The organism is Bacillus nitroreducens (genome assembly GCF_964021195.1).
The window spans coordinates 3,364,778-3,480,120 of sequence record NZ_CAXHYI020000003.1 but is presented as its reverse complement, the minus strand read 5'-3'; the positions used below and the strand labels follow the sequence as shown (position 1 = coordinate 3,480,120).

Annotated in this window: 106 protein-coding genes, 1 tRNA gene, 2 pseudogenes and 1 riboswitch (2 of these 110 running past the window's edge); of the genes and pseudogenes, 41 read left to right on the top strand and 68 right to left on the bottom strand. The window is 36.6% G+C overall.

Features of this window, described 5'->3' with window-relative positions:
• The 3 genes in view from ACWPVE_RS20885 to ACWPVE_RS20875 are tightly spaced (at most 43 nt apart) and all read left to right on the top strand, a layout consistent with a single transcriptional unit that may run on beyond the window.
• Positions 1-146 carry the 3' portion of a cytochrome c biogenesis CcdA family protein gene (locus ACWPVE_RS20885; protein WP_453996752.1) on the top strand. Its footprint begins 562 nt before the window's first position, so the window shows 146 of its 708 coding nt (coding positions 563-708); its start codon lies off the left edge, out of view; the stop codon is at positions 144-146.
• A gap of 43 nt (positions 147-189) precedes the next feature.
• Positions 190-549, top strand: coding sequence for a response regulator (locus tag ACWPVE_RS20880; protein WP_453996750.1), 360 nt, complete (start codon positions 190-192; stop codon positions 547-549).
• A gap of 29 nt (positions 550-578) precedes the next feature.
• The gene (locus ACWPVE_RS20875; protein ID WP_453996748.1) at positions 579-1,082 is read left to right on the top strand and encodes a CcdC family protein; all 504 of its coding nucleotides are present in this window, start codon (positions 579-581) and stop codon (positions 1,080-1,082) included.
• A 36-nt stretch (positions 1,083-1,118) separates the two neighbouring features.
• On the opposite strand, the gene ACWPVE_RS20870 is transcribed toward ACWPVE_RS20875, so the two are convergent.
• Entirely contained in the window at positions 1,119-1,544 is a 426-nt protein-coding gene (locus ACWPVE_RS20870) for a DUF2621 domain-containing protein (protein ID WP_453996746.1), read from the bottom strand.
• Between the two features lie 131 nt (positions 1,545-1,675).
• On the opposite strand from ACWPVE_RS20870, the gene ACWPVE_RS20865 reads away from it, so the two are divergent.
• On the top strand, positions 1,676-2,941 hold the full coding sequence (locus ACWPVE_RS20865) for a SpoIID/LytB domain-containing protein (RefSeq protein ID WP_453996744.1): 1,266 nt from the start codon (positions 1,676-1,678) through the stop codon (positions 2,939-2,941).
• 16 nt (positions 2,942-2,957) lie between these two features.
• Here ACWPVE_RS20865 and ACWPVE_RS20860 read toward each other — a convergent pair whose 3' ends face one another.
• Positions 2,958-3,353, bottom strand: coding sequence for an Hsp20/alpha crystallin family protein (locus ACWPVE_RS20860; protein ID WP_453996742.1), 396 nt, complete (start codon positions 3,351-3,353; stop codon positions 2,958-2,960).
• A 152-nt stretch (positions 3,354-3,505) separates the two neighbouring features.
• Between ACWPVE_RS20860 and selA the strand changes: the two genes are divergently transcribed.
• Complete coding sequence (gene selA / locus ACWPVE_RS20855) at positions 3,506-4,906, top strand: L-seryl-tRNA(Sec) selenium transferase (protein WP_453996740.1); 1,401 nt, start codon at positions 3,506-3,508, stop codon at positions 4,904-4,906.
• Positions 4,907-4,936: 30 nt separating this feature from the next.
• Here selA and ACWPVE_RS20850 read toward each other — a convergent pair whose 3' ends face one another.
• Positions 4,937-5,080, bottom strand: coding sequence for a small acid-soluble spore protein P (locus tag ACWPVE_RS20850; protein ID WP_453996738.1), 144 nt, complete (start codon positions 5,078-5,080; stop codon positions 4,937-4,939).
• Between the two features lie 127 nt (positions 5,081-5,207).
• On the opposite strand from ACWPVE_RS20850, the gene ACWPVE_RS20845 reads away from it, so the two are divergent.
• Positions 5,208-5,462 (top strand): hypothetical protein, encoded by a 255-nt coding sequence (locus tag ACWPVE_RS20845; protein ID WP_453996736.1) that lies wholly within the window; start codon positions 5,208-5,210, stop codon positions 5,460-5,462.
• A 125-nt stretch (positions 5,463-5,587) separates the two neighbouring features.
• Here ACWPVE_RS20845 and sspO read toward each other — a convergent pair whose 3' ends face one another.
• Complete coding sequence (sspO, locus tag ACWPVE_RS20840; RefSeq protein WP_057999856.1) at positions 5,588-5,737, bottom strand: small acid-soluble spore protein O; 150 nt, start codon at positions 5,735-5,737, stop codon at positions 5,588-5,590.
• A 205-nt stretch (positions 5,738-5,942) separates the two neighbouring features.
• Here sspO and acnA point away from each other — a divergent pair, with 205 nt between their 5' ends.
• The 6 genes from acnA to ACWPVE_RS20810 all read left to right on the top strand — a co-directional run bounded on the left by acnA (position 5,943) and on the right by ACWPVE_RS20810 (position 10,808).
• Positions 5,943-8,651: an aconitate hydratase AcnA gene (acnA, locus tag ACWPVE_RS20835; protein ID WP_453996733.1), complete on the top strand. Its 2,709-nt coding sequence runs from the start codon at positions 5,943-5,945 to the stop codon at positions 8,649-8,651.
• A gap of 174 nt (positions 8,652-8,825) precedes the next feature.
• Complete coding sequence (locus ACWPVE_RS20830; protein ID WP_453996731.1) at positions 8,826-9,350, top strand: redoxin domain-containing protein; 525 nt, start codon at positions 8,826-8,828, stop codon at positions 9,348-9,350.
• Positions 9,351-9,505: 155 nt separating this feature from the next.
• The gene (locus ACWPVE_RS20825) at positions 9,506-9,637 is read left to right on the top strand and encodes an FbpB family small basic protein (protein WP_453996729.1); all 132 of its coding nucleotides are present in this window, start codon (positions 9,506-9,508) and stop codon (positions 9,635-9,637) included.
• A gap of 101 nt (positions 9,638-9,738) precedes the next feature.
• Positions 9,739-9,876, top strand: a complete 138-nt coding sequence (locus tag ACWPVE_RS20820; RefSeq protein WP_453996727.1) for an acid-soluble spore protein N — start codon at positions 9,739-9,741, stop codon at positions 9,874-9,876.
• Positions 9,877-10,029: 153 nt separating this feature from the next.
• A complete protein-coding gene (gene tlp, locus ACWPVE_RS20815; protein WP_453996725.1) occupies positions 10,030-10,263 on the top strand; it encodes a small acid-soluble spore protein Tlp in 234 nt (77 codons plus the stop codon).
• Positions 10,264-10,382: 119 nt separating this feature from the next.
• Positions 10,383-10,808, top strand: a complete 426-nt coding sequence (locus ACWPVE_RS20810; protein ID WP_453996723.1) for an acyl-CoA thioesterase — start codon at positions 10,383-10,385, stop codon at positions 10,806-10,808.
• Between the two features lie 24 nt (positions 10,809-10,832).
• On the opposite strand, the gene ACWPVE_RS20805 is transcribed toward ACWPVE_RS20810, so the two are convergent.
• Complete coding sequence (locus ACWPVE_RS20805; protein WP_453996721.1) at positions 10,833-12,020, bottom strand: CapA family protein; 1,188 nt, start codon at positions 12,018-12,020, stop codon at positions 10,833-10,835.
• 248 nt (positions 12,021-12,268) lie between these two features.
• Positions 12,269-12,877: a glycerol-3-phosphate 1-O-acyltransferase PlsY gene (plsY, locus tag ACWPVE_RS20800; RefSeq protein ID WP_453996719.1), complete on the bottom strand. Its 609-nt coding sequence runs from the start codon at positions 12,875-12,877 to the stop codon at positions 12,269-12,271.
• A gap of 257 nt (positions 12,878-13,134) precedes the next feature.
• Here plsY and ACWPVE_RS20795 point away from each other — a divergent pair, with 257 nt between their 5' ends.
• From ACWPVE_RS20795 to ytvI, 4 genes are all read left to right on the top strand, one after another.
• Complete coding sequence (locus tag ACWPVE_RS20795) at positions 13,135-13,548, top strand: CoA-binding protein (RefSeq protein ID WP_453996717.1); 414 nt, start codon at positions 13,135-13,137, stop codon at positions 13,546-13,548.
• 201 nt (positions 13,549-13,749) lie between these two features.
• Positions 13,750-15,732, top strand: coding sequence for a DNA topoisomerase IV subunit B (parE, locus tag ACWPVE_RS20790; RefSeq protein ID WP_453996715.1), 1,983 nt, complete (start codon positions 13,750-13,752; stop codon positions 15,730-15,732).
• A 6-nt stretch (positions 15,733-15,738) separates the two neighbouring features.
• A complete protein-coding gene (gene parC, locus ACWPVE_RS20785) occupies positions 15,739-18,186 on the top strand; it encodes a DNA topoisomerase IV subunit A (RefSeq protein ID WP_453996713.1) in 2,448 nt (815 codons plus the stop codon).
• Between the two features lie 167 nt (positions 18,187-18,353).
• Complete coding sequence (gene ytvI, locus ACWPVE_RS20780; protein ID WP_453996711.1) at positions 18,354-19,409, top strand: sporulation integral membrane protein YtvI; 1,056 nt, start codon at positions 18,354-18,356, stop codon at positions 19,407-19,409.
• 32 nt (positions 19,410-19,441) lie between these two features.
• Here ytvI and ACWPVE_RS20775 read toward each other — a convergent pair whose 3' ends face one another.
• Complete coding sequence (locus tag ACWPVE_RS20775) at positions 19,442-20,623, bottom strand: alanyl-tRNA editing protein (RefSeq protein WP_453996709.1); 1,182 nt, start codon at positions 20,621-20,623, stop codon at positions 19,442-19,444.
• A gap of 135 nt (positions 20,624-20,758) precedes the next feature.
• Between ACWPVE_RS20775 and ACWPVE_RS20770 the strand changes: the two genes are divergently transcribed.
• Complete coding sequence (locus ACWPVE_RS20770) at positions 20,759-21,016, top strand: hypothetical protein (protein ID WP_453996707.1); 258 nt, start codon at positions 20,759-20,761, stop codon at positions 21,014-21,016.
• Between the two features lie 84 nt (positions 21,017-21,100).
• On the opposite strand, the gene ACWPVE_RS20765 is transcribed toward ACWPVE_RS20770, so the two are convergent.
• From ACWPVE_RS20765 to ACWPVE_RS20735, 7 genes are all read right to left on the bottom strand, one after another.
• A complete protein-coding gene (locus ACWPVE_RS20765) occupies positions 21,101-21,445 on the bottom strand; it encodes a hypothetical protein (protein WP_453996705.1) in 345 nt (114 codons plus the stop codon).
• 1,195 nt (positions 21,446-22,640) lie between these two features.
• The gene (locus tag ACWPVE_RS20760; protein WP_453996703.1) at positions 22,641-23,450 is read right to left on the bottom strand and encodes a creatininase family protein; all 810 of its coding nucleotides are present in this window, start codon (positions 23,448-23,450) and stop codon (positions 22,641-22,643) included.
• A 14-nt stretch (positions 23,451-23,464) separates the two neighbouring features.
• A complete protein-coding gene (locus tag ACWPVE_RS20755) occupies positions 23,465-24,868 on the bottom strand; it encodes an APC family permease (protein ID WP_453996701.1) in 1,404 nt (467 codons plus the stop codon).
• 178 nt (positions 24,869-25,046) lie between these two features.
• On the bottom strand, positions 25,047-25,811 hold the full coding sequence (locus ACWPVE_RS20750; RefSeq protein ID WP_453996699.1) for an IclR family transcriptional regulator: 765 nt from the start codon (positions 25,809-25,811) through the stop codon (positions 25,047-25,049).
• Positions 25,812-26,213: 402 nt separating this feature from the next.
• Positions 26,214-26,402 (bottom strand): hypothetical protein, encoded by a 189-nt coding sequence (locus ACWPVE_RS20745; protein WP_453996697.1) that lies wholly within the window; start codon positions 26,400-26,402, stop codon positions 26,214-26,216.
• A gap of 432 nt (positions 26,403-26,834) precedes the next feature.
• Entirely contained in the window at positions 26,835-27,146 is a 312-nt protein-coding gene (locus ACWPVE_RS20740; protein WP_453996695.1) for a hypothetical protein, read from the bottom strand.
• 913 nt (positions 27,147-28,059) lie between these two features.
• Positions 28,060-28,959 (bottom strand): LysR family transcriptional regulator, encoded by a 900-nt coding sequence (locus ACWPVE_RS20735; protein ID WP_453996693.1) that lies wholly within the window; start codon positions 28,957-28,959, stop codon positions 28,060-28,062.
• Positions 28,960-29,202: 243 nt separating this feature from the next.
• Between ACWPVE_RS20735 and ACWPVE_RS20730 the strand changes: the two genes are divergently transcribed.
• Positions 29,203-30,093, top strand: coding sequence for a DMT family transporter (locus ACWPVE_RS20730; RefSeq protein ID WP_453996691.1), 891 nt, complete (start codon positions 29,203-29,205; stop codon positions 30,091-30,093).
• 161 nt (positions 30,094-30,254) lie between these two features.
• Here ACWPVE_RS20730 and ACWPVE_RS20725 read toward each other — a convergent pair whose 3' ends face one another.
• The 6 genes from ACWPVE_RS20725 to ACWPVE_RS20700 form a co-directional block, all read right to left on the bottom strand.
• Positions 30,255-31,382: a glycerate kinase family protein gene (locus ACWPVE_RS20725; protein WP_453996689.1), complete on the bottom strand. Its 1,128-nt coding sequence runs from the start codon at positions 31,380-31,382 to the stop codon at positions 30,255-30,257.
• Between the two features lie 183 nt (positions 31,383-31,565).
• Positions 31,566-32,084 carry a gamma carbonic anhydrase family protein gene (locus ACWPVE_RS20720; RefSeq protein ID WP_453996687.1) on the bottom strand — a complete coding sequence of 173 codons (519 nt, stop codon included), beginning with the start codon at positions 32,082-32,084 and terminating at the stop codon, positions 31,566-31,568.
• 31 nt (positions 32,085-32,115) lie between these two features.
• Positions 32,116-32,922 carry an enoyl-CoA hydratase gene (locus ACWPVE_RS20715; protein ID WP_453996685.1) on the bottom strand — a complete coding sequence of 269 codons (807 nt, stop codon included), beginning with the start codon at positions 32,920-32,922 and terminating at the stop codon, positions 32,116-32,118.
• A 50-nt stretch (positions 32,923-32,972) separates the two neighbouring features.
• Positions 32,973-34,187: a CaiB/BaiF CoA transferase family protein gene (locus tag ACWPVE_RS20710; RefSeq protein ID WP_453996683.1), complete on the bottom strand. Its 1,215-nt coding sequence runs from the start codon at positions 34,185-34,187 to the stop codon at positions 32,973-32,975.
• A gap of 215 nt (positions 34,188-34,402) precedes the next feature.
• Entirely contained in the window at positions 34,403-35,680 is a 1,278-nt protein-coding gene (locus ACWPVE_RS20705) for an SLC13 family permease (protein ID WP_453996681.1), read from the bottom strand.
• A gap of 564 nt (positions 35,681-36,244) precedes the next feature.
• Positions 36,245-36,889: a GntR family transcriptional regulator gene (locus tag ACWPVE_RS20700; protein WP_453996679.1), complete on the bottom strand. Its 645-nt coding sequence runs from the start codon at positions 36,887-36,889 to the stop codon at positions 36,245-36,247.
• Positions 36,890-37,578: 689 nt separating this feature from the next.
• Here ACWPVE_RS20700 and ACWPVE_RS20695 point away from each other — a divergent pair.
• Together ACWPVE_RS20695 and ACWPVE_RS20690 are read left to right on the top strand one after the other, a co-directional pair.
• Positions 37,579-38,778: an iron-containing alcohol dehydrogenase gene (locus ACWPVE_RS20695; RefSeq protein ID WP_453996677.1), complete on the top strand. Its 1,200-nt coding sequence runs from the start codon at positions 37,579-37,581 to the stop codon at positions 38,776-38,778.
• Between the two features lie 20 nt (positions 38,779-38,798).
• On the top strand, positions 38,799-40,169 hold the full coding sequence (locus ACWPVE_RS20690; RefSeq protein WP_453996675.1) for an aldehyde dehydrogenase: 1,371 nt from the start codon (positions 38,799-38,801) through the stop codon (positions 40,167-40,169).
• 64 nt (positions 40,170-40,233) lie between these two features.
• On the opposite strand, the gene ACWPVE_RS20685 is transcribed toward ACWPVE_RS20690, so the two are convergent.
• The 7 genes from ACWPVE_RS20685 to ACWPVE_RS20655 form a co-directional block, all read right to left on the bottom strand.
• The gene (locus tag ACWPVE_RS20685; protein WP_453996673.1) at positions 40,234-41,055 is read right to left on the bottom strand and encodes a TPM domain-containing protein; all 822 of its coding nucleotides are present in this window, start codon (positions 41,053-41,055) and stop codon (positions 40,234-40,236) included.
• Positions 41,049-42,128, bottom strand: coding sequence for a hypothetical protein (locus ACWPVE_RS20680; protein WP_453996671.1), 1,080 nt, complete (start codon positions 42,126-42,128; stop codon positions 41,049-41,051). The genes ACWPVE_RS20685 and ACWPVE_RS20680 overlap by 7 nt, the downstream gene beginning before the upstream one ends.
• A gap of 35 nt (positions 42,129-42,163) precedes the next feature.
• Positions 42,164-43,447 (bottom strand): SPFH domain-containing protein, encoded by a 1,284-nt coding sequence (locus ACWPVE_RS20675; RefSeq protein WP_453996669.1) that lies wholly within the window; start codon positions 43,445-43,447, stop codon positions 42,164-42,166.
• Positions 43,448-43,654: 207 nt separating this feature from the next.
• A complete protein-coding gene (locus ACWPVE_RS20670) occupies positions 43,655-44,470 on the bottom strand; it encodes an alpha/beta hydrolase (protein ID WP_453996668.1) in 816 nt (271 codons plus the stop codon).
• A gap of 280 nt (positions 44,471-44,750) precedes the next feature.
• Positions 44,751-45,962 carry an ABC transporter permease gene (locus tag ACWPVE_RS20665; RefSeq protein ID WP_453996666.1) on the bottom strand — a complete coding sequence of 404 codons (1,212 nt, stop codon included), beginning with the start codon at positions 45,960-45,962 and terminating at the stop codon, positions 44,751-44,753.
• Positions 45,959-46,639 (bottom strand): ABC transporter ATP-binding protein, encoded by a 681-nt coding sequence (locus tag ACWPVE_RS20660; RefSeq protein ID WP_453996665.1) that lies wholly within the window; start codon positions 46,637-46,639, stop codon positions 45,959-45,961. Before ACWPVE_RS20660 ends, ACWPVE_RS20665 begins: the two co-directional genes overlap by 4 nt.
• A complete protein-coding gene (locus ACWPVE_RS20655) occupies positions 46,623-47,906 on the bottom strand; it encodes an efflux RND transporter periplasmic adaptor subunit (protein ID WP_453996664.1) in 1,284 nt (427 codons plus the stop codon). The genes ACWPVE_RS20660 and ACWPVE_RS20655 overlap by 17 nt, the downstream gene beginning before the upstream one ends.
• Before the next feature lie 503 nt (positions 47,907-48,409).
• On the opposite strand from ACWPVE_RS20655, the gene ACWPVE_RS20650 reads away from it, so the two are divergent.
• Positions 48,410-49,042 carry a LysE family transporter gene (locus ACWPVE_RS20650; RefSeq protein WP_453996662.1) on the top strand — a complete coding sequence of 211 codons (633 nt, stop codon included), beginning with the start codon at positions 48,410-48,412 and terminating at the stop codon, positions 49,040-49,042.
• Between the two features lie 9 nt (positions 49,043-49,051).
• Here ACWPVE_RS20650 and ACWPVE_RS20645 read toward each other — a convergent pair whose 3' ends face one another.
• A complete protein-coding gene (locus ACWPVE_RS20645; protein ID WP_453996660.1) occupies positions 49,052-51,541 on the bottom strand; it encodes a DEAD/DEAH box helicase in 2,490 nt (829 codons plus the stop codon).
• Positions 51,542-51,688: 147 nt separating this feature from the next.
• Between ACWPVE_RS20645 and ACWPVE_RS20640 the strand changes: the two genes are divergently transcribed.
• The 3 genes from ACWPVE_RS20640 (at position 51,689) to ACWPVE_RS20630 (ending at position 53,226) form a co-directional block, all read left to right on the top strand.
• Complete coding sequence (locus tag ACWPVE_RS20640) at positions 51,689-52,837, top strand: glycosyl hydrolase family 18 protein (RefSeq protein ID WP_453996658.1); 1,149 nt, start codon at positions 51,689-51,691, stop codon at positions 52,835-52,837.
• A gap of 53 nt (positions 52,838-52,890) precedes the next feature.
• Positions 52,891-53,025 (top strand): hypothetical protein, encoded by a 135-nt coding sequence (locus ACWPVE_RS20635; protein WP_453996656.1) that lies wholly within the window; start codon positions 52,891-52,893, stop codon positions 53,023-53,025.
• A gap of 63 nt (positions 53,026-53,088) precedes the next feature.
• Positions 53,089-53,226 carry a hypothetical protein gene (locus tag ACWPVE_RS20630; RefSeq protein WP_453996655.1) on the top strand — a complete coding sequence of 46 codons (138 nt, stop codon included), beginning with the start codon at positions 53,089-53,091 and terminating at the stop codon, positions 53,224-53,226.
• Between the two features lie 30 nt (positions 53,227-53,256).
• Here ACWPVE_RS20630 and glgA read toward each other — a convergent pair whose 3' ends face one another.
• The 4 genes from glgA to glgB are packed head-to-tail and all read right to left on the bottom strand — an operon-like array spanning position 53,257 to position 58,938.
• Positions 53,257-54,693 (bottom strand): glycogen synthase GlgA, encoded by a 1,437-nt coding sequence (gene glgA / locus ACWPVE_RS20625; protein ID WP_453996654.1) that lies wholly within the window; start codon positions 54,691-54,693, stop codon positions 53,257-53,259.
• Between the two features lie 18 nt (positions 54,694-54,711).
• Positions 54,712-55,818 carry a glucose-1-phosphate adenylyltransferase subunit GlgD gene (gene glgD, locus ACWPVE_RS20620; protein WP_453996653.1) on the bottom strand — a complete coding sequence of 369 codons (1,107 nt, stop codon included), beginning with the start codon at positions 55,816-55,818 and terminating at the stop codon, positions 54,712-54,714.
• 25 nt (positions 55,819-55,843) lie between these two features.
• Positions 55,844-56,998, bottom strand: a complete 1,155-nt coding sequence (locus ACWPVE_RS20615; protein ID WP_453996652.1) for a glucose-1-phosphate adenylyltransferase — start codon at positions 56,996-56,998, stop codon at positions 55,844-55,846.
• Positions 56,995-58,938 carry a 1,4-alpha-glucan branching protein GlgB gene (gene glgB / locus ACWPVE_RS20610; RefSeq protein WP_453997670.1) on the bottom strand — a complete coding sequence of 648 codons (1,944 nt, stop codon included), beginning with the start codon at positions 58,936-58,938 and terminating at the stop codon, positions 56,995-56,997. Before glgB ends, ACWPVE_RS20615 begins: the two co-directional genes overlap by 4 nt.
• A gap of 523 nt (positions 58,939-59,461) precedes the next feature.
• Here glgB and ACWPVE_RS20605 point away from each other — a divergent pair.
• Positions 59,462-60,814, top strand: coding sequence for an IS1182 family transposase (locus ACWPVE_RS20605; RefSeq protein ID WP_453990053.1), 1,353 nt, complete (start codon positions 59,462-59,464; stop codon positions 60,812-60,814).
• Positions 60,815-60,948: 134 nt separating this feature from the next.
• Here the strand turns inward: ACWPVE_RS20605 and ACWPVE_RS20600 are convergent, their stop codons facing one another.
• The 11 genes from ACWPVE_RS20600 to gndA all read right to left on the bottom strand — a co-directional run bounded on the left by ACWPVE_RS20600 (position 60,949) and on the right by gndA (position 73,128).
• Entirely contained in the window at positions 60,949-61,962 is a 1,014-nt protein-coding gene (locus tag ACWPVE_RS20600) for a glycoside hydrolase family 15 protein (RefSeq protein ID WP_453996651.1), read from the bottom strand.
• A 311-nt stretch (positions 61,963-62,273) separates the two neighbouring features.
• Complete coding sequence (locus tag ACWPVE_RS20595) at positions 62,274-62,786, bottom strand: hypothetical protein (RefSeq protein ID WP_453996650.1); 513 nt, start codon at positions 62,784-62,786, stop codon at positions 62,274-62,276.
• The gene (locus ACWPVE_RS20590) at positions 62,783-63,160 is read right to left on the bottom strand and encodes a hypothetical protein (RefSeq protein ID WP_453996649.1); all 378 of its coding nucleotides are present in this window, start codon (positions 63,158-63,160) and stop codon (positions 62,783-62,785) included. Before ACWPVE_RS20590 ends, ACWPVE_RS20595 begins: the two co-directional genes overlap by 4 nt.
• Before the next feature lie 261 nt (positions 63,161-63,421).
• Positions 63,422-64,399, bottom strand: coding sequence for a ring-cleaving dioxygenase (locus tag ACWPVE_RS20585; RefSeq protein ID WP_453996648.1), 978 nt, complete (start codon positions 64,397-64,399; stop codon positions 63,422-63,424).
• Between the two features lie 191 nt (positions 64,400-64,590).
• Entirely contained in the window at positions 64,591-65,472 is an 882-nt protein-coding gene (locus ACWPVE_RS20580) for a LarC family nickel insertion protein (RefSeq protein ID WP_453996646.1), read from the bottom strand.
• Between the two features lie 2 nt (positions 65,473-65,474).
• The gene (gene larB, locus ACWPVE_RS20575) at positions 65,475-66,230 is read right to left on the bottom strand and encodes a nickel pincer cofactor biosynthesis protein LarB (protein ID WP_453996644.1); all 756 of its coding nucleotides are present in this window, start codon (positions 66,228-66,230) and stop codon (positions 65,475-65,477) included.
• A 71-nt stretch (positions 66,231-66,301) separates the two neighbouring features.
• Entirely contained in the window at positions 66,302-67,774 is a 1,473-nt protein-coding gene (locus ACWPVE_RS20570; RefSeq protein ID WP_453997668.1) for a gluconokinase, read from the bottom strand.
• A 446-nt stretch (positions 67,775-68,220) separates the two neighbouring features.
• A complete protein-coding gene (larE, locus tag ACWPVE_RS20565; protein ID WP_453996643.1) occupies positions 68,221-69,021 on the bottom strand; it encodes an ATP-dependent sacrificial sulfur transferase LarE in 801 nt (266 codons plus the stop codon).
• A gap of 218 nt (positions 69,022-69,239) precedes the next feature.
• Positions 69,240-70,010, bottom strand: coding sequence for an SDR family oxidoreductase (locus ACWPVE_RS20560; RefSeq protein WP_453996642.1), 771 nt, complete (start codon positions 70,008-70,010; stop codon positions 69,240-69,242).
• Positions 70,011-70,080: 70 nt separating this feature from the next.
• Complete coding sequence (locus ACWPVE_RS20555) at positions 70,081-71,349, bottom strand: lactate racemase domain-containing protein (RefSeq protein ID WP_453996641.1); 1,269 nt, start codon at positions 71,347-71,349, stop codon at positions 70,081-70,083.
• 366 nt (positions 71,350-71,715) lie between these two features.
• Complete coding sequence (gndA, locus tag ACWPVE_RS20550; protein WP_453996639.1) at positions 71,716-73,128, bottom strand: NADP-dependent phosphogluconate dehydrogenase; 1,413 nt, start codon at positions 73,126-73,128, stop codon at positions 71,716-71,718.
• 382 nt (positions 73,129-73,510) lie between these two features.
• Here gndA and ilvD point away from each other — a divergent pair, with 382 nt between their 5' ends.
• Together ilvD and ACWPVE_RS20540 are read left to right on the top strand one after the other, a co-directional pair.
• On the top strand, positions 73,511-75,190 hold the full coding sequence (ilvD, locus tag ACWPVE_RS20545) for a dihydroxy-acid dehydratase (RefSeq protein WP_453996637.1): 1,680 nt from the start codon (positions 73,511-73,513) through the stop codon (positions 75,188-75,190).
• 168 nt (positions 75,191-75,358) lie between these two features.
• Positions 75,359-75,898 (top strand): 3H domain-containing protein, encoded by a 540-nt coding sequence (locus ACWPVE_RS20540; RefSeq protein WP_453996636.1) that lies wholly within the window; start codon positions 75,359-75,361, stop codon positions 75,896-75,898.
• A gap of 56 nt (positions 75,899-75,954) precedes the next feature.
• Here ACWPVE_RS20540 and htpG read toward each other — a convergent pair whose 3' ends face one another.
• The 4 genes from htpG to selB form a co-directional block, all read right to left on the bottom strand.
• Entirely contained in the window at positions 75,955-77,835 is a 1,881-nt protein-coding gene (gene htpG / locus ACWPVE_RS20535) for a molecular chaperone HtpG (RefSeq protein ID WP_453996634.1), read from the bottom strand.
• Between the two features lie 122 nt (positions 77,836-77,957).
• A complete protein-coding gene (locus ACWPVE_RS20530) occupies positions 77,958-78,872 on the bottom strand; it encodes a CBASS cGAMP-activated phospholipase (RefSeq protein ID WP_453996632.1) in 915 nt (304 codons plus the stop codon).
• Positions 78,873-78,963: 91 nt separating this feature from the next.
• A complete protein-coding gene (locus ACWPVE_RS20525; protein WP_453996630.1) occupies positions 78,964-79,197 on the bottom strand; it encodes a SelT/SelW/SelH family (seleno)protein in 234 nt (77 codons plus the stop codon).
• 13 nt (positions 79,198-79,210) lie between these two features.
• Positions 79,211-81,091 carry a selenocysteine-specific translation elongation factor gene (selB, locus tag ACWPVE_RS20520; protein ID WP_453996628.1) on the bottom strand — a complete coding sequence of 627 codons (1,881 nt, stop codon included), beginning with the start codon at positions 81,089-81,091 and terminating at the stop codon, positions 79,211-79,213.
• Between the two features lie 130 nt (positions 81,092-81,221).
• Between selB and ACWPVE_RS20515 the strand changes: the two genes are divergently transcribed.
• From ACWPVE_RS20515 to phnC, 5 genes are all read left to right on the top strand, one after another.
• A tRNA-Sec gene (locus tag ACWPVE_RS20515) sits at positions 81,222-81,318 on the top strand.
• A gap of 53 nt (positions 81,319-81,371) precedes the next feature.
• Positions 81,372-82,424 carry a selenide, water dikinase SelD gene (gene selD, locus ACWPVE_RS20510; protein ID WP_453996626.1) on the top strand — a complete coding sequence of 351 codons (1,053 nt, stop codon included), beginning with the start codon at positions 81,372-81,374 and terminating at the stop codon, positions 82,422-82,424.
• An 86-nt stretch (positions 82,425-82,510) separates the two neighbouring features.
• On the top strand, positions 82,511-83,386 hold the full coding sequence (phnD, locus tag ACWPVE_RS20505) for a phosphate/phosphite/phosphonate ABC transporter substrate-binding protein (RefSeq protein ID WP_453997666.1): 876 nt from the start codon (positions 82,511-82,513) through the stop codon (positions 83,384-83,386).
• A gap of 11 nt (positions 83,387-83,397) precedes the next feature.
• Complete coding sequence (gene phnE, locus ACWPVE_RS20500) at positions 83,398-84,153, top strand: phosphonate ABC transporter, permease protein PhnE (protein ID WP_453996624.1); 756 nt, start codon at positions 83,398-83,400, stop codon at positions 84,151-84,153.
• Between the two features lie 50 nt (positions 84,154-84,203).
• Complete coding sequence (gene phnC, locus ACWPVE_RS20495) at positions 84,204-84,941, top strand: phosphonate ABC transporter ATP-binding protein (protein WP_453996622.1); 738 nt, start codon at positions 84,204-84,206, stop codon at positions 84,939-84,941.
• A gap of 143 nt (positions 84,942-85,084) precedes the next feature.
• On the opposite strand, the pseudogene ACWPVE_RS20490 reads toward phnC, so the two are convergent.
• The 3 genes and pseudogenes from ACWPVE_RS20490 to ltrA all read right to left on the bottom strand — a co-directional run bounded on the left by ACWPVE_RS20490 (position 85,085) and on the right by ltrA (position 87,850).
• A pseudogene (locus ACWPVE_RS20490) lies at positions 85,085-86,411 on the bottom strand (IS1182 family transposase).
• 155 nt (positions 86,412-86,566) lie between these two features.
• Positions 86,567-86,845 carry a group II intron maturase-specific domain-containing protein gene (locus ACWPVE_RS20485; protein ID WP_453997664.1) on the bottom strand — a complete coding sequence of 93 codons (279 nt, stop codon included), beginning with the start codon at positions 86,843-86,845 and terminating at the stop codon, positions 86,567-86,569.
• A 6-nt stretch (positions 86,846-86,851) separates the two neighbouring features.
• The gene (gene ltrA / locus ACWPVE_RS20480) at positions 86,852-87,850 is read right to left on the bottom strand and encodes a group II intron reverse transcriptase/maturase (protein WP_453996620.1); all 999 of its coding nucleotides are present in this window, start codon (positions 87,848-87,850) and stop codon (positions 86,852-86,854) included.
• Between the two features lie 609 nt (positions 87,851-88,459).
• Between ltrA and ACWPVE_RS20475 the strand changes: the two genes are divergently transcribed.
• Complete coding sequence (locus ACWPVE_RS20475) at positions 88,460-89,560, top strand: AI-2E family transporter (RefSeq protein ID WP_453996618.1); 1,101 nt, start codon at positions 88,460-88,462, stop codon at positions 89,558-89,560.
• A gap of 32 nt (positions 89,561-89,592) precedes the next feature.
• On the opposite strand, the gene ACWPVE_RS20470 is transcribed toward ACWPVE_RS20475, so the two are convergent.
• Together ACWPVE_RS20470 and ACWPVE_RS20465 are read right to left on the bottom strand one after the other, a co-directional pair.
• Positions 89,593-90,606 (bottom strand): LLM class flavin-dependent oxidoreductase, encoded by a 1,014-nt coding sequence (locus tag ACWPVE_RS20470; protein ID WP_453997662.1) that lies wholly within the window; start codon positions 90,604-90,606, stop codon positions 89,593-89,595.
• 11 nt (positions 90,607-90,617) lie between these two features.
• Entirely contained in the window at positions 90,618-90,902 is a 285-nt protein-coding gene (locus tag ACWPVE_RS20465; protein WP_453996616.1) for a DUF3219 family protein, read from the bottom strand.
• A 174-nt stretch (positions 90,903-91,076) separates the two neighbouring features.
• Here ACWPVE_RS20465 and ACWPVE_RS20460 point away from each other — a divergent pair, with 174 nt between their 5' ends.
• Entirely contained in the window at positions 91,077-91,397 is a 321-nt protein-coding gene (locus ACWPVE_RS20460) for a LapA family protein (RefSeq protein ID WP_453996614.1), read from the top strand.
• A gap of 30 nt (positions 91,398-91,427) precedes the next feature.
• On the opposite strand, the gene ACWPVE_RS20455 is transcribed toward ACWPVE_RS20460, so the two are convergent.
• A complete protein-coding gene (locus tag ACWPVE_RS20455) occupies positions 91,428-93,629 on the bottom strand; it encodes an ATP-dependent helicase (protein ID WP_453996612.1) in 2,202 nt (733 codons plus the stop codon).
• Positions 93,630-93,774: 145 nt separating this feature from the next.
• Between ACWPVE_RS20455 and fumC the strand changes: the two genes are divergently transcribed.
• The gene (gene fumC / locus ACWPVE_RS20450) at positions 93,775-95,163 is read left to right on the top strand and encodes a class II fumarate hydratase (RefSeq protein WP_453996610.1); all 1,389 of its coding nucleotides are present in this window, start codon (positions 93,775-93,777) and stop codon (positions 95,161-95,163) included.
• Between the two features lie 32 nt (positions 95,164-95,195).
• Here the strand turns inward: fumC and pepF are convergent, their stop codons facing one another.
• Entirely contained in the window at positions 95,196-96,986 is a 1,791-nt protein-coding gene (gene pepF / locus ACWPVE_RS20445; protein ID WP_453996608.1) for an oligoendopeptidase F, read from the bottom strand.
• A gap of 132 nt (positions 96,987-97,118) precedes the next feature.
• On the opposite strand from pepF, the gene ACWPVE_RS20440 reads away from it, so the two are divergent.
• Positions 97,119-97,904, top strand: coding sequence for a hypothetical protein (locus ACWPVE_RS20440; RefSeq protein ID WP_453996606.1), 786 nt, complete (start codon positions 97,119-97,121; stop codon positions 97,902-97,904).
• Positions 97,905-98,038: 134 nt separating this feature from the next.
• Here the strand turns inward: ACWPVE_RS20440 and ACWPVE_RS20435 are convergent, their stop codons facing one another.
• Positions 98,039-99,274, bottom strand: coding sequence for an IS110 family transposase (locus ACWPVE_RS20435; protein WP_453996076.1), 1,236 nt, complete (start codon positions 99,272-99,274; stop codon positions 98,039-98,041).
• A gap of 396 nt (positions 99,275-99,670) precedes the next feature.
• Positions 99,671-101,557 (bottom strand): squalene--hopene cyclase, encoded by a 1,887-nt coding sequence (gene shc, locus ACWPVE_RS20430; protein WP_453996604.1) that lies wholly within the window; start codon positions 101,555-101,557, stop codon positions 99,671-99,673.
• Between the two features lie 76 nt (positions 101,558-101,633).
• On the opposite strand from shc, the gene ACWPVE_RS20425 reads away from it, so the two are divergent.
• The 3 genes and pseudogenes from ACWPVE_RS20425 to ACWPVE_RS20415 form a co-directional block, all read left to right on the top strand.
• On the top strand, positions 101,634-102,776 hold the full coding sequence (locus ACWPVE_RS20425) for a DUF2515 domain-containing protein (protein WP_453996602.1): 1,143 nt from the start codon (positions 101,634-101,636) through the stop codon (positions 102,774-102,776).
• The gene (locus ACWPVE_RS20420; protein ID WP_453996600.1) at positions 102,703-103,158 is read left to right on the top strand and encodes a CBO0543 family protein; all 456 of its coding nucleotides are present in this window, start codon (positions 102,703-102,705) and stop codon (positions 103,156-103,158) included. Before ACWPVE_RS20425 ends, ACWPVE_RS20420 begins: the two co-directional genes overlap by 74 nt.
• Before the next feature lie 240 nt (positions 103,159-103,398).
• Positions 103,399-103,644 (top strand): annotated as a pseudogene (locus tag ACWPVE_RS20415) (transposase); the annotation flags it as partial.
• Positions 103,645-103,732: 88 nt separating this feature from the next.
• Here the strand turns inward: ACWPVE_RS20415 and ACWPVE_RS20410 are convergent.
• The 10 genes from ACWPVE_RS20410 to ACWPVE_RS20365 all read right to left on the bottom strand — a co-directional run bounded on the left by ACWPVE_RS20410 (position 103,733) and on the right by ACWPVE_RS20365 (position 111,860).
• Positions 103,733-104,886 (bottom strand): IS3 family transposase gene (locus tag ACWPVE_RS20410; protein WP_453996598.1). Its coding sequence is split into 2 segments (ribosomal slippage): positions 103,733-104,631 and positions 104,631-104,886, totalling 1,155 coding nucleotides; the frame shifts between segments, so codons are not numbered across the junction.
• Positions 104,887-105,203: 317 nt separating this feature from the next.
• Positions 105,204-105,359: a hypothetical protein gene (locus ACWPVE_RS20405; protein WP_453996596.1), complete on the bottom strand. Its 156-nt coding sequence runs from the start codon at positions 105,357-105,359 to the stop codon at positions 105,204-105,206.
• Positions 105,360-105,374: 15 nt separating this feature from the next.
• The gene (locus ACWPVE_RS20400) at positions 105,375-105,821 is read right to left on the bottom strand and encodes a DUF5392 family protein (protein ID WP_453996594.1); all 447 of its coding nucleotides are present in this window, start codon (positions 105,819-105,821) and stop codon (positions 105,375-105,377) included.
• 967 nt (positions 105,822-106,788) lie between these two features.
• Positions 106,789-107,265, bottom strand: coding sequence for a Cys-tRNA(Pro) deacylase (gene ybaK, locus ACWPVE_RS20395; RefSeq protein WP_453996592.1), 477 nt, complete (start codon positions 107,263-107,265; stop codon positions 106,789-106,791).
• Positions 107,266-107,330: 65 nt separating this feature from the next.
• Positions 107,331-107,849 (bottom strand): YfiT family bacillithiol transferase, encoded by a 519-nt coding sequence (locus ACWPVE_RS20390; protein ID WP_453996590.1) that lies wholly within the window; start codon positions 107,847-107,849, stop codon positions 107,331-107,333.
• Between the two features lie 224 nt (positions 107,850-108,073).
• A complete protein-coding gene (locus ACWPVE_RS20385; protein WP_453996588.1) occupies positions 108,074-108,469 on the bottom strand; it encodes a secondary thiamine-phosphate synthase enzyme YjbQ in 396 nt (131 codons plus the stop codon).
• Between the two features lie 23 nt (positions 108,470-108,492).
• Positions 108,493-108,696, bottom strand: a complete 204-nt coding sequence (locus tag ACWPVE_RS20380) for a zinc ribbon domain-containing protein (RefSeq protein ID WP_453996586.1) — start codon at positions 108,694-108,696, stop codon at positions 108,493-108,495.
• 56 nt (positions 108,697-108,752) lie between these two features.
• Positions 108,753-109,649, bottom strand: coding sequence for a TIGR01777 family oxidoreductase (locus ACWPVE_RS20375; RefSeq protein ID WP_453996584.1), 897 nt, complete (start codon positions 109,647-109,649; stop codon positions 108,753-108,755).
• Positions 109,650-109,865: 216 nt separating this feature from the next.
• The gene (locus ACWPVE_RS20370) at positions 109,866-110,444 is read right to left on the bottom strand and encodes an ECF transporter S component (RefSeq protein ID WP_453996583.1); all 579 of its coding nucleotides are present in this window, start codon (positions 110,442-110,444) and stop codon (positions 109,866-109,868) included.
• A gap of 162 nt (positions 110,445-110,606) precedes the next feature.
• A riboswitch (FMN riboswitch) is annotated at positions 110,607-110,738 on the bottom strand.
• Positions 110,739-110,858: 120 nt separating this feature from the next.
• Positions 110,859-111,860, bottom strand: a complete 1,002-nt coding sequence (locus ACWPVE_RS20365) for an LLM class flavin-dependent oxidoreductase (protein WP_453996582.1) — start codon at positions 111,858-111,860, stop codon at positions 110,859-110,861.
• Positions 111,861-112,050: 190 nt separating this feature from the next.
• On the opposite strand from ACWPVE_RS20365, the gene ACWPVE_RS20360 reads away from it, so the two are divergent.
• A complete protein-coding gene (locus ACWPVE_RS20360) occupies positions 112,051-112,758 on the top strand; it encodes a DUF421 domain-containing protein (RefSeq protein ID WP_453996581.1) in 708 nt (235 codons plus the stop codon).
• 78 nt (positions 112,759-112,836) lie between these two features.
• Positions 112,837-114,252 (top strand): Na+/H+ antiporter NhaC family protein, encoded by a 1,416-nt coding sequence (locus tag ACWPVE_RS20355; RefSeq protein ID WP_453996580.1) that lies wholly within the window; start codon positions 112,837-112,839, stop codon positions 114,250-114,252.
• Positions 114,253-114,422: 170 nt separating this feature from the next.
• Here ACWPVE_RS20355 and thiW read toward each other — a convergent pair whose 3' ends face one another.
• Positions 114,423-114,929: an energy coupling factor transporter S component ThiW gene (gene thiW / locus ACWPVE_RS20350; protein ID WP_453996579.1), complete on the bottom strand. Its 507-nt coding sequence runs from the start codon at positions 114,927-114,929 to the stop codon at positions 114,423-114,425.
• Positions 114,930-114,951: 22 nt separating this feature from the next.
• Positions 114,952-115,343 carry the 3' portion of a 3-oxoacyl-ACP reductase gene (locus ACWPVE_RS20345; protein WP_453996577.1) on the bottom strand. Its footprint extends 370 nt past the window's final position, so the window shows 392 of its 762 coding nt (coding positions 371-762); its start codon lies beyond the right edge, outside the window — the gene reads right to left on this strand; its stop codon occupies positions 114,952-114,954.

Here is a 115,343-nt window from a genome sequence, read left to right as displayed (position 1 = left end):
TACAATGGATCCGAAAGAACAGTATTAAGATTGTAAAAATTGGTGGTTATGCCATGATTATCATGGGGGTTGTCTTGTATTTTGACTGGATGACCAAAATTATCGCATATGCTACTGCTATTTTTGGTGGATTTACTGGTTTTTAATCGAAACAACCTGAGAATGATATTCAAAGGGGGAAATTTGATAGTGGCTAGAATTTTAGTTGTTGATGATGCGAAATTTATGAGACTTACTCTTACAGATATATTAGTTAAAGCTGATCATGAGGTCGTTTCAGAAGCTGAAAACGGACTTGAAGCTATTAGAAAGTACAAAGAAACAAAACCAGATCTCGTTACAATGGATATTACGATGCCAGAGATGAATGGCATCGATGCTGTTAAAATGATAAAAGAATGGGATCCAAAGGCACGTATTATCATGTGTTCTGCTCTGGGACAACAAAAAATGGTTGTTGATGCCATCTCAGCAGGTGCGAAGGATTATATTGTAAAGCCTTTCGAAGATAGCAGAGTTGTTGAAACGATAAATAGAGTGTTAAATTAATTAAAAACCCATTTAAGAATCAGACTTAAATGGGTTCGTTTAAATTTAGTGATAATTTGTTTAAAGGAATGGTTGACTTGGTCATTGCATCTTCAATTGTCGCAATCATGATGGCGATTTTCGCAACTTTTTTAAGAGCAAAATCATCTCAAAAACCTGCAACAATTAAAAAGATTATTTTACCACCTGTCTTTATGAGTACTGGTGCATTAATGTTTGTTCATCCTATGTTTAGGGTAACACCTATCGAAATTCTAGAGGCTACAGTAGTAGGATTGCTATTTTCGATTCTATTAATAAAAACCTCATCATTCGAAATTAGAGATAATGATATCTATCTTAAGCGTTCAAAAGCGTTTATGTTCATCTTAATTGGCTTATTGACATTCCGGATTGTCTTAAAGTCAGTATTAAGCACAACAATTGATTTCGGATCTTTAAGTGGAATGTTTTGGATTCTTGCTTTTGCTATGATTGTGCCATGGCGAATTGCCATGTATGTGAAATATAAGAAGCTTGCTTCAACTCAATAAAACAAAACTCGGCATTTTTGCCGAGTTTTGTTTGGTTTAGAACAGCTCCTTATACGGAGTCACATCTATTTGTTTTTCTTTTAATGTTTTTAATAAGAATTTATGATCCCGTTTTGGTGTGGCAATGATATACCCTCTTACAACTAAATCCTGTGATATTTGTTTTGCTTTCTCTTCTAGGGCAAGTTCACCAATTTTACCTGCAATTTTTTCTCTTGCTACATCCCGAAAGAGCTCAGGCACAGGTTTAACTAAATCCTCTAGTAATTCCTTTTGGTCGCTTGGCCATAGATGCCTAGTTTTTTCTATGTAATAATCCTGCCAATCTAATTCAGATTTCCCATCTTCTTTCGGAAGTTTTTTTAAAAACTTTCGAAACATGAAAAAGCCTCCAATGGCAAGCATTGTAATAAAAAAGACAACCCATATAAGAATAAACCATAAAAACCATCCGCTAAGCATGAAATTGTTCACCTCAATAGAACATTATACCGTATCAGACAAGTGTTTTGAATAAAGTTCCCTCTTTTTATACGAAAATAATAAGAAGTTGAACAATCATATTATTGTTTCCACTAGGGAACTATACGAATATGAAAAAAATTCTATTTTTACTATGTCTCTTTTTATTTGTATGTGGGTTTTCCGAAGGAGAAGCTGAAGAATTGGTAAGGGTACGACTTAAAAACTTTGTCGGTGACACTGATGAAATTCAGATACAAATACAAGGTGATTATTTCAGTTTAGACCCGACACTATCATTAAAAGAAGGAGTGAACTACAGCTTATATGTTAAAAATGGAAAAATGCATATTAAAGGAGGAGAAGTTAATCAGCAGGTTGAACAAACCTTTTTACTAATCCCTCAAAGCTATAATGAAAACACTCGCGTCTATATTAATGAACGACCATACTTAGGTGCGATGGAATTTCAAGTCGAAAACAACCATTTTGTACGTCCTGTCAATCAACTACCATTAGAAGATTATTTAAAAGGGGTTGTCCCGCTTGAAGTGTTTCCTTCTTGGAATATCGAGGCGCTGAAAGCACAAGCACTAGCTGCAAGGACATATGCTGTTTCACATCTGAATGAAGATATGGATGATACAACCTTTTATCAGGTATATGGGGGCTATGTATGGAATGTGAGAACGACTGAGGCCGTTGAAGTCACAAAGGGTCAAGTTATTACATATAAGGACAGGCTAATTGATGCTTTTTATTCAGCAAGTAATGGCGGAATGACGGAAAATAATAAGAATGTCTGGGGCGGAAAAAGCAGAACTTTTTATCCAATTAAGGAAGATCCCTTTGATCCCATTCACCCGTGGGAATTTAGATTATCTAAAACACAAATAAACCTTGAAGAAATTGATTGGGAATCAGCAGATGCATGGGAGAACTTACAAGAAACAGATAAAGAAATAACCAATAACATAAAAAGATCGCTCAACCGACAAGGTTTTCCAGGAGATATTGCAATCCTTTCGATTCCAAAATTCGAAGTAAACTCTAACAGATTCGAATCAAACCGTTCCATGACGGGTACAATTGAGGTTGAATTCCTACAAAGGCTAGTAGATGGAACCATTTTATTAGGGAATGTAACATTAGAGAATGTTCATTTAAATCGAATACGTCCTATGATAGGCGGTAATATCTTTAAGAGTTATTTAATAGACTCACTCCAATCGAATGACTCCGAATACGTAATGAAGGGGAGAGGGTATGGGCATGGAGTGGGGATGAGTCAATGGGGAGCAAGTATAATGGGGGATAACGGGAAAAAATACGATGAGATTATTCATTTTTACTTTCCAGGAACAACGATAACGAATTATGAAAAGATTCTAAAGTAAAAAGGTCCTGTAACAATTACAGGACTTTTATTTTTATATGATTTTTGTTATTTTTGCGTTTTCCATTTTTATTAATATAAATTTCGAGGATTTCATTTCGAAAAAGTGCTTCAATTTTCTTTCTTTCTAATTCGAAAGGAAAGGTGACGACTCTTTCAGTTAATATTGTGTCATTTGGAGGTGTTTCGCAATCTGTCAATTTGATATGAAATGTGTCGTTCAAAACATGTAACTGGATTTGTTCAGGTTGATATCCGGTTAATTCAGCTTCAATAATATATTCATCTTGTGTTTCAAATAAATCAATTCGAAACTGATATTCATCTAATAGATAGGGATCTTCTAGAAATTGTCTCATCCAGTCCTCCAACCCATTCAAGCGAAGAGGGTTGGATTTATCATAATTATTCATAATTTGGACCTCCATGAAATTCTATATTCAGGATATTCAATAAGTTGGTTCTTTGTGATACTGAAAATAGCGAAAATTGTACAATCTGTTTGTAAAGTGTAATGCAATCATGTAAAAATAAGGATACATAGTGCATTTGTGGAGGATTTTAAATGAAAAATTTGTTTCAACTGTTGCCAGCCATACATGACCTACAAACGACCCCGATGTTTGCAAAGCTTTCGAAACGTTACCAAGTGGAGAAAGAATATTTGACAGATATATTAAGGCAAGTTATATCTAGCGTTCGAAATGAAATTGTTTATGGGGAATGGAATGAAGGGATTTCATCGAAGGAAGAAATGATGGCGTCAATTTTTCAAAGAGGAGAAAAAGAGTTAATAAAAAACACGAAATATTACTTAACAAAAACAATCAATGCAACTGGTACCGTTCTACATACGAACTTAGGACGTGCTAGACTAAGTGACGAAGCAATTCACCATGTTGTAGAAATTGCGAAAGGGTATTCAAACTTAGAATATGACGTGTTCGAAGGTACGCGAGGTTCCCGTCATTCCATTGTAGAATCTTTATTAATACAATTAACAGGTGCTGAAAGCGCGATGGTGGTTAATAATAATGCAGCAGCTGTCTTCTTTATTTTACGTGCATTAGCTAAAAACCAAGAGGTGATTGTTTCTCGGGGCCAATTAGTAGAGATCGGGGGATCATTTCGAATCTCTGCTATTATGGAGGAAAGTGGTGCTAGACTTGTTGAGGTAGGGACAACAAATAAAACACACTTAACCGATTATGAAAATGCTCTAACCGATCAAACATCGATGATCCTTAAAGTTCATACTAGTAATTTTAAGACAATCGGTTTTACTAAGACCGTTGAAATCCCAGAACTCGTTAGTCTAAAGGAAAAGAAAGACGATCTTGTTATTTATGAAGATTTAGGAAGCGGAGTTTTATATGATTTTACAGACCATGGGATCGGTGATGAACCAGTAATAAAAGATATTTTGGCTCATGGTGTAGACCTTGTTTCATTTAGTGGGGATAAACTCCTTGGTGGTCCACAAGCGGGAATTATTGTTGGGAAAAAACGCTTGGTAGACCAATTAAAAAAACATCAACTTGCTCGTGTATTGCGAGTTGATAAAATGACGTATGCTGCACTTGAAGCAACGTTATTAGATTATCTCAAAGGAAAATATAATAATATTCCAACGATACGGGATATCATAACTCTAAAAGAGGAAATAAAGGGACGTTGTCAATCTTTTAAAGAGAAATTAGAAGAAAAAACGAAACTTTATCATGTAGAAATAATAGAGGACGTTTCACCAATAGGTGGGGGTACGATGCCTGGAGTTGAAGTACCTACTTACGTTGTTCGTTTATCGCACATAAAAAAATCAACAATGGAGATATCAACTTTACTTCGTCAACACTCAATTCCGATCATTTCTCGAATTAAAAACGATAAGGTCATACTTGATTTTCGTACCATAGAAAACGAAGAAATCGAAGAATTAGTACTTGCGTTTACACTCATTGAATAAGAAGCCGCTAAAAAAAGCGGCTCTTTATTTTTACATATCGTGGCCAGCATTATTCTTTTGTCTTGTGTGATTTCGGTTTTTTACTTTTTTAGAACCGCTCATTGGCTGAGGTTGACTACCTGTACTTTGTCCACCATTTGCTCGAATATCCTTGAACGTGTTTTTTTCTCCCATGAATTTTCCCCCCTTTGTGTTATTAGGATAAGTGTATTTCCACTTTTTTATGCGATTTTGCACTGAATGATTTTTTGGAAAAAAGGGAAGCTATAATTGCACGAATCACCTTAAGGGAGTTGAAAAAATGCCATATCATAAGGATAAGCAGCAAGCATTCCAAGCTGCACAGCAGGGAACAGAGCAAGCAAGAGACGTTTATGAAAATATTGTTTTAAATGATCCTGATTATGGAGCTCATTTAAAGCGATTGAAAAATGAGGTAAACGAAGCTTATCAACAAATTGAAAATGCGTTAGAAGTGGCATCAGAGCATCAGAAAGCCCAACTTCAGCAATTTCAACAGGATTTAGATTCCATCATGAATGAAGTGAATGAATAAAAACAAGCCCGCATAATGCGGGCATTCATTTTATCAGTACGGTTTTGCTTTTGAAGTCTTCAGTATCGTAGTCCGATGCTATCACAAACGATTTACACTGAGCGGGTTGCTCTCGCATCGTAGGCTTACTGATTTTTCTTCCTTTTTTTATTGTTTTGTCGTTGTTCTGCTGTTAAGGGTTCATTTGCGAACTCTTCATTGTATCCAGCTCCAACACCTTGTGCACTTGCATCATTCATTCCTGGACGTACATGATTTGCTTTGCGTTTCGACATTCTCTTCACCTCCAACTTTATTTTCTTCCATTTTCGTCAAATTATCCTAAAGCTTTATAAGTAAAACTTATAGAGCATAATAACTTTCTTGTTATTTACTTATGTCTATAGTTATATTAATATATGTATTGGGGAGTTTTGAAATCTCTTATATTTCGACAATTTAATTAAATTGCGATATTATTTAAATGAAGGGGGTATACATATGGCAAAGCATGATGTATTTAATGCACGTTCTTCTTTTGAAGCAAACGGCAAAAAGTATAACTATTATAGCTTACAAGCATTAGAAGATGCGAAAATTGGTAACGTTTCAAAATTGCCATATTCCATTAAGGTTCTATTAGAATCTGTACTACGTCAAGTTGATGGAAGAGTAATTAAAAAGGAACATGTTGAAAACTTAGCAAAATGGGGAACAGACGAGTTACAAGAGGTAGATGTTCCATTCAAGCCTTCTCGTGTAATTCTTCAAGACTTCACAGGGGTGCCTGCTGTTGTTGATTTAGCTTCACTTCGTAAAGCAATGGCTGACATGGGTGGAGACCCACAAAAAATCAATCCAGAAATCCCAGTTGATTTAGTAATTGACCACTCTGTACAAGTTGATAGAGCAGGTACACTTGATGCACTACAATTTAATATGGAGCTGGAATTCGAACGTAACGCTGAGCGTTATAAGTTCTTAAGCTGGGCTACAAAAGCTTTTGATAACTATCGTGCTGTACCGCCTGCAACAGGTATTGTCCACCAAGTTAACCTTGAGTACTTAGCAAATGTTGTTCATGCGGTTGAAGGTGAAAACGGTGAATTTGAAGCATTCCCAGATACACTAGTAGGTACTGACTCACATACTACAATGATCAATGGTATTGGTGTTCTTGGTTGGGGTGTTGGAGGTATTGAAGCTGAAGCAGGTATGCTTGGTCAACCATCTTACTTCCCAGTACCTGAAGTTATTGGTGTTAAATTAGTAGGTACATTACCAAATGGTACAACAGCTACGGATTTAGCTCTTAAAGTAACGCAAGTATTACGTCAAAAGGGCGTTGTTGGAAAATTTGTTGAATTCTTTGGTCCTGGAATTTCTCAACTTCCACTTGCTGACCGTGCAACGATTTCTAATATGGCGCCAGAATATGGTGCTACATGTGGATTCTTCCCAGTAGATGAAGAAGCTTTAGAATATCTTCGTCTAACTGGCCGTAATGAAGAACACATTAAAGTTGTAGAAGAGTATTGTAAAGCAAACGGCTTATTCTATACAGCAGATGTTGAAGATCCAATTTTCACTGATGTTGTTGAAATCGATCTTTCTGAAATTGAAGCAAATCTTTCTGGTCCTAAACGTCCACAAGATTTAATTCCACTTTCAAAAATGAAAGAAGCTTACCAAACCGCTTTAAAAGCAACTGGTAACCAAGGATATGGCCTAACTCCTGAAGAAATTAACAAAGAAATTACTGTGAAATTTAATGATGGTGAAGAAGTACAAATGAAGACTGGTGATATTGCAATTGCTGCGATCACAAGTTGTACAAATACTTCTAACCCATATGTTATGTTAGGTGCTGGACTTGTTGCGAAAAAAGCAGTTGAAAAAGGTCTAGAAGTTCCTAAATTTGTAAAAACTTCATTAGCACCTGGTTCTAAGGTTGTTACTGGTTATTTAGAAGATTCAGGATTACTTTCTTATCTAGAAAAACTAGGATTTAGCACTGTTGGTTATGGATGTACTACCTGTATCGGTAACTCAGGTCCTTTAGCACCTGAGATTGAAAAAGCAGTTGCAGAAAACGACCTAATGATTACATCTGTTCTTTCTGGGAACCGTAACTTCGAAGGACGTATTCACCCACTAGTGAAAGGTAACTACCTTGCATCACCACCACTTGTAGTGGCATATGCACTAGCTGGAACTGTCGATATTGATCTTGAAAAAGAACCAATCGGTAAAGATAAAGACGGTAACGATGTATTCTTCAAGGATATCTGGCCTTCTGCAGAAGAAGTGAAAGCAGAAGTTAAGAAAACAGTGACACCTGAACTATTCAGAAAAGAATACGAACGTGTGTTTGATGATAATGAGCGTTGGAACGCAATTGAAAGTACTGACGAAGCACTATATGTGTGGGATGAAGATTCAACATACATTCAAAACCCACCATTCTTTGAAGGTCTGTCTAAAGATCCTGGTGAGGTTAAACCATTAAGTGGACTACGTGTAGTTGGTAAATTTGGTGATTCCGTAACAACTGACCACATTTCACCAGCAGGTTCAATTGGTAAAGACACACCAGCTGGAAAATACCTACAAGAAAAAGGTGTTTCTCCTCGTGACTTTAACTCTTACGGTTCACGTCGTGGTAACGACCGTGTGATGACAAGAGGAACATTCGCGAATATCCGTATTCGCAACCAAATCGCTCCTGGTACAGAAGGCGGCTGGACAACTTACTGGCCAACAGGAGAAGTTATGTCTATCTATGATGCTTGTATGAAATACAAGCAAGATGGAACTGGCTTAGCTGTTATTGCTGGTAATGACTATGGCATGGGTTCTTCTCGTGACTGGGCTGCGAAAGGTACAAATTTACTTGGCATTAAGACAGTTATTGCTGAAAGCTTTGAGCGTATCCACCGTAGTAACCTTGTATTGATGGGTGTATTACCACTTCAATTCAAACAAGGTGAAAATGCTGAAACTCTTGGCTTGACTGGTAAAGAAGAAATCGAAGTTAAGATTGACGAAAATGTAAAACCACGTGACTATGTAAAAGTAACTGCTACTGACGAAGAAGGAAACAAGAAAGAATTTGAAGTACTTGTTCGTTTCGATAGTGAAGTAGAAATTGATTACTACCGTCACGGTGGTATCCTTCAAATGGTACTTCGTGAAAAAATGAAAGGCTAAATTGAAAGGCAGATGCAACTGTTCAACGATTGCTGAAGCTAGACAAACCTTTACACTCTTAGGCAGTTTTGTGATGTTCACAAAACTGCCTTTTAATTTTTCTCTCTTATACAATTTTGTAGGTATAATGATACTAGAGAAGACCTTTGAAGTATTTTTTTACGGAGGATTCGAATGGTTAAAAAAATTGTCATAGCACTTATTCTGTTTGGTTTGGTTGGATATGCTATATTTGAATTTGTAGAAGATAAAAAAAGGGGAGTAACAGGTATTGAAATTGGAAACACTGCTCCTGACTTTGAATTACCATTATTAAATGATCAAAACGAAACGATTCGTTTATCAGATCTAAGAGGAAACAAGGTAGTTGTGAACTTCTGGGCTTCTTGGTGCAAACCATGTCGTGAAGAAATGCCTGATATCCAGACATTTTATGAGACAAAAAGTGATGATGTGGAAGTATTAGCAGTGAATATGACGGCGTCAGAAGTGAAGGCTGAAAATGCACATGAATTTGTTGAAGGGAAAGGCTATACATTTCCACTATTAGTAGACCCAAAAAACCAAGCCAGTAGTGATTATAGGGTTTTAGGATTACCAGAAACCTTCTTCATTAATTCAGATGGAACGATTAATCATTATATTAAGGGACAAATGGATCTAGAAATGCTTGAAACCCAAGTGAATAAATTAAAATAACGGAAAGAACCAATTTAATTTGGTTCTTTTTTTTATTATAGTTTCAAAATAGTAAAGAAAAATTATTAAAAATAAATTTTCGAAAATTTGTAATAATTTGTTCGTTTTTTGGAGAAGATTACTATTACAATGGTATATAGAGGAAGGTGAGAAAATTGAGAAAACTTAGAAAGGTTTCGTTTGAAGATTTGGTTAAAGAAAACAAACTAGAGCTACTAAAAGACCAAGAAGCAATGGAGCGTATTGAGGCGAGATTAGAGCAGAAAAGATTAGAAAAAGCTGAGTGAAATTTTCCACCAAATCTTTCATATGGATACATCCTCCACTACTTTTTTTACATGAGAATCACAATTATAGGTGATAATGTAAAAGAGGAGGGGGAATTAATATGCCGAAAAATAATCATAACCAATTTAAAAATAATCAAATTGGAACACAACCACGTGGTTTTGGTGGAAATAAAGGTAAGAAAATGCAAGATAAATCAGGTCAACATGCTCAGGTTATGCAAACGAAAGGTGAATAAGTTAGTACGAAAGGACGTCTTTGATAACGTCCTTTTTTCATTATTTGGTTTGACTATCCTTTTTTTTCATAAGGATTCTCTTATTTTTAGAAATAAAATTTCTAGATGTGATGCAAAATAGAGATGTAATACTATTACATAGGAGGTAATGTGATGACTCACAACAAACCAAAACCAGACGATCGTAGTAATAATGTAGAAAGACTGCAGGACATGGTTCAAAATACGATCGAAAACATTGAAGAGTCCCATGAAGCTATGCAGTTCTCAAACGAACAAGAACGCCGAAATATCGAGGCAAAGAACCAACGTCGAGAAGAATCAATTGCAGCAATGCGAGAAGAGATTAAAGACGAAGCTGCTGCAAGGGAAAATGGATATAAGTAAGGTAAGAAGTATGCCATGATTGGCATACTTTTTTGATGACATTTCATTATTAAGGATTTTTGGATATGTGATACTATATGAATATGGGATATTTCATTTATATGTAGGGAGAGGTCCAATTGCTTATATCAAAAAAAGAAGTCGAAGTAAGATATGCAGAAACTGACCAAATGGGTGTCGTCTACCATGCAAATTATTTAGTTTGGATGGAACTTGGTAGAACTCAGCTTATTAAGGATTTAGGCTTTAGTTATGCGCAAATGGAAAATGACGGAATACTTTCACCAGTTATTGATCTACAGGTTTCCTATAAAAAACCATTAAGATACGGTGAAACTGCATTAGTTAAAACATGGATTGAACATTATGATGGGCTACGTGTGGTTTATGGATATGAAATCGAAACACCAGATGGAGAAGTATCCATCACTGGAACTTCGTCACATGTTTGCGTGAAAAAAGAAACTTTTCGTCCAATTTCGATACGTAAGCATTATCCCAATTGGCATGATGCATATGAAAAAGCGAAAAAGCAAGGGAAATAAAAAAACAAGGCATGCCTTGTTTTTTTATTGCTCTTTATTGATCCACTGATTCATATGGTGAGTCATTTCTTCATATTTACTTGGTGCATTACTTAATCCGAATGACTTTGCATTTTGAAGTGGTACGACTTTAAAGTTTTTGTAGTTGTTATTTGTAACGTATGTTGGTGTAAATTGTGGGTTTTCGATTCGAATGATTGTTTCATCTTTTGACTTAACTTCTTTCACAATTTCTACGTTCAAAACCCCACCAATATCTTTATAATCTTTCATCTGTCCAGATAAGAAATTCCCTAAAGAGTAGACAACGAATGTTCGGTTACCTTCTTTACCTGTTAACCAATCCATCGGTTGTAAGACGTGAGGGTGGTGACCTATGATGAGATCGACTCCCTCATCCGCTAGCTGTTGAGCAAGTTCTTTTTGATAATCATTTGGGTATAATTGATACTCATTCCCCCAATGCATGCTTACTGTAATCACATCCGCTACTTGCTTCGCTGCCGTAATGTCCTCTTTAATTGCATCCATTTCAATTAAATTGACAAGGTACTCTTTACCTTTTGGTACAGGAATACCATTGGTTCCATACGTGTAGGAGAGGAAAGCAATACTGATTCCATTCCGATTTAATACTCGAATTTTACTTTTATCTTCAAAGCTTTGGTAGCCACCTGTGTATTCCATTCCAATTTTATTCAGATAATCGGTAGCACGAATGATTGCCTTTTCCCCGCGGTCAAGTGTATGGTTGTTGGCAATCGAAACAATGTCTACACCTGCATCCTTAAATGCATCAGCTACCTCAAAAGGACTATTAAAGGAAGGATAAGTGGATAATCCGATTTCAGTTCCCCCCACAATCGTTTCTTGATTTGCGATCGTAAGGTCTGGACTTTCAAGTAAATCTTTCACATTTGCAATCATCGGTTTAAAATCATAGCCGGCTCCAGTATTAGCGTCATTATAAACTGTGCCATGTATTAAAATATCGCCGATTGCTGCCAAAGTCATTGAGGTAGTATATGGCTTGAAGCTTTGTTCAGTCTGTTTAAATTCATGATTTTGAGCAATGTAGGCTTCCGTTGATGTGTTTGCTTTAACATTATTAAATGTGAAGTAGGCACCTACTGAAACCAGTAATAAAATCATAAAACTAATCAAATATTTAATGCTAATTCCTGACTTTTTTCTCCTTCTGCTTTTTCTCATAGACTATTCTCCCTAATTAATAGTTCAATCTATTTCTACTATAATACAAAACTATGAAAAAAAGGTAGGAATTTATCGAATATTGATGAAAAAAGACGTGTGATTGGTTATTCACACGTCTTACTTTTTGGCGACAGCTTCAAGGCAAAAGTCTCGGGTCAAAAGCCAATTACTTAAGAAGACAAATAGAGCCTTCAGTGGATGCTCGTCTTGTGTCTTTGATGCCGATATTCTGCGCACTGGGCTTCCTATAGCCATTTAATTTTTGGTTCTGTTTTGTTTCTAATCCTTGATATATTTGCTCGATGGCGATAGAATACGAACGCCGCGAGTAAAGAGACAACAATGATTAGCGGATAATCTGTTTTAATAAAAATACTATATACAATACTATAAGTGATGCAGTAAATGGCCACTAACATAGAGGAAAGTGAAACCATCTTCGTCAACTTCAAGAAAATAAAGAAACATAATAAAGTTGTAATAAACAGGAGTGGATTATAACCTAATAGTACTCCACCAGACGTTGCAACAGCTTTACCGCCTTTGAATCCAGCAAAAATTGGATACATATGCCCGACAACTGAAACCATGCCGACTAATAGTGGATGTAATCCGCCAGAGTCACCTAAGATGATAAGTGGTAGTAGCGTCGCTAATGTTCCTTTTAAGATATCTGCGATCGTTACGATTAATCCCGCTTTTTTCCCTAGCGTACGGAAAGTATTGGTTCCACCTAAATTTCCGCTGCCATGCTCCCGAATATCAATTCCATACCCAACCTTCCCAACGATTAAACCAGAAGGTATGGAACCTAAGAGATAAGCTAGGAGTATAATAACTATATTTAGTAACATATACATAACCCCTTTAATAAAATAGATAAGTGCTTTATGCAATATTTTAGCATTCTTTTGTGATTATACCATGCTTGTACATGTATTCTCATTATCCTAAGCATTTTTCTTGAAAATATTTTTCCATACATGTATGCAAAATATTTAAAAAAGGGTGTTTAACGATTCAGACTTATTGAAAATCAAAAAAAATGCAGGAATATCTCAGCATTTGACCGAAATACTATGTTATATATATATATAGGGGGCTCGTCAAAATGTCTTTGGAAATACCAACACGTGCTGAACTTGGTGAAATTTTAAAGAAAAGTAAACGGATTGCTGTTGTAGGTTTATCTGATAATCCTGAAAGAACCTCCAATATGGTAAGTAAAGCGATGCAGGATGCTGGGTATGAAATCATTCCCGTAAATCCAAATATTGAGGAGACTTTAGGTGTGAAAGCCGTTAAATCACTTAAAGAAATAGAAGGACATATTGATATCGTGAATGTATTTCGCCGTTCTGAATATTTAATGGATGTTGCGAAAGATTTTATTGAAGTTGATTCAGATGTATTTTGGTCACAGCTTGGATGTGTAAGTGAAGAAGCCTATCACTTTTTAAAGGATCGCGGACATACAGTTGTAATGGACCGCTGTATTAAGGTAGAACATGCTTTGACAAGATAACATTGACGCGACAAAAAATCCTTGTTTTACACAAGGATTTTCGCCTTTATGCGAGAAACGGTTTGCGAAATCCTAATAAAGTTATAAAATAAAAGGTAGGTTATTAAAAGATAAAACATTTGTTCTGTTAAGTGTGAATGCTTATATAGAGAGAGGCTAATTGTTAGCTATGTACTTGAGCAAGACTCAGGTGTTTTGTATATGAAAGGGGTATGTTTTTTGGCAAAGCAGCAATTTGACTACAATGATGATGCAATACAGGTTCTAGAAGGCCTTGAAGCAGTTAGAAAAAGACCTGGTATGTATATTGGGAGTACAGATAGCAAAGGTCTTCACCACCTTGTTTATGAAATTGTAGATAATTCAGTGGATGAAGCTTTATCTGGTTATGGTAATCATATCATTGTGAAAATTCATAAAGATAATAGTCTAAGTGTCCAGGATAAGGGTCGCGGCATGCCAACAGGAATGCATAAGATGGGTAAGCCTACGCCAGAAGTTATTTTCACCGTGCTGCACGCAGGCGGAAAATTTGGACAAGGCGGGTATAAAGCTAGTGGAGGCCTTCATGGTGTAGGAGCTTCTGTTGTAAATGCTCTATCAGAATGGCTTACCGTTACGATTAAACGCAATGGGTTTATATATGAACAACGCTTTGAAAATGGTGGGATTCCTGTTACCACTCTTGAAAAAATCGGTAAAACCAATCAATCTGGTACGACGATTCATTTTAAGCCAGATCCGACTATTTTTAGTACCACTTCATTTAATTACGAAATTCTAAGTGAACGCTTAAGAGAATCCGCCTTCTTATTAAAAGGATTAAAAATTGAAATATTTGATGAGAGAAATGATCTTCATGAAGTGTACCATTATGAAAACGGTATTGAAGCATTTGTTGAATATTTGAATGAAGAGAAAGATGTATTGCATCCTGTTGTCTCTTTTGAAGGGATACAGAACCGAATTGAAGTCGATTTTGCATTTCAATTTAATGATGGGTATTCAGAAAATATTCTATCCTTTGTTAACAACGTGAGAACAAAAGATGGAGGTACCCATGAAGTAGGATCAAAAACGGCATTAACTCGAGCATTTAATGAATATGCACGAAAAACAGGCCAACTAAAAGAAAAAGATAAAAACCTCGATGGTTCTGACATACGTGAAGGATTAACAGCTATTGTATCTGTCCGTATTCCTGAAGAGTTATTGCAATTCGAGGGGCAAACAAAAGGAAAACTTGGTACAAGTGAAGCACGTTCGGCTGTTGATTCAGTTGTATCTGAAAATCTTGCTTATTTTCTCGAAGAAAACCCAGAGGTTAGTACACTACTTGTAAAAAAAGCAGTTAAAGCTGCACAAGCACGTGAAGCCGCTAGGAAAGCGAGAGAAGAAGCGAGAAGCGGGAAAAAACGCAAGAAATCTGAAGCGTTATTAAGCGGTAAGTTAACACCCGCACAATCTCGGAATCCAGAGAAAAATGAACTCTACTTAGTAGAGGGGGATTCTGCAGGTGGTTCTGCCAAACAAGGACGAGATCGTCGTTTCCAAGCAGTTCTTCCGTTACGAGGTAAGGTCATTAATACGGAAAAAGCAAAGCTCGCTGATATTTTTAAAAATGAAGAAATCAATACAATTATTCATACAATTGGCGGCGGTGTTGGAGCTGACTTTAACATTGAAGATATTAATTACGACAAAATTGTCATTATGACAGATGCCGATACGGATGGAGCACACATTCAGGTCTTGCTATTAACATTCTTTTACCGTTATATGAAGCCATTAATTGAAGCAGGTAAAGTGTATATAGCTCTACCACCACTTTACAAAGTAAGTAAAGGAACTGGAAGAAAAGAAGTAATCGAGTATGCCTGGGATGATAATGAATTAAAGAGTGCAATCAGTAAGGTAGGAAAAGGGTATATGATTCAACGTTACAAAGGTCTAGGAGAGATGAATGCCGACCAGCTTTGGGATACAACGATGAACCCTGACACGAGGACCCTTATTCGAGTTCGTATCGATGATGTAACAAGAGCTGAACGAAGAGTTACTACTCTAATGGGTGACAAGGTGGAACCACGTAGGAAGTGGATTGAATCAAACGTTGCCTTTGGTCTTGATGATGATTCGAATATTCTGGATAATGAAAACTTATCGGTCGTAGAAGGGGAGTAACAATAGATGGTATTAACAGAGAAATTCCGCGATTTGCCTCTTGAGGAGGTAATCGGGGATCGGTTTGGTAGATATAGTAAATATATCATTCAAGATCGGGCGCTACCTGATGCAAGGGATGGTTTAAAACCTGTTCAAAGGCGGATACTTTATGCCATGCATGTCGAGGGGAATACGGCAGATAAGGGGTTTCGTAAATCGGCCAAAACAGTTGGTAACGTAATTGGTAACTACCATCCACATGGTGATACATCGGTATACGATGCAATGGTTCGTTTAAGTCAGGACTGGAAGGTTCGTAATGTCTTGATTGAAATGCATGGAAATAACGGTAGTAACGATGGAGACCCGCCAGCAGCTATGCGATATACGGAAGCACGTCTTTCAAAGCTTGCTTCTGAGCTTTTACGTGATATTGAAAAGAATACAGTAGAATTCATCCCAAACTTTGATGATACAAGTAAGGAACCTGTTGTTTTACCAGCAAGTTTTCCGAATTTGCTCGTAAATGGTTCCACTGGTATTTCAGCGGGGTATGCAACAGATATTCCGCCTCATCATCTCGGTGAGGTCATTGACGGTGTGATTATGCGAATCGACAAACCAAATTCTACTGTCGATGATCTGATGCAAGTGATTAAAGGACCTGATTTTCCAACTGGCGGTATCATTCAAGGAATTGAAGGAATTAAGAAAGCGTATGAAACAGGAAAAGGGAAAATTATTGTACGAGGGAAAGCAGAAATTGAGGACCTTCGCGGTGGCAAGCAACAGATTGTAGTAACGGAAATTCCATATGAAGTGAATAAGGCGAATATGGTTAAAAAGATTGATGAGATCCGCTTGGACCGAAAAGTGGAAGGGATAAGTGAAGTTCGTGATGAAACAGACAGGACAGGTTTGAGAATCGTCATTGAACTGAAAAAAGATGCGGACGCTCGTGGGGTACTAAATTTCCTCTATAAAAATACTGATCTTCAAATAACTTATAACTTTAATATGGTTGCTATTTTAGATAGAAGACCCGTATTAATGAGCTTACCGAAAATTTTAGATGCTTATATTAACCATCAAAAAGAGGTTATCACGAATCGCTCTCAATTTGAATTAGAAAAAGCTCAAGAACGTCAGCATGTAGTTGAAGGACTTATTAAGGCGTTATCAATCTTAGATGAGGTAATTGCAACAATTCGAGCATCGCAAGATAAGAGGGATGCTAAGAACAATTTAATCAAAAAATTTGATTTTACAGAGGCACAGGCGGAAGCTATTGTATCCTTGCAATTATATCGCTTAACCAATACAGACATAACAGCACTTCAGCAGGAATTTGATGAGTTAAATCAAAAAATTAATGAATTAGTTGAAATACTACAAAATGAACGCAAGCTCCTCCAAGTAATTAAGACAGACTTAAAGCGTGTGAAAAAGACATATGCAGATAATCGCCGTTCAAAAATAGAAGAAGAGATTGAAGAAATAAAGATCAATCTTGAGGTGATCATTCCATCTGAGGATGTTATCGTCACTGTAACGCAAGATGGGTATGTAAAACGAACAAGTCCACGCTCTTATGCTGCTTCAAATGGGCTTGACTTCGGTATGAAAGATACAGATCGACTATTACGGAAATTTGAAATTAATACGACAGATACATTGTTACTCTTTACGAACAAAGGGAACTATTTATATCTTCCTGTACATGAACTGCCTGATATTCGATGGAAGGACCTTGGCCAACATGTTGCCAATATAATCGCCATTGATCGTGATGAATACATCATTGAGGCATTCCCAGTTACGAACTTCGAGCTACCTGAATACCTTCTATTCACTACGAAGAATGGAATGGTGAAAAAATCCGAGTTATCTCTATATAAAGCACAACGCTATTCAAAACCACTTGTAGCGATGAATTTAAAAGGTGATGATGAAGTTGTAAATGTTCATATTACAAATGGCAATATGGATGTCTTCTTAGTTACTCATCTAGGGTATGGCCTGTGGTTTGGAGAAGAAGAGGTTAACGTAGTCGGAGCAAGAGCTGCAGGGGTTAAAGGTATAAATCTTAAGGACGGAGATTATGTCGTTGCTGGATATGTCGTGCCACCATCAACACCAGTTGATATTAGTATTGTTACACAACGTGGTGCAGTCAAGAAAATGAAAATCACTGAATTTGAAAAAGCAACAAGAGCAAAACGAGGATTGGTTATGCTTCGTGAACTAAAAAATCATCCACATAGAATTGCAGGAGCACATATAGTTTCAGAATTAGATGAGTTATTCCTAAAAACACAAAACGGTAAAATCGAATCGATTGAAACTAAATCTTTACGCCCAAATGATCGGTATAGCAATGGTTCGTTTATAGTAGATACAGATGAAGCGGGAGAAGTAATTGATACGTGGATAGAGACGAGAGAAGAATCGAATAATGAACCCAATTCTTGATTTACAAACAGCTACCATTTGGTAGCTGTTTTTGTGTTGAAAAAGATACATTGTCAACATTTCTGTATCGATTTTGAAAAAATATTTATATTTTAAAAATACCTATTTTCCTGTACAATATTCTTATAAGGATATCGGATTAGTAGAGAGTGGGTAATATTTAGAAAATGATAAAAAAATATTTTACAAAAAGAAATATTCTCCTTGTCATAGCAGTAATTGTTTTATTGTATTTATTACCAATGTCAATTTCATTGATTTTGGCCTTTCTTACAGCGCTCTTATTAGAGCCAATTGTCAATTTATTAATTACAAAATACCGATTTAAACGAATCTATTCTGTAACTGTTACGTTTGTAATATTTATGGTGTTTGTTTTATTTTTGGGATATTTGTTAGTCAATGTCATAATCAATCAATTGATTACCATCGTGAAAAATATTCCGTTTTACATATCTAGTATAGATACTGACCAGATTATTGCAACGTTTCAAAAGTTTGAGACATACTTTGAAGATTTACCAAAGGAAGTCTTGGATTCAATCATGAATACCCTGTATTCGTTCCAGGATTTATTGATTGTTGCCGCAAGAAATATTACAGAGGGTACTTTTAGTTTCGTATCCAGTCTTCCAGAGTTATTATTAGAACTGATTGTTTATTTAGTAGCAGCCTTTCTTTTTATGAACGATTTTCCTGGGATCAAAAATAAATTCAAGGCAATGTTGCAGGATAGCTCTATCGAGAAGATAAAAATTGTCACAACCCAATTGAAAAAAATATTTGTTGGCTTTATTAAGGCTCAAATTATCCTAAGTGGGGTAACTTTTATCATTACGTACATTGGCCTTTGGGTACTAGGTGTAAACTATCTTTTTATCATATCTTTGCTCATCGTTCTTGTTGATTTACTACCCATTTTAGGTACAGGGTCATTTATTGTACCTTGGGCAGTCTTTGTTTTAATAAACGGGAATACAAAGCTAGGGATAGGATTAATCATTCTTTTTGTACTGATTACAGTAATACGAAAAATCATTGAGCCAAAAGTGTATTCATCGAACTTTGGTATCAGTGCCTTGGCAGCACTTATCAGTATGTATTTAGGATTTAAAATCATTGGTATTGTTGGTTTACTCCTTGGACCGTTACTCGTAATCCTATACGATTCATTAACAAAAGCGGGGGTTATTAACCTAGGCTTAAATTCTAATAAATTATAAGAAAAAAGCTACCTCATCGGGTAGCTTTTTTCTTATAATGTTTCATTTATCTTTGTTTCTAAGTAGTCTTTAAATGCTTCCATGTCATTTCGGTTATTGAATGCGGCTTGAGCAGTGGTATTATTGCCGCCACCTTTACCATTGAAATTTTTCAATTCTTGCTTGAATAATTGACCACATTGAAGGGGGATAGAGCCATTATGTGAAAGTAGCAATTTATTTTCAAGCGACGTTGTAAAAATGACACATCGATTTGATATTTCATTTATTTCTTTCGCAATGCCTTGAAGATCTTTCAATGATTTATCCTCGAAGGAGCTAACAATCAATTTTCTATTAGAAGATTCGACTAATTCCTGAGCTAGAAACTGATTTATTTTTCCATTTAACTCCTCAATTTCTCTCTGATACTGTTTGTTTTCAGTTTCTAATTTCGAAATTTTTTCGGCGAGACCTTCACGGTTTGTGCTATGTTGGTTTGCTAAAGTTATTAAAACTGAATGTGTTGCTTGATAATCTTTCAAAGCACGGCCACCAAAAATAAAGTATACACGCGTATTGCCTTTGCTTTTCTCTGTTTTTAACAGTTTCATTAGTCCTAATTCACCAGTTCGCGATACATGTGTTCCTGCGCATGCTGATGTATCAATGCCATCTATTTCCACTATACGCATATCATCACCTTCCACATCGGGCATTTTTCGAAGGGGAAGGGTTTCAGCTTGTTTTTTAGAAACAAAATATGTTTTGATTTCGCGGTTTTCAATGATCGCTTTATTCACTTGATTTTCAATGTGCAGAAGTTGATCATCATTTAATGTAGGAACACTTAAGTCAATTGAAACCGTATCTTTTCCTAAATGAAAGCTTGATGTATGGGCATCGTATTCTTCAATACAAATCGCCGATAATAAGTGCTGGCCAGTATGCTGTTGCATATGGTCATATCTTAACTCCCAATCAATTTGACATTGTACAGCTTGATTAGCTGGGGGATGGGGGAGTTTATGATATACTTCACCGTCATGTTGATAAACATCTAAAACTTGAATATTATCTATTAGCCCTGAATCAGATGGTTGTCCACCGCCTTCAGGATAAAATGCGGTTTCCGCTAGTGTAATAAGACAGTAATCATCTTTATGTATCACGTTTGTAACAGTGGTTGTCCAATTTTTTAAATATGCGTTTTCATAATAGAGTTTTTTGGTCATAGAATTCTCGATCCTTTCAATATCAGATAATACAAAACATACTAGAAAAGAAGGAAAGTTTCAATTCTTAATATGTTCATTGTCATAAAAAAGGGAGAGGAGGAGCAACTTAATGGTAAGTGAGGAGTGGTATAAATGGTAGAAAATCAACTAATCGTAGGTGAAATTGAAGACGATGCATTTGTGTTAACACAATTTAAGCATATGAATACCCAGTCAGTAATTAGCAAGGAGAGGCTAGAAACGATTTGCGACTATTTAATGAAAGAAATAGAAAGCGGAGCACAAGAGCATGTTATAACATTAAATGATCAAATACCAGTTAGGGTTAGTCATGAAGAGATGGAAGAGTTGTTAAGCAGATTTATGGTTATTCGCGAATTATTGAATTGAGAAGCAAAGTTAGAAAAAGGAGTTAGTTTATCATAATTATATTATGTAAACTAAAAACACTAACGAACTGAGGGAGGGATCGCGTTATAAATGATGATGTTTTTTTATAACAATTTCCATTCCCATCTCAATTAAAGTGTTAGCATGAGTATTAAGCCTGCGAGCCCGATCTTTAAGTAACTCATATTGCTTGTTACTAAATGTTGTGCCCATTTTAATTCGATCAACAGGTTTAACCGGAGGTTTAAAATCTTTAGGATTTTTATAGCATTCTAATACGTAATCAATAGCCTCAGTTAATAATTGATTAACGGGAACCTGATTACGATTTGCAATTTCTTTGATTTGTTCAAGTAAAGCATGGCTAATCGTTGTATGTTTCGTAACACGATCAGGATTATGTTGTCTAATTTTGCTTTCATAAGGCATTTAAAATCAACTCCCAGATAAGTTGTATACTGCAAGTTATGTACGAATGCTTAAGAAATGAATATTTATGTTCATTATAACATGGTTTATCGTTATTTTACTGATTCAAACCAAGTTCCTAGAATAGATATTATGTAAACTAGAAACGAACTGCATTAGAACAATAATGGTTGCTCTTAGTTCCTGGAATATACTAACTAAGGAACCTACACCCTTTCGAGAGCCTCATCTTTGGAACAGAACGGCCAGGTAAATATACAGGGTACAGTTACGTAATCAAGTTGCTGAGGCTCTAATTTAGGATCTAGTAAGGAGAATTATCTTTTTTTCGAAATCTATGCGGTAAATTTATCTAAGTTGTTCTTTTGTATAATCAGTATTTTTTATTAACTCTTGATCATCAAGTAATTTTCAAACTTATGCTCGTCTTTGTTCATTCTGGGTCACCTATTTCAAATTTCATTATATTAATGAAATTTATTATGAATACTATAAACACCAAAGGTTTAACAACCAATTCTAAAGTTTCTCTTTCGATTTCGACCAGAGATAATATTTAATGCTTCAATTTCGACATAATTCGAGCTCGTGAACGCTTTACAAATTCAACTATCCTCTGTTATGTCAATTTATTTGAATTAGATTCTATTGTATTCATAGACTACTTCCCCATCCATCTACTGATGTATTCCCAGCAAACATCATTATAGGATAGCGTAATTACCCAACTGAATGTAAAATAAGCTGCACCTACAGTGGTTATTTTGGTTTGTAATACTAGCAACGATCTGAAGATATGTTATGGCAAAAAGAAATGATTAACCTAACAAATTTACATAGTATTTAAACTTGTTCGTATTCATAATGAATTCACCTATTTTAAAATTAGAGTATTACCGTTATTACCGTTTGTAATAACAATTAATTCTGTTGGCAAGTTTATAAAATGATGAATAATCTCTATTTATATATTTTCGGACGATGAAACACTTACAAGGGAAATTTCTATTCTAACAGCCTTTTTGTATTCACCAGTATCTGGTTAACCACTTATTAAAACGTCTGTAGGTTGAAAAAATTCATTTAAAAATAGAAAAACGCAGAGAATCTCTGCATTTTCCTATCTACTTAAGTATTTGAAATAATAAGATTAAAGGTTACAGCAAAGGATTATTTGTTATTTCAGAATGAATGTCTAAAGAGGAATTTCTCTCTTCCTTACTGTTACGGTAACTTCTTCATCACAATATCTAATAAGTTCTATCATATTTTTAACGAGAGCATTGTGATAGATCTCTCCGTTTTCCTTTGTTGAAACAGTGGGGTCACCAACAACTCCAACATTAATTGCACCTTCACGATACACACCTACATCACTAGGAACGAAAACTTTATCTCCTTCAACAAAAGGGTCATGTTGTAAAAATGGGTGCTTATTGTGTACATTTTTGACTGCTTTTGAAGGGTCGCAGAGTTCTGGATATAGATAATACATGTGTGAGGTTTCCATCTCAGCAGCATGTCCTACGCCGCCGGGTTCTGAAACTTTGATTTCTCTCGCAATCTGATCAGCAATATAAAAAGGATCGGCTATTCCTAGAAATGCTCCAGTTTCATTGCGTAGTTTTGTAAGAGCTATTTTTAATGGAGGCAGATTAGCCTCACGATGACCATTTAAAACGATAATTTTTTCAAATCCATGATAGATTAAGCTCTTACAAATATCATATACCAAATTCGTTAAGGTTTCTGGGCGCAATGTAATTGTTCCTGGAAAAGCCATATGATGTGGTGCCCAACCGACCCAATTTGGAGGAGCCACTAGGGTATTGGTTATTTCTGCAACCTCTTCCGCAACCCGAAGTGCAACAAAAGAATCTGTCCCTAGTGGTAAATGTTTCGCATGTTGTTCTACACTTCCTACAGGTACAATAATTGTTTTTTTCGTTTGTAAATACCGCTCAACATCTTCCCATTTATTTTCTTGTAGCCATACACTTTTCAATGAACTCATCTCCCTTATTCTTTTGTGATAGTCTCCATATCTTTTTCATCAAGGTATTCCCACCTACTTTTAGAATATAGATAATAAAAAGCAGTAATCAGGACGAGCCAACTAATCCCGATTAATAGTGGAAGTGTCTCAATATAAGTTAGAATCCAAAAAGATCCGATTGCAGCAACGATTGCCAATATGGGAATGTTTTTTATATTTACTGGAAATCGGAAAACGGGTCGCAAATGTGGTTGTTTTACACGTACTACAATTAATGCAATGTTCATAAGTGCCATCATAAGCCAGTTTGCAAATACTGCAGCTCCCACCGCAATTGAAATAGCTTTACCATATCCCATCGTACTCATAAGAGTAGTCCCCAATGCAATAATACCTGTAAATAAAGTGGCTGTAACAGGAACATGTGTCTTCGGGCTCACTTTCGCTAAAAATGCCGGAACAGCATTTTCTCTAGCGGCAGCAAATAACATTCTAGATGAACCTAATAAACAACCAACTGTTGAAGTGCCAGTTGCTGTCAATGCAGCAATCGCAATTAACACAGCACCTACTCCAGGAAGAACGGTTTCAATTGCTAATGACAAAGGTGCAGTCGAAGCTGCAAGGTCACTTGGGGTTGCTGCTGAAACAACGCCAAATCCAGTTAAGCAATATAAGACAACAACTGTTACAAGTGATGAAATTTGCGCTAGTGGGAGATTGCGACGTGGATTTTTCGCCTCTTCTCCAAGTGTTAATACTGCTTCTACTTGCATTTGTCCAAAAGCAATTAGTGCAGTCGCAGCAAATACTCCTGTCCATCCATTCGGCATAAAGTCATTATGTAAAAATGGCCCAACAGGATTTTGAAAAATAGTAATAATTGCAATTGCGAATAATGCTATTACCTGGATGATTGAAAAAATGGTATTTATTTTACCTGTAGTTTTAATACCGATTAAAAGTAATGCAGTAATTGCTATTGAAACAACGGGCGCAACAATTGTTGGAGACAATGATGGAAAAATAAAATTGAAGTATCCAGCAAAGCCAAGATTTACAGCCCCAGCAGCAAAAGCAAATGATAGAAAATATAGACCTGAACACCACAATGCCATCAAACGGCCTAAATCCTTATGTATTGGTGAAAACGCAAATTTTGAATAGGCATATGAAGCTCCTTCATACGGCCAGTTCGAAGCTAACTCTGCATAACTCATACTAGAAAGAATTGCAATAATCCCCGCAATTAAAAACGCAATAAATAATGCAGGTCCTGCCTGTGCAACCGCAGGCCCAATTACCGTGAAAATACCCCCACCTATTAATGCACCTACGCCGACACTCCATAAATCAACAAAACCTAATCCTCGACTCAGTTTACCACTTCCTATAGCAGGATGGTTTGTAGATGTTTGTAGATTCATATTTCTCCCTCCATTTCACTATTCGAAATATCAATTTCATTTTGTGATTTTTGATTATTATATACTATTTTTCTTCAAAAATCATCAAATTTTGAAAATTTTTTGATTAAAGAAAACACTTAAAAAGTGGCACGTATTAAAGAAAACAGGGCCCATATTAAGACCCTGTTTTTAGACTTTAATATTTTTTTTGTATTTTATTGGCGCTTTCTTTTAAACTAGCGATCAAATATTGCTGTTTTTGAGAATCAACTTTTCTATCGTCCCCAATTACGCTTAATGCAGCAATCACACGTTTATTTATATCGAAGATCGGAACGGATATCGCAATTGTTCCCTTATGTAATTCTCCTTTACTGATTGCATACCCATATTCTTTTATTTTTTTTAATTCAGTGGAAATCATGCAGGAATCGATTTTTGTATTTGGTGTAAAAGATGTGTACGTATAACTATCTAGAATAGCTTTTTGCTCCTCCTCAGGTATAAAAGCTAAAAGTGTCCGCGGACAGGCTCCTGCGTATAAAGGAACACGCCTTCCTACCTGTGGAAATACTCGAAAAGTAGTTAAAGATTCAAACTGTTCAATATAAACGGCTTCATTCCCATCACGAATAGCCAATTGAACTGATAATCCACTTTCATTACGTAGTAACAACATTTCTTGTTTTGCAAGTTCTCTAATATCAAAATGACTGTAAACAATTTGGCTTTTTTCTAAAAATGCCATGCCTAGCTGAAATCTTAATTGACCATCTTGACTGACGCGCTTAATATACCCAAACTTCTCAAGGGAAGAAATTATCCGGAAGACAGTGGGTTTAGAAAATGTTGTTTTCTCAGAAAGTTCATCCAATGTAAGGGAGGGATTTCTTAAATCAAAGCATTCGAGCACCGAAAGGGCCTTCTCTACACTACCATTTCTACTTGCTACCTCTTTCATCTTGTAACTCCTTTGTTTACTAGACACAATATTACTTAAGGTGAACAACTTTAAACCCTAATGGGGAAATATGATCACACCATTCCTTCGTGTACTAGATACCTTAATATAATAAACCTTTAAACATACTTCTATATGAATAAACAAAATCCTTCAAAAAAATAAAAAGTAACAGCATTAATGAATGTGTATTGTCTAACAAAACTTTAAATGTCTAATGAATATACAATAAAATTGATGTTATTATATATACCCAAAGTATAAATATAAAATGAAAAACAGGAAATAATCTATTTCCTATTGCTAGCCGTTATTTTTTCTATTGCATGCATGAATATGTACAATTTAATACAAAAGTCAAATGGATAATTGTTCCCCTTTAGCTTTTTACCTCAAGTAACATTACAAATCACTATTTTTTTTATTTTGATTATCAGTTATTCTATGGTAAATCTGAGCGATAAAGAAAGTAGTCAATGCTACTAATATAGCTCTTGGTACACCATGCTCCACAAAATAAGCTATTAAAGCCGCGATGATTCCTGCTAAGCCTGATGAAATAAATACCCACTTCCAATTTGGCGTCTTCATACTGATGTTCCCTTCTTATTCATTTTTTAATCTAAAACCATATATGTAATTAAGATACATAAGTCTAGAAATTACTCCAGCTACCGTTATTACAATACTTAAAACCAATACCGCTAAATTCTTAGACGTAACTCCAATCTCCCTATTTGTATATTTTGGAAATATATGAAACTAGGTTCATTATAACCATATTATTCCAATGATTTATTGGGTAATTTGATGTATTTCTGTTAGAAACTTTTTTGGTGAAAAAACCTGGATACATCAATTTTGAGGAAATTATGAAAACTGAAGATTGTGAAGAATGTGATGAGCATGAATAGGATAAACATGCTCATCTTTGGTTCGAAAGATACCGTTTTTATTTCTCTTTAGAGGGGGCTGTCTCCTTTACTGACTGTACTTATATTAATAACAGCAAAATAATGAGAATTATTTATTCTTTAAACTATCCTTTTCTAAATTATCTAGCCGTTTATGTGCTTGTTTTGAACTCTCTTCTACTCGAGTAATACGTTCCCCCAAGGCAATCATTTGCCGTTCATTTGCTCTTAAGTCAATACGGATATCATCTACCCCTTTGCTTATATACCTCAATTGAGCTCGTATTTCGGCATCAGCTTTGACATCATCTTTCTCTTCCTTCTGGAGATTTAACAGATGCTTTTTCTTGTTTAACAGGTATCCTTGATATGCAATAATCAATCCTAATACAGAGATTAATACCCCTAATTCAATTGTCATTTTCTTCACACCCCTTCAGGGCATATTAAAAAGCCCTCGTTTGTATATCATCTACGTTGTTTTCTTTAATGACAAGTGAAGCTTTACTAATAAACATGAGCGGGATCGGCTCTATCCAACGTAAATTCGTAAAGACTTGTACAAATGTTGAGCAATTTTCATACGACCTTTTCAGCGCCTAACGTAACTAACTTCTTTGTATGTGATACACCAGCTCGCATACCAGTCTCCTACATCTAAGTCCTTAAATATAGGATTCAGATCCTTTGTACGGTTCAAAAATCAGTATCATAGATATTAATCGCTCGTACTTATCCATTAGCAAATGCAAGTATGACTTCCCTATCAAAGATGACATGATGTGTATATAATGATGGTTTCGATAGTTGTCATTGGTTATTGAACCGTATTGAGTTTAATAAAACCAAATCAACGTCCTTTATCAGCTGTATAAGCAATGGGGTTTTGATGATGGTAAAAGTGATCATTCTACTCAACATTCACCATCCTTACTTAATACAGTATGTTGTTCTGTTAACTTTTGTATAGATAGAACGATTACTTCCTGCAAATTATAAAAAGCTATCTTGACTAAGATAGCTCCATTACTAATATCAAATCTATCAAATTCGTTAGTCAAGTACTTCTCAGTAGATAATCAAACTATTTTCAACTGAGTGTAGACTAACACAAGAGTAATTGTCGGTAAGTATGTTAAAAGGGAAAATGTCATACTTTAAAAAGTTCGATTAAGACACTCAAATTAGCCTTTTCGATTGCTAATATATCTATCCAGTATCTACTCATATTTTTTCATATAATGGCAAATTGTCCTTGTGTTAAATTTTTTCGGTTGTATTTTCTCTGACTATCTATAAAATACACTTAAACAGTAGTCATTGTGAAGAAGTTATTAATCTATACATGTCATGCTTTCGATAAGTTGTGTGGCAGTAGTGATGAAATGATTAACCAAAGTGGAATGATCATCCGCTCTCCACGCTAGACTTATCTCAACTCTTGGAGCTTCTTTTTCTATGTTGATGTAGGATACATCACGTTTATGAAAGTCAGATGTCGATTTAGGTACGATACTAATTCCTAGTCCAGAGGCAACTAATCCTATCACTGTCTGTATTTCTTTGACACCTTGACGTATGTTGGGGCAAAAACCAGCATTGTGACATTTTAAGATGATGTCATCGTACCAATTTGGCCAAATTTCCCTCTCAACCAATATAAATTGTTCATTTCTAAGTTCCTCTATTGAAATAGAAGTTCGTTCCGAAAATGGATGTGAATTCGGTACGACAGCGATGCATGATTCTTGAAAAACGGACTTAAGTGATAAAAGCGGATCAAAAATAGGTGGCCTCACAAAGCCAATATCTATTTCTTTATTATGCAATGCGTCAATTTGTGTTGGCGTAGGCATTTCTTGAAGAATTATGTCAACGTCTGGAAACTGCTGTTGAAAGCCACGAACTACGACAGGAAGAATACTAAACGTTGCTGAACCAACAAACCCCAGCACCAATTGTCCTGCTGTGCCACTTTGCACCCTTTGGGCTAAAGATTTAGCCTCCTCTAATTTACGCAGAATTTGGCGCACTTCTTCTAAAAAAGTCACCCCAGCATTTGTCAACGCTACATTTCTTTTTGATCTCTCAAACAACTTTACTCCAAGTTCACCCTCGAGTTGTAAAATCTGTTGACTTAAAGGTGGTTGTGTCATTTGTAAACGTTTTGCCGCACGACCAAAATGTAACTCTTCTGCAACAATCATAAAATATCTAAGTTGACGAAGTTCCATGTTTTCTCCCCCGCCCCCATTAAGTCGTATTACCACTTAATTAGTTGATATTTATATATTAGACATAAAGTAAATCTCAATGTAAAGTCTTTTATAAGAATGAAATTGAATTTGAAATATAAAGTAAGTAACCCAGTCATTATGCCAGTCTTTAATTTAGATTGGATTCTAACACTGAATGAGTGTGAACTCAATTGATTATTCCTATTTCTTAAAAAAATGATAATGGAGAGGGCATTTGATATGAATATTGGAATGATAATGCTATGTATGATTTGGGGATTTAATTTCGTCATCATGAAATTAGGGAATGGTTCTTTTCCCCCAGGAGAGTTTGCTGCTTTCCGATTTTTAATTGGTTCCTTTGTACTCCTTGGTGTGTGTTGGTTGAAAAAAGTACCACTCCCAAAAAAATGCGATCTCAAGTGGTTCATTTTATGTGGACTGTTTCAAACTGCCTATTTTAACATAGCCATTCAAATATCACTCAACTACATAAGTGCGGGCCTTACCTCAGTAATGACTTACAGCATGCCTCTCTTCTTGTCAATTATGGCACACAAGTGGATTCCTGTTGAAAAGCTAACGGCTCGTAAAACATTCGGTATCTTAATCGGCATTGTGGGATTAGTTCTAGCGATGAATATTCGTTTAGATGGATCGTTTTGGATTATCTTATTGGCTTTAAGTTCCGCTATTTCATGGGCAGTTGCTAACTTGATTTTTAAAGTGAAATTAAAGCATTGTGACACGGTTCAGTTTACCACTTGGCAAATGACAATTGGAGCAGTGGGACTGTTCGTTTATACCCTTATATTTGAACACGGTGATTCTCATTGGGGTGTTATGCCAGTTATGTATATTCTATATTCTGGGGTTATAGCATCGGCATTGGCTTTTGTTATGTGGAATCGTATTTTAAAGAATACGGAGGCAAGCAAAGCATCGATTTCGTTGTTACTGGTACCTATCGTTGGGGTCATTTCTGGATATATCTTTTTACAAGAAACCTTAAATGTAGTTACATTGTTAGGCGTTTTATTTGTATTAATAGGTATCTGGTTTGTAAATAGTAAGAGTATCCAAGAAACAAAGAAGAACTTTTCAAGAAATATCGGTAAAGCGTTAGATTAGGATACGAATATGATAGTTTAATAACTGATTTCACGGTACGTTTAATCATTAGTTAGAAGGTACAAATGAAATCAATTTAAATTATACGGTTTACAAAAGAAAGCTATCAAACTAGGATAGCTTTCTTTTGTGAAAGTATCTTTATCCATTCCAGTCTAATTTTACTTGTTCAACATTAATACTTTACATACATTTTCTACTGTATTCGTAAGATTATTCTCACCTGAGGTTAATGCATGATCCAATGTTGTAACTTCATTAAGTATACTAAAGATAGCCGTAAATCCATTTTCATATAATTTTTCTATGTCATTGCCCACTCGTCCTGCAAAAGCGATGACTGGAATGTGATAACGGCTTGCTAATGAAGCAACACCAAATGGGGTTTTTCCAAACAATGTTTGGTGATCAATACTTCCCTCTCCAGTAAAAACATAGTCAGCACCCTGTATGGTTTGTTCCAATCCTGTAAATTCAATGACTAAATCGATTCCTTTTAGAAGTCGGGCATGTAAAAAAGCAATTAATGCAGCGCCTAGACCTCCTGCTGCACCAGCCCCAGAGATTGATGAAACATCCATACCAAGCTCTTTATGTATGATAGTGGCATAATGAACTAAGTTTTTATCAAGTAGTTCAACCATTTCGGGTGTTGCTCCTTTTTGTGGTCCAAATATAGCAGAAGCACCATTTTCCCCTGTTAGAGGATTAGTCACGTCACATGCTACATCGATTTGAACATCCTTTAATCTAGGGTCTAGACCACTGGTATCAATCGAATATAATTCATTTATCGCTCCACCACCATAAGGTAATTCAGCCCCAGTCTTATCCTTAAAGGAGACTCCAAGTGCCTGAAGCATTCCTATACCACCATCATTTGTTGCACTTCCACCAATCCCGATTAGAATTCGATTTACCTCTTGATCAAGTGCATGTTTAATGAGTTGGCCTGTTCCATAGCTTGTTGTGATTAACGGATTTCTGTCGTCTTTACGAATGATTTGTAATCCGCTTGCACTAGCCATTTCAATAATAGCTGTCTTTTCAACAATGCCATATTCAGCTACTACTTTGTTTCCTAAAGGTCCAATTACCTCTGTTTTTACGAGCCGCCCATTCGTTACGCTAGTAAGTGATTCAACTGTTCCTTCTCCACCATCTGCCATTGGAACAATGACACACTCAGCATCAGGAAACACATGTTTAATTCCACTTTCCATTGCTAGAGCCGCTTGTTTAGCAGTCATACTTTCCTTAAAAGAATCTGGAGCCAAAACAAATCTCATACCCATCTAGTCCTTTTCTCAATTTTATATTTAAAAGAAAGTAGGGTGACTATGTGTCACCCTATATACTATTATATGAGTTTCAGAAAGCATTCTGCTAGAGAAAACTTTAAAACTCTATATTTTATTTGTTTTTGCGTCAGAGACTAATCACTACTCTTAATCACGATTTAAAGTGTTTTTTTATAAAATGTTATTTTCTTTAAATCGTTTTCCATTATTGATATAAAATGTAGCCCCTTCTTCGGCACGTTCAATCAAACTACTCGATAGTTCTTTCAATACTTTTGCTGGTACACCAGCAGCGAGCATCCGTTCTTCAATTGTTTTATTTTCAGTGACGAGGGCACCAGCAGCAATGAACGATTGCTTTTGAACAGTTGCTCCATTAAGAACGGTGCCATTCATCCCGATAACTGCGCCCTCTTCAATTGTACAACCATGAATGACACAATTATGTCCAATTGTTACATTTTTTCCAATGTAGGTTGGATAACCTGGATCCGAATGAATGACCGCCCCGTCTTGCACATTTGCCCCTTCGTCTATCATTATTTTTTCATTATCTCCTCTAATTACTGCATTAAACCAAACTGAAGCATTTGCCTTAATTTCTACATTCCCGATGATTTGTGCCCCTGGTGCGATATAGGCAGTTGGATCAATTATTGGTGTATACTCGCCCAAACGATAGATTCCCATTTTTGTAGCCTCCATTTTCTCCATTCGTATTTTACTCTCCAACCCATTCGGGAGAACGTTTTTCTAAATAAGCTGATACTCCTTCAGCAAAGTCCCGACTGCCGTACACCTTAGAAACGACATCATGAAATGCATTTTCTGGGATATTCATCCTTTTGTTTTTGTTTATTCTGATCATGGCTTCCTTTGTTGCATTAACAGTTAATGGAGCATTCTTCGTGATTTTAGTAGCCGTTTCTAACACTTTTTCAAAGAAGTTTTCTTGATCTAAAACAGCTGTTAACGCACCAACTTTGAAAAGTTCCTCAGCCGAAATAACCTGAGCAGTGTAAAGTAATTCCTTCGTTCGCATTTGCCCAATCTCTGTAACTAATCTTTGATAATTGTTAAAGCTCAAGCAATTACCAAGTGTCCTTGCCATTGGGGCTCCAAATTTTGCTTTTGGTGTGGCGTAACGTAAATCGCATGCTAGCGATAGAAGTAGCCCTCCTCCAACCGCATATCCATTTACAGCTGCGATCGTTGGTTTAGGAAAGAATGCCAACTGATCAACAATACTGTCAATTCTAGCCTCATAGTCTATTCCATCTTGACCAGAAAAGCCTTTAAATTGCCCAATGTCTGTACCTGCTGCAAATGCTTTTTCACCCTCTCCACGAATGACCAGTACACGAGTTTCGGTATCATTTGCAAGGTACTTTAAATGTCCTTCAAGTTGCTGATACATCTCCCAAGTGATCGCATTAAGTGCATTAGGACGAGATAGGGTTAATTGGGCAACAGCACCAAAACGTTCTAATTTGACGTTTCCGACATCAACTGCTTCATTTACTGACATAAATTTACCCCTCCTGTTTTAATTGAATGTAAGTAATTTGTTTTCTTTATTTATCGGGATGCTTGCTTTTGCATTTGTGAATCGACGACCCCTTGTTGGACTAATGCTTGGATTTCTTCATCGGAATAACCAAGCTGTTTTAAAACATCTTCAGTATGTTCTCCTAATAAAGGAGCAGGTGTTTTAATTTCAACCTTTGAATCTGAAAACTTCGTTGGAGATCCAATTACATTCATCTTTCCTAACAGTGGATGCTCCATTTCCACTACCATATCTCTTGCAAGGTAATGTTCATTGTTAAGTGCTTCTGCAAAGTTGTTAATTGGTCCTGATGGTACTCCTGCTTGTTCACACTTACTAATCCAGTAACTAGCATCCTTGGTAGTGGTGATTTCTTCTATTTCTCTTTCCAGCTCTTCAACATGTTCATGGCGAAGTGAGTTTGTTTTATATCTTTCATCATTTACCCATTCTGGTTTTTCAAGTACCTCAACAGCAAATTTTTCCCATGTCCTTTGGTTTGCGCACCCAATCATCATGTATGAATCTTTCGCTTTGATGGCCTGATATGGAGCAGATACTCGATGTCTCCATCCTGATGGCTCAGGAATGACCCCTTTTGCAAAATATGCAGCAGCTTCCCATGTAAACCAAGGCAGTCCTACTTCTGCAAGAGAAATGTCAACATGTTGCCCTTTTCCTGTTTTTAATTTGTGGATGTAAGCTGCTAATATGGCATATGCAGCTGTAATTCCAGCACCAATATCGTAAACAGCGACACCAGACTTTAATGGCCTTTCGCCTGGAAGTCCTGTCATGCTCATTAACCCTGTCATCCCTTGAGCAACTAAGTCAAACCCACCTTTATGAGAGTACGGGCCAGTTTGACCGAATCCTGAGATTGAACAATAGATAATCCCTTCATTTATCTGCTTCATAGAATCGTAGTCAATTCCTAGTGACTTAGTTACACCAGGTCGATAATTTTCCACAATAATATCTGCTTCCTTTGCTAACTCGTTAAAAATCCTTTTCCCTTCTTCAGTTTTTAAATTTAATGCTACACTTTTTTTATTTCTATTAATTTGGAAAAAGCAAGTTGATTCTCCATTTACATAAGGACCCATTTGTCTTGAGTCGTCACCGCCATTAACCTTTTCAATTTTAATGACTTCTGCACCTAGGTCGGCTAAAACCATTGTGCAATAAGGGCCAGCCATAATTTGAGATGCATCTAAAACCTTTACTCCTTTTAAAGCTGTCATTTCTTATCACTCCTATTAAAAAATAATGATATGAATCTAGGACTACCTTAGTTCACTCTAATGACTAATTTTGTGGTTCTGCTTAGTTATATAATCACTTATCAAAATCTTGTATATTGTATTTTGCATACTGTATACGGTATGTTTCGGTCTGAGTGAATATGTGAGTTTGTAGTAGTTAAAGAATGTCTAACTTGACATTGCCTATGCCCTTCTTATCCCCATGGTACACCAATTAGTACGAATAAGAGCCAAGCTAATCCTGGACCTAATACAACGATAAATCCAGCAACAGTTAACAGTTTTGTATAGTACTCTCTTTCACTCATCCCTTGAGCATTTGCAACAAGTAATGCTCCACTCGTTGAAAAAGGACTTAAATCGACTATACTAGAAGCAATCGATATTGCTGCAATGACTCCAACTGATGAAACCGCTGGGTCCTGAAGAATTGGTGCAGCAAGTGGGATAATCGCTGCTAAAAACCCTGTTGTTGATGCAAATGCAGAAATGATTCCTCCAACGTATGAAGCTGCTAATGATGCGATATATGGACTTTCTACTGATGCAATCAGATCAGTCATATAATCTAGGGCCCCAATACTCTTAAGTACACTCACATATGTCACAATACCAGAAATCATAAAAATGGCTGTCCATGGTAAAGTGCCAATTACTTTAGCATTCTGTTTTGGCGCCATCAATGTAAGTACAAAGCCGACTAAAAGTGCTGAAAAGCCCATGTCCATTTCTAATACAAGAGCCATTACAATAAGTGCCCCAATTCCTAATAACGTCATTGCTCGATACCAAGTTAATGTCACTTCTTCGCTAGCTACACCTTCTTCTAAAGTAGCAGCTGCATAGGCCTGTGATGCCATTTTGTTTTTTAGTAGACTGATTCCACCCATTGCCACATAAACAATAATGGCAGCTAATGTACTAAATAATGTTGTATTAATGAAAAGTAACACTGGCTCATGCGGTATCGCACTTGTTTCCATCACCCCTTTAACAATTAATCCAAAGAGGTTTAGTGGCGAGAAAGCACCAGCAGTTGAAGCGATAACAACTAATGAACCCATCATCACAGGATTTATGTTGTTCTTTGCAGCAATTCTTAATGCAATTGGAGCAATAATCATGACACAAGCAGTAGCCTGTGTACCAATCGATGCCAATAATAGAGTGATAGCAAACATGACCCATGGCATCATTCCGATATTCCCTCTTACTAGTTTCATTCCCCACTTTGTAATTAAATCGATAGTTCCATTATTCTGTACGATCCCAAAGAAGAAAGTAACCCCAGCAAGTAGAATGAATAAGTTCCCTGGATAACCAGCAAATATATCATTGATTTCCATACCTGCGATTATTGATCCGACTATAAAAGATGCGATAAAACCTAATAGTCCAATGTTGATCGGTAAGACCGAGCCTATTATGAACATGAGTAAAAGAATTAGGATTGAAATTAATTCAATGCTCATTATCATACCTCCTATGTACAAAATTAAAATTGCATAAGTACCTTGCGATTACGAACAACTACGTACTAAATCATTCATTGATGTAATGGAATTTCTAATTACTGGTTGCGCTTACAATTTGCGAGTGGTTAATAAAAAAGAATATACTCTCATGTATTTTATTTTCTTCTATTTTTCACCCCTATTCACTGTATACTGTATACAGTATTCGTAATTCAATATTAATTACGATTCATCATTAAGTCAACATAATTTTCAATCTATTTAGAATGTTTTATATTCAATGTGATCATCATACAAACCTTACAGATTTTCTACTATAATTTTTTGATTAAGACTTTATACCATGCCCCTTTTATATTTAGGTTGAATCGTGTAAATGATTTTTCAATACGTTTTTCTGGAAAAATAAAAAATGATCGTTTTTTTAAAAATCAACACTAAAAAATTTTTAATTTTGTTTAAAGAGACCTCACCTACCTCCTTCTAGGCATACAAGTAAAATAAAAAGACCTGAGTCTGGTTGGATACCAAACTCAGGTCATGAAAATAGATGAAACTTTTTTATTCCAATACGGATTGACCTCTTATATGGTCATTCTTAAGATGTTCCTCAATTACTTCTAAAGCTTTATTTACATCCCTAGACTTAATTGCATTAAAAATATTTACATGTTCATGATAAATCTCTTTATAATATTCTGGTTTTTTGTTAATGTTTGCTCTATTAATTAACAACAAAGATCGTACGTGGTTTAGCAGATACGCTAGTTGACGATTTGAACAACTTTCAATTAATAGTTCGTGAAATTGTGTGTTTAACTCAAGGATCTTGAAACTATCTCCGTCTTCAATTGCCTCTTTAGAATCGGCTAAGACATCAGACACTTTATTCAGTTGTGCCTCTTTAATTTCCTCAACAACCATGCGAATCACTTCTTTTTCTAACAGCACTCTACATTGAAAAAGTTGCAAGAAATCTGATTTGTCTAATTCGACAACTTTCATGCCTGATTGATCTTGGACAATTAATCCTTCCGTCTGCAATTGTCTTAATGCCTCTCTTAAAGGAGTTCGGCTAATATTATATTCCTCAGCAAGTTTTGACATGACAATCTTCTGTCCTGGTAAGATTTGCCCAGTTAAAATTAATTTTTTAAATTCTCTATATGCCTGTTGGTATAAAGGTTGGATAACATTTATCTTCAAATTTTTTTCCTCATTTCCCGTATATAATATAGCCCTATCTATTTTATAGAATATATAGATTTTTCAATTTATGCAACCTATAAGAACAAAGCCTTATTAAGGAATGAAATCGTAACATGATTCTTCTTTTAGAATAATTGTGTTCTTCCTATTATTCTTTCATATTACTAAAAAGCTAAATGCGAACTAAGGTTCCCTCTCCTTTAATCAAGCACGGATTACATCAAAAAACATACATAAAAACGAAATAGAACAATAAGTTTACCTCTCAAACTGAATCTAGGAAATAATATTACTATATTTTTATCTAAATTATCTTAGAAAAATATCTCCAGCTAACTCCTGATAGCTCATAGTAAAACATATTATTTAACGATAAAATGGTTGGGAGCCTATCGGTATATCCAAATAACAAAAAACTGAATGGATATTTAATCGTACTTTTGACATTTAGTCCCCTTCCCTCACGTCTGGTAATAAAATCAATTTACAATGACACTAGTGATAAATTTTGTTAATCTAGCTGTATATATGATGTGTCCTAAAACATGGAAATGGACTAAAAAGAATATAAATTTATAAGTTAGAGTTCCAGCTAGATGTGAAAATAGCAAACTTTAAGTCCCCTATTTTAGTTATGCCGAAATGCAAAGCATTGCCATTAATCCACTAAGAAATGAGGGAATAACATGTATAAATTGTATTGTAGAAGCTTTCAAACTGTAATGAAAATGGCTTCCTACATGTTGCCTTGGCGTGAACCTGAATTAGTAGAAGGAGAAAAAAGTGTTTTGAAACTGCCAACGTTGATCAAAAGTCAAGAAATTGATTGTGTCTTAATTGTCACGGATGAAGGAATTGTTTCTTTAGGTCTAATGGATGATTTCCTTACAGGCTTAGCTAGTGAAGAAATAAACTATGTGATTTATAATAAAACTGTGCCAAATCCCACGATTGCTAATATTGAAGAGGCTTTACAACTATATAAGGCAAACAATTGCAAAGGGATTGTTGCTTTTGGAGGAGGATCTCCAATTGATTGTGCCAAGAGTGTAGGGGCACGACTTGCAAGACCTAATAAGACGATTAAACAAATGAAAGGCGTGTTAAAGGTTTTGAAGAAGATGCCTCCATTGTTTGTTGTTCCAACAACAGCAGGAACAGGTAGTGAAGCTACACTGGCGGCAGTTGTTTCAGACAGCAAGACACATGAAAAGTATGCCATTATGGATACTTCACTTATTCCTCACTTTGCGGTCCTGGATCCGTTATTAACAGTAAAACTTCCTCCACATATCACATCCACAACAGGAATCGATGCACTTACACATGCAATTGAAGCGTATATTGGAAAAAGTAATACAAAAGAGACCAAACAATGGAGTGTTGAGGCTGTCAAATTGATATTTGATAATCTTTATGAGGCTTATAGAAATGGTGAAAACATGGCGGCACGTAGAAATATGCAGAAAGCTGCCTATTTAGCGGGTATGGCTTTTACACGTGCATATGTTGGCTATGTTCATGCAATTGCACATACTCTCGGTGGGAATTATGGTGTGCCACATGGCCTTGCGAATGCCATTATATTACCTTATGTGTTGGAGTATTATGGAGAGTCCGTATATACCCCATTGGCGGAATTGGCTGATATCGTGGGGATAAGTGAACAAACTGATTCAATTGAGCAAAAGGCAAAAAAGTTTATCCGTGCAATTAGAGAACTAAATGAACGAATGGAAATTCCTTCAGTGATAAACTGTATTATTGATCACGATATACCAGTTTTAGTAGAACGTGCATTAAAGGAAGCCAATCCACTCTATCCTGTCCCGAGGATTCTGTATAAACAGGATATGTTAAAACTTATTCAGATGATTAAGGCATAATTTGAAAGGAGGCAATGTTGTTGGAAAATTACAAGTCACTCGTAGATAAACAGAGGCAATTTTTCAGGAAAGAAAAGACTAAAGATATATCATTTCGGATCCATGCCCTTCAGGAATTAAGAAAAGCGATTATTGATCATGAACAAGCGTTATTAGATGCATTACGGAAAGATTTAAATAAGTCGGAATTTGAAGCCTACACATCTGAGATTGGTTTTGTCCTTGCAGAAATCCGTTTTACCATTAATCATTTGCGTTCATGGGTAAAACCAAAGAAAGTAAAAACACCTATGACTCACATTGGATCTACTAGTTACATCTATTCGGAGCCATATGGGACAGTCTTACTCATTGCACCATGGAATTATCCATTTCAACTTGCGATAGCCCCTTTAATTGGAGCCATAGCTGCAGGAAATTGTGCAGTCATTAAGCCATCAGAGTTGACACCCAATACTTCCGAGATTTTAGGAAAAATCATAACTGAACTTTTCCCCAAGGAGTATATCGCGGTTATTCAAGGAGGTGTTAAGACTAGCGAGGCCCTTCTAAAGGAGAAATTTGATTACATCTTTTTTACGGGGAGTGTGCAAGTTGGAAAAATTGTTATGGAGGCTGCTACGAAACATTTAACCCCGCTAACGTTAGAATTAGGTGGTAAAAGTCCTTGTATTGTACACGAAGATGCAAATAGTAAGTTAGCAGCAAAGCGTATTGCATGGGGGAAATTCACGAACGCTGGTCAAACGTGCATCGCACCTGATTACCTTTATGTACATAAGAACATAAAAGACAAATTCCTAAAGCAATTTAAAGAAACAATTACCGATCTATATGTGAAAGAGCCGTTGGACAATCCAAATTTCACCCATATCGTCAATGAAAGACATTTCAATCGGTTGAGTTCCTTTTTAGATAACGGTGATCTTTATATAGGTGGTAGGACGCAGAAAGAGGATTTAGCGATTGAGCCGACAGTCTTAACGAACATTACATGGGATGATCCCGTCATGCAAGATGAAATTTTCGGACCTATCCTTCCTGTACTTGAATATGAAGAACTATCAGATGTAGTGGAAGAAATCCATAAGCATCCCAAACCACTAGCATGCTATATTTTTTCCGAAAACAAATCCGTTCAACAAAACATGTTGAACAGTATTTCCTTTGGCGGTGGCTGTGTGAATGATACAGTCTATCACTTTGTCTCACCGTATTTACCATTTGGTGGTGTTGGAACAAGCGGATTTGGGGCTTATCATGGTAAAGGTAGCTTTGACACCTTTTCCCATAAAAAAAGTGTCCTTAAACAAACCACCTTATTTGATATACCATTTCGATATCCGAACGTAAAAAATGGCCTTAAAAAGATTAAGATGTTCTTAAAATAGAAAATGAAAAAATGTCCAAACAAGTTAACAAACATTGTTTGGACAAGTAATAAATTTAAAGGAGTTAAAATCCTCTTCCTCCACCGCCAGATCTTCCGCCTCCTCCGCCAGAAAAAGAAGAGCCTCCACCACCGCCACTTGAATTTCTTTGGATTTTCTGTCGAGTGACACGTGTGTTGTAATGTCGATCCATTTTTTTCGTTACTTTAAATGAGTTTGAATCTAAATACGTATGAGCGGTTGTGGACGAGCGCCCTCTGTTGTTCATGGCCATGACACCAACAGAAATGCCCCCAATTACAATGGCTATTCCAAGATATAGTAATAGTTCTTTAACAATTTCTCCTTGCGAAGGACTTGTGGAATAAGATCCATCTGACTGCGCATAGTTTCCTGATGAAGTTGAGCCTTCAGGAATTCCTGATGACATCACTTGTTCAAGATCAACTAAGAATGCCTTTGCACTTTCACCAAATGCCTCTTCTGTCAAATACGGGTATACATGGTCTAGAACCTCTTCTACGGTTGTGTCTGGAAAGTAATCAACGATTCGGTCTCTCGTAAAGATATAGACTTCACGATTATCCATGTCGATTAAATACAATATCCCGTCTTCTGTTTCTCCATAACCGAATCCGTTCTGATCATAAAAATCGCTAGCATATTGCCTTGCCGATTTTCCTTCACTATCATTCGTTGTGACAATACGTATATCCATTTGAAATTGTTCACTTAATCTATTTGCCTCATCTTGTAATTCTACCTTTTCGACATCTGAAAATAAATTCGCCTGGTCAAAAACAAATTCTGTATTCGCAATCACAGCTGTCGCAAAACCGAACAAAAGGAGGATAAATGATAGAAAGAGAATCTTTTTCTTTACCATATAAATAGCCCTCCTAATGAAAGAATCGCAAAGACACTTGCAGAAATCATACCAAACCACTTACTTGCCCTGTCAAAACTTATTGGTAGGTCCCCTGCAATTTTTCCAGTTTGCCCGTTCATGGCAAAGATATAGGTCTTGCCTTTAAATTGGTACGTGAACATCCATACAGGTAATAAAACGTATTTTGCTTTTACATTCGATAATTTTACGTTAGTATCTTGAACGGAAACCCAATTGTACCCATGAATGGTACCTTCAAGTAAGGTACCAACATTATTACGTAGGATGTTCGAAATTCGACCATATACATCGTTTTGGTTCATATCGTATTTTTCTGCAAAAAAACCTGATAAATAGGACATCGAAAAATCGGTTAGATCACGATAATCATAAGGTTCAAGGATGGACATTAGTTTATCATCCATCTTTTTAGAACCATCAGCAGGTACATCACGAAAGATGGCTTTCCCTTCACGCATTACCTTATAATATTTTGTTTCGGTATATCGTGTATCCCCAATTGTATAGCTGCGAACCCTTCTCGCTTCACCTTCAATCTTTCCAGTTGTGTTACTATCGAATAACCAAAATGGAACATAGATTCCAGATAGTTTTTCAAGCTGTGAATTTGATGTGAAGAATTTAGGAAGTAATGGCTTGCTCTTACACCATTTAACAAATGTCTCTTCTGCCTTTTTGCGATCAATTTTAAAGGGGATGACCATCTCAGGACGGTATTCTCCCTCTAACTGTCTCGGGATGATCGTTGGATTATGACAATAATAACAAAAGGTTGCGGCTGTGGTATCATCGGTGACGATTTCAGCTCCACAGCTGCTACATGTATAGCCTGTTGCCTTTTCATTAAATTCTTGATCTAGCTCTTTTGCATGATGGAGTGATTGTTCACTCGTTTCAGCTTCTTCCTCTGCCCTTTCACGGTCAATAAATTTCTTTACATCTTCTTCAGAAAATTCACTTAAACAATAATCACAGGTCCAGTTTTGTGTGTCCGCTTTGAATGCAAGCGGTCCCCCGCAATTTATACATTTATAAACTATTACCCCCAACCATTATCACCTCTTATTCTTTCGTACATGGTTGATTAATGTTCAAAACGTGTTCCACATTCTGGGCAGAATTTTGCCTGTTGATTAGATGGTTTAAACCCACAATTTTTACATGTTAATTCTTCAGGCTTTTTATTTCCACAATTTGAACAGAACTTTCCACTGTTTTCCTGACCACATTGACATTTCCAAGTTTCTTTTGCTACCTGTTTTGGTGAGCCACACTCTGAACAGAAGTTTCCAGAGTTTGTGTGGCCACACGAGCATTTCCATTGATTTGAGTTAGCAGGCTGCTGATTTTGTTGTGTTTGGGCTTGTTGCTGCATTTGCTTACGATTTGTTTCGGATGCCGCACCCATAAATCCACTCGTTCCTTGCATGCCCATACCCATACCTAGAAAGCCTTGCATCGAACCCGCTTCATTCGATCCAGCAGCTTCTAAGCCCCTAGCAATGGCACCTTGTACATACCCTTCACGTACAGATGGATCTTGTAACATGGCACCCTGGTTTCTCATGTTGATGAGTTTTTGTGATTCTGGATCATACGTAATACTGTTAATCCCGACCGATTCGATCTGCATACCTCTCATACGTGTCCAATCTTCATCGAGAACGTCAGCCATATATTTTGCAAGTTCCATTCCTCTTGACGTAACATGTGAGATACGAATTCCATCTGCCGACATTTTATTAATAGCCGTTTGCAAGGCATTCATATATTCAGATAAATATTGAAGATTAATGTCATTAATATCTACATTCGATTTATTACGAGGAATAGCTTCCATGTAAAATTTGATAGGGTCTACGATTTTAATGGAATATGTTCCATGCGCACGTAAAAATAGTTCCGCATTATAAAAATTATCAAAATAATTAATTGGATTACGAGTGCCAAACTTAATCCCTTTAATTTCTTGGAGATTGATAAAATACACTTTTTGTGAGGTGGATGGAACACCGCCAAACTTAAATCGATTAAACGTTTCATATAATGCTTCTTCAAACTGCCCATTAAATAAGGATGGTTGTGAAGAGTTGACAACTTGGTAATAGCCTTCTTCAGCTGTATAATCTACTATTTTTCCGCCATCAACTAAAATCATAAATTGATTTGGATGTACATGAATGATCGAACCATTTGAAATCGTCGAATCGGTTCCCTTAAAATTTTGATTTCGACGATCTTTTGCCCGAACTTTCACTCCAACTGACATAACGGTTGTATCACTCATCGCTTGTGGTTCAATGACCTCAAGCCATTGGTCTGCTAAATTCCCTTTTACTGCACCTACTGCTGCTTTAATAATTCCCATTCATAACGCCTCCTGCAAAATCTACTCCATTGTAACTATATGAAATAGATAACAAATTATATAAGTATGATACCAAATTAAAGAATCATTTGTTGTATGAACTAATATGTAATACGAATTAAATCGGGATTAGGTTTCATTTTCAGCTGATATCATTGGAACACGAATAAAAACTGACTGGAAAATCCCACTCAGTTTTTACACTCCTTATAATCCATTTACCCATCTACTTGCCATATCAATCCAATTTTCTACTGCTGGCTGAATATGATCATCTCTTCCCTTAAATTGAGATTCTCTTGTTCCAAGTGATAAGCCATGCACTCCTTCTGGAAAAATATGCAGCTCAAGCGGGATTTTATGTTTTAATAAGCTTTGCGCAAAAAGCATGCTGTTTTCAACAGGTACGGCCATATCAGATGCTGTGTGCCATAAAAAAGTGGGGGGTGTTTCATTTGAAACTTGATGTTCCAGTGATACAAATTGTCTAAGGGTTTCATCCTCAGACTGATTACCTAATAAAGCGCGGAAGCTACCATCGTGAGCATGCGGTCCAGATGAAATAACAGGATAACTTAAAATTAATCCATTAGGTTGGATTTGCTCTTTTGAATAGGGTAGTTGTTCCTTTATAAACTCCTTATCCCAAAACACACCTAAGCTGGCTGCTAAATGTCCTCCAGCTGAAAAACCCATCACAATGATCTTATTGGGATCCACATTCCAATTTTCAGCGTTCTCCCTTATCAATCCAATTGCGCGCGCAAGTTGACAAAGTGAATGAGGAAAAACAGCAGGTTCAACACTATACCGTAAAACACTTGCATGAAAACCTCTACTAAGCAATTGAATGGCGACAGGTTCTGCCTCACGGTCTGATGTATGTACATAGCCACCGCCAGGACATATAACAATCATTGGTCTTTTACGGTCAGGGTCAATACTAGGTGAATTATCAATGATGTATGTATAGAATTCAGCTTTTTCATTGTTATGAATAATTTCATATTTTTCATGTTTCATTGCACTACCACCTCTATTAAAGTCTATTTCTTCGGCATTTTATACGCATTGAACTTCTATTTTTATATGTACAAAAGAAAATCAACTGAACATATAGGTCTGTCTTTAGGAACAAAAACTATGAATTCCACGACCATATGACAAGGTCTTAAGATTCACGTTGTGCGGGAGATATTCCTATTGAATGATGCTCTCCTCTATTAAATTTCGACATTCATTTCGATCATCCTTTAAGAAAATAGAAAAAGGCTGGAAAATATCCAGCCATTCTTCTAAAATCCTATTCATACCGCAAAGCATCAATTGGACTAAGTTTCGATGCTTTGTTTGCTGGTAGGATTCCAAATATAATACCAATAAACGCTGAGAAACCAACACCTATGATTACAATAAGTGGACTTACAGTTGCTGAAATTGGTGCAAAATTAGATACGATGATCGTTCCTAAGGTAGCTAGACCGATCCCGATCATACCGCCTAATGAAGTTAATGTCATGGATTCAATGAGAAATTGCAATAGAATGCGACCTCTTGTTGCCCCTAGTGCTTTTCGAAGGCCAATTTCTCTCGTTCGTTCAGTTACAGAAACGAGCATGATATTCATTACCCCAATACCACCTACTAATAAGGAAATACCTGCGATGCTTCCGATGACCAAGGTCATAATGTTAATAACTGTATCCAATTCCTGCTCATATTCAGAAAAGTCATTAACGGTATATATTCCGTCTTCGAGTTTTTTTGCTCGTGTTAGGGTATCTGCGGCAGAACGACCGATTTCTGAGATTCGTTCTGGATCATCTGCAACAATAGCCAATCGTTCAATTTCTAAATTTCCAAACATCATCGAAATTACTCCTCGAGGCATTAGCATTTCTCCTGATTCATTATAACGATATTGTTCAGGAATAGGAGATTCATAGACACCAATAAGCTTATATGGATTCCCATTCAGCTCGACGATTTCACCGATGATATCATCTTTCCCTTGAAAGAATTTATCTCTTGCAACCGTATCGATCATCACGACACGATTTCTTCCATCATTGTCTCGTGCATTAATAGGGCGTCCTTCGACAATGTGAATATCTCGGGCAGAAAAGAATTCAGGTCCAACTCCAGTGATCTCCATATCTCCCTGCTTATCATTGTAAGTCATAGGGCCCCATCCTTGGTTTGTCGCAATAACCGCCTTTACACCTGGTACTTGTGAAAGGGTATCAACGTCTTCAGAGGTTAGTTCAGGTTCCATCCAGAACATCTCTGATTCTTCCTCCCCCTCTTTAGGAATCGGCTGATACCAAAGATCGACCGCATTTTTTTCAAGACTAAAAAGCTCCTCAGTCATCTTAGATTTAGCACCTTGGCCGATGGCGACAATAATAATTACAGCAGCGACACCAATGATTATCCCAAGCATTGTTAAAATGGAACGTATTTTATGACTCCATATCGAGGATAATGCTACTTTAAAACTTTCTAATAGACTCATAGATTTCTCCTCTGATCATCCGTTATCAATCCATCCTTTAATGTGATAACCCTATTTGCATATGCAGCAATTTCTTCCTCATGTGTAACAATAATGACGGTTCTTCCCTCGTTATTTAATTGGACCATTAGCTCCATGATTTGTTCACTCGTTTTCGAGTCAAGAGCACCAGTAGGTTCATCTGCTAATACAATGGAGGGGTTGTTCACCAGTGCTCTTGCGATTGCAACCCTTTGCTTTTGTCCACCTGAGAGTTGGTTCGGCAAATGCTTCATGCGGTCTCCAAGTCCCACCTTGTCCAACATTTCCTTTGCCCGTTGGATTCGTTCCCGTTTTGGTATACCAGCATAGATTAAAGGCGACTCGACATTTTTCAATGCATTATGCCGAGGTAATAGAAAAAATTGCTGAAAGACGAATCCGATATGTTCATTTCGTAATTTGGCTAGTTTTTTATCCTTTACTAAACCGATTTCCTCATTATTTAATTCAAACGTCCCAGAAGTAGCTGTATCTAAGAAACCAATAATATTCATTAACGTTGATTTTCCTGAACCAGACGGTCCCATGATTGCAATAAATTCTCCATCTTCAATCGTTAAATCAATGCCATGTAAAACAGGTACCTCTAGGGCACCGTTCCCGTATACCTTTGTAATCTTACTCAACTTCATCAAAGGAGGTCACTTCCATTCCATCATACATGCTTTCATATGGAGCGATTACAATTTGTTCATCCTTTGTAATACCTTCTGTAATTTGGATAAACTCATCATTCATCGAACCTGTTTGAACTTCACGTCTTTGTAGGAATCCGTCCACTAGAACATACACAACTGATACTCCACCTTCATCTAAAATAGCGGTATGTGGTACGATTGGTAGAATTTCAGTTCCAGGAATTCGGATTTCTAATGAAACGTGAAAACCATGACGTAATTCTGATGTATCATCTGTAATCCCAACCTTGAATGGATACATGGTGACATTTCCGCCACCCATGCCATAAAATTCGCCGCCTTCTCCACCAGCGTCGCTCCCATCTGGGAATTGAGAAACAGATTCGATTATACCTTTCCACTCGCGGTCCTTATATACCTTCGGACGGACAATTACCTCTTGTCCTTGTTGAATCTTTACGGCATCAAACTCACTCATTGTGCCAATGACTTTATATGGTTTGTTGGAAATAATATGTATAACAGGTTCTGTTGCACCCGCTTCTGTTGTTGCAAGGTTCTTATTTACCTTCACAATCGTGCCATCAATCTTACTTACAACTGTCATTTCTTTTTTCTGGTTCGTGATTTCAGTAATTCTCTCGTTTGCAGCTGTAATTTCAGATTTCGTATTTTCATATTGTAGTTCCATTTGCACTTTTTCACTTGTAAGTTGGTTCACATCTTCAATAGGTACTTCTTCGACTTGTTCTTTTTCTACTTGTTCTTGGTCCGGATCTTCCTTCGTTTCAGTGGTCTCTGGTTTAGGCTTGTTTTTTTGTGCTTTTATCTTCTTTTTTGCTTCATCTATCCGTTTACCAAGTGATGCGATTTGACTTTGTTCTGTTTTAGCTCTGACCTGAATTAAGTCTCTTTCTCTAGTTGCCCTTGCTAACTCAGTGTCTAGCTTAGAAGTGTCATAGACAAATAGTGGTTCGCCAGCCTTAACCGTTTGGTTTTCTTCCACTTTATATTCCTTAATCGCTCCATGTTCTGGATTTAAGTATACCTTCTGCTCGCCTTCTGGAACAATCTGGCCTGTAACTAGAATGGTTTCTATCAATTCCTCTTCTTTAGCTTTCTGTACTGCTACGTTCATTTCATCGACTTGTTCACCTACAGATGCAAGGCTTTTCCCTTTTATGAAAAAGGAAACTGAACCAATGGCAATTGCGAGTACTCCCACAATCGACAAGACCCAAATGATAACTTTCTTTTTCTTCACCGAACTTCCCCCTATAGTTTCTAATTGGTTAGGTAAAATATCTCTAATTTCTACTTTCAATGAATGATAGTGAAAAGTGATGGAAAAAAATCCAAATTTTACCCTAATCATTAAGACGGCAAACTTTGCTAAAAGGTTTCATTATTTTACAAATATTTATAAAAAATTACAAAAAAAGATCAACTAGGCAAAACTAGTTGACTTTTTTATTGGCCTGGAATAAGTCTTTTCTCTTGAATCCCTGTACAAGTTCAATATCATTTCTTCACGTCTTTTTTGTTTCGTTGCTTCTTGCTTTGCACTGTATACAAAAACAGTCCAATCTTTCGGTAGCCTGTGTGTTGTTCTACATCTGTATATTTGATTTATTTGTAGATATCAACAATAGATGAATGAATACATTTCTTAGTTTACTTTGCTATTTTTTTTGGACAAACAGTAATACACTCTATCGTTTTTCATAAAATGTACAAGTTGTCATTTTGTGGATGGAGTGATTGCGTTTGAGTGTGACCATATTAATTAGTTATATCATTTTGGGTTTGACGCTGGCCGCTCCGATTGGTCCTGTTAACTCAGCACGATTAGATAAGGGAATAAAAAATGGGTTTTGGCATGCATGGGTGGTTGGTTTCGGTTCAATGATAGCAGACGCTATTTTCATGCTTGTGGTTTATTTGGGATTGGTTCATTTTCTTGAACTTCCACCTGTACAAGTGTTTTTGTGGTTATTCGGCGGTTTTGTACTTCTATATTCAGGATTTGAGAGTATGCTAGGGGCTAATTCGATTGAAATAGAATATAACCGAAACAAAGAATCTCTTCTAAAATGTTTTTTAACTGGGTTTGTCATGTCTATTACGAGTCCGTTATCGATATTATTTTGGCTAGGTATCTATGGCTCTGTCCTAGCGAAAACTGCCCAAGAAAATGGAACCAGTGATTTGCTTATTTATAGCTCCATGATTTTTCTTGGGCTTACACTTTGGGATGTTTTCGTAGCAGCACTTACCACTTTTTTTCGAAAGTTTTTAAATAGTATCGTTCTGACTTGGATTTCTCTTTTATCAGGTTTATCATTAATTGGTTTCGGGCTTTATTTTGCTTATCAAGGAATTCGAGCTATATTTGGATAAGAAATCATTTTAGATTCTACTTGGGCGCCTCTCGAAATAGCATTCATTACAAATGGCAAATGAAAAGCCGATTGGTAGGTTCTTTCCACAACGCTTACATACTCTCTTGGTGGATTGAATTCCAGATTTTAAATGTTCATGAATCTTATCACTTATTTCTTCCCTTACCCTTTCCCAGTAATGAGCTTCTGTCTGTTTTCCTATTTTATAAAGGAACAATAAGTGAAGGCCAACAGCTTTATAGGAAAGTTCAAGCTCTTCCAGTCCTGAGTCTTTAACGATGGGTTCAGGTAGTGGTATCCCATCTACAATTGCTTCTAGAGTCTTTTTCCATTGTGTCCTTAGGGATGGTTCATTTGATGAAAATGGTAAATGTAAAAAGCCATATAGGTCAGGTAATGAGAGTTTTGCCTCAATGATGGTATCTTCAACCAACTCATAAAGCATTCGCTCTTCATAAAGACTGGCCTTTTTTGTACCTTCTGGACTTTTAAATTGATCCCACAGATAAAAAAACATGCTCATTTTTCGAGAGTATTTTTGAAAACGTTCAAGGATCGCATTTGTCGGTGCGATAGCAAAGCCTTCAAGCGGAGCATCTTCTTGTTCCAAGAGACGTGTCATTGTTTTTATGTCACTCGTAAAGGCAACTTTTCCGATATCATAAATTCCTCGTCTTCCCGCTCGTCCTGCAATTTGCTTTACTTCCTGCGAGGTTAATAACCTTCTTCTCGTACCATCGAATTTATCATTTTCTAAAAACACAATCCGCCTAATCGGTAGGTTCAATCCCATTCCAATCGCATCGGTTGCAACAATTACAGTTGTTTCGCCATTATTAAATCGTTGAATCTGTTTTTTGCGTGTTTCTGGTGGCATACTACCGTAGATCATACTCACTCGACGTCCACTTCTCTGGAGTTCAGCAGCTGTCTCAAGGACTCTTCTTCTTGAAAAACAAACCAACGCGTCTCCTTTTTTTGTCTGGTTTAAACGAAATAGTTGTGGCTCGATTTCTAATGGCACATCTCGGTGATACTCATGTACTTCCACATTTGAATTTCCAAGTAGCTGAAGTATCATCCATTTTGCATGAAAACTACAAATGATGTGAACCTCGTTTGCATTTGCAGTAGTAATTGCTTTATACCACGAGAAACCACGATCCTTATCCGCAATCATTTGGGCTTCGTCAATGACAACCACATCGTAAAAGTCTTTCTCTCTAAGCATTTCAACGGTTGCTGAAAGATGATTAGCGCCTTCGACAACTTTCTCCTCTTCCCCTGTTTTTAAGTTACAAGCAATCCCTTCTTCATTCAATGTTTCATAAATCTCAAGTGCCAATAATCGTAATGGGGCTAAATAGATCCCGCTGTCTGCTTCTTTCATTCTCTGGATGGCTTGAAAGGTCTTTCCTGTATTCGTTTCGCCTACATGTAGAACATACTGGATATTTTGCCCAGGTGATAAATTGTAAGCACGTCCGAAGATATCTTCGATCATCCTACGTTCTTCTTCTTTTTGACGCCTTAGTTCTTCTTTTTCCTTTTCCGCTCGTTCTCTTCTTTCGGTAATATCCTTTTCAAATAAGATCCGATGTGTTTCCAAATCGAATGGAATATCTATAAGCTTGACAAGGTCTGGTACGTATTCTTCTACTAGATCTTCAAATAAGTCATCACGTATATCTAAAAAATTTTCATATGCCGCTTCTTGTAAGAATACATCCGTCAATGGTTCTTTAAAGCTGTTCATACATTCTTCGAACATATGTTTTGGAAGGTGAGATTTAAGCCAATTTGGACCGAAATCCATTAACTGCTGTAATATGATGTCCTCATATTGCTCAACTAGATCTTCATGATAGAAATAACGATTATGGGCAAGTTCTGTTTCTTCGTAAAGATAGGAAGCAAATGTGATATCATCAGAGGATAAAACCGTTCCCTTTTGTTCAATCTCAATGGCTAAATGACTCCCAAGTAAATAACGAATCTTTAAATAGAGTTCGTCGTAATGCTCATTTAGGATTTCATTTAGATAATAATGAAGTTTGAGCATGAATTTTCTCTTGTTTTCGCGTTCCTCTTTTTTCCTAATTCGGGCTTCATACTCCGTTCTTGCTGATAGATAGTTTTGTTTCCATTCCTCAGGTTGATTTGCATATTTTACTTCTAGCCATCCAATTAAATCATAAGATTCAACATCCCGTATCTCAGATCTAAATAATTTATTTAAGAGCTTTTTCCCAACCCCTTCTACGTCAAAATCATGCTCGACTAGATAGGCCTTTTTCTCTGAAATAGTTGCCTGGGTCGCTGTATTCAGCCAAGCGTTAAGCCAGATTTGTTCGATGAAAGCCCCACGTTCACGTAAATATTGCTCAAATGAAGGGACCGTTTCTTTTTGTTCTAAGTAATGATGGATATCATCCATCACCATCTGTTTTGCACGTGCAATTGCTTGATTAAAGTATTGTTCAAGTTGGATGCTCATTTCATTACTCCTTATCAACAAGACCTATAATGTTTAGTTTACTTATGTCTCAAAAAAATATGTTTTTATAAGGATGATATTACCACAACTCTATATGTAATCCTTTTGTTACAATTTGAAGATAATGAAAATCAGGAGGACAACATTATGAACAAGCGATATATTATCCTTCTTTTTTTATTGGTTCTATTTGGTGCTGGTTACTTAACAGGTGCATGGTTAACAAGCGAAAAACAACAGGAAATGAAAATAGGTAGTGAAGTACCTTTATCATCAAAACCTCCAAAACCAAAAGAAACACCGAAACTGGATAAAATACAGTCAAAGGTACTGATTGGATATGTACAGGATTTTCGCGATCCTAATCAAATAGATTACTCGAAGCTCACACATCTTGTTTTTTCCTTTGTTCATCCAACAAAGGATGGACATGTCTTGTTTACTGGTGACCATGCTGTTCAAAACCTGAGAAAAATGGTCGAGAATGCACATCAACATGATACAAAGGTTATGCTAGCTGTTGGTGGCTGGTTCCATATGAATGGTGGCGAATCCTATGATTATTTTTCAGCTGCATTGGCCAATAGAGAATCTCAAGCCAGACTCGTAAATGAACTCAATGACATTGTAGAACGGGAAAACTTAGACGGAATTGATATTGATTTTGAACATCCGCGTACAGATGCCGATGCCCAGAATTTGAATACGTTTATGAAATCGTTAAGTGAACAAATGCATGCTAACAATAAGGAGCTATCCATTGCGGTTCATTCAAAAATTCACGGACAAACCTTAACCGAGCTTGCATATGTAAAATATGAGACAGACATGTTTCAATCAATAGATTATGTAAACATTATGGCATATGATGGGCAATGGGACGGTGGTTATCATGCTGAGAATTTATCACCCTATCCTTTTACCGAAAGTATCGTTGCCTACTGGTCAAAGTTGTTTGACACACACAAATTGGCCAAGAGCAAACTTGTCTTAGGTGTCCCACTTTATGCACAGCCAGAAGACCCTAATAGTAAGCAACTCTCTTATGATGCTATTGTAAAGGTGAATCCAGCAAATGCAGAACATGATACAGTCAATCTGAACGGTACAACCTATCATTATAACGGACAAGTAATGATGTCCAGGAAAACGAAGTTAGCATTAAATCACGGATTTGGTGGCATGATGATGTGGGAACTAGGTCTTGATACACCAGGTGCTGACAGTATAGCAAACAGACTATATGATTCTCTGACTACTACAAATGTCAATAAATATTACACACTAAAGAAATAATATTTGTCATGTAATTTCATTTTTCAACCATCCTATCAAATGGAGGTGAAAACATGGCAAATCGTAATCCAGTTGAATTTACTGGGAAAGTGTTAGATAAAAGAAATACATTAACAGGTCCAGATGATGCAGGAAAAGTAGGCCATCCGAAACGTCCTGGAAATGTACCAATCCAAAAAGAACAATAAAGTATGAAATAAACCCATTCATTCTGGGGAAGATAACCCTATACTGATTGGAGGAGTTTCCCGATGAATGATCACAATGAAGAAAGCTTACATTCTAATGATAATCCTCTTCGTGAACGAATGAAGAAAAGGAATCCAACAGACTTTAGTAGTTCTTCCTTAAGACGAATTGCACTGACACAATTGAGCCGAAAACGGTAAAAAACGTTAGGGTTGCCCCTAACGTTTTTCTTATACGAATACTGGAAGTAGTTGTTCGTAAAGCTTCAAATATTCTTTTGATGAAGCAGCCCAGCTGAAATCAAGTTTTAATGCACGTTCAGATAATTCTTTCCATTTCTTAGGTTGGAAACGGTAGAACCAAATGGCACGCTCAATGGTATATAACATGTCATGCGCATTGTAATTTGCAAAGCTGAACCCATTTCCTTGGTCAGTGAATTCATTATATGGTTGAACTGTATCCCTAAGTCCTCCTGTTTCCCTTACAAGTGGGAGAGTACCATAGCGGAATGCTAGTAATTGACCAATCCCACAAGGCTCAAATTTTGAAGGCATTAAAAATAAATCTGAACCAGCATATATTTTTCGTGATAGTTTTTCGTCAAAAAAGATGTTTGTCGATACTTTTGTTGGATATCGGTATGCTAATTCTCGAAATGCATCTTCATATTGGCTATCTCCTGTACCTAGTAAAACAAATTGTACATTTTGGTTTAGAATCTCCTCAAACACATGTAAAACAAGGTCAATCCCCTTTTGTTCGACAAGTCGGGTAATCATGGAGATCACGGGAATCTCAACGTTTACAGGCAGGCCGAGGTGCTCCTGTAAAGCCAGTTTGTTTTGTATTTTTCCTTCATATGAATGGAATGTCGAAAAAATTGCTTTGTCAGTAGCGGGATTATATTCTTCTTCATCAATCCCATTCACAATTCCATATAATTCTTCATTTCGCTTTCGCAAAAATCCATCTAATTGTTCTCCATAATAAGCTGTCTGAATTTCCTGAGCATAGGTAGGACTAACGGTTGTAATCGTATCACTAAAGGAAAGTCCAGCTTTCAAATAACTTATATTTCCGAAAAATTCAACTCCATCAATATGGAAATAGCGATCACTCACATCTAGTAAATCACTTAATACTGATTTCGGGAATACCCCTTGATAACGTAAATTATGAATTGTAAATACAGTCTTAATCCCTTGATAATCTGGATGATTCGAATAATGGGCATCTAACAAAAGTGGAATGGGTCCTGCTTGCCAGTCATGACAATGTATGACATCTGGTTTCTGTCCAAGATACGGAATGGCCTCTAGCACCGCCCTTGAGAAAAAGGCAAATCGTTCCCCATCATCATAAAAGCCGTAACTACCATGGCGTTTAAAATAATATTCATTATCTAAAAAATAATAGCAAATTCCGTTATGAACTAATTTTTCAATTCCACAATATTGTTTACGCCATCCTAATGGAACTTCAATAATTCGTTCCAGTACAAGTTGTTCTTTATATTTTTGTGCTAAATCCCCATATTTCGGTAAGATGACATCTACGTGTACACCTTCCTGTAGTAATGCATTCGGAAGAGCACCGATTACATCTCCTAGTCCGCCTGTTTTTATAAATGGAGCACATTCTGATGCTGCGAATAGTACGTTCATGATTATCCCCCATTAAAGTTAAATAATATCAGCTTTTTTAATTACAGTTGGGCTAAACTCCCCAATGATTGTTTTTTCAGAAGTGATGTTTACTTGTTTATCTGTTATAACATTGTCAAGATATGAACCTTCGTCAATGACACTCTTTTGCATAATAATACTATTTTTAACAATTGCCCCTTTGCGGATTTTTACACCACGGAATATGATACTATTTTCAACTGTTCCCTCAATATCACTTCCGTTCGCAATCAGTGAATTGCTAACATTAGACGTTGTCGAGTATTTAACTGGAGGTTCATGCTTTGTCTTCGTATAAATCTCCCAGTTGTCAAAGAAAAATTCTTTTGTTACTTGCGGATTTAAGAATTCCATATTCGTTTTATAATAACTTGAGATGGAATGAATAAATGGCATATATCCTTCAAAATGATAGCTATTAACCTGGAGACGAGGTAAATTTGCCTTGACTAAATCACGTATAAAATCATATTCTCCATTTTCATAGCATTTCTTAATAAGCTCCATTAACAATTTCTTTGAAAATACAAAGGTTTCCGTACAAATAGGATCCCCCTGTTTTGGAGCTGTATAGAGCTCTATATTCGTCACTTGCTCCTCTGCATTTAGACAGCATGTATGATAGATCGGCTTATCAACTGGCTCCCCATCAAATTTCTTATATACAATCGTGACGTCTGCCCCGCTCTCTCTATGGCTTTTAATCACGTCGTTAAAGTTAATTTTATAGACATGATGTCCTGGAGATAAAATGACAGTGTCTTCATGTGATCGTTTGAAAAATTCAAGATGATCATAAAGCTGTTGAATGTCACCCACTATACTTTTGTCGGAGTGAATGGGCGGTAAGATAAATAGCCCCCCATTTCTTCGATCAAGGTCCCATTCCTTGCCATTTCCTAGATGATCCATAATGGAACGGTATTTGTCCTTTGTAAAAATAGCCACTTTTTTAATTTGGGCATTAATAAAATTGGACATCGTAAAATCGATTAATCGATATCTTCCTCCGAATGGTACGGCTGCCAAACAACGATGCTGTGTTAGTTCTTTTAAATATTGCTTATCGTTTACTAAATTTATTACACCAATTACACGTTCCAATCCCATCTCTCCTACCTGTTTGTTATTATTTGCTTACTGTTAATGGTCTTACATTGGTTTTGTCCCCAACTAGTGTGATGGCAGCGTCAGGGGCATCTGATCCAATATGTGCTCCATCTGGGATAGATAAATCATTTGCAATAATGGCTTTGTGAATGGTCACATTTTTTCCAATTTTAGCATTTGGCATGATGACAGAATCTTTTATGATTGAGTTCTCTCCAACGTGTACATTGTAAGACAGTACGGAGTGATCAATCGTACCATGTACAATACAGCCCTCATTAATTAAAGATTGGGAAATCTTTGCGGCTGATGAAATATATTGTGGCGGATGAGTGGCAATTCCAGTAAAGAATGGCCAGCTAGGGTCATGTAAATCAAAGCCTGGTGCATCATCTAACAAATCCATATGTGCTTCCCATAGGCTATCAATGGTCCCAACATCTTTCCAATAACTATCAAATTGATAGGCATATAATTGATTATTATCAGTTAGTAATTTAGGTATAATGTCTTTTCCAAAATCATTGGAAGAATGAATATCTGCTTCATCTTCTATTAAATACTGCTTTAATAGTTTCCACTTGAATAGGTAAATCCCCATTGAAGCGAGGTTGCTTTTTGGATTTGCTGGTTTTTCATCAAATTCTACAATTCTATTTTCATCATCGGTATTCATAATTCCAAAGCGACTTGCTTCCGCCCATGGAACTTCAATAACCGCGATTGTCGCATCCGCATCTTTTTCAAGGTGAAAACGAAGCATCTTACTATAATCCATTTTGTATATATGGTCGCCCGATAAAACGACAACATATTCTGGGTCATATTGCTCAATATAATGAATATTTTGGTAGACTGCGTTAGCAGTTCCTTTGTACCAATCCCCACCATTTTTTCCAAGGTATGGTGGTAAGACTGTTACTCCCCCATTGTTCCGGTCTAAATCCCATGGACGTCCATTGCTTACATAATTATTAAGTACATGTGGACGGTATTGGGTTATAACACCAACTGTATCAATACCTGAATGAGTACAATTACTTAAAGGAAAATCTATAATTCGGTATTTTCCACCAAACGGAACAGCGGGTTTGGCCAGGGTAGTTGTTAATTCCCCCAATCTTGACCCTTGACCACCTGCTAATACTACTGCAATCCACTTTTTTGACCTCATTTTACGACGACACCTCTTTTTCGCTTTTTTGTCTGTTTTCTAAAAATACTTATTGCTAAAGGTGGAACTTTAATTGTCATGCTATATGGTTGATTATGCGCTGGTGTCTTATCAACTGGAATTGGATCCGCATTAACCTGACCAGAACCTCCAAACTGCTCTAAATCACTGTTAAACATTTCGATATAATTTCCAGTAGAAGGGACACCAATGCGATAATTTTCATAGACTTCAGTAGAAAAATTACACACGATGATGGAATAATCACCTTTTCTTTTTCCATGTCTCATAAATGTAATCACAGATTGTTCGTGGTTATCTGGATCAATCCATTCGAACCCTTCTTGTTCATGATCCACTCTCCATAAACTAGAATTCATGAGATAGTAATGCTGAAGTTCTTTAAAGTAGGTCTGAAGCTTTTTATGAGAATCATAATCTAGCAGCATCCAATCTAGCTCCTCAAGCTCCTTCCATTCTGAAAATTGGCCAAACTCTCCACCCATGAAAAGAAGCTTTTTCCCTGGATGTGTCATCATGTATCCAAATAACAATCGGAGGTTAGCAAACTTTTGCCAGTAATCACCTGGCATTTTATCTAATAGGGATTTCTTCCCATGGACAACATCATCATGGGAGAAAGGTAATACAAAATTTTCTGAAAATGCATAGAAAAAAGAAAACGTTAATAAATTATGATGATAACGTCTGTCTGCTGGGTGTAAACGCATGTATTTAAGGACATCATTTACCCAGCCCATATTCCATTTATAATTAAAGCCTAATCCACCTTCATAGGTCGGTGCTGTCACAAGAGGATAGTCAGTTGCCTCTTCTGCCATCATTAATACTCCTGGATGTCTTTTAAACATGGCTTCATTTGCTTTTTTAATAAAATCAATGGCTTCTAGGTTTTCTTCACCACCAAATTGATTAAAAAGCTTCTCTTGTTGCGGGTTATCATGGTTAAGGAAGATTAACGATGATACTGCATCGACTCGAAAGCCATCAATATGATAGACATCCATCCAAAAAGCTAGATTAGAAAGTAAAAAACTATGAATCTCTGGTTTTGTAAAATCAAAGCTATATGTGCCCCATAAAGGTCGGTCTGCACGTCTTGAATCAACTGGCTCATAAAGTGGTGTTCCATCAAATCGGCCTAATCCATGCTCGTCACGGCAAAAATGTACTGGAACCCAATCTAAAATAACACCAATGCCATTTTGGTGACATTGGTCAACAAAATACATAAGGTCTAATGGACTTCCATATCTACTAGTTACGGAGTAGAAACCTGTTATTTGGTAGCCCCATGACAAATCAAAAGGATGTTCCATAATTGGCATTAATTCAATATGTGTAAATCCGTGCTCTATACAATAATCTATAACTTCGTCAGCGAGTTCACGATATGTATAAAAGCTGCCATCCTCTTTCTTTTTCCAAGAACCAGCATGTAATTCATAAATGAGCATTGGATTATTATAGGAATCGGCTTTGTCTCGATTTCTTATCCATTTTTTATCATTCCACTCAAACTGGTCTAGTCTGGTCACAACTGATGCTGTATTCGGCCTTACTTCTGAAAAGAATGCAAAGGGATCCGCTTTTAGTTTCTTTTCACCATTTGCAGTGGTGATCTCATATTTATAAAGATCACCTTCTTTTAAGCCTGGAATAAACCCAATCCAGACTCCAGAGTTTGGGATCATTTCAAGTTCATGATTACTTCCCTCCCAGTTGTTAAAATCCCCGACGACTGACACTGCTTTAGCATGTGGGGCCCATACCGAAAAGCGAACACCATCTTTTCCTTTATAGGACATGATGTGGGCACCAAGCATATTGTAGGCTTCTAATAAAGTTCCCTCATGAAACAAATATAGATCAAATTCACTTGGGAAAAGTTCAATCTCTTTTTCAGCGATTGAATTCATCATGGTATCCTCCTTTTGATATATGTAATGAGAACGTTAGTAATACCAATAATTTTAGCTTTTTGTATGAAATCTTCGTAAAACGAAGATAGGCATTACTGTTTCACTATATTATATTAATTCGTCCATAAGCTAAAATATTCCTTTAGCGAATAATGTTTTTTATTGTCGTAATTGGTAGAAACAGCAAAAAAATATTATTTTGATGAAGATAAGATATTGAAATCGCTTACATTAAAATATTGATTAATGTGAGTTTTTTACAATTATTCACAGAAATGAGTTATATTAGAATAACATTATATCCATAGTGGTAATCGCGTTATTTATTATATTAATATAACTTGGTGGAAAAGGCTTATCTTTATGAGGAATAATAAATGGTTTATCACAAAAAAAAAGCTGCATTTGCAGCTTCAGGCTGTCGAGAAAGTCTCGACAGCCTTTATTCTTTTGATACACTTTACTAATTCACCGCATTAATATGTTATAATATAGTTAATAAATTAGGGTTGGTGATATTGTGTTAAATACTAGGGAAAATACACAAAATGAAATTGAATTTGTATCAATTGACGAGCTTGTTCCAGATAACCATCTGTTACGAAAAATAGATAAATACATAGATTTTTCTTTTATAATTGAGAGAGTAAAACCTTACTACTCTGAAGATAATGGTCGACCTTCGATCGACCCTCTTGTTCTTTTTAAAATGATGTTTATTGGATATTTTTATGGTATCCGTTCCGAAAGACAACTTGAACAAGAGATAAAACTTAATGTCGCATATCGTTGGTTTTTAGGTCTCAGATTTAAAGATCCTGTACCACATCATTCCACAATAAGCTGGAATCGCCATAAGCGTTTTAAAGATACAGACATCTTCCAAGAAATCTTTGATGAAATTGTTCTTCTTGCAATGAATCACAAAATGGTTGGCGGAAGAGTCTTATTTACGGACTCCACTCATCTCAAAGCTAATGCGAATAAACATAAATTTACAAGGGAAGAAGTTGAAGTAGAAACTCGTGAATATTTAAATGAGTTAAATAAGGCAATTGAAGAAGATCGTGCTGAACATGGAAAAAAGCCTTTAAAGGAAAAGGAGGAGGTGAAAGAAACAAAAGAGATTAGAGTAAGTACCACAGATCCAGAAAGTGGGTTTATGTCGCGAGACAATAAGCAAGAGATGTTCTGTTATTTAGACCATCGGACAACAGATTTGAAGTTTAACATTATAACTGATGCATTCGTAACTCCAGGTAATGTCCATGATTCAATACCATATCTTAGCCGTTTAGATCGTCAAATCTTACGATTTAACTTTAATGTGGAAGCTGTTGCTCTTGACTCTGGATACTTAACTAATCCGATTTGCAAAGGATTATCAGATCGTAAGATCTTTGGAGTTATTGCCCATAGAAGGTATCAACCAACAAAAGGACTCTTTCCAAAATGGAAGTTTAAATATAATAAAGAAAATGACATTTATGTTTGTCCAAATAGCGAGGAACTAACATATCGTTCAACTACAAGAGAAGGTTACCGAGAGTACAAGTCAGATCCCAAGAAATGTTCAACCTGCCCTCTTCTTGAACAATGCACTAGATCCCAGAATAAGCAAAAAGTTGTTACTCGTCATGTTTGGGAAGATCATAAAGATAAGGTGAGGCTAAATCGCCTCTCTCCAGAAGGGAAAATTCTTTATAAGTTTAGAAAAGAAACCGTAGAGCGAAGCTTCGCAGACTCAAAAGAGCTGCATGGGCTTCGCTACTGTAGGTTACGGGGAATTAAAAATGCTAGTGAGCAGGTATTACTTACAGCAGCCTGCCAGAACATGAAAAAGATTGCCAACCACCTAGCCAAGCAAGGCTAGATGGTTGGGAGTGATATTTTCAAGATTTTTGATAAAGAATAATGTCAACTTACAACTACAAAAACCACCGAAAACAAAAAGTGTAGAGAAAAAATACCCCTTTCTCTACACTCTGAAGCTGCATTTGCAGCTTTTTAAGATATCTTTTGTTGAACCATATCTTCTATTTTAGTTAGGAAAATATAGGACATTGCGACCGACCATGCTAATGGAGTATTTCCATTTGGTCTATTTGTTCCCCCAACATAGAGTTCAGGGACTTCCCAATTATCAGGTACTATCCGTTTTGTTTTTTCAATGTATTCACTTGCTTTATTAAATTGACCTAATTCTAGATAACAAAGTCCTAACCATGGGAAACCAAAACACCATTCGGCTTCGCTACCTTCATTATAATATTGATCATTCTCATAGCGGATGACACCATATGTCCGCTCTAACTTTGAGGAAACGGTTTCAACAATTTTCAGCGCAGTGTCGCGTTCCACTACCCTGTATGGGAAGACAAGCGAGAGCAGTGCTAAATCAGTGTCTTTTGTTTCACTCTCTCTAGGTAAGAGGTTTCGGAGAGCTTCTTCTCCTTTTTTAATGAGATCATCTTTCACATTTACAAGGATTTTCACGGCATTTAGTCCAGCAACACACGCTCCTATACTTGAAGCATGGACTTCCATGTTTTCCTCCCACATCCCATTGTCTTTTGCCTGCCAGTATTGAAGACATTCTAGATAGTCAACGAGTTTTTGAACAATTTCTATATCTTTTTTATCACGGATTACTTTTTGCCCGAGTCGGTATCCTTCACCAATTCCCCATAGAAACGCGCCTATTGCGTCGTTTTGAGCATGCCCCCATTCCACAGGCAGTTCTTTAAGTTCTGTAGAATACCTTGAATGGATATATTCAAACAAATAGATTGGTTTTTGTTTCCGATGGATATCAATCTTCCACTCATATGTTCGAAACATATCAAGTAACGCATGGTAAGCCTTCGCATATCTTTCAGATGGTTCATTAATGAAAGGAAGAACGGTATATACTATATCTCGAATCCATACATAACTATAATCATTTGATAAACTTGCTGTGTAAGCACCATTTGATAAACGCATACGGTCAAGAACCTGAATTGCTTTATTGGTATACATTTCGTATCACCCCATTAGCTTATTTATTATCATTCATTCTTGACAACAATCATATTTATAAAACAGTCAAAATCCAATTTATGGTCATTTCACAATTTTATTTTTAAATTTTATCTTTACTCTATACTATGTAAGCAAAGTCAAAATGATAACAATTGTCTATATTTTGTGAGAAATACCTACTTTTTGTGCCTATTATCGCCCGAATTTTCTTGTTTCACAAAATGTTTCACGAAAAATGTCCAAAATTCTTGAAAAAGAAAAAGACCAAATGATTCATTCTCCAATGAAATTTGGTCTTTCCTGTTGACTTACTTATTATTAAAGATGGTTGAAATAATCTCATCTGTTGTCATATTGCTGTTGATTTCAAAACTGCCAAGCTTTAAGTATTTTGCAACACCTTTTTCTTCTACTAAATAGGCAAAATCCCATGCATCCCCACTAATAATATTTGCTGAGATAAGGGCTTTACCTACCTCATAGCTTGTCATACCTTCTGAAACGGTTATAACTGTGGTATGAACTTCTGGCTCAGTTGGTTCTTCCTGGGTTTCTTCCTTAGTAGTGTCAGCTTTTTCTTCTTTTTGTGGTGCTTCTGCTTCTACAGGATTTTTTGCTTCAGCAATTGCTTGGTTCCACTCTTCTTCTGTTTGTACGACATAGCCTTCAGTGATTAGACGGCTTTTTAATTCCTCAATCGATGTTTTTTCCTCAGCTTTTGTACTTTTTGCTTGTTCTGGCCCAAAAAAATAAACAACTGCACAAACTGCTGTTGCAAGGAAAAGCCCAGAAGCAAAACTAGTCAATATTTTAGCATTCATTGGGCAACTTTTCTCCCTTCCGTTTGTTTCATAAAAGGAGAAAGCATGGATTGAATATCAATTTCACTTAATTGCTTCTCATCTGCAATACTTGCAATTGAGTATCCTCTTTTATATAAATCGAGGACATCACGAAGCAGTTCTCGCTGTGTTTGATCAGTCGTGTCAATACCTGTTTGGTTAGCAAGTATTTCGTTGTCGAGCTCAAGTTTCCTCATTTGCTGTTGAAGCTTGTTGATTTCTTCCATGAATGTAACTGAATATAATTCAAGCTCTCGCTGCTCTGCCTTTTTTGCCTTTTTCGTAAGAGTATAGGATAAAATGAGCATCCCTGCTGCTATCCCAAACAATATGACTAACGCCCATTCCATCATTGGACATCATCCTTTCAAAACTTATTATCTTACATCAGATTATTATACAATGAAATAGGACAAATTTCGATGGGATTCGATAAATTCCTTCGATAGTCAGTGTGAATGGAAGAAATTAACGAGAGGAAAATAAGGTTTCACTCCTTTTGTCCTATGTACTTTGGCTATTTGGTGTTGGTTCATTTTTTTGGCTAACCAACCAGTCAATATTGGAAATAAAAAAGATGCCCCATTAGCAAAATGAGACATCTCTAATAAAAATTACTCTTTTATAAACTCCTTTGTGCTTCTAACAGTATCGATTGGTCGAACGTAATTTTCAATCTCTTTACGCTTTGGCTCTAAGAATGGTGGTAAAGAAAGTTTTTCACCTAGAGTTTCATATGGTTCATCTCCCATAAACCCTGGACCATCTGTAGCGAATTCAAATAGGATTCCAGGTGCTACCCTAGAATAGAGTGATCCGAAGAAGAAACGATCTACAAAACCTGATGTTTGGAAACCGAACGTGCGTAATTGTTTATCCCACTCGTCAAGCACTGATTTATCTTCGACACGAAAAGCGGCATGGTGAACTGTCCCAAAACCTTGTTGCCCTGGAGGGAGTATCGTGTTATTCTCAACGACAATTTGAGCTCCATTTCCACCTTCACCTACTTCAAATAAGTGGAATGAACCCTCGTGTGCAATTTCTCTGAACTGTAGAACCTTTTCAAGCATTTCTTTAAAGAAATCAAAATGCGCTGTACGAATGAATAATGGTCCTAAGCCTGTAATCGCATATTCTAATGGAATGGGTCCTTTTTGCCATGGTGTCCCCGAAGCAACTCCCTTATTATGTTCATCTGAAACTAATTGATATTGCTGGTCATCAAAATCAACGAAAGATAGTGTTTTTACCCCGAATTGTTCCTTTACTCCAAAATGTTTCACATTTAATCGGTCGAAACGTTTTACCCAATAATCGATTGCCTCATCGGTTGGTACACGGAATGATGTTTTGTTTATTTCATTTGTCCCATGTTTTCCTTTTGGAATACCAGGAAAATCAAAGAAAGTCATGTCAGTACCTGGACTGCCTGTATCATCTGCAAAAAATAAATGATAGGTTTGGATATCGTCTTGATTCACAGTCTTCTTTACCAATCTCATTCCTAATACATAAGTAAAAAACTCATAGTTTTTTTCTGCACTACTTGTGATGGCTGTAACGTGGTGGATTCCTTTTAAACCGTTCATAATTATATGCCTCCAATATAACTGTCCCTTATATTATCTACAGGAAGTTAATGATTTAATATGAAATTAAAATTACCTTTGGTTAAAATATCTTAAATTCAAGATAATTATACAGTGTAAACGAATATGTGTCAATAAACAGATGTTAGATGAAAAAAAGTCCCCACATCTCTGTAGGGACTCTTCTTGAATTATTCTCCAATAACTACACGAAGAACATTAGGTCGGTCTTTAAATGTTTTTGTACCTGCACCATACCCGATTGAAGAAACTTTCATCGATGGAAGGCTGCAAAATTCATCCGTAAGTACAGAAATAATCCCTGCCCCAGTTGGAGTCGTAAGCTCAAATCGTATATCACTTTGTTCAATTGGAACTCCTTTTAAAATTTCAAGTGTTGCAGGTGCTGGAACTGGATAAATTCCGTGATCAATATGGATTCTTCCTGTACCAACAGGTACTGGAGAAGATTTTATCGTAGTAATGTTAAGTTGTGTTAGTAAAATAGCTACTCCAACTATATCAATAATGGAGTCAACAGCACCTACTTCATGAAAATGGACCTTCTCTAGAGGTAGTCCGTGAATGAGCCCTTCTGCCTCACCGATTTTTCTAAAAATCTTTAGTGACATTTCTTTTACTTCAGGGGCTAATTCACTATTTTCAATCATTTTTACTATATCTTTATAGGCACGATGTGAATGGTCATGGTGGTGATGATGATCGTGATCATGTGTATGTTCATGATGATGACTATGGTCATGATCGTGAGTATGCTCATGGTGATGGCTATGAACATGATCGTGAGTATGTCCATGGTCATGTTCATGAGTGTGTTCATGATGATGGTCGTGATTATGACCATGGGTATCACTTTTTAAAATAACATTAAATTTTGTTGAAGTAATTCCGTTTTTGATGACCTTTTTCCAATTCAATTCGTATTCATCTTGAAAATGTAGTTTTTTTAACTCCTCAACAAGATGATGTGGGTCTGCACCTGAGTCAAGTAATGCTCCAATTACCATATCCCCACTAATTCCAGAAAAGCAGTCAAAATAGAGTGTTTTCATAATTATTTTTGTTCTCCTTTACGAGCAAGTTGGTCAATCAAGACCGCATTGTATGCTCCGCCGAAACCATTATCAATATTCACCACACTAATTCCAGATGCACAAGAATTAAGCATGGTTAAGAGAGCTGACAGTCCGTTAAAGTTTGCCCCATACCCAATACTTGTAGGAACGGCAATGATGGGATGAGAAACTAAACCACCAACGACACTTGGTAGTGCGCCCTCCATACCTGCAACAACAACGGATACATTCGCCTGTTGAATTTCTTCAATATTATCAAGTAGGCGATGGATTCCAGCTACCCCAACATCATAAAAACGACGAATATTACTACCCAACACTTCTGCTGTGATGGCAGCTTCTTCAGCGACTCTTAAATCAGAGGTTCCAGCACAAATGATGGCAATAAAGTGATTACTTTCGTTATGTACCTGTGTATGGTCTTTCCAATAAAGAATTTGTGCTGTTTCATTGTATATAAATTCAGGGTTTGATTGTAAGATAAATTCCGCTTTTTCCTGATTAATTCGGGTTACAAGGACACGATCTCCGCGACCTTTAATTACATTGACAATTGAAAGAATCTGTTCCTTTGTCTTTCCCTCACCAAACACAATTTCAGGAAAGCCCTGTCTGTTTTTTCGATGGTGGTCAATTTTAGCAAACCCTAAATTTTCATAAGTAGCAAGTTGTTGCTTAGCACTCTCGATACTTAACGTTCCTTGCTTTACTTGCTCTAATATTTCTTCTACCATATTTCACACACCTTAATCGATATAAAATCGATGGTTCTTGAAGCGTCAGTAGTCACTGACGCCAAGATTACTTAGAAATGTTTTACAATATCTTTTTCAATCGCAACATATTTTTCAAAAATGGTTTTATATTTTTCATGAGTTTCCATATTTGGAACAACTGGTTCGCCCATTGGAATATTATGTTTAATTTCTTCAAAGGAATTAACTTTACCTATACCAACCAACGCTGTCCATGCTGCGCCCCATGCAGCACTATGATGTGTTTCTGGTACATATACTTCTTTCCCAAACACATCAGCAAGCATTTGAAGCCATAAGGATGAGCGTGCTAGACCACCGTTTACATAAAGCTTATTCGTTTCTCCAGCTTGTTTCTCTAGTGCCTTGCCGATTTGGTATAAATTAAATGTAATTCCTTCTAATACAGCGCGAACAAAATGTTCTGTTTTATGTGTAACAGACATTCCAAAGAAATTTCCTCGTGCATTTTGATTCCATAAAGGAGCTCTTTCTCCATTTATATATGGGTGGAAAAATAAACCGTCTGCACCAGGTTCAACCTTTGAAGCTTCTGCGGTAAAATGATTAAAGTCTTTCTGATAGTTAAGAGTTTCTTTTAACCATTGTAGGGCAATTCCACCATTATTTGTTGGACCACCTACAATAAAATATTCTTCCGAGAATGCATAACAGAAAGTTTCATGGTCTTTATTTGATTGGAAGCCTTTTGTAAACTGACGAATAGCTCCACTTGTACCAACAGTTACCGCAACTTCTCCAGGTGAAATAGCACCTATACCTAAATTGGCAAATTGACCATCGGCAGCACCGATGATAAATGGCATTTCACTTGAGATCCCCATTTCTTCAGCAATTGTTGGATTGATGCTTGTTAATTGATAAGTTGGTGGCACAATCGTCGAAAGCATGTCTTCTGTAATACCAGCTTTATCGAGAACTGCTGCATCCCATTGAAATGTCTTCCCATTAAACATTCCAGTTGCAGATGCCATCGAGTAATCAATCACGCGCTCGCCAAACCATTTTAATAGTAAATATTCTTTAATGGATAAGAAATAGTTTGATTGAGTATATGGAATATAATCGACTTCCTTCATCCAAATCAGCTTTGCTAACGGTGACATCGGATGAATCGGCATACCAGTTCTTGAATAGATTTCAAGACCGTTTGTTTCCATAAGTTCAGTTGCTTGTTTAGTACTTCGTCCATCTGCCCAAATAATAGCTTGAGAAAGAGCTTCTCCATCCTCTCTCATACAAATAATGGAATGCATGGCAGCGGAAATACCTAAGCTAATAATCTCTTCCTTGTTAACATTCGCTTGCTTGATGGCCATATTTATAGCCTTTACAGCAGAACGTTCAATTTCATCAGGATCTTGCTCGACCCAACCTTGTTTAGGGTAATATGAGGTCACTAGATCCTCTGCTTCTGCAACTACTTTACCATCTAAAGTAAAAACTACTGCTTTTGCACTGGTTGTCCCAAGATCGAGACCAATAACGTACTCATGTGACATACCTACATCTTCCTTTACACGTTCTATATGATGTTCAAAAATGGTTGAAAATGACACAACGAAAGAGATATTTCCATTAGATTCCATTACATCCTGAGGAACCGTGGTGACTGGCTTCTCTATTCCTAACATTTTATTCAAAGCCACATTGGTTTAACTTTCATGCGTGGGACGTAACGATTTTTGTCGTCGTGGGTCTTTTTCATAACCTTTTGAACTCGTATTTCGTTTGAATCTTTGTTAGTTTGTGACTTAATGTTACCATATTATTCTTTCCAAAGAAAAAGCTTTGGAAAGATTCCAAAGCATTCTCATTAGAAAAGCGCAAGGCGCGCTAGCTTAGGTTACACTGAATAAGACAAGTGCTGATAGATGGTACAATACCTTCATAAAAGCGGTTGACTTAGACTGCAAGAACCGATGGCGCCTGGAGCTCGTAATAATCTTTAAGAAAGTACTTTATTCATACTTCCACTCTTGTAACCGACTAAATCTAGTGTGATATATTTATAGCCAATTGAGTTTAATTCTTTTGAAATAGTTTCATGGTTCTCCAAAACGATTTTCATATCATCTGGTTCAACCTCAATCCGTGCAATTTCCTGATGTGTACGAACGCGGACCTGACGAATATCTAATGATTTTAGAAAGCTTTCTGCCTTTTCAACTTTAGTTAATTTTTCAATTGTGATTTTTTCACCGTAAGCAATCCGTGAAGATAGACATGCAAAGGAAGGTTTGTTCCAAGTTGGCAAATCAAGCTCACGGGATAATTCCCTGATTTCATCTTTAAAAAGATTTGCTTCTTGTAATGGACCACGTATGCCTTTTTCTTTGGCTGCTTTCATACCAGGACGGAATTCATTCATATCATCTGCAATAACTCCGTACACTACATTGTGTAAACCTTCTCGTTCCATAACAGGAAGGAGATGATCAAACAGACTGCTCTTACAGAAGTAGCAACGATTCCGATCATTCTCAGTATATCCTGGAATAGCAAGCTCTGATGTTTCTATCACACGATGATTGGCACCTATATGTTTTGCAAGAACTTGAGCTTCTTTTAACTCAGTTGAGGGATAGGTTTCTGAATCAGCTGTTACTGCAAGTACATTCTCTTTCCCTAGTGTATCAACAGCTACCTTAAGTAAAAAGGTACTATCAACACCACCAGAAAATGCAACGACAACAGATTCCATCTCTCGGAGAATTGACACAAGCTTTTGATACTTTTCATCGATCATTTGCCTTCTCCCCTTTGCTCCCAGTTGTAAATTAGTACTTTTATATTTATATTGTTTTAAAAAAATAAAAGAAGGTGAAAGTGTCCCTACTTTTTTAGTTACCCATTCTTGGGTAGTACACTTAATCAGACATATACGGGCAGTTGGGTTCCCACTTATCTTCTAGTTCCTTAGAATTGTAAAGTGGGAATCTGACTGCCCGGAAAGAGTGGAATAGATTAGATAGTCATAGCTCCGAATCCACCGTCAACGCGAAGGAATGTTCCAGTTACAAAGCTAGATGCTTTTTCACTTGCAAGGTAGATTGCAGCTCCTTTAAGCTCATCAGGGTTTCCGAAACGATTCATTGGAGTGTGACCCATGATAGATGCAACACGCTCTTCACTTAAGATTTTACGATTTTGTTCAGCTGGGAAGAATCCTGGAATGATTGCATTTACACGAATGCCGTGTGGTGCAAATTCTCTAGCCAAAAATTGAGTCATGCTGTTAACACCAGCTTTTGAAACTGAATACGTAAATACTTTAGAAAGTGGTGTTGTAGAAGACACAGAAGAAATATTAATAATACTTCCTTTGCGTTCTTTGTCGATCATTTTCTTAGCGAAAATTTGTGTTGCAATGACATAACCTTTTAGGTTTACATCCATGATTTTGTCATACTCATCCATATCAAGTTCGAAGAATGGAGTTGGGCTATTCATACCAGGTGCGTTAAGAAGAATATCAATTCCACCTGACCAAGCTTCAATTTCGCTTGCAGCCTTTTCAAGTGATTCACGGTCAAGTACGTCTGCTGTGAATGCTTTTGCAATTCCGCCCTCTGCCTCGATTTCTTTTACAACTGCTTCCGTTTTTTCAAGATTACGTCCAACAATGGCTACTTTTGCGCCTTGTTCTGCAAAACCTTTACAAATAGAAGAACCTAGTACACTATTTCCACCGATTGCTACTGCTGTTTTTCCAGTTAAGTCGAATAAATTAGTCATGTCAATTCCCCATTTCTTTATGTAGTTAGAACTATTAACTTGAAACGGGATCTTACCCCCGTTTCAAGTTTTAAAGTAAGTTTCCGTTTTCGTCAAAATTGAATTCATAAGGTTCAGATGCCTGCTCCATATTTGGATGTTTCTGAATGTATTCTAGAAGGGCTTCAGATACCTCGATTTCACTCACATGTAATGTATCTTTTATACGGACCATTTTAACTTTTGTAAAGTCTAAGATATTACATGTCTTAATAGCCGCTTGAATAGCTTCTTTATCATTGGGTAGTGTAGTTGCAATTTTTGTTGGTGCAACAACTGTAGAAGTTAACCCATTTGCATAGGTGAATTCACGGTCCATTTTATCAACTAGACGTTGAGTTGTGAAATCAGCTGTTCCTACACCATTTGCATTTCCTTCTGTTTCTGGAGTAAGGTCTAGGACAACCATTTTGTTCACATCAGGGCCACCGTGTGCATACGGAGTTGGGTACCGTCCCGTAATATTAGGATCCATACCGTCCCCACTTATGTTTTTACCAATTTGATCAATGATAAGAACATCAATTTGGTCAAAGAATAATTTTGGTAGTAATTTTTTAGCTTGGGCTTGAAGCTCAGGTTCTTTTTCGACAACTTCGTCTGGAAGCATAACTTCAAGTCTTGCAACACGATCAAAAGCATTTTCAACTGTAGCAACACCAAATAGGAATGGTGTTTTTTCCATAATCATTTGAGCCATTGCTGGAACATTCTCAGCCATGTATTTAAACCCTAATTGATGGCATGCCTCTGCGCCTTTTTGCTTGCCGAGACCAATGCTGATCATTTTTTGGATTCCACTTTCCACTGAACCACGGAAAGCTGTATGTGGTTTTACTCGGTTGATGACAACAATGCCATCTGCTTCTGATGCATACTTATCTATATAAACTGGTAAGCCATTTGGTAATTCACCAAGTTTTATGACTTCCATTGATGATCGAATTTCACATCCAGCACTTTCTTCTGTCACACCGAGATGTTTTAACACTTCTCGTTGTCCTTCACCAGTTGCGCCACCATGGCTACCCATACTAGGTACGATGAATGGTGTTGCACCTTGGTCTTTGATGAACTGAACAGTTGTTTTAGTGATATCAACCAGCGCGTCAATTCCACGACTTCCAACTGCAATGGCAATTTCCATGCCTGGTTTGATCGTTTGTTTTACTTCATCTCGTTGAAGTTTATTTGTTAATTCTTCTACAAGATTTTCGATTTTTGAATCATCAAAGTTTTGTTTCACTTTCACCATTTTTGGAACAGGAATATCCTTTAATAACTCTTGGAGAATACCCATAAAAGACTCCCTCCTTATGAACATTAGATTTATAAAAATAGTTTACGTATGTTCAGAATACAATGTCTCTTATATTCCTATTAAACAACAAAACATTTGGAGGCTTAAATATGTAATCCCTTACATCTAGAGATGGGGTTTTTACAAAACAAAAGCCGGGGTTTCAATGTTGAAACCCCAACAATGTTTTTTCTCGCATTCACTGGCAGTAAGATCTCCGCTTCTATACTTCAGGGGAAAATCAATTGTCAGTAAAAGCTAGACAAGAAATACAAGGACTAAATTCGTCACGTTCTGTGACAGCGTCTTTGTGACCCAACTAACATGAAGTGGGAGAAGACCTCTCCTACTTCATGAAGTTTCATTTTATTCCATCCAGTTCGTATGGAATGTACCTTCTTTGTCCACACGTTGGTAAGTGTGAGCACCGAAATAGTCACGTTGTGCTTGAAGAAGGTTTGCAGGTAAAGTTTCAGTGCGGTAGCTGTCATAGTATGCAACTGCACTTGCGAAACTTGGAACAGGAATTCCGTTTTCAACTGCAAGTGAGATTACTTTACGTAATGAAGCTTGGTAACCTTCTGCAATTTCTTTGAAGTAAGGGTCTAATAATAGGTTTGGTAATTGCGCATCACGATCATATGCATCTTTGATTTTTTGTAGGAATTGCGCACGGATGATACAACCACCGCGGAAAATCATTGCGATTTCGCCGTAGTTTAAATTCCAGTCATACTCGTCAGATGCTGCACGCATTTGAGCGAAACCTTGTGCATAAGAAATAATTTTACTTAAGTAAAGTGCTTTACGTACAGATTCAATAAGTTCTTGTTTATCTCCATCAAATGGTTGTACAGATGGTCCAGAAAGAACTTTGCTTGCTTTTACACGCTCATCTTTCATAGCTGAGATGAAACGAGAGAATACAGATTCAGTAATGATTGGTAGTGGAACACCTAAATCAAGAGCATTTTGGCTAGTCCATTTACCAGTACCTTTTTGACCTGCAGTATCAAGAATTAGATCAACAAGAGGTTTACCTGTTTCTTCATCTTTTTTAGTGAAGATATCTGCAGTGATTTCAATTAAGTAGCTGTCTAGTTCACCTTTGTTCCATTCAGCAAATACTTCATGAAGTTCGTCTGTACTTAATCCAAGCACATTCTTTAAGATGAAGTAAGCTTCACAGATTAATTGCATATCTCCGTACTCGATACCGTTGTGTACCATTTTCACATAGTGCCCTGCACCGTTTGGTCCAATATATGTACAACATGGGTCACCTTGTACTTTCGCAGAGATTGCTTTTAGAATTGGTTCAACTAGCTCATAAGCTTCTCTTTGACCACCTGGCATAATAGAAGGACCAGTTAATGCTCCCTCTTCACCACCAGAAACCCCAGTTCCAATGAAGTGAATTCCAGTAGATTCTAATTCTTTGTTACGACGGATAGTGTCTTGGAAGAATGTGTTTCCACCATCAATTAGAATATCATTTTCTTCAAGATATGGTTTTAAAGATTCGATTGTTGCATCAGTTGCTGCTCCAGCTTTAACCATTAATAAAATCTTACGTGGCTTTTCTAATGAATTAACGAATTCCTCAATTGTTTTTGCACCAACAAAGTTTTTGCCAGCTGCTTCATTATTAAGGAAATCTTCTGTTTTTTCATATGAACGGTTAAATACAGCTACAGAGTATCCTCTGCTCTCTATGTTTAACGCTAGGTTTTTACCCATTACAGCCAATCCAACTACACCAATTTGTTGCTTAGTCATAAAAATCATACCTTTCTCAGTTATGTAATAGAAATAGAAAACAAATCATAAAGTTATTTTGTGTATCTTTTAATGGATTATAACATCTATTTAAAAGATTATGGTGATGCAAATAATTAATTTGTTTCCTAAACTAACTATTTATATATAGAAGAATATACTGTTTACATCAATTCGTCAACTATTGAAATTCATAGATTCTATAAAATTATTAAACTTTTATTTTTTGAAATATCTCAAAAACTATGAAATTTTATAATTGATTATCTAAAAAATAGTGTTACAATGAGTAATAATTTAAATTTTTTGATTTTACTTTATTCTACAAAAGTGTTCTACTTTAATTGAATGAAAGTAAATTTTAAATTGGAGGTAAAATTAGATGTCTGAATTACGTAGTAATATGATTAAATCAGGAATTGATCGTGCTCCTCATAGAAGCTTGCTTCGTGCAGCAGGAGTAAAAGAAGAAGATTTTAACAAACCATTTATTGCAGTAGTAAACTCATATATTGATATTGTTCCAGGACATATTCATTTACAAGAGTTTGGAAAAATCGTGAAAGATGCCATTCGTGAAGCTGGCGGCGTTCCATTCGAAATGAACACAATTGGTGTTGATGATGGAATTGCGATGGGACATATTGGAATGAGATATTCTCTACCAAGCCGTGAAATTATTGCTGATTCAATAGAAACAGTTGTATCTGCTCACTGGTTTGATGGAATGGTCTGTATTCCAAACTGTGACAAAATCACTCCAGGTATGATGATGGCTGCGATGCGTCTAAATATCCCTACTATCTTTGTTAGTGGTGGTCCAATGAAAGCTGGTCGCGATGCTGCTGGTAACCCACTTAACCTAAATTCAGTATTCGAAGGAGTAGGCGCTTATCAGTCAGGTAAGATTGACGAAGCAAGATTAACAGAAATTGAACAGTTTGCCTGTCCATCATGTGGTTCTTGTTCTGGTATGTTTACTGCTAATTCTATGAACTGTTTAGCAGAAGGACTTGGACTAGCTCTTCCTGGCAATGGTACAATTCTTGCTGTTTCAGAAGAAAGAAAAGAATTTGTTAAAAAATCAGCGAAACAATTAATGAATTTAATTGAAAAAGATATAAAACCACGTGATATCGTGACAGTTGAAGCAATTGATAATGCATTTGCGTTAGATATGGCAATGGGCGGTTCTACAAATACTGTCCTTCACACTCTAGCAATAGCAAATGAAGCTGAGATCGAATATTCATTAGAACGTATTAATGAAATTGCAGCACGTGTTCCACATCTAGCAAAAATTGCTCCTGCTTCTGACCATCACATTGAAGATGTCCATGAAGCTGGTGGCGTTAGTGCAATTATTAATGAACTACTTAAAAAGCCAGGTGCAATTGATGGTGACCGTATAACAGTTACAGGTAAAACATTGAGAGAAAATGTAGAAGGCTGTGAAATTACTAATCATGAAGTGATTCGTCCACTTGACAATCCACATTCTGAAACTGGTGGATTAGCTATTTTATTTGGTAACCTAGCTCCTGAGGGTGCTGTCGTTAAGGTTGGTGCAGTTGATCCAGCGGTTGGCGGTTACCACAGAGGTCCTGCTATTTGCTTTGATTCTCAAGAGGATGCATTATCAGCAATTATAGTTGGTAAGGTAAAAGAAGGCGATGTCGTCGTGATTCGTTATGAAGGCCCTAAAGGTGGCCCTGGAATGCCAGAAATGTTAGCACCAACATCCCAAATTGTTGGTAGAGGTCTAGGTGCGAAAGTTGGTTTAATTACGGATGGACGTTTCTCAGGAGCATCAAGAGGTATTTCAATCGGACATATCTCTCCAGAAGCTGCTGAAGGTGGTCCAATCGCATTTGTTCAAGATGGCGACTACATTGAACTTGATTTAAACAACCGTACGATTAAATTAGAAATTTCGGATGAAGAAATGGAAAGACGTAAGGCAGAATGGAAAGGTTTTGAATCAAAGGTGAAAAAAGGCTACCTTGCTCGCTATTCGAAGCTAGTGACAAATGCAAGCACAGGTGGAGTCATGAAAGTTTAATCACTTCTTCCTACTAAACAGCTTGATTCAGTTGAATCAAGCTGTTTTTCGTGATTCATAGAAATTGTGTAGTTAAATACTTATTGTTAAAATGAGTAGTGTATATGAACCAATTTCCAAGATAGTCGATACATTTAGAAAGAGTTATTTTTAAATGGAGTGAAAATCATGAGCGGAGATCGAAAGCTACTAGGGGAAAAACGAAGAGAAACAATCATAAAATGGCTAAAAGAAAGTCCAACACCCATTATTGGCGAGGAACTATCAAAACGAGCAAATGTCAGTCGCCAAGTAATTGTTCAAGACATTTCTTTATTGAAAGCAAAAAACGAACCAATTGTTGCGACGAGTCAAGGTTACATCTATTTGGAGGAGCAGCCATTGCAGGAAAATTTCTCGCGCATTATTGCCTGTAAACACACACCTGAGGAAACGATGGATGAACTCAATCTTCTTGTTGATAATGGTGTGACAGTTCGTGATGTCATTGTTGAACACCCTGTATATGGAGAAATTACGGGATCATTAATGATAAAGAATCGATTCGAAGTTAAACGTTTTGTAGAGAAAATATCCGAAACAAACGCCTCCCTGCTCTCATTGTTAACGAATGGTGTACATTTACATACGATTGAAGCAGATTCCGTTGAAAAATTAGATGCAGCCTGTGGAGCCTTACGTGAAATGAAAATCTTACTAAGTGAATAGTCAATAATAAAAGGCAACAGTCTAACTTAATTTGACTGTTGCCTTTTTGAATAGATTTACACCATAACCTTACAAATATCATTTGAAAACTCTACTGGGTCTTGAATTGGTAGACCTTCGATAAGAAGTGCTTGGTTATACAATAAATGCGTGTATAAATCTACTTTCGTTTTATCATTTTCAAATGCATTTTTTAAAGATTGGAAGACTTCGTGATGAACGTTAATTTCTAATACTTTATCAGCTTTGATGTTTTGATTGTCTGGCATTGCATTTAGGACTTTTTCCATTTCAATCGAGATCTCGCCCTCAGATGATAAGCAAACTGGATGAGTTTTTAGACGCTTAGATATTCTCACATCAGTTACTTTCCCTGCCAGTGCATTTTTCATATATTCAAGGAGTTCTTTATTTTCGTTCTGTTCTTCTTCAGTCGGTTGGTCAGTATCGCTTGGTTCAAAGCCTAAATCACTACTTGATACGGATTTAAATTCTTTTTCTTTATATTTTTGGAGCATTTTAATAGCAAATTCGTCAATATCTTCAGTGAAATAAAGAATTTCAAAGCCTTTATCAGCTACTAGTTCTGTTTGTGGGAGTTTGTCGATGCGTTCAACAGATTCGCCTGTTGCGTAATAAATATACTTTTGATCTTCTGGCATTCTTGATACATATTCATCAAGTGTAACAAGCTTTTTCTCTTTGGACGAATAGAAAAGTAACAAGTCTTGTAGAGTTTCTTTATGACTACCAAAATCACTGTAGACACCAAATTTTAATTGTCGACCAAAGCTATTATAAAACGTTTCGTATTTTTCACGATCATTTTTTAGCATGCTTTGCAATTCGCTTTTGATTTTTCTGTTAATATTTTTTGCAATTAATTTTAATTGACGGTCCTGTTGAAGCATCTCTCTTGAAATATTCAGTGATAAATCTTCGGAATCGACTAATCCCTTTACAAAACTAAAATGGTCTGGAAGTAAATCAGCACATTTATTCATAATTAAAACGCCATTAGAGTATAACTCCAAACCTTTTTCATATTCCTTTGTGTAATAATCAAACGGAATATTTTCTGGAATATACAAAATCGCATTATAACGGATTGTACCATCCACACTGATATGAATATGTTTTAATGGTTTGTCAAAACCGTAATGCTTTTCGTTGTAAAATTTTTCATAGTCTTCATCGGTTAACTCATTTTTGTTCTTTCTCCAAATTGGAACCATACTATTGATAACTTGTTCTTCTGTAACTTGCTCGTATTCAGATTCGCTTCCTTCTTTAAGTTTGCTTGTAGTGACATCCATCTTAATTGGATAGCGGATGAAATCTGAGTACTTTTTAATGATTGACTTTAAGCGATACTCTTCCAAAAACTCATCAAAAGAATCGTCTTCTGTATTTTCTTTTATTTTTAAAATGATATCAGTACCAACCGTATCCTTTTCAACCGTTTCAATCGTGTATCCATCTGTACCCGTTGATTCCCATTTAAACGCTTCCTCACTACCTAACGCTTTACTGATGACCGTCACTACATCAGCAACCATGAAAGCAGCATAAAACCCAACACCGAATTGACCAATGATATCATGTCCATCTTTTATTTCGTTTTCCTTTTTAAAAGCTAACGAACCGCTTTTTGCGATTGTTCCAAGGTTTGTTTCAAGCTCTTCCTTTGTCATCCCAATCCCAGTATCAGAAATGGTAAGAGTTCGGTTTTCCTTATCTGCTTTGATTTTTATGTAGTAGCTATCTTTATCAAATTGATAACGGTCATCCGTTAATGCCTTATAATAGATTTTATCAATTGCATCACTTGAATTTGAGATCAATTCTCGTAAAAAGACTTCCCTTTGTGTGTAAATAGAGTTGATCATCATTTCTAATAATCTTTTAGATTCTGCTTTAAATTGTTTTTTTGCCATGCTAAATCTCCTTTCCAATAAATCGATAGGTATTCTTTTGATCATATTAGCACTCGCGGACTCGGAGTGCTAATGCCCAATTTTTTAATACCATATTTTAATTTCTCTGTCAAATATGTATATCAATTATCATTCAAAAAAGTTATGATCTCCTCTTTCTGTTTTTGAAAGGATTGTTCACCAAGTTTAATAAGTAAATCGACGTATTCAGGTGCATCAAAAGGAATCTCTTGGCCAAGATCTTCATTAATACGAAAATAATTATCGCCTAGAAGATGTTGACAATGATACGTTACAGATTCTGATGATAGATGTAGAGCTAAGTCCAATAACTTTGGTGTCATTCTCATAGAAGGAAGATGAAAAGGAAGCCATGTATTTACCCCCCATTCATTTTTAGTTTCGATTGAAAAATCAATTTTTTGTAATCCTGTTCCGATCGACATAATTTGAATATCTGCTAGTTCTTTTTTAAAATGGTGTTGTGCCTCCGTAATACATACGAGAGACGGATTATTTGCCCACAGTCCCCCATCAATAGCTAAATAGCGGTTATTAATGTTATTAGGCGGGAAAAAGACAGGTGCAGAACATGATGATAAAACGGCATCCCATAGTTTTATCGATTGATCACTTTGTTCGTCGTTTCCATAATTCGATCGATGGACAAACGGGTTACCGTGAGTAATATCAACACTTGGGATAAGTAATGGTTTACCTATATCAGATAGCAATATCTCACCAAAAGCTTCCTGAATATAGTGACGCAAGTATCGATCACTGTAGACGCTCTTTCGAAGTCCAAATGTTGATTGTTTCGTGAAAATTTTTTTTCCGTATTTAATATAACTATCCTGTACATCTCTCATGTCTAATTTCATAACCGTAGAAGCAGCAACAATGGCCCCAGTGCTAGTCCCTGCAACCATGTCAAACATATCTGAAATGGGTTGGTTAAATTCTTTTTCGATCTCTTGTAAAATGGCAACAGCATATACTCCGCGAATTCCGCCCCCATCAATACATAGGATTTTCATATTATTCACCTATTTGAGTTTATATTTTTATTAGTGTTCCCTCTGGAGAATGTAGGTATAAGTGGCAAAAAAAGATGCCCAAAAAGGGCACCTAAATTTGCTCCATTGCTGTCATAATTTCTTCTGGTGTTGGGAATCTTCCTATCTCTTTTTTGGAGAAGACCTTTTCTCCGTTTACAACTACTTCAAATACCCCTCCTGAGGCAGGAATGAGTTCGAAGTTCGTAATTTTTTGCCTGAAATGTGAGAGTAGTATTTCCGCAAGACCTGCGGCTTTTGGTGCATAGTTTCATTGCATGCAAAATTCAATGGATACTTTGTACATGTCGAAAAACCTCCTAATGTTTGTTTTTCTTTATCCATACCCTATTCCCTTCTTGCCGTTTTGTTAAATTTAGAAGATCTAACAACTCCAAGAAAGGAATGAGATATTTTCGTGATAAGTTAAGAATGTCTTTTGCTTCAGAGAGGCTAAACTGTTCTTTTGTATTTGCTCTTAATCTATTTACAGTATATTCAAATGCGTGTTTGTGTATTAACGTCTCATCATTTAGTAAAAATGCTTGTTTTGTTTTTATTAGATATGTTTTTAGCTCATTAGAATCACGATTCGTAAGAGCTGCCTCTTTTATATATTCAGTCCATTTTTTAGGTTGTACTCCGTCATGTAGTAAGGAAGAAACAATCTTTTTCATGTGACCACTTGCAAGGTTTGGTTGAAAATTTGATAATGATAGATATTGATCTTCTTTCTTAATTTCTTGATTTTTAATTAGTTCATCAAGACAAAAATCCAGTATATTTTTATCTTGATGAAGTGCTTGAATAAGTTCTGCTTTACTCATACCTATTCGTAATGGAAAGTCTTTGTGATAAACCATTAATGTATGAAGGACATCTTCCTTTAACGCTGAAACAGTTCGTGTAGTACAATAGCCACTATTAAATATTTTTAAGTATTTGCCTGTCGATAAAATCTCAGCAACTGTTCCCTCTGGTAACGAAGATAATCGGATCAGCTCAAGCTTGGATAATAACGTATATCTATGGAGTAGATTATCTATAACCTCTGAAGGTGAACTCTCCATTTGCATTCTGAGCATAGTAATAGTTTCTACACCAAATCGGTATTTTCCTCCTAACGGCTGAATAATCCAACCACCACCAATCGTTTCAACTGGGGTGGGTCTTCGCAAGATAAAGCGATCGCCACGTCGTACAACAATCTCTTCATCTAGCCGAATCTGACAAAGGATTTCATTTTCTGATCCATCTAAGACATTTCGATCAAAAAAGACAATTTTACCATAAGACTCTTTCGTACCTACATGTAGCTTAACTGGTGAACGTTGTTTAAGGGGCATTGCTAGTTTTGTGACTAGCTGTAATGAAACATCAATTGTATTTGTAACCTGGTAGTTTTCTGAATCAACAAGTACGTCACCCCGTTTTATTTCCTCTTTTGAAACTCCCGTTATATTAAGTGCTGTGCGTTGGCCTGCCTGTGCTTTCTCTGTTACTTGGTTATGTACTTGGATTTGTCGAATCCTCACTTTTTTACCTGATGGTAATAGAGTGAGTAATTGCTCTTTTGTCACACTGCCTTCAAAAATGGTTCCTCTAATAACCGTACCATGCCCTTGGACTGTAAATACTTGATCGATTGGTAATCGAAATGAACCGTTACGATTCTTTTGAGCTAAGTCATTTAACTCTATCTGAATAGCGTGTTTTAGCTCAGGAATCCCTTTACCAGTTAGACTATCAACGAAAAGAATGGGGGCTTTTGTATAACCGATTTCCTTAAGTAATTCTTTGATTTCTTCAAAAGCGAGTTCGAGCAAATCGTCTTCTACCTTTTCTATTTTCGAAACGACGACCATACAATTGGTGATACCCAAAAATCTTAAGATCTGAAGGTGTTCTTTTGTTTGTGGCATGACCCCTTCGTCTCCAGCAATGACTAGTAAGACAAGATCAATCCCAGCAACACCCGCAATCATTTGCCTAATGAAACGCTCGTGACCAGGTACATCCACAATCGATACTTGAATATCATTGTCTAGTACAAGTGGTGCAAAACCAGGTTCGATTGATATTTTGCGTTCCTTTTCTTCCTTTAAGCGGTCGGTGTCAATCCCAGTTAACGCTTTTGTTAGTGTTGTTTTACCATGGTCAATATGTCCAGCCATACCAATTGTATAAAATACATCAGCCATGCTTTTCCTCCTCTCTTATAAAGTTCCATTCTCATTAACTCTACTTTACTAGTTGGCTCGAGATGAATTCAAGCATGATAATTATCATTTGCCTAAAAAAGAGGTTCCTGTATATAATGAAAGATAGTTTGGGGCTGGCTGGGGTGCTGGTGTCCCCCTGGGTCTTCAAAACCCTGAGGGAGGCGCGTGTCGTCTTCGGTGGGTTCGATTCCCACACAGTCCCGCCATAATTAATCTTCTACTATTGAAATGTAAATATAATGTGAAAGGATTGAAGTCGATGTCTAAAAAGGAAGAAATCATTAAATTGACCTCCCTTTCAACAAAAGCTGGCTGAGGATGCAAAATCGGTCCTGAGGACCTGACGCAGGTTCTGCGTCATTTACCCAAAGCAACACCAAATCCCAATTTATTAGTTGGACTTGATACTCCTGATGATGCAGGTGTGTATAAAATCAATGATGATCTTGCGCTTGTACAAACACTGGACTTCTTTACCCCCATTGTGGATGATCCATTCATGTTTGGACAGATTGCCGCGGCTAATGCTTTAAGCGATGTCTATGCAATGGGAGGAAAACCGATTACGGTTATGAACATCGTCGCCTTTCCTATTCATACGCTAGATAAAAGTATCTTAGCAGACATTCTTGCTGGAGCTGCTGAAAAAGTAAAAGAATCAGGTGCTTCATTAGTTGGTGGTCACTCAATTGATGATAAGGAACCAAAATTCGGATTGTCCGTAACTGGTACTGTTCATCCTCGTAAAATTCGTACTAATCATGGCGCAAAGCCTGGTGACCGACTTATTATAACCAAACCAATTGGAGTTGGGATTTTAACAACAGCAATTAAAAGGGAATTGTTGGATCAAGAAAATATTAAAAAAGTGACTGACGTCATGGCAGCCTTAAATAAAAATGCGGCTGAAGTCATGGATCGTTACCATGTAAATGCTTGTACAGATGTAACTGGTTTCGGTCTTCTAGGACATGCAATGGAAATGGCTGAAGGAAGTCAAGTTGGAATCACCATTCAATATGAAAATGTACCAATCTTACCGAGAACCAAAGAACTTGCTGAGCAAAAAGTAGTTCCAGGAGGAACGAAGAAAAACCATGCATGGTTAGCAGAACGTGTAGAGTATAGTGCAAACGTAGACGAATTGGATCAACTCATATTGTGTGATGCGATTACCTCTGGAGGACTTCTCATATCTGTTCCAGAAACAGATGCAAAAAAATTAGTTGAAGAATTACGTGATAAGAATGTTGAAGCTCACATGATCGGTGAGGCAACCAGTGAAAATCCTGGTTATATTAAAGTGATCTAAAGGACTCTCTTAGTTAGAGTCCTTTTCAAGTTGATTGGAAATAATAACATCTATGAAATTATAAATGAGGTGTGTCTATTTTGAAAATGAAAACCATTTATGTTTATCTACTTGTTTTTACACTATTACTCACTGCCTGTAACTTCGGTGATAGTGAAAATAATAAAGAAACTTTCACAATTGGAGTGATCCCCGTCCAAACAGTTGGCGAAATGGAGACGGCCATGGATAAACTGCAAACGATTTTAGCAGAAGCACTTAACCGTGATGTTTCTGTTGATGTATATCCAGACTATAACGGTGTAGTTGAAGCGATGAATTATGACAAAATTGATATGGCCTATTTTGGACCATTAACATATGTTGTTGCCCACGAAAAAAGCGGCGCAAAAGCGATCATTACGCAATTAATTGACGGAGAGCCTTTTTATCATTCGTATATCATTACTCATAAAGATAGTCCGTTACAGTCTATTGAAGATTTAGTAGAAAATGCAAAGGAAATTGAATTTGCTTTTGGTGATATTAATTCAACTTCAGGTTCTCTGATTCCTTCGATTGAATTACAGGATCGAGAAGTTTATCAGTCTGAAAATGAACATCAGTTTAAATCTGTTCGATTTACTGGGTCACATGATGCGACTGCCTTGGCCGTTCAAAATAAACAAGTTGGTGCTGGTGCCATCGATAGTGCTATCTATAATCAGCTAGTTGAAACTGAGAAAATAGACGGTTCGTTATTAAAAATCATTTGGCAATCAGAAAAATTATTTCAGTATCCGTGGGCTGTACACAAGAATACAGACGAAGAAACAATTCAAAAGCTTAAGGATGCCTTTTTAGCTATTAATGACGAAGAAATATTAGCGGCATTTGGTGCAAGTGGTTTTACAGAAGCATCAGATGAGGACTATGACAGTATCAAGCAAGCTGCAATCAAACAAGGAATTATCAATGAATAGAGCTGATTCACATGTGGTTTAACCGAAATACCTTTTTTACTGTAGTTCTACTATTAGTTGCAATCATTATTAGTATGAAATTAACGGAATTTGATCTTTCAAAATTTCGTGATTTTCGAAATATGATTGATTTTCTTTCACATTGGTTTCCAATGGATTTTTCCGTATTGCCAAAGATGCTTCTGGATACCGCTGAGACCCTAGCAATGGCATTTCTAGGAAGTGTTTTTGGGTTAATGATTGCATTACCAATCAGTTTTCTTTCAGCAAAAAATACTTCACCATCAGGAATTGTTTACAATTTGGTTAGAATCTTTATGAGTTTTATTCGTTCTATTCCAGAAATTGTGTTTGGATTAATACTCTTAACGGCATTAGGTCTTGGTCCCTTCCCTGCTGTATTAGCCATAATGTTTCACAATATCGGGGTACTTGGAAAGTTAATCTCTGAACTGATAGAATCGACTGACCCTGGTCCACATGAAGCCATGAGAGCAGTTGGTTCAAAAAGCTGGCTAGCAGCATTATTTAGCATTCTTCCTCAAATATGGCCAAATGTTTTGTCTCAATATTTCTATCGATTTGAGGTTGCAATCAGGACCTCACTCATACTTGGTTTTATTGGTGGCGGTGGGATTGGTCAACGTCTTTTTAATGATTTTAAGAGCTTTCAGTATTCATCCGTGTCGTTAGATGTTTTATTAATCATGTTACTTGTCATCCTCGTTGATTCGTTCGGAAGCTTTATTCGGAATAAAGTCATTTAATAACAGATGTACATACATATATACTCGGATTTGATTGGAGTTTGAAACAAATGATTGAATTAAAAGATGTAACCGTCTATTATCAAAATGCAAAGAAACCTGCAATTCACTCAATAAATCTAAGCTTTGGTGAAGGGGAATTTGTCTGTGTGTTAGGTAAAAGTGGCGCTGGGAAATCAACGCTTATTAGGTGTATGAATGGTCTTCAAAAACCCACATCAGGTGAAGTGTTTTGGGATCGTGATCCTTTGACGAAGAAAAATAAAGAACAACAGCGACTCATTCGTAGAGAAATCGGAATGATTTTTCAGCATTTTAACTTAATTCCACGCTTAACGGTCTTGCAAAATGTATTAACTGGCATGTTCGGCTATCGGAGTTCGGTGAAAAATTTATTTGGAATCTTTTCGAAGGAAGAAATGAACGAAGCAAAACATGTGTTGGAAGTTGTCGGTCTTTTAGAATATGAAAATCGACGGATCGAGCATCTAAGTGGAGGTCAAAAACAACGAGTTGGGATCGCTCGAGCATTAGTTCAAAAACCACGTGTGTTTTTAGGTGATGAACCAGTTGCAAGCTTAGATCCAGGTACTGCTATTCATATTTTCACTTTAATCAAGGAACTACATGAACGCCATAACCTCCTATCTGTTATGAACTTGCATGATGTTGAATTAGCTAAAAAATTCGCTACTAGAATCATTGCATTAAAAGATGGGGTCATTATTTATGACGGTAATCCAATAGATTTCACCGAAGGTATTTTTAAACAAACGTATCACTCATGAAAACAATTCCTTATTAGGAAGGAATTGTCAGAGTGTAGAGAAAGGGGTATTTTTTCTCTACACTTTTTGTTTTCGGTGGTTTTTGTAGTTGTAAGTTGACATTATTCTTTATCAAAAATCTTGAAAATATCACTCCCAACCATCTAGCCTTGCTTGGCTAGGTGGTTGGCAATCTTTTTCATGTTCTGGCAGGCTGCTGTAAGTAATACCTGCTCACTAGCATTTTTAATTCCCCGTAACCTACAGTAGCGAAGCCCATGCAGCTCTTTTGAGTCTGCGAAGCTTCGCTCTACGGTTTCTTTTCTAAACTTATAAAGAATTTTCCCTTCCAGAGAGAGGCGATTTAGCCTCACCTTATCTTTATGATCTTCCCAAACATGACGAGTAACAACTTTTTGCTTATTCCGGGATCTAGTGCATTGTTCAAGAAGAGGGCAGGTTGAACATTTCTTGGGATCTGACTTGTACTCTCGGTAACCTTCTCTTGTAGTTGAACGATATGTTAGTTCCTCGCTATTTGGACAAACATAAATGTCATTTTCTTTATTATATTTAAACTTCCATTTTGGAAAGAGTCCTTTTGTTGGTTGATACCTTCTATGGGCAATAACTCCAAAGATCTTACGATCTGATAATCCTTTGCAAATCGGATTAGTTAAGTATCCAGAGTCAAGAGCAACAGCTTCCACATTAAAGTTAAATCGTAAGATTTGACGATCTAAACGGCTAAGATATGGTATTGAATCATGGACATTACCTGGAGTTACGAATGCATCAGTTATAATGTTAAACTTCAAATCTGTTGTCCGATGGTCTAAATAACAGAACATCTCTTGCTTATTGTCTCGCGACATAAACCCACTTTCTGGATCTGTGGTACTTACTCTAATCTCTTTTGTTTCTTTCACCTCCTCCTTTTCCTTTAAAGGCTTTTTTCCGTGTTCAGCACGATCTTCTTCAATTGCCTTATTTAACTCATTTAAATATTCACGAGTTTCTACTTCAACTTCTTCCCTTGTAAATTTATGTTTATTCGCATTAGCTTTGAGATGAGTGGAGTCCGTAAATAAGACTCTTCCGCCAACCATTTTGTGATTCATTGCAAGAAGAACAATTTCATCCTTTAAAACGCTTATGACGATTCCAGCTTATTGTGGAATGATGTGGTACAGGATCTTTAAATCTGAGACCTAAAAACCAACGATATGCGACATTAAGTTTTATCTCTTGTTCAAGCTGTCTTTCGGAACGGATACCATAAAAATATCCAATAAACATCATTTTAAAAAGAACAAGAGGGTCGATCGAAGGTCGACCATTATCTTCAGAGTAGTAAGGTTTTACTCTCTCAATTATAAAAGAAAAATCTATGTATTTATCTATTTTTCGTAACAGATGGTTATCTGGAACAAGCTCGTCAATTGATACAAATTCAATTTCATTTTGTGTATTTTCCCTAGTATTTAACACAATATCACCAACCCTAATTTATTAAATATATTATAACATATTAACGCGGTGAATTATTAAAGTGTATCAAAAGAATCGAGTAGGAGGAGGTGATTAACCTCCGACCTCTCACACCACCGTACGTACGGATCCGTATACGGCGGTTCAATTTTATACTAAGCATGTACTTTCATGTAGTGTTCTCTACACGAGATTAGCCCAAACTGGGCTAATCTTTTATTTGTTATAGTTGTAGTAAGCACCCACGAATAGGCAATGCGGACTGCTCCTTTACTTGTATGGCTATATTGGTATGCATTATGTTTGTTCATTCCAAGTTTGATTAAATTTTTCCTGCGATTTTTGGCTGTTTTCCATTTCTTCCAAATGCAAGTTCTTAATCGTACTCTAATGTGTGAATCTATATCACCTAACAATGTTTTCATATAGCCAATTTTAAATTAGTTCACCCAGCCTCGTGTTAGTTGATTGATTCTTTCAACCTGATACTTCGTATCAACACCCCAGTTTCTCCGTGTTAGTTGTTTCAACCTAAACTTGAAGTTTTCTACTGACTTTTGATGTGGTTTTGCTTTGTACAAATCCATTTGATAATCTTTAAAGAAACCGAATCCTAGAAATTTCATGGAGGGGTCATTTGGTCTTGTCACTTTCGTTTTACTGGCATTAACAATCAAGCCTAGTTTTTCTTCTATGAACCTCGTAACTGACCTCATCACTCGTCTCGCAGACATCTCGCTTTTGACCATAATAATGCAGTCGTCAGCATATCTAACAAAACGGAGACCTCTTCTTTCAAGTTCCATATCCAACTCGTTAAGCATGATATTGCTGAGTAAGGGTGATAAGTTTCCTCCTTGCGGAGTTCCTATGACTGTTTCTTTATAGTCTTCGTTGATTTGTACTCCACTCACTAAGAACTTACGAATTAGTGAGATGACATCACCATCGTCTACTGTTTTTGATACAAGGTTCATTAGTCTATCATGGTTGACCGTGTCGAAGAAACGTTCTAGGTCAATATCTACAATCCAATCGTGACCCTCGTTTAGAAATTCTAAAGCTTGTACTATAGCCATCTCTGCATACCGACGTGGTCTGAATCCATAACTATATTCACTAAATTGCCTATCAAATATGGGTGTAAGTACTTGTGCAATTGCTTGTTGGATGACTCTGTCTTTGACCGTTGGTATTCCCAAGAGCCTAACTCCGCCGTTTGGCTTAGGAATCTCCACTCTTAATACGGGAGAGGGTTGATACTTTCTTTGGCGAATTTGTGAGATGATTTCATCCTTATTTAATGCCATATATGCCCCTAATTCCTCTACGGTCATTCCATCTACACCAGCTGCACCTTTATTCTTTTTCACCTGCTTGAATGCCAGGTTAAGATTATCCCTGTTTAGAATTCTATCCAGTAGTTTTTCCTCGTACATGCTTGTTATTTCCTTTCTGTCTCGTGAAGGCGGTATCCACTTTGTCGCTTATGTGCCAGTGGTCTATTTCCTCTTCCAATCGAGATTTCTATAACGATAAAATTGTTCAGCCCTTCGCTCCTTCTAACTTTCATTAGACATCTTCACTACTACGGCTTCTGCTGACTTCTCACTATCCAGTCTTATATCTCTATAAGATTTTGGTATAGCCTAGTGAGACCTCCCCAGTTAAGGTACGAACTCTTTCCCTCCATCTATCTGCCATATTTACAACGTATGAAACTAATGTAGCTATTGGACTTTAACTTCTTATGCAGTCTTATCCTCATACGTTGCCTCCTATATGGTTTCTGTTCGTCAGACCGGAGGTTTGCCTCGAGCTTCCTTCAGATTCCACGTCGCCATGAACACCCTTGCTTTTGGCTATGTGCTTACCGCTACAAGGTCGCACTCGGGACTTTCACCCGTTAGAGTTCGCCCATGCTGGGCGAACATAAAGGCTGTCGAGACTTTCTCGACAGCCTGACAATTCCTTATTAGGAAGGAATTGTTTTCTTTATTAAGAATTGTTATACTTCTTGTATATTAATAGAAAAGAAGGTACATGCATTGTCAAAAACGAAATTACAATATTGGCTTATTCAAATTCTGTTGATTTTAACGATTGTTTATGTTTCAACGAAAATTACTTTTTTATTTCAACCAATCGGCGTGTTTTTCTCAACAATCTTTTTCCCAATTTTGATTACTGGATTTCTTTATTTTCTATTAAATCCTGTTGTCAAATTCCTTCATCGTCATAAAGTACCAAAGAGTCTAGGTATTCTCATTATATATATTGTTTTCTTTGGATTACTTGTGGTAGCAGGTGTGAATTTAGTACCTGTTATTTCAAATCAATTTACGGCACTTGGAAACGCGCTACCAGGCTACGCAAATCAAGCGATGGATTTTTTCGAGGAGTTCTCCAAGTCTTCTGAATTTAAATGGATTCAAGATGAACAACAGGAATTACTAAACACAATTGAAGAGAAATTAATTGCCTTCGCAAATACGTTACCAAATCGAATTACTGGCGGCATTACGCAAATTATTGGAGTTGTTACCAATATTGCGATTATCCTTGTAACCGTGCCATTCCTTTTATTTTATATGTTTAAGGATGGCGACCGATTTCCTCAAGCCATTACACGGTTCTTCCCTACGACTTATCGGGATGAAGCTCTTACCATTTTAAAAGAAACTGGGGACACACTTTCTGCTTATATACAGGGACAGGTTACCGTTGCTTTAGCGGTTGGAACACTCTCTTTTATTGGCTATTTAATTATTGATTTACCGTTTGCGTTAGTGATGGCATTGATCGTTGCTGTTACAAATATTATTCCATATGTTGGACCACTTCTCGGGGGTGCTCCTGCTGTTATTGTAGCCCTGTTTGACTCACCGATGAAAGCAGCATTAGTGGTATTAGTGATTGTAGTAGCTCAGCAAATTGAAGGGAATGTTCTTTCACCACTTATCCTAGGGAAATCCTTGGACACACACCCTGCAACAATCATTATTCTGTTATTAGCAGCAGGGAATCTAGCAGGAGTGTTGGGAATGGTCTTAGCGGTCCCAACCTATGCAGTTGTCAAGACAATCGTCATCAATATTGCCAAATTCCTAAAAGCGAAGAAAAAGGCCGATTTAACGGTGGATGTGTAAATGAAAACCACGGGACATATGTTCCGTGGTTTTTAGTCATTTAGTATAGGTAGCCCTACCTCTTTAGCAATTAATTCATAAGATGTTAGTCGATCCTTTTGGGAGTGCGTGATGGTTACAATCATTATTTCGTCTGCATGGTATCTATGTTTTAACTCTTGTAATTTATCCTTTACTTCTTTTGGATTTCCAACTATGACTCTTTGTTTCATTTTTTCAAAACCTACGTGGAGATTCTCTTTTTCAAGATAACTCTTTGCTTTCGAAATGGACGGAACCCCATCTGTCCCTTCTCCCTTTTCGCGTTGTTTACCCCATACATAGGAACTTAACGCAATCTCTTCTGCTTCTTCACTTGTTTTGGCACAGATCGCAGAAACGGTAACCATTACTTGTGGCTTGTCCCCCTCGTTTCTCGGTATATAATTATTCCGATACTCTTGGACGATTTCTTCCCCATCCTTGTCACTCATGAAAAGTCCGAACGTGTAGGCTAACCCTTTTTCAGCAGCAAGCTTTGCACTTTTTTGACTAGTCCCTAGTAGCCATGGAGTTGGCGGAATTGCTGGGACTGGAGCTGCTTTCAAGGTAGCGAACTCATGGCCAATAGGAAAATCACGATGAATAAAATGAAGCAGCATGTCAATTAACTCTGGCATCTTCCATACCTGTTGTAAAAAGTTTTCGGATAAAGCATTTGTAGCTTCGGCAGAACCCCCAGGTGCCCTTCCGATCCCAATATCTATTCGATTTGGAAATAAAGTGGAGAGCAAATTATATACCTCAGCAACTTTATATGTTTTATAGTGTGGGAGTAATACAGCGCCTGAACCGATTCGAATCGAGTTCGTCTGTCCCCCAATATAACCTAACATTACTTCAGGTGCTGGGCAGGCAAGCCCCGGTAAATCATGATGCTCAGCAATCCAATATCTCGTATAACCCAAACGTTCTCCTGCTTGTGCGAGCTTCAATGAATGTAGTAATGCATCCTGTGGGGATTGACCAGCTGAAATAGGCGCTTGATCTAATATACTTAGTCGTATCATTTCCCCACCTACTCCAAACTCTCGCAAAGGGTTAGACGAAAGTCCCCTACTTGATCTTTTTCATATAGATTTGTAATTGAGGTTGAATATTCTTGAATCGTAACAATACAATTAATCTTACGTTCTGGTACCTTTAAATTGAATGTTCCTTTATATAATAGTGTTGCTACGTCATGGTACTCCTCACTTGTAACTTTAAATTCAACCTTTACTATCAATAAATTGTTTTTACGTTCTTCATAATAATCCGATACTCTCAGTTCGTAATCGTTTAAATATATTTCAGTAACCAATTGTCAACACTCCTTTGTAAGTTCGAATTTCTTTCGCAATCGTTTTGGCTTTTTATAATCTAAGTATTAATTATAACAGTGATGACTAGAATTACGAATAATTGACATGGCAGTGGAACATGTACTGTTAAAATGGCAAAATACAAATCAAGTTGTTTTAAGGAGTTGTCTGTTTTGAAATTTCAGTGGAATTTTTTAGTAGGACTGTTATTTGCACTTATTATAGCGATTTTTGCGGTAGTCAATGTAGATTCTGTAAGAGTTAATTTTGTTTTTGGTTACACAGAAATCCCACTTATTTTAATTATTTTAGGCTCTGCCCTTCTTGGTGGTCTGATTGTAGGGATGTTCGGGATTTTCCGCCAATACAAACAACAAAGACAAATTAAGAAGCTTGAGAAAGAGATCGAACTTCTGAAGAGCTCAAAAGTTGAGAGAACACCTGAAGAAGAATCAAAATCGAAAATAGAAAAAAATAACCTGAATGAAAAATAAGGAAAGGCGAGCTGCCTTTCCTTATTTAAATTATTCCACCTGTACCCCTTCCACTGGCTCCAATAACCCCATCTCTATGCATGTTTCAAGCTGTAGGGTTTTCAACCCCTTCTGAAATTGAATCTCAATTTTTCCTTCAGATACTGAAACAATCGTCCCGTGTCCAAAAACACGATGTTTTATTACCATATCAACCTTTACATCTTCTAGCTTTTTAAACGCATGTGGATTATATGGAATTGCGGTTTTGTCAGTAAGTACTTGTTTTTTCTTCACTTCTACTGATTGGTTTCGAACTGGTGGTGAAATGATATTTTTTACATTTGTTACAAAACGTGACCCGACAACATCTTTTCCATTTTGTTTATTAAATGATAAAAGTTCGAGCTCTTTCTCAGCACGAGTCATTCCAACATAAAACAGTCTAACTGCCTCTTCCATGAGGTTGCGATCGCCATTTTTATATTTTGTGATCTCGTCATGAGAAGGAATTACACCTTCAATAAGATCAATCATATAAACCTTCTTAAATTCAAGGCCCTTTGAGCTATGAAACGTCGTTAACGTGACCGCATCTTTGTTTTTATTAAACTTTGAGACTTTCAACAGATTTTCAAGATGCTTGAGACGTTGGGCAAATTGCTCCATCGTCTCAAGTGAATCAGCAATCTCTTCAAGAGTTTGAAGTACACTAAAAAGATAGTCCGTCTTGAACCCCAGCTTCTTACTCATTTCCTTTAGTGTTTGATCATAGCCAAGTTGATTTCTAATTCGCTTTATGACCTTATGTGGCTTGTTTCCTTTCATTTGTTGAAAGGTTTCCTGAGCAGTTTTGATTTCCTTAAGTTGATAATCTTTCAGACTCTTATTTTGTAAAAGTCGATCAAAGATAGACTCAGTTGGCTTCTTTTTTGTGATATCGAACAATTGTTCTCTCGTGATGAAAAATCCACATTTTGTATATATTTGTTCAAAGACATCAAACCGTCTGTCTGTATATGTCATCCTCATGAAATTCAATATATCTTTTACAACCCAATGTGAGAAAAAACGGTTATCTGAGTCTTTGATATAAAATGGGATGTTATTTCGATCAAGTTCATTGATTAACATGATGGAGGAAGAATTGTTACGATACAAAATCGCGACATCTTTCTTTTTGTCTGCACTGTCTATTTCTTGCACAAGATATTTTGCTTGCATTCGACTATCTTCAAATTGTCTGATCGTAATTGGCTTATGGCTTGGATTCTCTGTGAACATGTTTTTATCATAACGGTCTTTATTACGCTTAATGAACCGATTCGCAATGTTCACAATATCTTTTGACGAACGGTAGTTTTGTTCCATCTTCAAAATGACCGCATCTGGATAGACTTGCTTAAAATCTAGTAAATATTTGGGTTCCGCTCCCCGCCAAGAATAAATAGATTGATCATCATCTGCCACCACATAAAGATTTTGGTGAGGTTTAACAAGTTTTTCAATAATCGAATGCTGTACAAGTGAGGTATCTTGACTTTCATCGGTAAGGACATAATCATAACGATTTTGATATTTTTTTAAGATCGTCATATCTGAGTTGAATGTTTCATTCGCAATAGTGAGCATATCGTCATAATCTAGTAGAAGTTTAGAAGGATTCGCATGCTTTAACTTTTCATATTCCTCCACAATTTCTTCAACGAAAGGGATCTCACATTCAACCTTTCCCCACTCATCACGTGAGAGAAGTTTATTTTTTATATAACTGATAAAAGTTGTTAATTCTTCTAATTGTTCTTCGGTGATGTTCTCTCCATTTAACGATTTAAATAGTTTACGTAATAACAGCTTTTTAGTAGGACCACCATCTTGATTTCCTTCAATTAATTGATACGAAATACCTCGTTTATGAAAATAATCTCGAACAACTTGGAAGGCCAAACTATGAATGGTAGAAAAATCGACAGAATCTATCGGATGATCTGGAAAGAAGCGCGAAAATCGTTCTTTCATATCAGTTGCAGAAGCACGACTAAAAGTAACGGCTTTTATGCGTGAAGGTTCAACTCCTTCTTCTTCAATCAAATAACCAATTCTCATAATTGTGGTTGTTGTTTTACCCGAACCAGGTGAAGCTAATAAGAGTAAAGGACCTTTCGTGTGGAGAATAGCTTTTTTTTGGACTTCATTTAATTGCACACCGAGCTGTGTCTTTTTTCGATTAAAAAAACTTTCCCCTTTATACATGTTAGCCCACCTCCATTTTTCATCAAACTATCATTATAAATTCTAATCATTTTATTGACAAGGTTGTAGAAATCTAAATGAACAAGACATAAAACTAGGTAAATATTGGTACGTTATAGTAAGAAGGTTAGAGGAGTGATCACGCTTGGATTATCGAATTGAAAAAGATACGATGGGAGAAATCAAAGTACCTATAGATGCCTATTGGGCTGCTCAAACTCAACGTAGTAAGGAAAATTTTGCAATTGGTACGGAAAAAATGCCTTTGGAAGTCATTGATGCCTTTGCAATTCTGAAACGAAGCGCAGCTATCATAAATAATAAACTCGGAAAATTAAGCCCAAATAAAGCGAAAGCTATTACACACGCGTGTGATGAAATTTTATCAGGCCGTATTTATGACCATTTTCCACTTGTCGTGTGGCAAACAGGTAGCGGGACGCAAAGTAATATGAATGTGAATGAGGTAGTTGCCAATCGTGCTATCCAATGGTTGAAGGATAATGGAATAGACGAAAGGATTCATCCGAATGACGATGTGAATATGAGCCAAAGTTCAAATGATACGTTTCCAACAGCAATGCATATTGCTGGAGTGAAGGCAATTCATGAACGTCTTCTTCCTGCTATTCGGTCCTTACAGGCAACACTGGAACAAAAGGTACAAGATTTTTCGAACATAGTCAAAATCGGAAGAACTCATTTACAGGATGCTACTCCTTTAACACTTGGACAAGAAATTAGTGGCTGGGTTCATATGTTACGTCGCTCAACGGAAATGATTAAAGAATCTACTGAAAAATTGCTCGCGCTTGCCATAGGTGGGACAGCAGTTGGTACTGGTATCAATGCTCATCCAATGTTCGGGGAATATGTTTGTAAGGAAATCTCCAATTATACGAAGTACCTTTTTTATACGTCTGATAATAAATTTCATGCGTTAACAAGTCATGATGAGATTGTCTTTGTACACGGAGCTTTAAAAGGATTAGCTGCAGACTTGATGAAAATAGCTAATGATGTTAGATGGCTTGCCAGTGGGCCACGGTGTGGGATTGGAGAAATAACCATCCCAGAAAATGAACCAGGAAGCTCCATTATGCCTGGCAAGGTGAATCCAACTCAAAGTGAAGCACTGACGATGGTTGCGGTTCAAGTCATGGGGAATGATGCCACAATCGGAATAGCTGCAAGCCAAGGAAATTTTGAATTAAATGTATTTAAGCCTGTTATCATCTATAATTTTCTGCAATCCGTAAGACTACTATCTGATTCCGTAGAATCCTTTACCAAAAACTGTGCAGTAGGAATCCAGGCAAATGAGGCAGTGATTTCAAAATATCTAAAAGATTCTTTAATGTTAGTAACAGCCTTAAATCCACATATCGGCTATGAAAAAGCTTCGGTTATTGCAAAGCACGCCCATAAAAACAATATCTCGCTAAAAGAGGCAGCCCTTCAGTTGGGGATATTAACTGAATTAGAGTTCGAAAAATATGTAAAGCCTGAGGATATGGTGTATCCGAAGGAATGACAATAGCCTTCCATGATGGAAGGCTATACTTGTTATAGAGTTGAAAATTCTTCTACTAACTCATTAAATTTCTTTAATGTATTTTCGATTGGATATGGCGTTGTAAGGTCTACACCTGTCTGTTTCAACAGTTCAAGTGGGTAGTCTGAGCTACCGCTTTTTAAGAATTCAAGATAGGACTCGAGCGTTGTTTGATCCCCATCTAAGATCTTTGTAGCAATATGAATGGCCGATGCAAAGCCTGTTGCATATTTATAAACATAAAATGGACGGTAAAAATGCGGGATACGTGCCCAGCCATATTTAACCTCATCATCGAATACAAGTTCTTCACCGTGATATTCTCTAAATAAGCCTTCATATACTTCGCTAAATGATTCAACATTTAATGGAAGACCTTGTTCAGCCATTTCATGTGTTTTCTTTTCGAACTCAGCGAACATCACCTGAGTAAAGAACGTCCCTTTAAATTTATCAATAAAATGATTGATTAAGAACTTTTTAACCTCTTCGTTTACTTCCGTGTTGAGTAAGTAATTGATTAGCAAGACTTCGTTTACTGTTGATGCAACCTCCGCAACAAAAATACTGTATCGGGCCGTAATTTGTGGCTGATGCTCAGAGCTCAATTTACTGTGGACCCCATGGCCACATTCATGAACTAAAGTAAACAGACTGTCAAGATCATCCTGGTGATTTAAGAGAATATATGGATGGACACCATACACGCCTAGATTATAGGCACCAGAACGTTTACCTGGCGTTTCTCTCACATCAAAATAACGATTTTTTCTAAATTCCTTTAATGTATGAATATAGTCTTCACCTAATGGAGCAAGTGCTTTGCACATCGTTTCAAATGCTTCATCGTAGGATATATCCTTCTTCGCTCCACTCACAAGCGGGACACTTAAGTCATATTGGCGAAGCTCGTTAAGACCTAACTTTTCCTTTCGAAGTTTTGTGTATTTATGCATGGTACCTATGTTTTTCTTCGTTGTCTCAATTAAATTTACATACACTTCTTTTGGCACATTATCTCCGAATAATGCTTTTTCAAGTGCCGAAGGATAATGTCGTAGCTTTGAAATGGTAACATTATTTTTAATTGCAGCAGACAAAGTAGAAGCAATTGAATTTTTTAAATGAACATATGGCTGGTAATAGGCTTTGTACGCCTCTTTTCGTTTCTCGCGGTTCTCATCTTCGATTAACTTTGCGTACATTCCCCTCGTTAATTCGACCTTTTCACCGTTATCCGTTGTTACCTTACCGAATCTTATATCTGCATTATTCAACATACCATACGTCGTACTTGGTGCAGACAGGGCCTCTCCTAATCTTGACAAAATTTCTTCTTGATCCTTATTCAATACATGTGGTTTGTAACGGAAAGATTCGTAAAGCTCCTTTTCAAAGTATTTCAGTCCCTCTTCCTCAGCAATATAGCTTTTTAAGGTCGATTCATCTAGACTTAATAAAAATGGCATGAAAAAGGAATTAGCGGAGCTCACTTTCACACTTAGCTGTTTGGCACGATCCATATAGGATTGTGATTTTGTTACTCTTGTGTCTTCATCCACCTTTAACATGGCATATGCGTAGAGTTTATTAAAATGGAATGAAAGCTTTTCACTTAACGTTAAATACTCATATAATGATTGACCGTTATGGATATTCCCATCAAATGCGGCAAGTTCCTCCCCCATTTTTTCAATCAGTTTGTAGTCTTCCTCCCATTTAGAAAGGTCGGAATAAAGGTCATCAAGGTTCCATTTTTCCTCTATTGGTACGTCGTTTCGAGATTTATACGTAGTTGTCATCGCAATTCTCCTTTATTTAAAATTAAAAAACTTTTATTATGTAAGAAAGAAATATATGATATGAACTAGATATGTTTCATTTTATTGTATATGAATTACATAAATTTGTAAAAAGTGAAAGGATGTTCATGCATGGCGAACAAATTACCTCATGTAGAGGACTCAGCTAGAACGGTATATCTTCCCCCAAAAGGAGAATACGAAACATTTGTAGATGAAGCACATTATGAAGAAAAGGTTCGAGAATGGGGGCTTTCTGTTAAAAAAGAATATTGGTACAAAGACAGAACTCATCAACGACTTGTTACAATAAAAGGATATGAAGTATATGGGAAAACTCAAGAGCATAATACCATTGTATTAGAGTTTGAAGATGGGAATTTAACATGTGTACATCCTGCGTATTTAAAAGAAATGCAATCACCAAGTTTTACAAAAACAGCCATATCAGATACATCGGTGACTTCAGCAAAGAAAAAAGAAACTTCACCAAAGGTTACAACGAAAAAATCTGAAACATCAGAGTCAAAACCAACTTCCGAAAAGAAACAGCCTGAGAAGAAAGCAACAACTACAAGAGCACCGAAAATTGAGCTCCCTACTGATAAGGTTCATTTTACTGCAAATGTAAAACAATTTGCATTAACATGGAACCATTTTAACGAGGACAATGATGAAGTCGTTGTGCTTGAAAACGTTGTGATTCAACAAGAAGAACCACTTGAAATTGGGCTCGCTTGGTGTTCACATTCAAAGACATTGAAGAAATTAGAACTTGAACCAGGGAATTCGTTAGAATTTGATGCAAAGATCGTGAAAAAGAAGCTTGCAAAAGGCAAAGATGTCGAGGAAGAATTCCTCATTGAGGAACCTGTTCACTTTAAACTTAATAACCCGTCTAAACTCAAGAAAAGCTAAACCAGCTAATAGTTTGTCAATATTTTTCAATAAAAAGTTTAAATTAGCCATGGTATACTAAAAATGTGCATGCCAAATAACCCTCCATTAATACCTTTTTGGAAGGTTTTGGTTTAGTTAGATAGATATAGTTTTTAAGCTATATCTTGGAAGGATGTTTTGTTTTTTAATAAGGCATAAATCCAATGTAAGAGCTTATTTACGCAAGCGATGACAGCTACTTTAAATGGTTTTCCTTCTTCTCGTTTTTTATCATAAAATTCTCGCATTCTTTTGTTTCGAGGGATGATCTCATCAGTCGTTTTCTTTTTACGACAATCTCGAATTGCACAACGAACTGCCATGAATAATGCGTGACGAAGCCTGCTAGATCCTCGTTTTGTAATCCGATTTCTAGTGGCAGAAAATTTACCAGATTCGAATACACTGGGATCAACTCCAGCGAAAGCTACTAGCTTTTTAGGATGATTAAATCGATCTATCTCTCCAATTTCTGAAATAATCGTGGCGGCGATTTTTTCTCCGATGCCAGGGATAGATTTGATAATATTATATTCTTCAATTTCTTTAGCGAGGGCATCTATCTCCGACTCTAACTTTGATAGGTGCTCTTTGTATTGAAGAATCATTTTTATATACATACCAAGGCTTAAAATATGGCTTCGATAGATTGTCTTTTCAAAGGGATTACGAGCCGCCGCAGCCTTAAGTTGACTAGCCTTTTCCTTTGCCCACCTGCTTGAGCGACTCTTACAAAAATCATTTATTTTATCTGTAATTAATTCTTCGCTAGTACCCAAAATATCCTCTGAAGAGGGGAACTCTAAAAGAGTTAAAAGTGACACCATCGAATATAAATCCCCAAAAACCCCTTTATATTCGGGAAATACTTGTTCAAGCACTGCCTGAAATTGTAGCTTGGTCTGTATCATAACGCCCGTAATATTTTCATGTTGTCTTGTGAGGTTCCGAAGGTTTAATAATTGGACTCCACGCTTTTTATACGGCTCTAACTCCTCCTTATAGAACAATTCACAAAGAAGATAAGCGTCAATGGCATCTGTTTTTACTTTTCTTAAACTGGATGCTCTTGCCTTATATGAAATCAATGGATTGATGATAATCAGTAAATACCCTCGCTCCTCCAAATATTGAACAACTGGAGTTTGATAATGCCCAGTAGCTTCTAAAATTACAGAAGGCTTCTTTCCAGACTCTCTTTTTATTTCCTCAAGAAACTCTACAAGTGAGTTAAGTCCTTCAAGAGTATGAGAAACTTTGAAACTCTTACGATATGGTTTGCCTTTATCTAAAAATGCTTGAACCTGACTTTCTCCTTTTGAAATATCCAGACCAACGACTGGATTCATACTATCTCTCCTCCTAAAATAAGTAGTTTGCCAGTAACCCCTAATCCTCCATGCAGTGTCACAGCTTCGCTTGTTATTCGAGATCAAAGTCCCAACCAGCCTCAATCATGTTTCTACAAGTAGGGGGTGAACGGTTTAGCTGACGGGGTCAAGCCCCACGGGCAGATACGTTCTACCCTGGCTACTGTTATAATAAAACCATATAAAAAATGGTCAACCAGAAATATTTAGCATTCTGGCTAACCTTATAATACGAAAAGAGCAGATTTGTTCTTTTAGCTATTTTTTGTGAGTTTAATTCAAGCGAACATCTGTTTGTTTGCTATTTAAATTGATGCTGACGAAAATTGATTATCTGTCAATAGCATCCTATGCTTGTTGCCGATGTATTGGCATTCATTTCGTGTAAGAGTATTTCTTTTTATAGTGAGCGAGTGTCAGTAATGGGAAGATATATCGATAACTATGATAGTGAATATAAAAGTCTCCTGCCATCCCTTGCCCCTTTGGATATTTTGTTGTCCAATCTTCACGGTTTAAATTCGAAACAAGAAATTGAATTCCTGATTCGATCGCCTTCGTCGGCTTATCATTTGCTGCGATAAGAGCATCTACTGCCCATGCCGTATGTGTTAATGTGCTTGTATTTAGTGGAACATATTTATCTTTACTGTCGCTTTTACATGATTCTCCCCACCCACCATCCTGATTCTGAATGGATTCAAGCCATTTGACGGCTTTCTTGATCGAAGTATGTGTAGATAACACCCCGACTGCTTTTAAACCTGTAACGGCACTCCATGTCCCGTATATAAAACAAATCCCCCAACGCCCATACCAGGAACCATCTGACTTTTGGTTGTTATTGAGCCATTTGACCGCAGACCGTACAGAAGGGTCATGTTTTGGCATTTTCGTAAATGTCCCAAGATACTCAAGTGTCCGACCAGTCAAATCAGCTGATGATGGATCGGTTAAGATAAAATCTGCTTTTTCAATCGGTAGGATGCTTAAAAGCTTACTATTTGTGTTTTTCTCAAACGCTGGCCATCCACCATCATCATTTTGCATCGTTAAAACCCAATGTAATCCCCTATTCCAGGCCTGTCGATAAACGGGTTCTTTTTTAACCATTCTTGCAATCGAACGCAATGAAGCGGTTGTGTCATCCACATCGGGATGAATCGTATTCACATCCGCAAAACCCCATCCACCAGGAAAGCCTGTTGGATTTTGGATGACCCAGTCCCCATACTTTATATGTTGACGATTCAACAAGTAGTGGTTTGCTTTTTTTATCATAGGGTCGGTAGATGGTACACCAGCTTCCTGAAGAGCGTAACCAAGGAGTGATGTATTCCAGACGTTCGCAGTGGTATATTGCACATGTGTATAACCATCTATTTCTGTTTTCATCGCCTTTAATCCACTGATGGCATTTGTGATGATAGGATGTTTTTTTGAGTATCCTAATGCGAGTAACGCAAAAATCATCAAAAATGTTGAACTAAAATAACCTAAGAATGTTCCATCAGGTTCTATACGGCGTAGCATATATTGTTTCGCTTGTTCGGTTGCTAGTTGGTGAATATATGAAGGAAGTCCAATTATATGTTTGATCCCCTGTTTTATAATTGAATACAATGAACGCCACTCTTGTGAATCACGAAAATCAATGATTTCAACGTCCACTTGTCTTGCTAAGGGAGTTAAATCAGGAGTATTTTTTGTTGTAAGACTAAATTTTTTATCAGCTAGAATCATAATTGGTGTGAGATTTGCTCTTCCGAATTCTGAAAAACTATAAAAATGAATCGGAAATGAAGTTGGTAACAGGATTAATTCGACAGGCAATGGGAAAAATGCCGGCCACTTAAGTTGACCTGTTAAGGCAAGCATGAACTTTGTGAACATATGGCAGTTTTCAATCCCACCATTATTTATGATGAATGACCTTGCGCGCCTCATTCTTTTATCTGTTTTTTCAATGAACCCCGAATATAACAGTGCATAGTACGCCTCTATGGTAGCTGATAGATTACCTTCTCCTTCATCATAAAAAAGTTTCCATGCTCCATTTTCTTCTTGTTTACTTAGGATTCTTTCGGTTAATTGTTGAATTAATTTCTCATCATTTATTTCAAGTGTTCTTAATAAAATAATCATATAACAATCGGTTGAAATTCCCGTTTCAAATGGATATAGCCATGAGCCATCAGGAGACTGATCCTGTCGAATTGTCTCAATTAGCTTTTGGATTCCGTTATCTACTTTTTTAAACATACGCCACCTCCACTTAAGGCCTATTCCATACATATTCACTGGAAAGCGAGAGCATTCATCGAGGAGGTTATCAGCCATGTGCTTTCTCTTTAAAAAGAAAATCGCTCCACTCTCTGAAACTCTTCAAAAAATCAAAAAAGATTTGAAGAAGAGGCAGAAACGAACTACATATAAAACACATCTATTGGTAGAAGAACAGCATCTGATCCAGCGGATTAACGAGTTAACGAGGCGTTTTAATCTGAACAATATCACGAGGACGAAAGCCTACCTTGACTTTTACCTTACTCATCCTGAAATTCATTGGACATTTCTAGGACATATGGTTTCTCGTAACGGTGGCTGGAATATGACGGATCTAAAGGGGGGACAGCTGTCTAGAATTTTGACGGAGCAAGAAGCAAATGTATATTTTTCGTTTTTGGAGCGAGGAAATTGGTTGATATTTCAAGATGCATATCCGCAATTTTTACTCTACGAAGCTAGTAAACTATATCGACAAAACTTATTTTACCTTCTCCCTCATTTTCATGTATCCATTTTTATGGAAGTTATGTGGAATTATTTTTGGGAGAAACGGGATAAGAATCTTTTAACGATTGCACAAATTATTAACGAACAATATTATCTCGAAAAACGGATCATTTCTAATCCAACATATAAAAAACAAATTTTTGGTACAGTTGAATTCAAGTTACAGGACTTATTTGAAATGAATCATATTTTATTTCCATTTGAAGAAAAGGGACGTGTTCAATTATTTGGTCAAACCCTTCATCAATTTAAAGATGTACGAGAGAGAATTTTGCTAGGTAAACGATTGTACTCCATTTTATTCAATGATAAAAAGCGATTGAAATTAGTTGAGTCGTGGGCAACAAAAGTGCAACATACTGGGTCAAGAAAAGATTACTGGCCACATATTTTTAATGATGTAGATGAAGGATTACCTGGTTCATTATTAAAAACACGTGTGAAATCTTGTGAACTTACAAAAGGTTCCCCAAGAATCTACAGCCCAAGATTAGAGATGGCATGGAAAAATAGTAAACACCCCGCTGCTGAAATTGGAGACTGGTACAAGGATTGGGAAGTGCTTCGTTACTTCAACAATGGTCAGGAAAATGTGGATGGAGAGATCATACATGAATATTGTAAAACACTTGAAAAATTTGAATTCGCAGCAATCGCCAAAAAAGCCATATCGATTTTGGATTAATTCAGGTCTTGTCATTACGTTGCTTTTAGGTATTTTAATAGGTACTTATCTTGACCTTTATTATGTTGGAAAAGGGCTATACTCTTTTCCAAAACGCCCATTTCCAGAAATATTTCCTGTTCATGTGGGCTTTACTTTAGTTGGATTACCACTAATGTTATGTGTATCTTTATTAATCAGTCAGAGGCTAAATGTATTTGGAAAAAGTATTTTTATCATATTCATTTCCAGTGCCGTAGTTGTTTTAGAAAAACTTTCGGAAAGATTGGGTTGGTTTGTTCATGATCCTTCATGGAAACATGTCAATTCATTGTTTGGTTATACGATTTACTTTTCATTGTTATTGGTTGTTTATCATTTTGTATCCACGAAAAAAACCTGACAATTATGGAGGGCACTGAAAAAGTCCCTTTCTAAAATTGGTGTTGATTTCCGCTGCAGTCACTCGCTTTCCGCGGGCGGTCCGGGAGCCTCCTCGTCGCTGTGCTCCTGCGGGGTCTCCCCTGGCCACGCTTTTCCCGCAGGAGTCTCGTGCCTTCCGCTCCAATCAACATTAGTTAAAAAGGTATTATTTTCTCTGAATTTGAGAAAATAAATCTTAATGGAAGGCGTAGCTGCCAATCAAGTGGATACCTATTATTTTGATATCGAAAAGTGTAAACACTGTCCATTTAAAGAAGGTTGTTATAAGGAAGGTGCTAAAAGTAAAACTTATTCTGTTAGTATTAAATCAAATGTACATACTGAACAGATGGAATTTCAGGAAAGCGACTATTTTAAAGAAAAATCCAAAGAGCGGTATAAAATAGAAGCTAAATATAGCGAATTAAAACACAGACACGGGTATGATACTATGTCAAGAAAATAGACACAGATTTTTCTACCGCGCTTTCGCTTGGTAGCCTTCATAAAAAAGTTTAAATAAGAGCGATTTAAACTTTTTTATGAAGGAAAAATTAAGCTGCATTTTTTCCATACATACACTCAAATTCATTCGGTGTAAAGTAATCCAAGGTCGAATGGATCCGCTTGGAATTGTAGAAGAACTCGATGTATTCAAATAATGACTTTTTCGCTTCTTCCCTCGTACTATATTTCGATTGATAAACAAGCTCACGTTTAAGAATACCGTGAAAGGACTCGATACAAGCATTGTCGTAACAGTTTCCTTTTCGGCTCATGCTGCCGATCATTTCGTATTTTTTTAATAGATTCTGATACTCATAGGATGCATATTGAACACCCCGGTCTGAGTGATGGATGACTCCTTTTCCTGGCTTTTGGCGTTTGTAAGCCATTTTTAATGCAGAGATTACTAATTCCTTTGGCATGGTTTTATCCATAGCCCAACCTACTATTTTACGAGAATACAAGTCCATTACGCTCGCCAAATACAACCAACCTTCATCGGTTGGAATATAAGTGATATCAGTGACCCACAACTGGTTTGGTTTAGAAGCTTTAAACTGTCGATCTAATACGTTTTCACTTACCGGATGCTTATGCTTCGAATTAGTTGTAGCCTTGTATTTTTTGACGGTACAAGATTTCCACTGGTTCTTAGTCATAATGCGTGAGACTGTACGCTCACTAACCTCCACACCACGTTTATTAAGGGTTTTAGTAATTTTAACACTGCCATAACGCTGTTTAAATTCTAGGTGGGTTTGAAGAATTTCTTGTGATAATTTCTCATGTTTTTTCTGCCTATCACTTTTAGGTCGTTTTAGCCATTTAAAGTATCCACTTTTGGAAACTCCCAGAACGCTGCACATCTTCTCCACTCGGAAGTGGGAGCGGTTTTCATGAATAAATTCATATTTTACCGAGGGCTTTTCGCGAAGTAGTGCATCGCCTTTTTTAAGATTTCATTTTCCTCCTTTAGATCGCGTATTTCCTTCTGAAGGGCCTTTAATTCAGCCTCTTCTGATGAAAAAGATTTTACAGCCTTAATTTCTGGTTGCTGACCATACCTTTTCACCCAGCCATGTACAGTATTCTCGTTGACACCAATTTCTCTAGCTACCTGAGCTACAGCTTTATTGTTTTCACTGATATACTTTACTGTTTCAATTTTAAAAGCTTCATCGTATCGTTTACCTCTTGCCATACAGACACACCTCGTTATAGTTGATATATTTATTATAACAATCTGTGTCTACTTTTTAGTCTAGCATCAGTATGATGTAGCGAAATCCTCGGGTCTAATTGGCGGAATTACAAGGTGCCATGGCGATATTTACGGTAAATATAAAGCGGATTTTAAAACTATTAGGGTAATAACTCAGGGTGAAATGGTATCATATGCATAAAAAAGACGACTTTTAATTCAAAAAATGAATTTTAGTCGTCTTTTTTGATTTATCAATTTAATCACCTATAAAAAACGTAAGTTTTTCAGCTGCCTCCAATCATGTCAGGTTTTGTTTACGATCCTAATAAAAGCTCACTTCTTCGTTTACTAAGGGTGGCATTCACACCTTGGCTTTGCAGTTGCTTAAGGATTTGATGGATGGACTTCTTCGGTTTTTCACGTTCATGGGCTACTTCCTTCGGTTTTGCATCGTGAATCGGTTGGTTCATTCTATGAAAACTCCTTTAGGAATATAGATTTCGTTGTTCTTTCTGTTTTTCCTCATTTAAAAATTCGATGAAATAATGCATAGCAAGCTTTGGTTGCTCTTTGAGACGTGATATATAATCTTGCTGTCTCCCTTCGGTTACAACATCGCTCTTTTTGATCCTTTCAATAATATAATTTGAAGAAATTTCTTCGATTTCTTTTTTCTTAAATTTTGCTTCCTTCGCTAATGCAAATCCGATTGCACCAAGAATAGCGTAAATCACCAGTGAAGGTATGGATTCATTGGTAAATGGTATGAAGAAAAGTAAAAAGCCTAAATTAAAAAGTGAAATCGTGATCAATGGAAACGACCAGAACATATATTTAGAGGTCTTTATCATGATCGGTCCGATTTTTTTATGTAGTTGTTCAAGTTCCTTCGTAATAAATAATGGTAAATTCTTAGTTGTGAAGATATTCAATGTATACTCCCCTTCCTATAAGCGTGAATGAGAAAAGGCCTATATCTATATAGATATAGGCCTTAAAAAGGCAAAAAGACCTACACCGTAGTATGGTAAGGTCTTGCTAACAACGTATAGTTGCCAACAAAGCCGAGAGAATGATTCTCCGTATTGACGACTTTGCTGTTAAAGCTACTCCCCTTAAGGAAATTACGATTCATTTTATTAACTACAATTCTAACATAAACACCAAGTACTAACAACCATTTAATAGGTTTATTCTTAAGTTCCCAATAAAAATAACTTGACATTTTTCAATGATTTTTAGTGTATTCATTTATTAGTTCCATAATTTCTAAATTGGCTCCATAGATTTATTATGATTGGAATTTGACATGAGGTTGTTTCAAAAACTTATTTTATTCTGTTTTCTAACACTTCTATTTCGAATATGAATTAGAAATGCTATAAGTAAACATAAAAAAACGATCATCCATTTCATATTTGTAAAACTAGCACTGGTTTTTACCAATCCCTCTGAAATTAATCCGCTGTTTATCATATAAAGATGAAGCAAATTTTCAATTATATCAAATACTCCAGCTATGAATGGTAACAAAATAACAAGGCTAATTCTTTTATTATATATACACTTTACAAAAGCTCTACTCATAATGGAGGCTAAGAAAAAGGCATAAAAAAGGGGGTGAAGAAAATCAAAATAGTAATGAAAGATATATAACTCTAATGTCCCTGAGGCCTTCCATTTTTCAATGACTTGAGAAAACATTATATGATCAAAGGTTGTTTGTAAGATAAGTACTTCTCTCAAGTCCACCTTCGCTAAGATGCATCCTATCATGATTTGTGACAGTAGAAAAACAATTCCCAAAACGATAAGTGAACGGGTTTTTCTTAAAAGTCGTTGTAGGGTATGAAGAATATTAATTGTTTATCCCCCTCGTCTTGATTGCAATTCGTTTTCTTATTTAATTAAATCTGCAATCTGACCATTTGTGGATTCTAAAAGGTCATTTACTTTTAAGTGGACTTGCATTCCTATCTTTCCTGCACTAACAATGATGCTATTAAGATTTAATGCTGTTGTGTCAATAAAAGTAGGGTATGCTTTTTTCATACCAACTGGAGAACATCCACCTCTTATGTAACCTGTGTGAGTTTGTATATCTTTAACAGGAATCATTTCTATTTTTTTTACTCCAGCAACTTTAGCAGCTTTTTTTAAATCAAGTTCTTTTTCTACTGGAATCACAAATACAAAAATGTCCATTGTATTGCCTTGTGCTACGAGTGTTTTGTACACTTGGCTTGTGTCTAGGCCAACCTTTTCTGCGACAGATACTCCATCGATTTTTCCATCATTGCTTTCGTAAGTATAGACTTCATATTGAACCTTTTTTGAATCTAAAATCCTTAATGCGTTTGTCTTTCCTTTAGCCATTATCTGGCCTCCCTATCTGTACCTTTTTATAAGACAAGAACAAGGCAGTACGATGACTGCCAAACTTACCATTCTTTTTTATTGGTTAGTGTTGTAATATGTGCTGTATGATGATTACCATGCCATGCACAAAATCCTAAAAATACACCTAATTTCAGTTTTTCACCCTCTGGGTGCACGTATGTTAATTGATAATCATCTATGTTTAAGTTATGTAGGAGCTTAACCCAGCGTTGATGTACACCCTCAATGATTAATAATGAAGCATCTACTGGTAAAGTCGAATCAGATAGCTCAGACCACTTCGCTTCATCATATGGTTTAATAACTGGGTTGTTTTCTGTTAGTGCTAATTTAAAACGAATATACGAATTCATCGATGCATCAGCAAGATGATGGACAACTTGTCGAAGTGTCCAACCACCACCACGGTAAGGTGTATCAAGTTGCTCGTTGGTTAAATGTTCGACTGCTTCTCTTACTTTTGTTGGTAAGGCTTCTATTTCCTTTATCCAGCCAGCGACTAATTCTTCCGTCAATTCTCCATCAAAATGGAATTCCCCAATAGGATAACGTTCATCCATCCTTTTCCCCTCCCAAAAATTTAAGTCTTACAACTATTCTAACAAATGTGTAAAAAATTTTCTGCAACACATTCTCTAACTAAGTAAGAATTCATGGTCATTCGAAAGAAGTTTGATTTGAAGGTGAAAAATCATCCATAATTAGGGGGAAATGCCGAAAACTCCACTAAAGAAAGTGACACGTTATCATAAAAAATAAGCGAACCTTATAGAGATTCGCCTGATTAAATGATTTTAACAAAAAAATGACGGGTTCTAGGACCGTCAAACTCACAGAAATAAATTCCTTGCCAAGTTCCTAAGAGTAAACGACCATCAGAAATAATCACATGTTGAGAGGGCCCAACAGTACTTGCCTTCATATGAGCAGCTGTGTTCCCTTCCATATGACGGTCAAGTTGGTGATCCCAAGGGTATACTTCATCAAATCGGCGAAGCATATCACGCTTTACATCGGGGTCTGCATTTTCATTTATGGTGATACCCGCCGTTGTGTGGGGGCAATATACAATCACAGCTCCCCCTTTAATCCCACTTTCATTAACAACTGCTTGAACTTGTTCTGTTACATCAATCATTTGGTCACGTTTTGTTGTTTGTATAGTAAATTTAGTAGGCATAATTGATTTGTCTCCTTTACCCATTATCCAAAGAAAAGATCAAGAATGTTTGATGCCGTTGATGAATCTTTATTATAGAATTCAGAATATCCACAGTTCTTACAATACACAACAGTAAATCGATTGTTTTGAATATCTAACATTTTCGTGATCCCTGATCCTGTCATTGAAACATCCTTTGTACCAGCTTTCGTACTCCCGCATTTAACACAGCCTTTTTCTTTCATCTAAATTCCTCCCTTTATAATACTTATATTATTTACGAATATATAGCTAAATAGTTTCAATCATTTTCACTTGATATTTCTGCAAGTGCTTTTTGAATCGTTGGATATGTAAATGTAAATCCTTCTTTTATAAGTCGTTCTGGGGTTACCCATCTGCTTTTTAAAATTAGTTCTGTTTCTGTCCTGATGAAAAATGCACCAAGTTCAAGTAGCCAAGATGGTGCAGGTAAACCAACTGTTCTGTTATATACTTTTCTGAGACTTGCCATCAGTTCCCGATTCGTAATGGGATTGGGTGTGGAGCAATTAAAGATTCCAGTTAAGTGTTGATGGTTTCTCACGTAAAGGATAATATTAAATAAATCATCAATATGAATCCAACTGAATTTTTGAGAACCTGGTCCTTGAATTCCCCCTAGACCAAAGCGTACTAAATTTTGATAAGGAACCATCACACCTCCATCTTTTCCTAGTACGATAGAAATACGTAGTGCTACTTGTCTTGTATTTGGAAATTGAAAAGAGAAAAATGCTTCCTCCCACCTTTTTGCAACATCTACAGAAAAACCAGTTCCAATTTCCCCGTCTTCTTCAGTCATAGGTCTGTCTTCAGCATGTCGATAAATTGTTGCAGTACTTGAATTAATCCATAATGAAGGGGGATTTTTGCATTTTTGAATAGCTTCGCCTAAATGTTTTGTAGTTTCTATCCGTGATTGGAGGATTTCTTGTTTGTTTTTTTCATTATATCTACAATTGACAGACTTCCCTGCAAGATTAATAAGTATATCTGAACCTTCTAGTGCTTGAATCATTCCATCATGGTCATTCCAATTGATGTGAGGATAACTTCTTGATATTATTTTTACTTCATAATCAAGCTCCGTAAATTTTTTTGAAAAATAAGTACCCACAAACCCAGTACCACCTGCAAGGACGATCTTCGTTTTCATTGTTCCAGTCCCCCTTAATATTTCTTTTACTAGTTTATCACCTTGTATAGGTACCTGTATTGTATCTTCGAAAAAAACAAGCATAATAGATTTGAATTCTAAATATCTAAGAAAGGCTGGTTGTAAGATTCTCAAAGAAAGAATAGAACACTTGAACTAAAAAATAATGAAATCTTTAAACCGAAAAGGCACCCATTAACGGGTGCCTGCAAATATTTATATCGAAGCTTGTTTTTGTTTATGAATCCACGGATGTATGCGAGTGTACAACAGCATGAAGATCGTTGTGACAATCAATCCTTTTAATATGTTAAACGGAAGGATTGCGTAAACTACCATTTTGAGTGTTTCAGGTGCAGACATTGCTGGTATGTTTAAGAAAAAGTTGAATGCTGGTAAGAATACGTAATAATTAAGGACACTCATGATGATAGCCATCATGGCTGTACCGCCAATTAATCCGATGGTTAAGCCTAATTTTGATTTTATTAGCTTGAAAATGTAGTAGGTTGTTAGAACAAAAATAATCCCTGCTACAAAGTTTGAAATATGGCCAACTGGAACACCTGTTTCACTACCTGTAATGAAATAATCAATCATGTTTTTGAATAATTCAACTAGGATAGCTGCCATCGGTCCAAAAGTTAGTGCTGCAAGTAATGCTGGAACATCACTAAAATCAACGTTCAAAAAGCTTGGGAATGTAGGCAATGGAAAATTCAAAAACATAAGGATGTACGATATCGTACTCAACATTGCAATTGCCACAAATTGACGTAAAGGTATTTTCTTCATTTTCTTTTCTCTCCTCTTTTGCGATCCACTTCAAAAGAAGAAAGTTCAGCTCTCAAGACATACCCAAATAAAAACCCCCAAGAATTTGCTTCTTGAGGGAGTTAATGTAAAGGCATGCTTAATAAACGTTCGACTAATAAATTTTTTTCGAACGTGCAGAACCTCCATCTTCTCCCATCCAGACTATACTGTCGGCTTTGGAATCGCACCAAATCCTGCCTTGCGGCTCGCGGGCTTAGAGAATATTTTCTCATCACCGCCGGTCGGGATTTTCACCCAGCCCCGAAGATAGATCATTATTTTATTTTGAATTCATTGTATCAGCTTTCATAACTATTGTGAAGTATTTTGCTTCAAATAGACAAACTTTATAGTAAATGTCCCTATGTTCACATCCAACAAAGAATGTATATCTTACTTTCCATCGACTACTTCTTTTAATATTTCATAAGATCTCTTTTGTTTATCTGGATCATAAATGTATGAAACAGCCATAAGTTCGTCAACATTATATTTCTCCTGGAAGCTAGTTAATTGACTACGGATTGAATCTTTACTTCCCAACAGTGTCACACTTGACATGGATCGTGCCATTTGTTCTTCTTGAAGAGTCCAAAGTCCATCCATTGTATCAACTGGTGGTTGTAGCGGGTTTTGTGAGCCGCGTACAACATTTAAGAAAAATTGCTGCATCGTTGTGATTTCCTTTTTTGCCTCTTCGTCCGTTTCAGTTGCAATTACATTTAGACAAACCATCATGTATGGTGAGCTTAAATACTCGGATGGTTCGAAACGATCACGATATATGGAGATCGCTTCTTCCATGAATCTTGGCGCAAAATGGGAGGCGAATACGTATGGCAATCCTAACTTTGCCGCCAAGTACGCGGAATCAGTTGATGAACCTAGAATATAAATAGGTACATTTGTACCAACTCCTGGGTACGCCTTCACATAGCCTTGCTTTTCCATTGGGCCAAAGTATGTAAGTAATGCATTTACATCATTTGGGAATGTATATACAGAATCATTATTTGAACGTCGTAAGGCACTAGCTGTCATCATATCGGTACCTGGTGCTCGGCCAAGTCCTAAATCAAGCCGATCTGGATATATAGTAGCCATAGTCCCAAATTGTTCAGCCACGACTAGAGGTGAATGGTTTGGAAGCATGACACCCCCAGAACCAACTCGAATGGTTTCGGTGTGCTCTAAAGTGTGTTTAATTAAAATCGGTGTCGCAGAACTAACTAGTGTTGGAGTGTTGTGGTGTTCAGCAATCCAATAGCGTTTATATCCCATTTTTTCAGTTGCTTGAGCAAGGTCAATCATATCATCAATTGCGTCTTTTCCATCCTTCCCCTTGCGGATTGGCGCGAGATTTAGAACGGATACAGGTATTTGTATATTTGTCATTTGCATTTTTCCCTTCTTCCATTTTCTTATTTTCTATCTTAACAATTCATTGAAAAGAAACAAACTTTCCTGCTTGAGGATGTCTTTGTGAGATCCTACTTTTTATTTACATGGCTAAAGAAAGGAATTAATAGTAGAAAAGAATTAGGTAAAAACTAATGAGGGAATTATAGGATAAGGTGGAGTTATTATGCATTTTTTTGCTTCACAGGAACATCTCACTGTAGCGGAGTGGGTTCTCAGAGCAATTGTTGGTTTTACGTTTTTTGTTGTAATTGCGAGGATAATGGGGCAACGAACCATTTCGCAGGTTGGACTTCTCGACTTTGTGATTGTTTTACTAATTGGAAATATAATTGCTCATCCGTTATCTGATGAAGAATTAGGATTAACAGGATCAATGATTACAATGACTGTTATTTTGATTGTTTATTTGGTTGGGGTTTTATTAAGTTTACGTTTTAAAAGAGTTAGAAAATGGTTTATCCCCACGCCTATTCCACTTATCGAAGATGGAAAGGTTTTGTATAAAAACTTGAACAAAGCAAGAATCTCAATTGATGTATTGTTATCAGAATTACGAATGAAAAATATAGAAGATATCCAGAAAGTTGCTCTTGCTTTTTGGGAACCAGGTGGATCTATCTCCACCTTTTTGAAAAGTGAACATCAACCATTAACACCCAGTTCCATTCAAACTCCCCTCCAACCCTTTTATTATCCTAAGACTTTGATTAAAGAAAGAAAAATTATTTATGAAGAGCTTGAGCAAATCGGGAAAAATGAAGATTGGCTCTTAAAAAAGATTGCAATGAGCTATAAAAACGTCACAATGAATGAGATTCTACTAGGAACAATTGATGAAAACGAAAAGATAACCTTGTTTCTGTACCACTAAAGACATTTAGCTCCTTAAAATACGCACTACATAAATTGGTCATACTAACTCAAGAAAATTTAAATTGGAGGATTTGGCTTGGAACAATCATGGATTTCCCTTATCCCATTCATTATCGTTATTGGGATGGCAATATGGTTAAAAGATATTTTACCTGGGCTTGTTTTAGGATTAGTTGTTGGTGCAATCCTTGTTACATCTGATATATTAGCTGGAGCTGGGCAATCCATTACGTACATTGTGGCAACTTTATCAGATCCAACGAATATAAAAATTGTGAGTTTTCTATATGTGTTTGGTGGATTGGTTGGAATGATGAATATTGCTGGGGGTATTAAAGGATTTACAGAATGGATTGGGACAAAGATTAAAAGTGAGCGTGGTTTGCTGGGGTTAATTTGGTATACCCTCCCTTTTACCTTCATGATGCCTATGTTTCGCATTATGATGATTGGGCCGATTATAAAACAATTGATTAAGAAAATGAACCTTTCAAAGCAAAAAGTCGGCTTTACATTAGATATTTCAACCGAATCGGTTATTGTATTATTACCAGTTGCGACTGCATTTGTCGGATTCATGGTATCTCTCGTTGAGGGAGGTATTAAGGGACTTCATTTAGGTATGTCCGCTTATGAAGTGTTTTTATTAAGTATTTTGTTTAATTTTTATGCGATTGTGATGCTATTGATTGGAATTATTCAGACGTTTTTACCTTCTAAACCAAAATCGAAGTCAAATATGAATGACTCGGATGAAGAACATGAACATGAGTTTCATCGAATGGGGATAAAGAAAGAACTTTCTCTTGTAAAAGCTCAACCATGGCATTTGATTGTCCCTGTGTTTTTACTTTTAGGATTATCTCTTTATCTGTTATGGGAAGATGGTCGTTCTCTCGGAGCTAAAACCATATTTGAGGCTTTTTCAATGGCTGATGCAACCTTCGTGATGCTTTTAGCTGTATTTATCACACTCATTTTTACATTTGTTTTTTATATCATTCGAAAGCAGAAACTACATGAAATTATGTATCATTTCTACGATGGTGGAAATCAAATGATGCAAGCCATTAGCCTTCTCATTCTGATTTGGGCTCTCACGTTATCAGCAGAGGAACTTGGCTTTTCTGCATTTATTAGCTCTACCTTAGGGTCATTTCTACCAGGATTTCTTACTCCAGCTACTATTTTTTTAATTGGTTCTGTAGTCGGATACTTTATTGGCTCTTCATGGGGAACTTGGGGATTATTTATGCCACTAGGAATTGCATTGGCCTTATCAACTGGTGCTTCTATCCCGTTAACCGTAGGAGCTGTGTTTGCAAGTGGTGCCTTTGGAGCGTTGACTTCTCCATTAGGTGATACTACGATCACGACAGCTTCAATCTTAGATCTAGACCTCGTAGATTACGCTCAGTATAAATTAAAACTCTCGGCAATTGGTGCTGTCATTGCTACTGTGCTTTACATCATTGGTGGCTTACTAATCTAAAAAAGACTAAACAAAGGCTGTTTAGTCTTTTTTCATCTATTCAAATGCACCTTGTAATCTTTGTAGCTAATATTTAGGTCAACAAGAGATGGCCTTTGCGTTTGAGTCTTTTTGCTCAGTTAGTTTCGGCTTTCCCACTGATTTGCTTTGTTACGGTTTTCTGTTATTTATCAGTTAAAATTGCGTTCAGAAAACCGTTTAAAAGCAGAGCTCTTTAGTACAATCCCAATAATGATAAATCCGAAAATTGATCCTGCAATTGAACTAAAAATAAAGGAAGGTACGAAACCAAATAAAGCCACATTTTGTCCAAGAATCAGTGTAGCAATTGGATAACACGCTAGCGCACCCAATAACCCAGTTCCGATTATCTCGCCTGTCATTGCCATTGAGGTTTTCTTCGTTTTTTTATATAAATAAGCAGCTAAAAATGCTCCAATCATACTACCTGGGAATGCGAATAAAGAACCTGTTCCCATCATGTTCCGAATAAGTGAAACGGAAAAAGCTTGAAGTACAGCATAAGCAGGTCCCAAAATAACCGCAGACAATACATTAATAAAGTGCTGCATTGGAAAAACTCTTGTAAATCCAAAAGGTATTGAAAAGAGATGGCTAGTAATGGTCCCGATTGCAACAAACATGGCTGTTAGTGTTAATTTTAGTGTTTTATTCAAGCTAAATTCTCCTTATATGATATTAATTCATCACCAAGCCGCCATCAACGACAAGGTTTTGTCCGGTAATACCCTTGCTCCATGGGGATGCGAAGAATAGCACCGCATTTGCTACATCTTCTGGAGTCGTTACTTTTTGAAGTGGTGTGGAATCCTTGATTAATTGGAAAACCTCCACAGAAGTAGCTGAACTTGCATCAGTTGTTTGTAATAACCCTCCTGAAACCATGTTTACATTGATTCCATATGCACCTAGGTCCTTGGCCATACTTCGAGTGAAACCCAATAATGCAGCTTTGCTTGTGTTGTAATCATGATACGCAACGACAGGATTTTGAAAAAGATTAGTTCCAATTGTTACAATACGTCCAAACCCAAGTTCTTTCATACCTGAGATTGCAGCCTGTGTCGTAT

What these genes read in the sequence shown, in the direction of transcription:
- ACWPVE_RS20875 (WP_453996748.1), top strand. Translation starts at nt 579, where the DNA reads ATGGGTTCGTTTAAATTTAGTGATAATTTGTTTAAAGGAATGGTTGAC.
- ACWPVE_RS20870 (WP_453996746.1), bottom strand. Translation starts at nt 1,544, where the DNA reads ATGCTTAGCGGATGGTTTTTATGGTTTATTCTTATATGGGTTGTCTTT.
- ACWPVE_RS20865 (WP_453996744.1), top strand. Translation starts at nt 1,676, where the DNA reads ATGAAAAAAATTCTATTTTTACTATGTCTCTTTTTATTTGTATGTGGG.
- ACWPVE_RS20860 (WP_453996742.1), bottom strand. Translation starts at nt 3,353, where the DNA reads ATGAATAATTATGATAAATCCAACCCTCTTCGCTTGAATGGGTTGGAG.
- selA (WP_453996740.1), top strand. Translation starts at nt 3,506, where the DNA reads ATGAAAAATTTGTTTCAACTGTTGCCAGCCATACATGACCTACAAACG.
- ACWPVE_RS20850 (WP_453996738.1), bottom strand. Translation starts at nt 5,080, where the DNA reads ATGGGAGAAAAAAACACGTTCAAGGATATTCGAGCAAATGGTGGACAA.
- ACWPVE_RS20845 (WP_453996736.1), top strand. Translation starts at nt 5,208, where the DNA reads ATGCCATATCATAAGGATAAGCAGCAAGCATTCCAAGCTGCACAGCAG.
- sspO (WP_057999856.1), bottom strand. Translation starts at nt 5,737, where the DNA reads ATGTCGAAACGCAAAGCAAATCATGTACGTCCAGGAATGAATGATGCA.
- acnA (WP_453996733.1), top strand. Translation starts at nt 5,943, where the DNA reads ATGGCAAAGCATGATGTATTTAATGCACGTTCTTCTTTTGAAGCAAAC.
- ACWPVE_RS20830 (WP_453996731.1), top strand. Translation starts at nt 8,826, where the DNA reads ATGGTTAAAAAAATTGTCATAGCACTTATTCTGTTTGGTTTGGTTGGA.
- ACWPVE_RS20820 (WP_453996727.1), top strand. Translation starts at nt 9,739, where the DNA reads ATGCCGAAAAATAATCATAACCAATTTAAAAATAATCAAATTGGAACA.
- tlp (WP_453996725.1), top strand. Translation starts at nt 10,030, where the DNA reads ATGACTCACAACAAACCAAAACCAGACGATCGTAGTAATAATGTAGAA.
- ACWPVE_RS20805 (WP_453996721.1), bottom strand. Translation starts at nt 12,020, where the DNA reads ATGAGAAAAAGCAGAAGGAGAAAAAAGTCAGGAATTAGCATTAAATAT.
- plsY (WP_453996719.1), bottom strand. Translation starts at nt 12,877, where the DNA reads ATGTTACTAAATATAGTTATTATACTCCTAGCTTATCTCTTAGGTTCC.
- ACWPVE_RS20795 (WP_453996717.1), top strand. Translation starts at nt 13,135, where the DNA reads ATGTCTTTGGAAATACCAACACGTGCTGAACTTGGTGAAATTTTAAAG.
- parE (WP_453996715.1), top strand. Translation starts at nt 13,750, where the DNA reads ATGAAAGGGGTATGTTTTTTGGCAAAGCAGCAATTTGACTACAATGAT.
- parC (WP_453996713.1), top strand. Translation starts at nt 15,739, where the DNA reads ATGGTATTAACAGAGAAATTCCGCGATTTGCCTCTTGAGGAGGTAATC.
- ytvI (WP_453996711.1), top strand. Translation starts at nt 18,354, where the DNA reads ATGATAAAAAAATATTTTACAAAAAGAAATATTCTCCTTGTCATAGCA.
- ACWPVE_RS20775 (WP_453996709.1), bottom strand. Translation starts at nt 20,623, where the DNA reads ATGACCAAAAAACTCTATTATGAAAACGCATATTTAAAAAATTGGACA.
- ACWPVE_RS20770 (WP_453996707.1), top strand. Translation starts at nt 20,759, where the DNA reads ATGGTAGAAAATCAACTAATCGTAGGTGAAATTGAAGACGATGCATTT.
- ACWPVE_RS20765 (WP_453996705.1), bottom strand. Translation starts at nt 21,445, where the DNA reads ATGCCTTATGAAAGCAAAATTAGACAACATAATCCTGATCGTGTTACG.
- ACWPVE_RS20755 (WP_453996701.1), bottom strand. Translation starts at nt 24,868, where the DNA reads ATGAATCTACAAACATCTACAAACCATCCTGCTATAGGAAGTGGTAAA.
- ACWPVE_RS20750 (WP_453996699.1), bottom strand. Translation starts at nt 25,811, where the DNA reads ATGAAAGAGGTAGCAAGTAGAAATGGTAGTGTAGAGAAGGCCCTTTCG.
- ACWPVE_RS20745 (WP_453996697.1), bottom strand. Translation starts at nt 26,402, where the DNA reads ATGAAGACGCCAAATTGGAAGTGGGTATTTATTTCATCAGGCTTAGCA.
- ACWPVE_RS20740 (WP_453996695.1), bottom strand. Translation starts at nt 27,146, where the DNA reads ATGACAATTGAATTAGGGGTATTAATCTCTGTATTAGGATTGATTATT.
- ACWPVE_RS20735 (WP_453996693.1), bottom strand. Translation starts at nt 28,959, where the DNA reads ATGGAACTTCGTCAACTTAGATATTTTATGATTGTTGCAGAAGAGTTA.
- ACWPVE_RS20730 (WP_453996691.1), top strand. Translation starts at nt 29,203, where the DNA reads ATGAATATTGGAATGATAATGCTATGTATGATTTGGGGATTTAATTTC.
- ACWPVE_RS20725 (WP_453996689.1), bottom strand. Translation starts at nt 31,382, where the DNA reads ATGAGATTTGTTTTGGCTCCAGATTCTTTTAAGGAAAGTATGACTGCT.
- ACWPVE_RS20720 (WP_453996687.1), bottom strand. Translation starts at nt 32,084, where the DNA reads ATGGGAATCTATCGTTTGGGCGAGTATACACCAATAATTGATCCAACT.
- ACWPVE_RS20715 (WP_453996685.1), bottom strand. Translation starts at nt 32,922, where the DNA reads ATGTCAGTAAATGAAGCAGTTGATGTCGGAAACGTCAAATTAGAACGT.
- ACWPVE_RS20710 (WP_453996683.1), bottom strand. Translation starts at nt 34,187, where the DNA reads ATGACAGCTTTAAAAGGAGTAAAGGTTTTAGATGCATCTCAAATTATG.
- ACWPVE_RS20705 (WP_453996681.1), bottom strand. Translation starts at nt 35,680, where the DNA reads ATGAGCATTGAATTAATTTCAATCCTAATTCTTTTACTCATGTTCATA.
- ACWPVE_RS20695 (WP_453996677.1), top strand. Translation starts at nt 37,579, where the DNA reads ATGTATAAATTGTATTGTAGAAGCTTTCAAACTGTAATGAAAATGGCT.
- ACWPVE_RS20685 (WP_453996673.1), bottom strand. Translation starts at nt 41,055, where the DNA reads ATGGTAAAGAAAAAGATTCTCTTTCTATCATTTATCCTCCTTTTGTTC.
- ACWPVE_RS20675 (WP_453996669.1), bottom strand. Translation starts at nt 43,447, where the DNA reads ATGGGAATTATTAAAGCAGCAGTAGGTGCAGTAAAAGGGAATTTAGCA.
- ACWPVE_RS20670 (WP_453996668.1), bottom strand. Translation starts at nt 44,470, where the DNA reads ATGAAACATGAAAAATATGAAATTATTCATAACAATGAAAAAGCTGAA.
- ACWPVE_RS20665 (WP_453996666.1), bottom strand. Translation starts at nt 45,962, where the DNA reads ATGAGTCTATTAGAAAGTTTTAAAGTAGCATTATCCTCGATATGGAGT.
- ACWPVE_RS20645 (WP_453996660.1), bottom strand. Translation starts at nt 51,541, where the DNA reads ATGAGCATCCAACTTGAACAATACTTTAATCAAGCAATTGCACGTGCA.
- ACWPVE_RS20640 (WP_453996658.1), top strand. Translation starts at nt 51,689, where the DNA reads ATGAACAAGCGATATATTATCCTTCTTTTTTTATTGGTTCTATTTGGT.
- ACWPVE_RS20635 (WP_453996656.1), top strand. Translation starts at nt 52,891, where the DNA reads ATGGCAAATCGTAATCCAGTTGAATTTACTGGGAAAGTGTTAGATAAA.
- ACWPVE_RS20630 (WP_453996655.1), top strand. Translation starts at nt 53,089, where the DNA reads ATGAATGATCACAATGAAGAAAGCTTACATTCTAATGATAATCCTCTT.
- glgA (WP_453996654.1), bottom strand. Translation starts at nt 54,693, where the DNA reads ATGAACGTACTATTCGCAGCATCAGAATGTGCTCCATTTATAAAAACA.
- ACWPVE_RS20615 (WP_453996652.1), bottom strand. Translation starts at nt 56,998, where the DNA reads ATGAGGTCAAAAAAGTGGATTGCAGTAGTATTAGCAGGTGGTCAAGGG.
- glgB (WP_453997670.1), bottom strand. Translation starts at nt 58,938, where the DNA reads ATGAATTCAATCGCTGAAAAAGAGATTGAACTTTTCCCAAGTGAATTT.
- ACWPVE_RS20600 (WP_453996651.1), bottom strand. Translation starts at nt 61,962, where the DNA reads ATGTATACCAATAAAGCAATTCAGGTTCTTGACCGTATGCGTTTATCA.
- ACWPVE_RS20595 (WP_453996650.1), bottom strand. Translation starts at nt 62,786, where the DNA reads ATGAATGCTAAAATATTGACTAGTTTTGCTTCTGGGCTTTTCCTTGCA.
- ACWPVE_RS20590 (WP_453996649.1), bottom strand. Translation starts at nt 63,160, where the DNA reads ATGATGGAATGGGCGTTAGTCATATTGTTTGGGATAGCAGCAGGGATG.
- ACWPVE_RS20585 (WP_453996648.1), bottom strand. Translation starts at nt 64,399, where the DNA reads ATGAACGGTTTAAAAGGAATCCACCACGTTACAGCCATCACAAGTAGT.
- ACWPVE_RS20580 (WP_453996646.1), bottom strand. Translation starts at nt 65,472, where the DNA reads ATGAAAACACTCTATTTTGACTGCTTTTCTGGAATTAGTGGGGATATG.
- larB (WP_453996644.1), bottom strand. Translation starts at nt 66,230, where the DNA reads ATGGTAGAAGAAATATTAGAGCAAGTAAAGCAAGGAACGTTAAGTATC.
- ACWPVE_RS20570 (WP_453997668.1), bottom strand. Translation starts at nt 67,774, where the DNA reads ATGTCACATGAGTACGTTATTGGTCTCGATCTTGGGACAACCAGTGCA.
- larE (WP_453996643.1), bottom strand. Translation starts at nt 69,021, where the DNA reads ATGATCGATGAAAAGTATCAAAAGCTTGTGTCAATTCTCCGAGAGATG.
- ACWPVE_RS20560 (WP_453996642.1), bottom strand. Translation starts at nt 70,010, where the DNA reads ATGACTAATTTATTCGACTTAACTGGAAAAACAGCAGTAGCAATCGGT.
- ACWPVE_RS20555 (WP_453996641.1), bottom strand. Translation starts at nt 71,349, where the DNA reads ATGGGTATTCTCCAAGAGTTATTAAAGGATATTCCTGTTCCAAAAATG.
- gndA (WP_453996639.1), bottom strand. Translation starts at nt 73,128, where the DNA reads ATGACTAAGCAACAAATTGGTGTAGTTGGATTGGCTGTAATGGGTAAA.
- ilvD (WP_453996637.1), top strand. Translation starts at nt 73,511, where the DNA reads ATGTCTGAATTACGTAGTAATATGATTAAATCAGGAATTGATCGTGCT.
- ACWPVE_RS20540 (WP_453996636.1), top strand. Translation starts at nt 75,359, where the DNA reads ATGAGCGGAGATCGAAAGCTACTAGGGGAAAAACGAAGAGAAACAATC.
- htpG (WP_453996634.1), bottom strand. Translation starts at nt 77,835, where the DNA reads ATGGCAAAAAAACAATTTAAAGCAGAATCTAAAAGATTATTAGAAATG.
- ACWPVE_RS20530 (WP_453996632.1), bottom strand. Translation starts at nt 78,872, where the DNA reads ATGAAAATCCTATGTATTGATGGGGGCGGAATTCGCGGAGTATATGCT.
- selB (WP_453996628.1), bottom strand. Translation starts at nt 81,091, where the DNA reads ATGGCTGATGTATTTTATACAATTGGTATGGCTGGACATATTGACCAT.
- phnD (WP_453997666.1), top strand. Translation starts at nt 82,511, where the DNA reads ATGAAAACCATTTATGTTTATCTACTTGTTTTTACACTATTACTCACT.
- phnE (WP_453996624.1), top strand. Translation starts at nt 83,398, where the DNA reads ATGTGGTTTAACCGAAATACCTTTTTTACTGTAGTTCTACTATTAGTT.
- phnC (WP_453996622.1), top strand. Translation starts at nt 84,204, where the DNA reads ATGATTGAATTAAAAGATGTAACCGTCTATTATCAAAATGCAAAGAAA.
- ltrA (WP_453996620.1), bottom strand. Translation starts at nt 87,850, where the DNA reads ATGTACGAGGAAAAACTACTGGATAGAATTCTAAACAGGGATAATCTT.
- ACWPVE_RS20455 (WP_453996612.1), bottom strand. Translation starts at nt 93,629, where the DNA reads ATGTATAAAGGGGAAAGTTTTTTTAATCGAAAAAAGACACAGCTCGGT.
- pepF (WP_453996608.1), bottom strand. Translation starts at nt 96,986, where the DNA reads ATGACAACTACGTATAAATCTCGAAACGACGTACCAATAGAGGAAAAA.
- ACWPVE_RS20440 (WP_453996606.1), top strand. Translation starts at nt 97,119, where the DNA reads ATGGCGAACAAATTACCTCATGTAGAGGACTCAGCTAGAACGGTATAT.
- ACWPVE_RS20435 (WP_453996076.1), bottom strand. Translation starts at nt 99,274, where the DNA reads ATGAATCCAGTCGTTGGTCTGGATATTTCAAAAGGAGAAAGTCAGGTT.
- shc (WP_453996604.1), bottom strand. Translation starts at nt 101,557, where the DNA reads ATGTTTAAAAAAGTAGATAACGGAATCCAAAAGCTAATTGAGACAATT.
- ACWPVE_RS20425 (WP_453996602.1), top strand. Translation starts at nt 101,634, where the DNA reads ATGTGCTTTCTCTTTAAAAAGAAAATCGCTCCACTCTCTGAAACTCTT.
- ACWPVE_RS20420 (WP_453996600.1), top strand. Translation starts at nt 102,703, where the DNA reads ATGAATATTGTAAAACACTTGAAAAATTTGAATTCGCAGCAATCGCCA.
- ACWPVE_RS20405 (WP_453996596.1), bottom strand. Translation starts at nt 105,359, where the DNA reads ATGAACCAACCGATTCACGATGCAAAACCGAAGGAAGTAGCCCATGAA.
- ybaK (WP_453996592.1), bottom strand. Translation starts at nt 107,265, where the DNA reads ATGGCTAAAGGAAAGACAAACGCATTAAGGATTTTAGATTCAAAAAAG.
- ACWPVE_RS20390 (WP_453996590.1), bottom strand. Translation starts at nt 107,849, where the DNA reads ATGGATGAACGTTATCCTATTGGGGAATTCCATTTTGATGGAGAATTG.
- ACWPVE_RS20385 (WP_453996588.1), bottom strand. Translation starts at nt 108,469, where the DNA reads ATGCCTACTAAATTTACTATACAAACAACAAAACGTGACCAAATGATT.
- ACWPVE_RS20380 (WP_453996586.1), bottom strand. Translation starts at nt 108,696, where the DNA reads ATGAAAGAAAAAGGCTGTGTTAAATGCGGGAGTACGAAAGCTGGTACA.
- ACWPVE_RS20375 (WP_453996584.1), bottom strand. Translation starts at nt 109,649, where the DNA reads ATGAAAACGAAGATCGTCCTTGCAGGTGGTACTGGGTTTGTGGGTACT.
- ACWPVE_RS20370 (WP_453996583.1), bottom strand. Translation starts at nt 110,444, where the DNA reads ATGAAGAAAATACCTTTACGTCAATTTGTGGCAATTGCAATGTTGAGT.
- ACWPVE_RS20365 (WP_453996582.1), bottom strand. Translation starts at nt 111,860, where the DNA reads ATGACAAATATACAAATACCTGTATCCGTTCTAAATCTCGCGCCAATC.
- ACWPVE_RS20360 (WP_453996581.1), top strand. Translation starts at nt 112,051, where the DNA reads ATGCATTTTTTTGCTTCACAGGAACATCTCACTGTAGCGGAGTGGGTT.